The sequence below is a fragment of the Clostridium sediminicola genome (genome assembly GCF_050402865.1).
In the GTDB taxonomy this organism is placed as follows: domain Bacteria; phylum Bacillota; class Clostridia; order Clostridiales; family Clostridiaceae; genus Clostridium_AF; species Clostridium_AF sediminicola.
On record NZ_BAABMF010000005.1, the window covers coordinates 173,015 to 278,595 of the forward strand.

At 29.5% G+C, this 105,581-nt stretch carries 84 protein-coding genes, 1 tRNA gene, 1 other RNA gene, 1 pseudogene, 1 riboswitch and 1 other annotated feature (1 of these 89 cut by a window edge); of the genes and pseudogenes, 7 read left to right on the forward strand and 80 right to left on the reverse strand.

What is annotated here, in order from left to right:
• The 11 genes and pseudogenes from ACQ3F0_RS11195 to ACQ3F0_RS11245 all read right to left on the reverse strand — a co-directional run.
• Positions 1–2,459, reverse strand: partial view of an Ig-like domain-containing protein gene (locus tag ACQ3F0_RS11195; RefSeq protein ID WP_428865333.1) — the 5' portion only. Its footprint begins 958 nt before the window's first position; the window shows 2,459 of its 3,417 coding nt (coding positions 1–2,459); the start codon lies at positions 2,457–2,459; its stop codon lies off the left edge, out of view.
• A 561-nt stretch (positions 2,460–3,020) separates the two neighbouring features.
• Positions 3,021–5,351, reverse strand: a pseudogene (secA, locus tag ACQ3F0_RS11200) (preprotein translocase subunit SecA); the annotation flags it as partial.
• A gap of 68 nt (positions 5,352–5,419) precedes the next feature.
• Positions 5,420–6,223, reverse strand: coding sequence for an SLAP domain-containing protein (locus ACQ3F0_RS11205; RefSeq protein WP_428865334.1), 804 nt, complete (start codon positions 6,221–6,223; stop codon positions 5,420–5,422).
• Positions 6,224–6,396: 173 nt separating this feature from the next.
• Entirely contained in the window at positions 6,397–6,990 is a 594-nt protein-coding gene (locus tag ACQ3F0_RS11210) for a hypothetical protein (protein ID WP_428865335.1), read from the reverse strand.
• Positions 6,991–7,023: 33 nt separating this feature from the next.
• Complete coding sequence (locus ACQ3F0_RS11215; protein ID WP_428865336.1) at positions 7,024–8,376, reverse strand: O-antigen ligase family protein; 1,353 nt, start codon at positions 8,374–8,376, stop codon at positions 7,024–7,026.
• Positions 8,369–9,223 carry a glycosyltransferase family 2 protein gene (locus ACQ3F0_RS11220; protein ID WP_428865337.1) on the reverse strand — a complete coding sequence of 285 codons (855 nt, stop codon included), beginning with the start codon at positions 9,221–9,223 and terminating at the stop codon, positions 8,369–8,371. Before ACQ3F0_RS11220 ends, ACQ3F0_RS11215 begins: the two co-directional genes overlap by 8 nt.
• Positions 9,224–9,242: 19 nt before the next feature.
• Positions 9,243–9,920 (reverse strand): sugar transferase, encoded by a 678-nt coding sequence (locus ACQ3F0_RS11225; protein ID WP_428865338.1) that lies wholly within the window; start codon positions 9,918–9,920, stop codon positions 9,243–9,245.
• A gap of 342 nt (positions 9,921–10,262) precedes the next feature.
• Positions 10,263–11,585 carry an aspartate kinase gene (locus tag ACQ3F0_RS11230; RefSeq protein ID WP_428865339.1) on the reverse strand — a complete coding sequence of 441 codons (1,323 nt, stop codon included), beginning with the start codon at positions 11,583–11,585 and terminating at the stop codon, positions 10,263–10,265.
• A gap of 519 nt (positions 11,586–12,104) precedes the next feature.
• Positions 12,105–13,307 carry a pyridoxal phosphate-dependent aminotransferase gene (locus tag ACQ3F0_RS11235; protein ID WP_428865340.1) on the reverse strand — a complete coding sequence of 401 codons (1,203 nt, stop codon included), beginning with the start codon at positions 13,305–13,307 and terminating at the stop codon, positions 12,105–12,107.
• Between the two features lie 829 nt (positions 13,308–14,136).
• Positions 14,137–15,438, reverse strand: coding sequence for a uracil-xanthine permease family protein (locus tag ACQ3F0_RS11240; RefSeq protein ID WP_428865341.1), 1,302 nt, complete (start codon positions 15,436–15,438; stop codon positions 14,137–14,139).
• A 254-nt stretch (positions 15,439–15,692) separates the two neighbouring features.
• Entirely contained in the window at positions 15,693–17,681 is a 1,989-nt protein-coding gene (locus ACQ3F0_RS11245; RefSeq protein WP_428865342.1) for a sensor histidine kinase, read from the reverse strand.
• Positions 17,682–18,303: 622 nt separating this feature from the next.
• On the opposite strand from ACQ3F0_RS11245, the gene ACQ3F0_RS11250 reads away from it, so the two are divergent.
• Positions 18,304–19,224, forward strand: coding sequence for a L,D-transpeptidase family protein (locus ACQ3F0_RS11250; protein ID WP_428865343.1), 921 nt, complete (start codon positions 18,304–18,306; stop codon positions 19,222–19,224).
• A gap of 354 nt (positions 19,225–19,578) precedes the next feature.
• Here ACQ3F0_RS11250 and ACQ3F0_RS11255 read toward each other — a convergent pair whose 3' ends face one another.
• From ACQ3F0_RS11255 to ACQ3F0_RS11295, 9 genes are all read right to left on the reverse strand, one after another.
• Positions 19,579–21,201 (reverse strand): complex I subunit 5 family protein, encoded by a 1,623-nt coding sequence (locus ACQ3F0_RS11255; RefSeq protein WP_428865344.1) that lies wholly within the window; start codon positions 21,199–21,201, stop codon positions 19,579–19,581.
• Positions 21,201–21,557 (reverse strand): sodium:proton antiporter, encoded by a 357-nt coding sequence (locus tag ACQ3F0_RS11260; protein ID WP_428865345.1) that lies wholly within the window; start codon positions 21,555–21,557, stop codon positions 21,201–21,203. Before ACQ3F0_RS11260 ends, ACQ3F0_RS11255 begins: the two co-directional genes overlap by 1 nt.
• A 4-nt stretch (positions 21,558–21,561) precedes the next feature.
• Positions 21,562–22,257 (reverse strand): hydrogen gas-evolving membrane-bound hydrogenase subunit E, encoded by a 696-nt coding sequence (gene mbhE / locus ACQ3F0_RS11265; RefSeq protein ID WP_428865346.1) that lies wholly within the window; start codon positions 22,255–22,257, stop codon positions 21,562–21,564.
• The gene (locus ACQ3F0_RS11270) at positions 22,257–22,817 is read right to left on the reverse strand and encodes a Na(+)/H(+) antiporter subunit B (protein ID WP_428865347.1); all 561 of its coding nucleotides are present in this window, start codon (positions 22,815–22,817) and stop codon (positions 22,257–22,259) included. Before ACQ3F0_RS11270 ends, mbhE begins: the two co-directional genes overlap by 1 nt.
• 27 nt (positions 22,818–22,844) lie before the next feature.
• Positions 22,845–23,132, reverse strand: coding sequence for a monovalent cation/H(+) antiporter subunit G (mnhG, locus tag ACQ3F0_RS11275; RefSeq protein ID WP_428865348.1), 288 nt, complete (start codon positions 23,130–23,132; stop codon positions 22,845–22,847).
• A 14-nt stretch (positions 23,133–23,146) separates the two neighbouring features.
• Positions 23,147–23,404: an MrpF/PhaF family protein gene (locus ACQ3F0_RS11280; RefSeq protein WP_428865349.1), complete on the reverse strand. Its 258-nt coding sequence runs from the start codon at positions 23,402–23,404 to the stop codon at positions 23,147–23,149.
• 13 nt (positions 23,405–23,417) lie between these two features.
• On the reverse strand, positions 23,418–23,942 hold the full coding sequence (locus tag ACQ3F0_RS11285) for a Na+/H+ antiporter subunit E (protein ID WP_428865350.1): 525 nt from the start codon (positions 23,940–23,942) through the stop codon (positions 23,418–23,420).
• A gap of 365 nt (positions 23,943–24,307) precedes the next feature.
• Positions 24,308–25,186 (reverse strand): fumarylacetoacetate hydrolase family protein, encoded by an 879-nt coding sequence (locus ACQ3F0_RS11290; RefSeq protein ID WP_428865351.1) that lies wholly within the window; start codon positions 25,184–25,186, stop codon positions 24,308–24,310.
• Positions 25,187–25,571: 385 nt separating this feature from the next.
• Entirely contained in the window at positions 25,572–25,910 is a 339-nt protein-coding gene (locus ACQ3F0_RS11295; RefSeq protein ID WP_428865352.1) for a hypothetical protein, read from the reverse strand.
• Between the two features lie 426 nt (positions 25,911–26,336).
• Between ACQ3F0_RS11295 and ACQ3F0_RS11300 the strand changes: the two genes are divergently transcribed.
• Positions 26,337–27,143: a YihY/virulence factor BrkB family protein gene (locus ACQ3F0_RS11300; RefSeq protein WP_428865353.1), complete on the forward strand. Its 807-nt coding sequence runs from the start codon at positions 26,337–26,339 to the stop codon at positions 27,141–27,143.
• A 29-nt stretch (positions 27,144–27,172) separates the two neighbouring features.
• On the opposite strand, the gene ACQ3F0_RS11305 is transcribed toward ACQ3F0_RS11300, so the two are convergent.
• Together ACQ3F0_RS11305 and ACQ3F0_RS11310 are read right to left on the reverse strand one after the other, a co-directional pair.
• Positions 27,173–28,672 (reverse strand): HAMP domain-containing sensor histidine kinase, encoded by a 1,500-nt coding sequence (locus ACQ3F0_RS11305; RefSeq protein WP_428865354.1) that lies wholly within the window; start codon positions 28,670–28,672, stop codon positions 27,173–27,175.
• Positions 28,672–29,349: a response regulator transcription factor gene (locus ACQ3F0_RS11310; protein ID WP_428865355.1), complete on the reverse strand. Its 678-nt coding sequence runs from the start codon at positions 29,347–29,349 to the stop codon at positions 28,672–28,674. The genes ACQ3F0_RS11305 and ACQ3F0_RS11310 overlap by 1 nt, the downstream gene beginning before the upstream one ends.
• A gap of 281 nt (positions 29,350–29,630) precedes the next feature.
• Between ACQ3F0_RS11310 and ACQ3F0_RS11315 the strand changes: the two genes are divergently transcribed.
• Positions 29,631–30,827 (forward strand): S1C family serine protease, encoded by a 1,197-nt coding sequence (locus tag ACQ3F0_RS11315; protein WP_428865356.1) that lies wholly within the window; start codon positions 29,631–29,633, stop codon positions 30,825–30,827.
• A gap of 219 nt (positions 30,828–31,046) precedes the next feature.
• Here ACQ3F0_RS11315 and ACQ3F0_RS11320 read toward each other — a convergent pair whose 3' ends face one another.
• From ACQ3F0_RS11320 to ACQ3F0_RS11335, 4 genes are all read right to left on the reverse strand, one after another.
• Entirely contained in the window at positions 31,047–31,979 is a 933-nt protein-coding gene (locus tag ACQ3F0_RS11320; protein ID WP_428865357.1) for an ArsA family ATPase, read from the reverse strand.
• Positions 31,980–32,010: 31 nt separating this feature from the next.
• A complete protein-coding gene (locus tag ACQ3F0_RS11325) occupies positions 32,011–32,310 on the reverse strand; it encodes a DUF7990 family protein (RefSeq protein WP_428865359.1) in 300 nt (99 codons plus the stop codon).
• Positions 32,311–32,531: 221 nt separating this feature from the next.
• Complete coding sequence (locus ACQ3F0_RS11330; protein WP_428865360.1) at positions 32,532–34,130, reverse strand: carbon starvation CstA family protein; 1,599 nt, start codon at positions 34,128–34,130, stop codon at positions 32,532–32,534.
• Positions 34,131–34,218: 88 nt separating this feature from the next.
• The gene (locus tag ACQ3F0_RS11335) at positions 34,219–34,722 is read right to left on the reverse strand and encodes a DUF8052 family protein (protein ID WP_428865361.1); all 504 of its coding nucleotides are present in this window, start codon (positions 34,720–34,722) and stop codon (positions 34,219–34,221) included.
• A 548-nt stretch (positions 34,723–35,270) separates the two neighbouring features.
• Here ACQ3F0_RS11335 and ACQ3F0_RS11340 point away from each other — a divergent pair.
• Complete coding sequence (locus tag ACQ3F0_RS11340) at positions 35,271–37,268, forward strand: fructose-1,6-bisphosphatase (protein ID WP_428865362.1); 1,998 nt, start codon at positions 35,271–35,273, stop codon at positions 37,266–37,268.
• A gap of 40 nt (positions 37,269–37,308) precedes the next feature.
• On the opposite strand, the gene pflB is transcribed toward ACQ3F0_RS11340, so the two are convergent.
• From pflB to zupT, 15 genes are all read right to left on the reverse strand, one after another.
• Positions 37,309–39,567 (reverse strand): formate C-acetyltransferase, encoded by a 2,259-nt coding sequence (gene pflB, locus ACQ3F0_RS11345; protein WP_428865363.1) that lies wholly within the window; start codon positions 39,565–39,567, stop codon positions 37,309–37,311.
• Positions 39,568–39,626: 59 nt separating this feature from the next.
• Positions 39,627–39,711, reverse strand: a riboswitch (ZMP/ZTP riboswitch).
• 68 nt (positions 39,712–39,779) lie between these two features.
• A complete protein-coding gene (leuB, locus tag ACQ3F0_RS11350; protein ID WP_428865364.1) occupies positions 39,780–40,844 on the reverse strand; it encodes a 3-isopropylmalate dehydrogenase in 1,065 nt (354 codons plus the stop codon).
• A complete protein-coding gene (leuD, locus tag ACQ3F0_RS11355; RefSeq protein ID WP_428865366.1) occupies positions 40,844–41,332 on the reverse strand; it encodes a 3-isopropylmalate dehydratase small subunit in 489 nt (162 codons plus the stop codon). The genes leuB and leuD overlap by 1 nt, the downstream gene beginning before the upstream one ends.
• A complete protein-coding gene (gene leuC, locus ACQ3F0_RS11360) occupies positions 41,332–42,597 on the reverse strand; it encodes a 3-isopropylmalate dehydratase large subunit (RefSeq protein WP_428865367.1) in 1,266 nt (421 codons plus the stop codon). The genes leuD and leuC overlap by 1 nt, the downstream gene beginning before the upstream one ends.
• A 407-nt stretch (positions 42,598–43,004) precedes the next feature.
• The gene (locus tag ACQ3F0_RS11365; protein ID WP_428865369.1) at positions 43,005–44,579 is read right to left on the reverse strand and encodes a 2-isopropylmalate synthase; all 1,575 of its coding nucleotides are present in this window, start codon (positions 44,577–44,579) and stop codon (positions 43,005–43,007) included.
• A 339-nt stretch (positions 44,580–44,918) separates the two neighbouring features.
• Entirely contained in the window at positions 44,919–45,449 is a 531-nt protein-coding gene (locus ACQ3F0_RS11370) for a DUF5317 family protein (protein ID WP_428865370.1), read from the reverse strand.
• Between the two features lie 27 nt (positions 45,450–45,476).
• On the reverse strand, positions 45,477–46,760 hold the full coding sequence (locus ACQ3F0_RS11375; RefSeq protein ID WP_428865371.1) for an HD-GYP domain-containing protein: 1,284 nt from the start codon (positions 46,758–46,760) through the stop codon (positions 45,477–45,479).
• Between the two features lie 256 nt (positions 46,761–47,016).
• Positions 47,017–47,634, reverse strand: coding sequence for a hypothetical protein (locus ACQ3F0_RS11380; protein ID WP_428865373.1), 618 nt, complete (start codon positions 47,632–47,634; stop codon positions 47,017–47,019).
• Positions 47,635–47,872: 238 nt separating this feature from the next.
• Positions 47,873–48,046 (reverse strand): hypothetical protein, encoded by a 174-nt coding sequence (locus ACQ3F0_RS11385; RefSeq protein ID WP_428865374.1) that lies wholly within the window; start codon positions 48,044–48,046, stop codon positions 47,873–47,875.
• A 346-nt stretch (positions 48,047–48,392) separates the two neighbouring features.
• Positions 48,393–49,490, reverse strand: a complete 1,098-nt coding sequence (locus tag ACQ3F0_RS11390) for a 6-phosphofructokinase (protein WP_428865420.1) — start codon at positions 49,488–49,490, stop codon at positions 48,393–48,395.
• Positions 49,491–49,630: 140 nt separating this feature from the next.
• Positions 49,631–51,151: a GTP pyrophosphokinase gene (locus ACQ3F0_RS11395; RefSeq protein ID WP_428865375.1), complete on the reverse strand. Its 1,521-nt coding sequence runs from the start codon at positions 51,149–51,151 to the stop codon at positions 49,631–49,633.
• A 53-nt stretch (positions 51,152–51,204) separates the two neighbouring features.
• Positions 51,205–52,482 (reverse strand): hypothetical protein, encoded by a 1,278-nt coding sequence (locus ACQ3F0_RS11400; protein ID WP_428865376.1) that lies wholly within the window; start codon positions 52,480–52,482, stop codon positions 51,205–51,207.
• Positions 52,483–52,714: 232 nt separating this feature from the next.
• Positions 52,715–53,971: a histidine--tRNA ligase gene (gene hisS / locus ACQ3F0_RS11405; RefSeq protein WP_428865377.1), complete on the reverse strand. Its 1,257-nt coding sequence runs from the start codon at positions 53,969–53,971 to the stop codon at positions 52,715–52,717.
• Between the two features lie 386 nt (positions 53,972–54,357).
• A complete protein-coding gene (locus ACQ3F0_RS11410; RefSeq protein WP_428865378.1) occupies positions 54,358–54,996 on the reverse strand; it encodes a peptidylprolyl isomerase in 639 nt (212 codons plus the stop codon).
• A gap of 23 nt (positions 54,997–55,019) precedes the next feature.
• The gene (zupT, locus tag ACQ3F0_RS11415) at positions 55,020–55,826 is read right to left on the reverse strand and encodes a zinc transporter ZupT (protein ID WP_428865379.1); all 807 of its coding nucleotides are present in this window, start codon (positions 55,824–55,826) and stop codon (positions 55,020–55,022) included.
• Positions 55,827–56,007: 181 nt separating this feature from the next.
• Here zupT and ACQ3F0_RS11420 point away from each other — a divergent pair, with 181 nt between their 5' ends.
• A complete protein-coding gene (locus tag ACQ3F0_RS11420; RefSeq protein ID WP_428865380.1) occupies positions 56,008–57,411 on the forward strand; it encodes an MATE family efflux transporter in 1,404 nt (467 codons plus the stop codon).
• A gap of 287 nt (positions 57,412–57,698) precedes the next feature.
• On the opposite strand, the gene dcd is transcribed toward ACQ3F0_RS11420, so the two are convergent.
• The 23 genes from dcd to ACQ3F0_RS11535 form a co-directional block, all read right to left on the reverse strand.
• On the reverse strand, positions 57,699–58,226 hold the full coding sequence (dcd, locus tag ACQ3F0_RS11425; protein ID WP_428865381.1) for a dCTP deaminase: 528 nt from the start codon (positions 58,224–58,226) through the stop codon (positions 57,699–57,701).
• 130 nt (positions 58,227–58,356) lie between these two features.
• On the reverse strand, positions 58,357–59,472 hold the full coding sequence (locus tag ACQ3F0_RS11430) for a C40 family peptidase (protein WP_428865382.1): 1,116 nt from the start codon (positions 59,470–59,472) through the stop codon (positions 58,357–58,359).
• 376 nt (positions 59,473–59,848) lie between these two features.
• Complete coding sequence (locus ACQ3F0_RS11435) at positions 59,849–61,786, reverse strand: alkyl/aryl-sulfatase (protein ID WP_428865383.1); 1,938 nt, start codon at positions 61,784–61,786, stop codon at positions 59,849–59,851.
• 720 nt (positions 61,787–62,506) lie between these two features.
• Positions 62,507–62,861, reverse strand: a transfer-messenger RNA (tmRNA) gene (gene ssrA / locus ACQ3F0_RS11440).
• A gap of 132 nt (positions 62,862–62,993) precedes the next feature.
• Positions 62,994–63,464: an SsrA-binding protein SmpB gene (gene smpB, locus ACQ3F0_RS11445; protein ID WP_428865384.1), complete on the reverse strand. Its 471-nt coding sequence runs from the start codon at positions 63,462–63,464 to the stop codon at positions 62,994–62,996.
• A 130-nt stretch (positions 63,465–63,594) separates the two neighbouring features.
• Positions 63,595–64,647: a branched-chain amino acid aminotransferase gene (locus ACQ3F0_RS11450; RefSeq protein WP_428865421.1), complete on the reverse strand. Its 1,053-nt coding sequence runs from the start codon at positions 64,645–64,647 to the stop codon at positions 63,595–63,597.
• Positions 64,648–64,835: 188 nt separating this feature from the next.
• Positions 64,836–66,980: a ribonuclease R gene (gene rnr / locus ACQ3F0_RS11455; protein WP_428865385.1), complete on the reverse strand. Its 2,145-nt coding sequence runs from the start codon at positions 66,978–66,980 to the stop codon at positions 64,836–64,838.
• 454 nt (positions 66,981–67,434) lie between these two features.
• Complete coding sequence (locus ACQ3F0_RS11460) at positions 67,435–69,459, reverse strand: sodium-translocating pyrophosphatase (RefSeq protein ID WP_428865386.1); 2,025 nt, start codon at positions 69,457–69,459, stop codon at positions 67,435–67,437.
• Positions 69,460–69,490: 31 nt separating this feature from the next.
• Positions 69,491–69,718, reverse strand: a complete 228-nt coding sequence (secG, locus tag ACQ3F0_RS11465) for a preprotein translocase subunit SecG (protein ID WP_428865387.1) — start codon at positions 69,716–69,718, stop codon at positions 69,491–69,493.
• A 282-nt stretch (positions 69,719–70,000) separates the two neighbouring features.
• A complete protein-coding gene (gene eno, locus ACQ3F0_RS11470; protein WP_428865388.1) occupies positions 70,001–71,299 on the reverse strand; it encodes a phosphopyruvate hydratase in 1,299 nt (432 codons plus the stop codon).
• A gap of 59 nt (positions 71,300–71,358) precedes the next feature.
• Positions 71,359–72,897, reverse strand: a complete 1,539-nt coding sequence (gene gpmI / locus ACQ3F0_RS11475; RefSeq protein ID WP_428865389.1) for a 2,3-bisphosphoglycerate-independent phosphoglycerate mutase — start codon at positions 72,895–72,897, stop codon at positions 71,359–71,361.
• Positions 72,898–73,044: 147 nt separating this feature from the next.
• Positions 73,045–73,797 carry a triose-phosphate isomerase gene (gene tpiA, locus ACQ3F0_RS11480; RefSeq protein WP_428865390.1) on the reverse strand — a complete coding sequence of 251 codons (753 nt, stop codon included), beginning with the start codon at positions 73,795–73,797 and terminating at the stop codon, positions 73,045–73,047.
• Positions 73,798–73,821: 24 nt separating this feature from the next.
• Complete coding sequence (locus ACQ3F0_RS11485) at positions 73,822–75,018, reverse strand: phosphoglycerate kinase (protein WP_428865392.1); 1,197 nt, start codon at positions 75,016–75,018, stop codon at positions 73,822–73,824.
• Between the two features lie 210 nt (positions 75,019–75,228).
• The gene (gap, locus tag ACQ3F0_RS11490; protein ID WP_428865393.1) at positions 75,229–76,236 is read right to left on the reverse strand and encodes a type I glyceraldehyde-3-phosphate dehydrogenase; all 1,008 of its coding nucleotides are present in this window, start codon (positions 76,234–76,236) and stop codon (positions 75,229–75,231) included.
• Positions 76,237–76,290: 54 nt separating this feature from the next.
• Positions 76,291–77,334, reverse strand: a complete 1,044-nt coding sequence (locus ACQ3F0_RS11495) for a sugar-binding transcriptional regulator (RefSeq protein WP_428865394.1) — start codon at positions 77,332–77,334, stop codon at positions 76,291–76,293.
• Between the two features lie 131 nt (positions 77,335–77,465).
• Positions 77,466–78,824: an RNA polymerase factor sigma-54 gene (gene rpoN, locus ACQ3F0_RS11500; protein WP_428865422.1), complete on the reverse strand. Its 1,359-nt coding sequence runs from the start codon at positions 78,822–78,824 to the stop codon at positions 77,466–77,468.
• 361 nt (positions 78,825–79,185) lie between these two features.
• A complete protein-coding gene (locus tag ACQ3F0_RS11505) occupies positions 79,186–80,301 on the reverse strand; it encodes a BMP family lipoprotein (RefSeq protein ID WP_428865395.1) in 1,116 nt (371 codons plus the stop codon).
• Between the two features lie 197 nt (positions 80,302–80,498).
• Entirely contained in the window at positions 80,499–80,975 is a 477-nt protein-coding gene (gene trmL, locus ACQ3F0_RS11510; protein ID WP_428865396.1) for a tRNA (uridine(34)/cytosine(34)/5-carboxymethylaminomethyluridine(34)-2'-O)-methyltransferase TrmL, read from the reverse strand.
• 130 nt (positions 80,976–81,105) lie between these two features.
• Positions 81,106–81,933, reverse strand: coding sequence for a Cof-type HAD-IIB family hydrolase (locus ACQ3F0_RS11515; protein ID WP_428865397.1), 828 nt, complete (start codon positions 81,931–81,933; stop codon positions 81,106–81,108).
• A 31-nt stretch (positions 81,934–81,964) separates the two neighbouring features.
• A tRNA-Leu gene (locus ACQ3F0_RS11520) sits at positions 81,965–82,050 on the reverse strand.
• A 199-nt stretch (positions 82,051–82,249) separates the two neighbouring features.
• The gene (locus tag ACQ3F0_RS11525) at positions 82,250–83,746 is read right to left on the reverse strand and encodes a VanW family protein (protein ID WP_428865398.1); all 1,497 of its coding nucleotides are present in this window, start codon (positions 83,744–83,746) and stop codon (positions 82,250–82,252) included.
• Between the two features lie 422 nt (positions 83,747–84,168).
• A complete protein-coding gene (locus ACQ3F0_RS11530; RefSeq protein ID WP_428865399.1) occupies positions 84,169–85,299 on the reverse strand; it encodes a glycosyltransferase family 4 protein in 1,131 nt (376 codons plus the stop codon).
• A 219-nt stretch (positions 85,300–85,518) separates the two neighbouring features.
• Positions 85,519–86,430 carry a hypothetical protein gene (locus ACQ3F0_RS11535; protein ID WP_428865400.1) on the reverse strand — a complete coding sequence of 304 codons (912 nt, stop codon included), beginning with the start codon at positions 86,428–86,430 and terminating at the stop codon, positions 85,519–85,521.
• 216 nt (positions 86,431–86,646) lie between these two features.
• Here ACQ3F0_RS11535 and ACQ3F0_RS11540 point away from each other — a divergent pair, with 216 nt between their 5' ends.
• The gene (locus tag ACQ3F0_RS11540; protein ID WP_428865401.1) at positions 86,647–87,084 is read left to right on the forward strand and encodes a carboxypeptidase-like regulatory domain-containing protein; all 438 of its coding nucleotides are present in this window, start codon (positions 86,647–86,649) and stop codon (positions 87,082–87,084) included.
• A 72-nt stretch (positions 87,085–87,156) separates the two neighbouring features.
• Here ACQ3F0_RS11540 and ACQ3F0_RS11545 read toward each other — a convergent pair whose 3' ends face one another.
• The 7 genes from ACQ3F0_RS11545 to ACQ3F0_RS11575 all read right to left on the reverse strand — a co-directional run bounded on the left by ACQ3F0_RS11545 (position 87,157) and on the right by ACQ3F0_RS11575 (position 94,137).
• On the reverse strand, positions 87,157–88,083 hold the full coding sequence (locus ACQ3F0_RS11545; protein ID WP_428865402.1) for a patatin-like phospholipase family protein: 927 nt from the start codon (positions 88,081–88,083) through the stop codon (positions 87,157–87,159).
• 283 nt (positions 88,084–88,366) lie between these two features.
• Positions 88,367–88,987 carry an endonuclease III gene (nth, locus tag ACQ3F0_RS11550; RefSeq protein WP_428865403.1) on the reverse strand — a complete coding sequence of 207 codons (621 nt, stop codon included), beginning with the start codon at positions 88,985–88,987 and terminating at the stop codon, positions 88,367–88,369.
• A 174-nt stretch (positions 88,988–89,161) separates the two neighbouring features.
• Complete coding sequence (locus ACQ3F0_RS11555) at positions 89,162–89,875, reverse strand: lysophospholipid acyltransferase family protein (RefSeq protein WP_428865404.1); 714 nt, start codon at positions 89,873–89,875, stop codon at positions 89,162–89,164.
• Positions 89,876–90,005: 130 nt separating this feature from the next.
• Positions 90,006–90,983, reverse strand: coding sequence for a tRNA epoxyqueuosine(34) reductase QueG (gene queG, locus ACQ3F0_RS11560; protein ID WP_428865405.1), 978 nt, complete (start codon positions 90,981–90,983; stop codon positions 90,006–90,008).
• Between the two features lie 14 nt (positions 90,984–90,997).
• Entirely contained in the window at positions 90,998–91,564 is a 567-nt protein-coding gene (gene epsC, locus ACQ3F0_RS11565; RefSeq protein WP_428865406.1) for a serine O-acetyltransferase EpsC, read from the reverse strand.
• 94 nt (positions 91,565–91,658) lie between these two features.
• Positions 91,659–91,895, reverse strand: a binding site (T-box leader).
• A 119-nt stretch (positions 91,896–92,014) separates the two neighbouring features.
• Positions 92,015–92,677, reverse strand: coding sequence for a spore cortex-lytic enzyme (gene sleB / locus ACQ3F0_RS11570; protein WP_428865423.1), 663 nt, complete (start codon positions 92,675–92,677; stop codon positions 92,015–92,017).
• Positions 92,678–92,874: 197 nt separating this feature from the next.
• On the reverse strand, positions 92,875–94,137 hold the full coding sequence (locus tag ACQ3F0_RS11575) for a magnesium transporter (protein ID WP_428865407.1): 1,263 nt from the start codon (positions 94,135–94,137) through the stop codon (positions 92,875–92,877).
• A gap of 860 nt (positions 94,138–94,997) precedes the next feature.
• Here ACQ3F0_RS11575 and ACQ3F0_RS11580 point away from each other — a divergent pair.
• A complete protein-coding gene (locus ACQ3F0_RS11580) occupies positions 94,998–96,899 on the forward strand; it encodes a YgiQ family radical SAM protein (RefSeq protein ID WP_428865408.1) in 1,902 nt (633 codons plus the stop codon).
• On the opposite strand, the gene ACQ3F0_RS11585 is transcribed toward ACQ3F0_RS11580, so the two are convergent.
• The 9 genes from ACQ3F0_RS11585 to ACQ3F0_RS11625 form a co-directional block, all read right to left on the reverse strand.
• On the reverse strand, positions 96,896–97,537 hold the full coding sequence (locus ACQ3F0_RS11585) for a hypothetical protein (RefSeq protein WP_428865409.1): 642 nt from the start codon (positions 97,535–97,537) through the stop codon (positions 96,896–96,898). The genes ACQ3F0_RS11580 and ACQ3F0_RS11585 overlap by 4 nt on opposite strands.
• Positions 97,538–97,605: 68 nt before the next feature.
• Positions 97,606–98,490 carry a YegS/Rv2252/BmrU family lipid kinase gene (locus tag ACQ3F0_RS11590; protein ID WP_428865410.1) on the reverse strand — a complete coding sequence of 295 codons (885 nt, stop codon included), beginning with the start codon at positions 98,488–98,490 and terminating at the stop codon, positions 97,606–97,608.
• Between the two features lie 178 nt (positions 98,491–98,668).
• Positions 98,669–99,097, reverse strand: a complete 429-nt coding sequence (locus ACQ3F0_RS11595) for a CBS domain-containing protein (RefSeq protein ID WP_428865411.1) — start codon at positions 99,095–99,097, stop codon at positions 98,669–98,671.
• Between the two features lie 103 nt (positions 99,098–99,200).
• On the reverse strand, positions 99,201–99,530 hold the full coding sequence (locus ACQ3F0_RS11600) for a hypothetical protein (protein WP_428865412.1): 330 nt from the start codon (positions 99,528–99,530) through the stop codon (positions 99,201–99,203).
• A 54-nt stretch (positions 99,531–99,584) separates the two neighbouring features.
• The gene (gene cax, locus ACQ3F0_RS11605) at positions 99,585–100,646 is read right to left on the reverse strand and encodes a calcium/proton exchanger (RefSeq protein WP_428865413.1); all 1,062 of its coding nucleotides are present in this window, start codon (positions 100,644–100,646) and stop codon (positions 99,585–99,587) included.
• Between the two features lie 90 nt (positions 100,647–100,736).
• Entirely contained in the window at positions 100,737–101,612 is an 876-nt protein-coding gene (gene sdaAA / locus ACQ3F0_RS11610) for an L-serine ammonia-lyase, iron-sulfur-dependent, subunit alpha (protein WP_428865414.1), read from the reverse strand.
• Positions 101,612–102,292, reverse strand: a complete 681-nt coding sequence (gene sdaAB, locus ACQ3F0_RS11615) for an L-serine ammonia-lyase, iron-sulfur-dependent subunit beta (RefSeq protein WP_428865415.1) — start codon at positions 102,290–102,292, stop codon at positions 101,612–101,614. The genes sdaAA and sdaAB overlap by 1 nt, the downstream gene beginning before the upstream one ends.
• A 20-nt stretch (positions 102,293–102,312) precedes the next feature.
• Entirely contained in the window at positions 102,313–103,971 is a 1,659-nt protein-coding gene (locus tag ACQ3F0_RS11620; protein WP_428865416.1) for a nucleoside kinase, read from the reverse strand.
• Between the two features lie 204 nt (positions 103,972–104,175).
• Positions 104,176–105,219 carry a LacI family DNA-binding transcriptional regulator gene (locus ACQ3F0_RS11625; RefSeq protein ID WP_428865417.1) on the reverse strand — a complete coding sequence of 348 codons (1,044 nt, stop codon included), beginning with the start codon at positions 105,217–105,219 and terminating at the stop codon, positions 104,176–104,178.
• Positions 105,220–105,581 lie beyond the last annotated feature (362 nt).

Here is a 105,581-nt window from a genome sequence, read left to right on the forward strand (position 1 = left end):
TGATCAGATTCTTTTAAAGTATAAGTAATAGTTGTTACTCCTGAAGCTTTAGTAACTTTTGTAGTAGATGGAATTATTTTAACCTTTTCAGCACTACCATTAGTGTATTCAAGGAAAATATCATTCTTATCAAAATCAAATTCATCTTCTAATACTACTTTAATAGTTTCTGTATCTACAGCTATTGGAGATTCATCAACATCATCTAATCCTAAAGAAGAATCTTTTGCATCAACTAGTTTCTGCATTATATCTGTTCTATTTTCATTAGCATCGTCTACTTTACTTATTGTCATAGTAATCTTAATTGAATCACCATCAGTAACTTTGAAACTAAAAGCATCATCTAAGTCAGGATCATTACCTGGTAATTTAATTTCTACTTTATTATCATTCTCTATTGCTCTTACAGAAGCATCATCATAATCTGATAAATTAATAGAATAATTCGTTTTTGTACCGCCAGCAGTTGTATATTCGATATCCATATCATAGTTATCAAGATTATCTATAGCATATCTACTTCCATCAGCTAACATTTTTGTATCGAAGTCAACAACTATTTTTTGACTACTTGTACCTTCATCATAGTATCTTAAAGTCAAGTCAGTTACAGTAACTGCTGATGTTTCTACAGCTACAAAGCTCTCAGTAGCATCAGACATTTTATTTCCAGCTTTGTCTTCAACATCTTCTATTACCACTTCATATTTATCGCCATTTTCTAAATCTTTAGATAATGTTAAAGTTACTTCATCAGTATCTGTTTTTTCTGCTTTTGATACTCTAACTTTATCATCATTTTTGTCTGTAACAGTATAATTATCTCTTTCTTCTGCTGAATCTTCATCTATATCTTCAGAGAATTTAATGATTATTTTATCATTAGAATCTTCATCTTGTTCAACTGATTTAACTTCTGGTTTAACTTGATCTTTAGTTGCATTAACTTTTATGAATAAATCATTATTTTTTGTTTCCCATAAATCTTCTAAAACATCAGCATCTACATATACATAAGCAGTTTCTGGTAACTCATCATCAGTTGCAAAGTATAATGTAAGTTCATTACCATCTATTTCTGCAGCTTCTACTTTATTTTTAGAAGAACTATGATATAACCCGTCTTGTGTATCCGTAGATATATCAGTCCAACCTTTGTAGTCACCACTAGTAGTGTTTACAGCTACTTGAGTAGCATCTGTATCATCAGCGAACTTAATATCTTTATTAAATACTAAAGTTATTTCATTATCTTCTGCTTTTTTATAACTAGCTATAGCTAAAGCTGAAGTATCAAAATCTGCTTTTATTTTAAGTGTATCTTTCTTTAATGAATATCCAGCAAAGTCTTCTGCTTCGGATTTAACAGCAACTGTTAATTCTTCACCATCTTTTATGTCACTGAAAAGAACAACATTCATTTCTTTGCCATTGTTACTAGAATAAACTTTTTCTATTGAATAATCTCCATCATTAACTTCGAAAGCTTTTTCATAGTCATCAGAAAAAATAGGCTCAGTCATTGTTACTTTTATTGTTCTTATTCCAGTAACTTCTGCAGACACAGCTTCTGGAATTTCAAAATCAGAAACTTTAAATGTTTTAGTTACTTCTTTTCCAACAACATCTTCACCAATAACTAATTCATAACTAGTTTGATTTTCATAATCTTCACTTACTACTGCTGCGTGATCTACAGTTAATATAGCTGCGTCTGAACCTTCTTCTGCATCAACTGAAGCAAATACATCATCAATTTCGTCTCCATCTACATCATTTAAAGTATAGTTATCTAAGTCTTCTGCTTCTTCTAAATCAGCTTCTGTTAAAGCTTTGTTAAATTTCACTTGGATTTGAGCTGCATTAATTGAAGTTACTGATTTAATTTCTAATTTTTCAGGTACCGGAACTTCTTTACCTTTTCCATCCCAAGTACCATTAGCAAGTACTTTATATCCGTCTGGTGTTGTAGTATCTGTAAGCATTGATCCAGTTGCACCCATATAATAATTGAATCCACCAGATACAATCCATTTGTTTACTTCCATAGTGCCATTAGCAGCCATGAAGTACCATTTTTTGCTTGTACCATCTTGAACCCATCCGTTTGCTACCATAGCACCATTAGCACCCATGTAGTACCAGTTCTTAGCAGAATCTTGAGTCCATGTATTTGTTACCATAGCACCATTAGCACCCATGAAGTACCATACTCCACCTGCTTGAGCCCATCCAGTTACCATAGAACCGTCAGCACCCATAAGATACCATTTACCTGCATCTTGAACCCATCCATTTTTAACCATAGCTCCATTATTATAATAGTTCCATGATTGTCCATTGACAGCCCAACCGTTTGTTGTGTCAGCTAAAGCTGTAGTAGCTGGTGCTACAATAGTAGCTACTGAACTTAACACTGTAACTGCACTAATTAATGATTTCTTTGACTTTTTCATTAATATCTTTCCTCCTAATTTTATAAGTTCGCAAGAAATTTCAAAACCCCTTGTTGAACTTATTGTTTTTATTTTTTATATTTTTTTTATGTTGTTCATAAAATTCACAACATAAAGACTATAACAAATAACCTGATTTTAAAACAAGAAATTTATATAATATACATAATCTTAAGTTTTAAAATCTCTATACCAAGCATAATATACTATGTATGGGTTATTCTACCACAATATTATTGTAATAGAACTTGTCCAAGTATGCAAGACTTTTTTTGTTACTAGATTGTAAATATTTATCGTTGAGTATTTACTAGAAGTTATAGGTAATTATAATACTAAAATATTCATTTTACAACCCTTTTTTCCATATTTCATACTTGGTAAATTCTTCTTGTATGTATAAAAGCTCTTTTCAACAATAACTCTTGCCTACAAGTCTATATATATTCTAATAATCCACAAAAATTCCTAGTTTAAATAAAAAGATGGTTAAAGCACAAAATAAGTTAAACTGATTACTTTTGTACTTTAACCATTATATATTTATCTTTTATTACCATGTTTTATATAACAAATTGATTTGATAATATCTTTCTTCAATTTATATAACATTTCTAAATAAAGTTCGCTTCCCTGTAATTTATACATTATAACTGGATCTTTTTGAATCATTGATTGATAACCTATATATTGCTTCAGATTATCCATTTCTTCCATATGTCCTATCCATCTAGTATCAACTAACCTAAGTATTGTACTCTTCTGAATTCTATTCCATTCCTCACTAAAACCCTCTTCTTTTTCTTTGTATATTGCTAATGCTATAGAGTATAATCTTTCTTTGATCTCTGCTCCATTTAGCTTCATCAATTCTTCTTTAGTTATTTCCATAGCTCCACAATAAAGATTTCTAAATAATTCTATCAATTTTGGGAGTTCTTCTTCTTCATAACCATCGTTCATTACGCAAGCATCCACTTCACAGTCTATTACTTCTTTGAACATAGAAAGTATATATTCTTGTAAATCGACACTTTCCACTACAATATTTCTCTGGTCATAGATTACTTTCCTTTGTTCATTTATAACATCATCATATTTAATAAGATTTTTTCTTTGAGAAAAATGTTCTCCTTCTATATTTCTTTGAGCATCTTCCACTAATTCTTTTACTTTTTTATGATCTAATGCTACATCCTCAAGGAGTTTCATCTTCTTCTCAAGAGCTTCAGCTCTCTCACCAGCAAATCTCGTAATTATATCGTCTTCTAGGGACACATAGAATACAGACTCACCTATATCCCCTTGTCGTCCCGCTCTCCCTCTAAGCTGGTTATCTATTCTTCTAGAGCCATGTCTTTCTGTACCTATAATCTTTAGTCCGCCAGCCTTATAAGCATCATCATCAAGTTTTATATCTGTTCCTCTACCAGCCATATTTGTTGCTATTGTTATCATACCAACTTTTCCTGCTCTAGATACTATTTCAGCCTCTTTTTTATGATACTTTGCATTCAAAATTTGATGTGGTACTCTTTTTCTTTTTAACATAGTTGATAATAATTCAGATTTTTCTATAGAAACTGTTCCAACTAATAATGGCTGCCCTGTTTTATGAGTTTCTATTATATCCCCTACTATCGCCTTGAATTTTCCAAGCTCTGTTTTATATATCAAATCTTCTCTATCAACTCTTGCTATTGGTTTATTAGTAGGTATTACTACTACATCTGTGTTATAAATTTCCTTAAGTTCCTTTTCTTCTGTTACAGCAGTTCCTGTCATTCCTGAAAGTTTCTTGTAAAGTCTAAAGAAGTTTTGATAGGTTATTGTAGCCATAGTTGTGTTTTCATCTTGAATTTCCACCCCTTCTTTGGCTTCAATTGCCTGATGCAACCCTTCACTAAAACGTCTACCTTCCATTGCTCTTCCTGTATAAACATCCACTATCATAATTTCACCATCTACTATCATATAATCCACTGTATTCTTCATTATATAATTAGCTCTCATTGCTTGAAATGTGTGATGTTGTATATCTAAATTTTCAAGATTAGCATAATTTTCTATACCATAAAACTTTTCTATCTTCTCTATGCCTTCTTCTGTTAATAAAACTGATTTAGTTTTTTCGTCAATTTCAAAATCCACTTCTTTAATTAGAGATTTCGCAAGAGAGTCTGCCACCTTGTATATTTCGTTAGATTTTGATCCTTTACCTGATATTATCAGTGGAGTTCTTGCTTCATCTATAAAAATAGAGTCAACTTCATCAACTATAGCAAAATTTAAAGATCTAAGTACCTTTTCTTCTTTTCTCCCTACCAAATGATCTTTAAGATAATCAAACCCTATTTCACTATTTGTTCCATAAGTAATATCACAATTGTACTGCTCTCTTCTTTCATCCGGGTTCTGATCGTGTATTACAACCCCTGTAGTAAGTCCTAGAAATTCATGAACTTGTCCCATTTGCATTTTATCTCTCTCTGCCAAATAGTCATTAACAGTGATTATATGCACTCCATTTCCAGCTAATGCATTTAAATAGGATGGTAGTGTTGCCACTAAAGTTTTACCTTCTCCAGTCTTCATTTCAGATATTCTGCCTTGATGTAATACTATACCGCCTATTAATTGAACTCTATAATGTTTCAATCCTAATACTCTAAAAGATGCTTCTCTAACTACGGCAAAAGCCTCTACCAAAATATCATCTAGAGTTTCGCCATCCTGAAGTCTTTTTTTGAACTCAATAGTTTTTTCTTTTAATTCTTCATCACTAAGCTTTTGAATTTCTTCATCTAATGCTTCTATTTTATCTACCATTGGCAGAAGTTTTTTTACTTCTTTTTTGCTATAATCTTTAAATACTTTTTTTAGAATATTCATTTTTTCCCTCTCTTTAGTGTCGGCTTAAGAATTAGTAATAGTTATTCTTAAACGATCCCATATTATAATTATGCAAATTTCACTTTACATTTTTCTGGATTAAAAGTTTCTTTTATAATATCATCTTTATTTAGTATTATTTTTATAACAGATGTAGAATTGGCTTTTACTGTAGGTGATTTTTTAATTCTTTTCTTTGCTTGTATTATGTCACCTTCGTCCATATAAATCACACTAAGATTAGCGACTTCTAAATTTTTATCATATCCATTAGATAATATTACAATAGAAAAAATATTTCTATCTTCATCAATACCACTTTTGTAATGATTTATTTTGAAATTATTTGTTATTATTGGTGGCATATTTTCTACATACTTTTCAATAATTCTTTTATCATATAGAGGTATATTATTATCAATATGTTCTATAGTTGTTCTATTGGATATTTTGGCTCCCATTTTATCATGTTCCATTATCACTGAACATTCTTCATCTATAATTTTTGTTACTACCAAACTATTCTTACTAAAGAATATACTAAAAGGTCTTATATTCATTGGAGGTATTTCTCCAATATCAACTAACTTAATGTATTCAGATGCAACTACTTCTTTATCTTTATTTATTATTTTCAAAGGTAGATAATCAAAATTAATATTTTGTTTTGTTGAATTTATTATAAATACTTTTGCCTCTACACACTCTTCTGTTTCATATATATATATCGTTCTAAAAGATATAGCATTTTCTTTAATATCGTTTATAGAATTTAAATCTTCAAGATCAAGTTTCTTGGCAAGTTTAGAAATCCTATTTTCATCCTTTTGAGCATAAGATATTTTAAAATTATTAATAAGCATTTTATCCATTCCTTCCTCTTCTTTGTTGTACACAGAAATTATATCATATTTCTTCTATAACAAAAATAAGTTGGCTTAAATTTATTTTAAGACCAACTTACTTTTTATAGCTTCTTTATTGCTTCGGAAGCGTTTAAGCATATTTTTTAATTCAAATTACTATTATTCTTAAAAAAAGTATATTATTCTATAGATATAACATTAAATGATTCCGAATTAGAATCATCAGAATCATCTCCACCTGCTGGTTTGCCATCCCATGCTCCATCAGCACCAACAAAAAAGTTATCTGGCGTTTTTGTATTAACAGCCATATCACCACCAGCATTCATGTAGTAATTTTTACCACCAGAAACAATCCATTTACTTGCAACCATGCTTCCACTAGTATTCATATAATACCACTTGCCACCACTTGAAAGCCAACCAGTTTTCATTGCTCCATTTGACTTCATGTAATACCATTTACCTCCAGTATTAACCCAGCCTGTTTTCATAGCTCCATTACTCCCCATAAAATACCATGTTTTAGCTGAATCTTGAACCCATGAATTAGTTTTCATAACTCCATTGGATCCCATATAATACCATAGTTTAAAGGAATCTTGTACCCAGGCATTAGTTTTCATTTTACCATTTACATAGTAATACCAACTATTCCCGCTAGACTTCCAACCATTTGTTCCTGCCGCGTTGGCAATATTTCCGGAAAAAGCCAAAGTAATTGAAAGTATCAGTACTCCCAAAAGAATTGATTTAAATTTCTTGTTAAACAAAGCTTGCCCCCCTTTATATTATATTACTTCATATCAAAACCCTAAATAAATTTCTTTACTATCCCTATCTAACAAATCTATTATTACAATCAAAAACACCAAAATAAAGAATCCAAACATACCTGCAAGATATGGATTTGTAGCACTTGAACCACCGACAGATATAAATCCAATTGTCCAGCCTTTTATTAATGTTGATTCGTCACGACTACAACGTAATGCAACTTTATAACAATTATAGAACAAATGAGCCACACCTAAAAACAATATCAACATACCTACAGTTCCTGTTTTATACCATAATTCAAAATAATAAAGTTCAAAATCAAGAGAACCCCTCTCTGTTTCTTCAGCGTAAGCTTCTATTCTACTACCAAATCCACTTCCAAACACAGGATTTTCTTTTACCTTATTCATAAGATGTCTAAATTGTACCCCTCTTAAATTATTTGAAATTTCTTCTTCTGAAAAATCTGTAGCTGAATTTGCTCTTTTGAAAATATCACCTACTAATCCACCCTTATGATTTGATTCTGTTGTTGAAGTAGAATCACTATAGATTTTCATCATTGTCATACCTGGTGCAACTACCAATGTTGCTGCAATTATAGTTATTAATAAAAAATTCAAAATCAAAGGTATTTTCTTTGCTCCTTTTATAACAAAAATAGTGAATCCAATAACTAAGAAAGCCCCTAACCAATATCCACGTGTTCCAGTTGAAATAATACCCATAATCAATATTATGATACTAATAGCTTCAAAACTCGCTAGTTTGATTTTGTCCATATAAGCTAATCTAAGCAAGCATATAGCAAAAGCTACTTGAAAGAATATACCTCCTGATGCATATACTTTTGCATATGTATTTCCATACAACAATTGAGTGATCAATCCATATTGTGTGATTTTTTGGAAATCAACTAATAACTCTACAGGATTAATTCCATTCATTATAGCATAATTACTCCATTGGAAAATCCCATATACTATTATAGCTAAAATATCAGCATAAATTACAAACAAATCAACAAGTTTTTTTAAAACATTCTTATTACTATCAATCAACACCAAGTAAATCACACTATATAGTATAGCCGCAAAAACATTAGCGTTGGAAATAATGTCCCTAATTGCATTCCCATGTATCAATCCAATTATAGAACCATAAACTCCATACCCTATTATAACAAAAATATATAATAAAGTCCTCTTTTTTATTGTAGCTCCTCTTTTTATAACGAGATAAATTGCATAGAAAAAAGTAAACGCAAAAATAGAATTTCTAATTGGAAGTCCAAACAAATGACCTAATCCTCCAAAAACTAATTCGGCAAGTATTATATATAACCATATACTATTAAATTTTTCATTCGAGTTAATCATCTTCAACCTCCGTCATATTAATTTGGTTTGTATTGATTCCCATGATTCCTCTTTTATTGTTTTTATATATTTTCTTATAGAATTTAATCATGCTAGACAAGTGAATAAAAGTAAGCTTGTTTATATTTTTTTTACTTTGCTGTTTATGCAAGTGGATCATTTTAGCTTCCGGATAATATAAAACACCTTTATTTATAGCATTAATTTTATAGCATAAATCAACATCTTCAAAATACATAAAATATTCCTTACTAAATCCACCTACTTTATTAAATGTTTCTTTGCTCAAAAGCATACATGATCCCATTACCCAATCAACTTTCTTTTCGCTAGCATGGTCGTAATCTTTCATCAGATAATCATCATCTATAACATTAGCTCTATTCGATTGTATAAGATGTCTTAAAGGTGTTCTAGAAAACAAAAAATCTCCAAATTTCATAAATCTACGACATGAATATTGTAATGTCATATCTCCATTAAGCAATTTGCATGATATCAATCCTGTATTTTCATCATTAAGTATTCTATTATACATTGAAAGTATAGAATCATCTAACGCTACAACATCAGGATTCAAAAACAATAAATATTCTGAAGTCGCTTTAGAAGCCGCCAAGTTATTTGCAGCCCCAAAACCTACGTTCTTATTATTTTCAATGACTTTTATAAAATCATATTCTTTGAATTTATTTTTCAAATAATTAAAACTTTCATTTTGTGAATTATTATCAATAATTATTATTTCATAGTCTAATTTTGATTCAACAGTATTTATAACAGATTTTACACATTGCTCAGTAAGTTCATAATTCTTGTAATTCACTATAATAACAGAAATATTCATAATTCACCACTCTCTGACTTTATTTAGCTTTTTCATCTCCAAACAACACTCCAACTGTTTGAAAAATCAGTTTTATATCCACGAAAACACTTCTTTCTTTTAGATATTTTATATCTAGTTCCATCCACTCTTCAAAATCAATATCGTTTCTACCCATAACTTGCCAATAACAAGTTAATCCTGGTTTACACAAAAATTTATCCTTCATCCAATTTTCAAATTGAACTACTTCTCTAGGCAAATTAGGACGTGGTCCAACTAAAGACATTTCTCCCTTTAAAACATTCAATAACTGTGGAAGTTCATCAATACTTGTTTTTCTGATAAATTTACCTATTTTTGTTATTCGTGGATCATCAGTCATTTTGAACATAGGACCTGACATTTCATTAGATTCCTTCAAACCATCAAGCTTACACTCTGCATCCATACACATTGACCTGAATTTATACATTTTAAATACTTCTCCAGCAAAACCAACTCTTTCTTGAACAAAGAAAATTGGTCCTTTTGAATCACATTTTATTATTATTGCTATTACAGTCAAGAGAGGACTTAGTAAAACCAATCCACAAATAGATCCAATCAAATCTATCAATCTTTTTACTAAAAAGTATCCAAAACTCTTTTCATATTTTTCAGACATATCTTGTTCATTTTTATTAACGTAGCTTATATAATCATTAACTTCATTCATCAGTCTACCCCCATAAACCTATTTTTCACTACCAATATGTACTTATATTCCTTAATAAAAAGGCTACTATTTTAATTTTTAAATATAATTTGCTTACTCTAAATATCCTTCGTTATCTTATTTTGTCCAAATTAATACTTTATAAACCACTTTATTTTATTTAAATAAATTTAACAGAATATATTTCCAGTTTTAATGCATTATAATTCACAATGTTCTTTGAAATTATAACATAAATTTATGAAATGTAAAACCTAAATATTATTACATTTATATGAATTTTGCATAAAACAAAAGGATGATTTTCCAAAATCATCCTTTAATAACTTTTATAATTTCTTTTTATTCAAATTCCTTATATATAGCTTTTATTGCTTTGTCAAAATCATGGTTTTCAACACCAATTATAATATTCATTTCACTAGAACCTTGATCTATCATTCTTATGTTTACATTTTCTTTTGCAAGTGCACCAAATATTTTTGTTGCTACACCAACTGAACGAGCCATCCCTTTACCAACAGTTGCAATCAATGCCATGCTTGGTATAGCATGAATAGCATCTGGATTACACGTTCTAGTTATTTCTTTTAATATCTTATCTAACTTTCCTTTGATTTGCGAATCATCAACTACAACAGACATAGTATCTATTCCAGATGGAGTATTTTCATAAGATACACCATAACTTTCAAGTACCGATAACATTCTTCTACCAAATCCAATTTCAGCATTCATCAAAGTTTTTTCTACAGCAATTACTGTAAAATTCTTTCTACCTGCAATACCTGTAATAGATCCTACGTTGTCAACTTCATTATCTCCTACTATTAATGTACCTTTATCCTCTGGTCTATTTGTATTCTTGATATTTATAGGTATTCCATCTTCTAATACTGGGAATACTGCATCTTCATGAAGAACACTCGCTCCCATGTAAGATAACTCTCTAAGTTCTTTATAAGTTATCTTTGCAATAGGTTTTGGATTTTCTACTATTCTAGGATCAGTCATTAGTAAACCTGATACATCAGTCCAGTTTTCATACAAATCTGCTTTTACTCCATGAGCAATTATTGAACCAGTTACATCTGATCCACTTCTTGAGAATGTCTTTATTTCACAGTCAGGCATTGAACCATAAAATCCTGGGATTACAACACCTTTTCCTATTTTATCTTTCGCAAATCTTTCTCCAATAGCATTTTCTGTCAATACGGAATCAAAACATCCTGCCTCATCAAACTTAATCAATTCAGCTGCATCAACGAAATCATATCCTAAAAAATTTGATAAAATCAAACCATTTAAGTATTCCCCTCTACTTGCAGTATAATCTCTACTAGCACCTTTAGTAATATTTTCTTTTACTTCTGCCAAATACTTGTTTATATCTATATCTAATCCAAGATCTTTGACGATACCAGAATATCTTTCTTCTACAAATTTATACACACCGTCAAAAGAAATATTTTGTTCTACGTGAGCATGACATAGATAAAATAAATCTGTAATCTTATAGTCATCACTACTTCTTTTTCCTGGTGCTGAAGGAACAATAAATTTCCTGCTCGCATCTGCTCCTACTATGTTTTTTACTTTTTTAAATTGTTCTGCATTGGCTAAAGAACTTCCCCCGAACTTTGCCACAACCACTTTTTCCAAAATAAAGCCCCCCTATTATGAGTTGGCTTAAGAATTAGTTCTACTTTTCATTTAAAAATATTTGGTTAAGAGTTTTTATTGTGAAACTTTATTTATACATGTACAAAATCTCAGGTATTTATGAGTTTTGGACTTGTATAAATAATTAGTTGAACTAAAAACTCTATATGTTTTTTAAATGAAATTAGTAGAACTTATTCTTAAACAATCTCTTTCCTTAATAATTTATTCTTAGTTTTAAAAAACTTATCTATAATCTATAGTAGTGACAAGTGATAAATTCAGGATTATTTTCTGACAGAAAAAATTAAACCTAAGCCTTTATCATCTTCAATGAAAGAAATTGTACTTTTGCTATGCAAAAGAAATATTTTTATTTTTTGTTTAATTAAAAGCTTTCATAGAGTGAAAGGTATCATCAACTTGTCACTTATCACTTGTAACTTGTCACTTATCACTTGTAACTTGTCACTATATTTTCACAATTGTGAATTGTGAATTGTGCATTGTGCATTAAAACTAATTTGTTTTCCCCGGATATTGCTTTAATCCTTCGCCTAATATATGCATAGCTTTTCTTAAATCTTTTTCATTTAGTACATATGCAATTCTTACTTCATTTACTCCTGCACCTTCTGTTGCATAAAATCCTTCCCCTGGTGCCATCATTATGGTTTCACCATCAATTTCAAATTCACTTAACAACCATATAACAAACTTTTCTGCATCATCAACTGGAAGCTTTACCATTGTGTAGAAAGCACCTTCTGGTAAGAAGCATACAACACCTTCCATTTTGTTTAGTTCTTCAAACAATACATCTCTTCGTCTAGTGTATTCTGCATTAATTTCCTTAAAATAAGTTTGCGGAGTTTGATATAGTGCAATAGCTCCTATTTGTTCAAGTTCTGGAGCTGCCAATCTAACTTGGCACATTTTATATATTTGAGATATAACTTCTTTATTTTTTGATAAAACACATCCGATTCTTGCCCCACACGCGGAATAACGCTTTGAAATACTGTCAATAATAATAAGGTTTTGGTCCAAGCCTTCCATTGTACCTAAACTTGCACATTCTGATCCTTCATATACAAATTCTCTATATACCTCATCTGATATAACAAAAATATCATTTTCTTTTACAACATCAGTAATAAGTTTCATTTCTTCTTTTGTATATACCGTTCCCGTAGGATTATTAGGATTAGTAACTAAAGCTGCTTTTATTTTTGGATTATTTTTGATAACTTCATCAATAACCTCTTTCGATGGTAAATGGAATCCTTCTTCTGATTTTGATTTTATTGCTACTACATCTATTTCCAATGCTCTAAAAATAGTATTATAATTAGCATAATAAGGTTCAACAACTAACACTTGATCTCCTACATCAAGCAGTGCTAATAGAGTAAACAATAATGCTTCACTACCACCTTGTGTTATAAGTACCTCATCAAATGCGTACTCCATTCCATAATTGCTATAATAACCCCTTACAGCATCTATAAGCTCTGGTAATCCATTTGATGGCACATAGGCTATTGTATCTTTATCATATTTCCTAACTGCATCCATGAATAATTCTGGTGTCTTTATATCAGGTTGCCCTATATTTAAATGATATACTTTTTTCCCGTTTTTTACCGCTTCATTAGCATAAGGAACAAGCTTCCTTACCGGTGATGCTTCCACCCCTAAAATCCTTCTAGAACATTTCATTTAATTCACCCCTAGATTTACTTAATTTAATAAATTATATTATTTAATGCCTCTAATTTCAAGTGTTTTATAAAAATAAGTATAATTATTCTGCTTTTTTGTAACAATATTCACTTTTTTTATACTGTACTTTATAGTTTGTTAATTAGAATAAACTTACGCAATAATTATAAATTGCGAACAAGTTCCAAATTTATAGTTACAAGTGATAAGTGACAAGTTGTGGACACCTTTCGCAAGCGAAAGCTTTTAATTGAACAAAAGATAAATAATTACTTTTGCGTTAGCAAAAGTACATCATCCCATCATCGAAGATGATAAAGGCTTAGTTAAAGATTTTCTGCAAGAAAATCAACCTTAACTTGTCACTTGTAACTTATCACTTGTCACTCTTTTAGTTCGTATTTTATTTCAATTTCAAATCTATTTTAATATCAGCATTGTTTTAAACCACAAGAACAAAGGCATATATAGCTAGAAAATCACTCCACTTCACTAAGAAATTCTAATTCATTTTCTTAAATAAATGCTAAAAAATTATAACTCGCAAGCTCAAACAATAATTTTTCTTAACGCATATATTACGAAAATGAACAAGAATTTCTAAAGTTTGTTACGATGACTTTTACGCTATATATGCTTTTTTAGGCTAGTGAAGGATGGAAAGTATAAATTAGTGTAATTATTTTACATAACCCTGCAAGATATTGATTTTACAGCATTTAAACATCGTTTAATCATCAGAAAAATTTATACTTTCCTAAACAATAAAAAAAACACTCCCAATCCATTTAACAGGAAAGGAAGTGTTATATATCATTAAAATATTTTAGTTTTCTGATTTTACCCCATTCAAAACTACATTCAATATAACTCCTACTATTGCTGCTAAACTAAGACCTGTAAGTTTCAATCCTTCATTAGTCTTTGATAGTGGAATTCCTAAATTGATATTAAAATACTTGCTTAGATAAACAGTACCTAATCCAATTATAACTATTGTAGCCATAACTATTATATTTTTAGTATTAAATTCTACTTTATTGTTTTTGATTGTTTGAATACCTATTAATGAAATCATTCCGAACAACATAAAGCTTATTCCACCCATTACTGGAACTGGGATTGTTCTTAAAAATCCTCCTATTTTAGCTACAAATCCAAGTATTATAGCAAATACCGCCGCTAATCTAAGTATTGCAGGATCATAATTTTTAGTAATTGCAAGAACTCCTGTATTTTCACCATAAGTGGTATTAGCTGGTCCGCCTATAAAACCTGCAAACAAAGTAGCAAGTCCATCACCTAATAATGTTCTATTTAAACCTGGATCTTGAACAAAGTTTTTTCCTACTACAGAACCATTGGTAGTAATATCTCCTACGTGCTCCATGAATACTGCTAAAACTATTGGAGCTATCATCAGAATTGCTCCTAAAGCAAATTTTGGTGCTGTGAAACTTGGAATCGCAACTAATGGAGCATCTGTCATCGCTGATACATCTAATATTCCTACAATTGCTGATACTATATATCCAAATACTACTGCAATTAATATTGATAACTGTCTTGCAAATCCTTTTGCAAATTTATTAACTCCTATAGCTGTACAGAATGTTAAAATCGCAATAAAAACTTGTGGGAAAGCAACATTTATAGATGAGCTTGTAATAGCTATTCCAGCCATATCTACTGCCACTGGAAGCAAACTCATACCAATTACAATAATCATTGGCCCGATTACATGTGGAGGTAAAACTTTATTAAGACGCTTAACTCCTATTTTATTAATAACGAATGATAGCAATATATAAATAAATCCTGCTACTATGATTCCACCTTGTGCATATGCCAAATCACCAAACTCGGCCTTTACGGTTAAAATCCCTCCGATAAATGCAAAAGATGAGCCTAAAAATACTGGAACCTTTTTCTTTGTACAAAAGTGAAATATTAATGTTCCGCAACCTGCTGCTACTAATGCAACCGCTGGATTAAAACCTGTAATTATTGGAACTAATACTGTTGCACCAAACATTGCAATCAAGTGTTGAAGTGCTAAAATCACTTTCTTTGAATTTTCAAAACCCTTTGATGTTTCTTTTGAATTTGTTAAAACATTTTCTGACATAAAAAAAGCCTCCTCTTTCCAGTCTCACAGGACTGAATTAAAAATTTATAATTTTTTAACTACAAAAAAACTTCTTACCTGCTGGCAAGAAGTTATAATCACACTAATCAAAAGCATATCATATGCTTTTTATAACAATATTAATCTTACCAGCCTCTCTGGACTATTTTAAAGATATTCATTTTCTTATTGATTATAGCACACAAATTAGAATGCTACAATGTTTTTTTCTGGATACTTAACATGTTTTTTCTCTATACTTCTGAAAACTCTATATTTACCTTTTCTGTATTTAATTCTTTAACGAATGATATATCCGCACACTCCTCACCATCATTAATCAACACCGGTAATTGTACTATAAAATCTGCGCCATTATTAAATTCACTTTCTACTCTAATTTCACCGTTATGTAAGTTTACTAGAGATTTAACTAATGATAATCCTATACCACTTCCTTCTTTATTCCTTTCCAAAGTTTCTTCAACTTGTACAAATCTTTGGAATACTAAATTAAGTTTTTCTTTTGGAATACCGATACCACTATCTTTTACGGATATTTCAATTTCATCTCCTTTATCATGCATAAATACAGTTATAGTTCCCCCTTTATCAGTAAACTTAACAGCATTTGATAATAGATTTAGAACTATTCTTTCAATCATATCTGGGTCAATAGCCATAATTTTCTCTTCGAAGTCTGTGTCAAATACCAAATTAATTCCTTTGCTTTCAACTAAACTAAATACAGACATAGTAACTTCTTCAACTACATTAACAATATTATAATTATGCTTACTTATTTCAAGATATCCTGAATCAATTTTTGTAATATCGATTAAGTTATTTATTAACCTCAATAATCTATAGCAATTTTGGTACATACTGTCCCTATACCTAAATACCTTATCTTTATTTTCTTCAAACTTTCCATTTTCGTAAACCATATCAATATATTGAAGTGCACTTGTTATTACATTAATAGGAGTTCTCAACTCATGGGATATATTAGCAAAAAATTCAGACCTTAACTTTTCATACTTCTCCATTTGTTTAAGAAGTATTTTCCTTTTTTCTGCATCTTTTAATCCTTTTTCAGCCTTTTTCCTTCTTAGAATATTTGCTAACAAATAAATAATCAACAAAATTAAAAATACAATTAGAATCACAAAGTATTCATATAAATTTTTCTTTTCAATATGAACTTTTGTATCTGGTTCCCCACTTACTTTGCTATTCTCAGGTATTTTACTTATATCAAGTCCAAATTTTTCTACCAATACAGGATAATTAAAATTGTATTTAGCTGTTTTTGATTCCTTAATTTTTAATTGTGAAGGAGGTGTACCAGCAAGAACCTCTTTCACTAAATTACTAGCTTCACTTGCGTTGAAAAATGCAAAAGATAACTTACCACCTACAATACCCTTTGAAAGATATATAGCCCATGATGTATATACTGGTACATTTGAATTTTCAATTATTGATTGAATACCATGATCCCATGATATATATTTACCATGATCCTCAAAATATGTTGGAAACATAAAAACAATAGTTCCATCTTCTGATTCTAATTTATTAAACTCCTCTTCAAGTTCTGTTAATGTTGAAGTCTCAAAAATTGAATATTTAAGCTTACCTTGAAAGTTTTTCATTACATCATCTGCTAATTTTCTATAATACGGATTTATTGATGTTTTATCCATTATAAATTGAATTTTCTTTGTTTTAGGTTGAAGTTCTAATGCAATATCAATAGTAGGTTTAATTTCAATATTTTGTAATATACCTGTGAACTCCTCATTTTCTTCAATCCGCTTTGTATCAAAATAATTCACTGCTGTAGCAACCACTGGAACATCTTTAAAAAGTTCTTCATGATATTTTTCTAGAAATTCAAATGCTGGTTCATCTATAGATACAATCAAATCAATCTTTTTATCTTTATATTTTGTGGAATACATTTCTTTTAAGCTTTCAAAATACTCTTTTTCACTAAACCTCTTACTATCCATGTGCTCAAGGATAAAGTCCGGAACTTCTTCATCTTTTTTGAAAATAAATTTAGTTCCTAGTATAAAATCATTAGAAATCTTATATCCATCATGATTGGAATCAAGTATTAGGATATTCTTTTTATATATTTCTTCTGCGCATACATTATTACTTATACCTATAACCACTAAAAAAATAAAAATAAAAGCAAATGTAAATTTGTAAAAAGTTATTTTTATATTCATCATAGCCCCACCGCTCAAAATTTATTGTAAATCCCTCATGTGATTGATTATATAGCAAACTCCATTTTAAATCAATTTTTTGCCTATTTCGACAAATTAATATTATTTCATTCACTTTTTCTTTTTAATCCATTTTATAGTTATATAGTTAAATATTTTATGAATATATTTTTAGTAATCGGGAACCATAATAAATGTCAGAGGGATTTAATTATTGAAAGAATTTAGGGATAGTGAGGAAAGTAACTATTAGATAACTTTTCTTAAGTTGTCTATTTACGAGTCTATGATTTGTTTTTACTGGAGGTGTCTCTATTGGAGATTCAGGGCGATTTTCTTTAGTGAAAAATCGCAGTAAAGTAAGCTCATGTTGCAAGTAACTATGTTACGATGACCAATGTAAGGAGTAAATACTATAATTAAACCTTCTGTTAACACTATATTAGAGCAGGCGATTACCGCTTGCTCTTTTGCTTTTTTGTTAAATTATTTACTTTTCATGTTTTAATGATTTTATAAATTTCAAGCATATATATTTTTCTTATTAAATAGAAATAGTATATGACTTTCAGTTAACTTCTTGAAAGCTAAATTAAAACATGAAAAGTAGAGGGTGAGATGTTTGACAAAAAAGATAGTGAGATTATTATTTTTCATTTTAATTGTATTTTCCATATTTATCAGCTATCGTAATGCAACTTTACCAAAAATAATGGATGGTAATAACATTAAAATTGATGATAATGAATCTGAATATACTAAAACACCTTTAGACGAGGTTCATAGTCTACAAAATGAAAAGTTATATATTAGTAAAACCCTTCAGCGAGTATGTCCTCCTGTAGTCCAATTTAGAGAAAGAATTGTTCTTACCAATAAAGGTGATGATGTTAAAGAAATCCAAAAGAAATTGAACAAATTTGGTTATAACATTGAATTAACAGGATTTTTTGGTCAAGCTACTTTAGACGCTGTGTTAAATTTTCAATTTAGATTAGGAATGTCTCCCGACGGAATTGTTGGCCCTGAAACATTAAAAGAACTAAATAAATTTGCAACTGAAGAAACCAAATTAAAAACACTCACAAGATCGGACATAGGTGATGAAATTTCACCTGATTATATAAAAAGTGCGGAAGAATATATAACAAAGAAAAATATAGAAAGCAAAACAAATTATATCATTTGGATAAATACTCGTAATCAAAATGTCAATATATTTTCAAGTGTAAATAAACATTGGCAACTAATAAAGACTTTTTCCTGTGCATCCGGCTGTTCATCTAGCCCAACTGTTAAAGGACTTTATTCTGTACGTGCCAAAGGTTACTATTTTAGGGTTAGTAGCAATATCATTTGTAAATACTTCACAGCCTTTTATGGTGATTATTGTCTTCACACTGTTTTACTAAACAATAAAGGTCAAGTTGTAAACGGCACTCTAGGGAGAGCAATATCCCATGGTTGTGTACGATTAGCCATTGACAATGCCAAATTTATCTTTTTCAATATTCCTATGGGAACACCGGTTTATGTGGTATAAAATACGAAGCAAGCTTCACATTTTATTTTAGTTATAAGTTGTAAGTGCTTTAATATATAAACTACTTCGGAGATTTATCTTTATTAGTGACAAGTGATAAGTTACAAGTGACAAGTTGTGGTTGATTTTCTTGCAGAAAATCTTAAATTAAGCCTTTATCTATATTTTGCTGACGCAAAAGAAATCATTTCATCTTTTAATTAATTAATTAATTAATTAAAAGCTTTCGATTTATCGAAAGGTATCCATAACTTGTCACTCATCACTTGTCACTTATCACTCATAAATGTCCATATCGCAATGTACTATTAAATATTATTTTCTTCATAATATTTACTTTGGAAATTGTTATTTTTAAACAACAAGGTTCATTATAATGGTCATAAAGAAAAAGAAACTAACTATAGAAAGACATATATAATTAAAACTTAGTTCTATTTCTCTAACTTTATGCAGCAAATGCCATCTAAGTATTACAAATTTGTAAACTAAATATCCTCCAACCAGGCTTATAAAATAAATCTGTGCCTTATGATAATATGCTTCAACACTTATATGAATCTTTTGATTGAATAATATATAAACAATTTGTTCACCTAATATACCACCTAAAAAACATACCATTCCTAATACCAATACCACTAAAGTTCTATTTATTTTAATTCTTTTGTTCTTTTTCACATTATTCTCAGTTGACTTTTTATTTTTATCATTGAAAAACATTGAAGAATATTTGATAAAGGAAATTATTGTACCAAAATTCACTAATATTATTCCATATTCCATTAATGTTCCTTTAGCGCCACTTTGAATAAGGTACTTTGAAATACTCCCATTAAAAAGTGGTGCTCCCGTTATACCAAAAATAGCTAAAATTGAGGCTATAGCTATTAATGGCATCCTTTTGAATACCCCTCTAATTTCATAAATATTTCTTGTATTATACTCTTCAATAATCAAGCCCGCAGTTAAAAATAGTGTAGACTTGAATATTGCATGATTTAATATGTGATAAATCCCACCCCAATATGAATATGTTGTTGGATAATTAAGTCCAACCATAATTAATCCAATTTGCGATATTGTGTGATATGCTAAAATTAATTTTATATCTGTTTGACATATGGCTAGAAAAAATCCAGCAATACCTGTTAGCAACCCCATTATCAAGAAAATATGTGCTGTATCAAAAGCTGGTAGAAACATATCTTGGACTCTTATAAATAAGTAAATTCCTGTCTTTACATATAATCCTGATAATATAGCAGATACAATAGAAGGAGCACTTGGTGTTCCATGAGCTTTTGGAAGCCAACTAAATAAAGGCATCAAAGCAGATTTCAGACCCACGGCTGTAATCATTAGTGCATATGGGAATATCATAATCTTATTATCTTTTATATAAACCATTTTTTCACTAATACTATAAATATTAAGTACACCAAATACTTTATATAAATATCCTATAGCAAACAAAAACATAGTCATTGCAGCTATATTAATCAAAAGGTACAGCATACCATCATAAATAGATCTTTTATCTTTCTTAAACATAATTAATACACTTACTACCATAGTTGATACTTCTAATAAAACATATAAATTAAATAAATCTTCGCTGTAAAACACTCCTATTATCAAAGATTGAAGTATAAGAAACAGAAATAAAAATAAACTACTAATATAATGTTTATCATAACTGTATATTAGCATTGCTAGAAACAAAAATAATGTTAACGTAACTAAAACAGATGAAAGCAAGTCCGCTCTCAATGTAATTCCTAAATTATTATTCCACCCACCTAAATTCTCAATTATTATAGAATTATTTTTAACATATATAAAATTTTTAATTGATAATATAAATAATATAAACTGAAATATAATGGAAAACAATTTTGTATACTTTCTCTGAAACAAGTATAAAAGTGTGGCTATCAAAATGGGTCCTAATATAAAAACATATAAATTTATCATTATTTGCCCACCCTTTTCTTTTTTACTTTTTCCCAATTTGTTGTACCAAATTTATGATATAGTGTTATAAACATAGTAAGAGAAACAGCTGTAACAGCAACTCCAATTACAATGGCAGTTATCATTAAAGCCTGAGGCACCGGATCTGCAACATGATTTCCTAGATTTGAACCAATAGGTGCCACATCTCCAGAATCGAAATTTATAGTTACGAAAAATAATATTATTGCAGATTGAATTATACCAAAAGAAATTATTGTTTTTATAATATTTCTTCTTACTACGAGACCGTAAAAACCTAAAAAAAATAATATTATACTTGTTGTCTCTCCATTAATAAAATCTAAAAATTTCAATTAATCACCTACTTTCATAAAAAACAAATCTAAAGAAAATAATAGATAATCCACAAAATACCTTCATACCAATTAGTGAATTCATAAGTACCAAGTAATACTCGTTTAAATAACCATTTCCTACGTTTATTCCTAAGAATAAATATCCAACCCCAATAAGTATAATTAAAATAAATAATACTTTTTCTGCTTTATGCAAAAAATTCAAGCTAATATTATGAGTTTGAGATACCAAAAATTTTATTATAAAAACTGATGCTAATACTGCACCACCTTGAAAGCCTCCACCTGGTGATCTATGTCCATTGAAAATTATATAGCTTCCAAAAATCATAATAAAAGGGAACAAGAATCCACCTATTATGGATATTAATTGAGAATCTTCCCAAGTCACCACACCTGTTTCTTTTACTGGTTCTATATGACTATTACTATCATGTCTGGAAAAATGAATTATACCTATTACACTAATAAGCAACATTAATGCTTCAAAAAATGTATCATACAATCTATAATTTAAGTAAATGGCAGTAACAACATTTTCTGCTCCTGTATCCTTTAGTGCATTATTCAAATAATAGTTAACGATTTCATTGGGAAAGCTCTCCATACTTCTATAATATAAATACAAAGTCACAGAGGCAATAATTATAATATATGACGCTATAAGCATTTTTCTAATTGAATTTTTATCCTCCATTACAAAATCTCCTCCTCGAACACTTCCTCCTCAAGAATTCCTTCTATTTCAAAATGAAGATTCGCATCACATTCAAAGCATATATGATCTTCTAATCCTTCAAGTAAATAGTTATCCTCTCTACCAAACAAGGTTAAGTCTTTTCCATCCTGTACTACTATTAAGTCATACTCATGTGCTGATTTTATATGTTCTACATCTTCTGAGGTGTAAATAACATGGGGTTCCAACTCTTTATTTTTACAGAATTTTTCTATAATACTTTCTATTTCTGTTCTTCTTTTTATTTCATTATTTATATATGTCCCATTATTATTCTTAACAATATAATATATTGAAAAAATCTTATACTTTTGGAATGCAACCAAATATAAAATAGTACTCAATGTACACCCCATAACAGCCTCAGCAATTGCTACGTCAGGAGCACTATAAAGCAAGTAACAAAATGAACTAATTAAAGAAAAAATACCCATAGTTATTATTGAAACTCTTAATTTATTTGTAGTAATTGCCTTAAAAGCAAAAACAATAGCTAATACCAAAAAAATTTTAAGCATAACTTTTACCTCCAGCTATACAAACTTCTATTTTTCTCTAAATCCACTATTATATGCTGATCGAACTATAGCATGTGATGCAACTGGATTAATTATCATAACTATAATCATTATCAAAAATACTTTTAATGAAAAAAAATCCATTCCACGTTTTATTATTACACCAGCCATAATACTTATAAATCCAACTGTATCTATAGTTGATGCAGACAATGCTCTTGAGTAGAATTTTTTAAACCTATATAGCCCTAGAATACCAAAACTCATAAAAACCAAACCAAAAACAATAGCAGAGTTTCCAATTATTTCTCTCATATTATCACCTCTTATTAAATTTTACCTTTTTTCATAATAAATCTAGATATGAATATAATAGAAATAAATCCAAGAAGTGCGTATACAATTGCAATATCCAAAAAGAATGACTTATCTTTCATAAGAGCAAAAATTACAATAAGCATTGTTATTTTTGAAGAAAATAAATTCAGTCCCAATATTCTATCCCAAATTGATGGGCCATAGATTATTCGAATCAAACTCCCTAACCCAAGCAAAGTTATAATCGTCATTACTATTGCTGAAAACATATTCCACCCCTCTCTATGAGACTTTTTCAAAATTTCTACTTGATTTTAATCTACTGGCTTTTAACAGTAACCTTTCAAAATCACCTTTTATAATTTCACCAGCTTTTTTTGTATCTCTAGTTGTGCAGTTTATCCACAATACTTTTAAATTTCCTTCTTTTTTCTCAACAGTAATAGTTCCTGGTGTTAATGTTATAGCATTTGCCAGCAGTCCAATATATAGATCGTTTTTTAATTCAGTCTTGATATCAATAATTGCAATATTCTCTTCTCCTTTAATAATAATTGGAACTAATTGCAATCCTGATGCAAATATTTTGTAGACCAAGTAAGAATAGAATTTGATTAAAAATAGTATATTGAACTTGTATGTTTGATTATAGGGTTTTGATAAAAAGAATTTATTGGTAATAGATAAGATAATAACGCTTAGAATTATTCCTACAACAATGTTTGTAAACCTAATCTCCTCATTTAAAATAATCCAAAATATTGTAGTTCCAAATAAAACTCCTATGATATGCAAACTTTTATTCATACAAAACCCCCTTTTTATTCAATTCACAATGTTATATATAGTTAACCTTAGTATTATTATATACTTATAAACTATATTTTTAGAATAAAAACAAAAATAACTATTTTATAAATTTTAAATGCAATTTTTGTGCCAATATTATTAGATATGATATATCTAATAATAAAAGCTATCGTGAACTTAGTAATATTGCCATACTCGTTTCCATATTATTATTATAAAAAAAAGAGACCGCTAAAGGTTTAACAGCCCTATATTAATTTTGTTCTATTCTGATACACTTCTGTCTAATTTCGACTAATATCCATGTTTCAATTAGATACATTTGTTTCATTATAATACATTATATTTTATGTAACCTACTTTTATTTTACAAAATTAGTGATTTCACCTATTTTTTCAATACAACACTTAACTTCATCTCCAGCTTTCAAGAATTTTTCTGGTTTAAATCCCATTCCTACGCCTGAAGGAGTACCCGTTGAAATTATATCGCCTGGTTTCAATGTTGTTCCTTTTGAAAAATCACTAATGATATATGGAATATCAAATATAAATTCCTTAGTATTTGAATTTTGTCTCATTTCACCATTTACATAAGATTTTATATTCAATTCCACAGGAAATTTTATTTCATTTTTATCAACAATATACGGTCCTATAGGGCAAGTATTATCTAACCCTTTACCTCTAAACCATTGAACATGATTTGTTTGTAAATCTCTCGCTGATATATCATTTAAAATTGTATATCCAAAAATATACTCTTCAGCCTTTTCTGCTGGTATGTCCTTACCTTCTTTTCCAATTATCAATGCTAACTCTACCTCGTAATCAATTTTTGTTGACAAATCCTTATGTAATCTTATATTTTCCCCAGGACCAACAGGTTCGTTAACCATTTTAAAGAAATACAACGGATACTCTGGAACACCATTTTTCAAATCCATTGCCGAAGGAACTTCCTTTACATGTTCTCTATAATTCTTCCCTAAACAAATTACCCCTCTTCCAATCTCTTTCATTGGCGACTTAACAACAACCTCTTCTAATTTGATTCCATCACCTGTAGTTTCTAAATCAGTTAATCTTTTCTCATACTTAGTACCATAATTTTCAATGAAATCAGTGAAATTCTTTGGTACATCTTCTTTAAATATCTTTTTAAAAGATACAATAGTATTATCATTGTTAAGTATACCAAAATCTTCTTCCCCATTATGTATAAATCTTAAATACTTCATAATAAAATCCCCCCATTTATGGGTCGGCTTAAGAATTAGTTCTACTTTTCTTTTGAAAATATGCATGTTTTAAGCATTTTTCGAAAGAAATTTAGTAAAAGTTATTCTTCAACGATCCCTAACCATATTTTGCTTTACTATAATAAAATAATAGCACAAAATGGATAGGCAATGATATAAAACAATAAGTAAGTTTTAAAACAAAATTTATTTCAATACATAGTGCACAATTCACAATGCATAGTTGTGGATACCTTTCGTTGACACGAAAGGTATCCACAACTTGAAACTTATCACTTGTAACTTGTCACTATAAATTGCGAACTTGTTCGCAATTTATAATTACTGTGCATTTAATTAAATCAATAGCATCTTAAAACAGATACTAATTTACATAAGAATGATTATCTAATCCCAAATGCATCAAAAAGTGTTCTTTGTCTTTATATGTTACATTCACTTCTATCTCTCCATTTTCAATTTCTTCTTGTATATGAGGTTCTAATTTTTCAGCCAAACTTTTTTGATTTTTAAGTGAGTAATCTACTCTCCCATCATCAAAAAATTGATTTAAAATTTTTCTTGTAATGTGAACAAATTCTTCAGAATTATAATCAGCTTTTTTTGCAACCATATCCCACTGAATAGCATCAATAACATTTTTTTCTGTAAAATCGCACTCTAAAGATCCAAATTCACCATTATATTTATAAAATATATGCATACACTCATCTCCTTCAGTATTATTATTTTCATTTAAAAGTTCTCCATACATTTTTTTAGCTTGAAAAAATATTTATACTATTTACTTTATTATGGAACAATAAAAATAAAATGAGAACTAAAAAAGTGATAAGTTACAAGTGACAAGTTAAGGTTAATTTTCTTGCAGAAAATCTTTAGCTAAGCCTTTGTTAGCTTCGCTAACTGGAATAAGGAACTTTTGCTACGCAAAAGGAAGTCATTTTATCTTTTGTATAATTAAAAGCTTTCGCTTGCGAAAGGTATCCACAACTTGTAACTTGTCACTATAAATTTCGAACTTGTTCGCAATTTATAAATATTCCCCAATAATTCCAATTTAGCTGTACTATTTTATATAACTTTCATTTATACTAATATATAAATGAATATACGAGGAGATCTAACATTGAAATACATAACTTTTCTAAAACAATTAGTAAGAAAATTAGATAATGATGATATACTTGCTTTATCATCTCAGCTTGCTTATGGTTTATTATTAAGTTTTTTTCCTTTTTTGATATTTCTTTTAACTATTTTGGGTTATATTCCTTTAGATAGTTCTGAAGTATTGCATGGCTTAAAAGCAATACTTCCTCAAAATGCTTATGAATTAATAACAACGACTATCGTTGAAATCTTTGATTCAAAAAATGGAGATTTACTTTCTTTCAGTTTAATAATAACAATTTGGACAGCATCTACTGGCTTAGGAGCTGTTAGACGTGGTTTGAACAAAGCATATAATGTAGACGAAAAACGATCTTTCATTGAAGTTAAACTAGCATCCATTATTAGTACTTTCGGACTTAGTTTTATGATTATTTTTGCTTTTTTCTTATTAGTTATTGGTAATATAATAGGATTGAAGCTCACATTATGGCTGAGACTTTCTGTAAGATTTAATTTGTTTTGGAATTTAATGAGATATTTCTTAGCTTTAGTTTCAATGATTTTAATTTTTGCAGTTATTTATAAAGTCACCCCTACAACTAAATTAGATTTTGAAGATGTATTTCCTGGAGCAGTTTTTGCAACTTTAGGATGGTTAATATCTTCTCTTTTCTTCTCTTATTATGTTGATAATTTTAGTAATTACTCAAGGATTTACGGTGGAATTGCCACAGTAGTTGTTCTAATGATTTGGCTTTACATAAGTTCATTAGTTATTTTGATAGGAGGAGAGATAAATTCTATAATTTCTAAAAGATAAAAAGCATTTTGGCTACCAAAATGCTTTTTTTAACATTTCTTCATAGAAAAATAGAATTTAACTCCTCTATCAGTATTTTCTACTCCATAAATGCTATTATGCAAATCTAATATATTTTTAACTATTGCTAATCCTAATCCTGTTCCTCCAAAATTTTTATTCCCGGATTTATCAATTCTATAAAACTTGTTCCATATTTTATCTTTCTCTTCATCAGGGATATGGCTACCTTCATTTTCTACTTCTATAAATACATCATCGTCAATAATTATTTTATTAATATATATACTTCCCTCTTCCTTAGTATATCTTATTGCATTTGTAACTAAATTATTTACGACCTGTTCTATTCTTTGAATATCTCCTTTTACAAAATATTCTTCATCTTGATATCCTCGTATTACTTTTAAATCTTTATTCATTAAATAAGTAGCACTCATTTTCTTAATTATTTCATTTAATAATGCTACAATATCAAACTCATTTTCTTCTAATTTCATATTTCCTGTTTCATATTTAGATAATTGAAGCATGTCAGAAACTAAATTACCCATTTTTTTTGATTCATCTAAAATTACATCAATATAATAATCTTTTTCTTCATCTTCAAAAATTCCATCTTTGAACCCTTCTGCATATCCTTCAATCAATGTTATTGGCGTTTTCAATTCATGTGATACAGAAGCAACAAATTCACGTCTCATTTTCTCTATTTTTTTTTCTTTCTCAATATCTCTTTTTAACTGTTTATTAGATTTCTTTAAAGAATCTAGTGCTGATTCTAAGTTTTGAGATAAAAAGTTTAAAGTTATTGCCAAACTCCCTAGCTCATCTTTACTTTTTATATCACATTTTTGAGAAAAGTCCAATTTAGCCATCTTTTCTGCAGTTTCATTTAATTTCCTCAACGGTTTAGATACCATTCTTGAATAAATCAATGACAATAAAAGAATAATTACTATTGCTATTAAGTAAAAATACAAATAAAAACCTGACATAGTTTCAATTGTATCTGATACTTCATTTAATGGTGTGATTGCAAATACTATTTTCACAGGTATTCCATTTTTCTCTATAGAAGACACACACACTAAATTTTTGAAATCATACAATTTATTCGCAACTGTATAGGTTGTTATATCATTGCTCTGTCGCAAATTATAAATGTTTTGCGGCTTAGCAACAAATTTATTTATAATTTCTTTTACTTCATTTATTTTAGTATAAGCATTTTTTTCATCTTCATAGCTTGTAATATAACTCATGGTTCCGTTATTTTCCAAAATAACAATTTTTGAATTTTCTTCTTTTTCAAATTTATTTATAAGTCTTATTCCTTCTTCCCAGTCATCAATATTATTGTAGAATTGAAATTCAAACTTCCTAAGTTTTTCCTCAAACTCACTTGTTTTTCTCCAAATAAAATACCTTTCAAAAAATAAAGACTGCACTAGTAATTGTGTCAAAATAAATAATAGAAAAAAAACAACTGTTACTATAAATAACTTAAAAGTAATTTTCTTTTTCATTATTTCACCTCAAATTTATAACCGCTTCCCCTTATTGTTATAATATAATTTGCTTTATCTCCTAACTTTTCCCTTAATCTTTTAACATTTGTATCAACAGTCCTTAACCCTCCGAAGTAATCAAAACCCCATACCTTGTCTAAAATCTTATCCCTAGAAAGTGCTATCCCTTTATTTTTAACAAAGAATATAAGTAAATCATACTCTTTTGGTGATAAATTTATTGAATTATTATGTACTAAAACTTCATGAGATAATTCATTTATAGTAAGTCCATCATATTTATAAATGCCTTCAGTTTCAGTTTCATCTATTGTAATTCTTTTAAGTAATGCTTTGATTTTTGCAACTAATACTTTAGGACTGAATGGTTTTGTCACATAATTGTCAGCTCCTAATTCATATCCCAGCAACTTATCATCTTCCTCAGATTTAGCTGTTAAAATTATTATTGGAACATTAGATTCTTTTCTAATATTAGTACAAACTGTCCATCCATCCATATATGGCATCATTATATCTAAAATTATTAAATCTATATCGAACTCTTTAAATTTTTTTATAGCTTCAATACCATTCTCAGCCTCTACACATCCATAGCCACTTTTTACGATATATGCTTTTACTAATTTTCTTAATCTTTCTTCATCTTCAACAATCATTATTGTTTTACTCATGACTATCACCTACTTATTCTTTTTATAATAATTTTATCATAATGCATAATAAATTGCGAAGCAAGTTCGCAATCTATAGTTGACAGTTGACAGTGCATTGTGCATCAAAATAAATTATTTAATTATTTATCAATATTTCTGTCAACTAAATGACACATACTAACCTTAATATATAACTATGATGATTAACCAAAATAATTGAACTAATATAAATTATATGGGATAATCAATTTATTATTATTTCAAAACCATTGATAAGATAATTATAAGGAGGCTTTTTAATGAACGACAATTACAATGATAAAAATCTATCATCAGATCATTATCACGAACCTGAATCTAATGATAACCATTCAAAAAAACCCAAAAAGAAAAAAGGTTTCTTTGGCTACATAGTTGTTGGTTTGATTTGTTCTATGCTAGGTGGTATGGTTTCAGCTGGTGCAACCATGTATTATTATCCAAAAATAAATCCTAGCTTATCTAACACTGATGGCATTGATGATAATTCAACAACTTCAGGAAAAATCACTCCAACTCCAACTAATTATATACCATTGTCTGTTTCTAACATTGCAAAAAAAGTTGGTCCTGCTGTTGTAGGTGTAGCAACTAGTGTTTCTTCTAGAGATAGATTTGGCTTTCCAAGTGAATCTGGTGGATTTGGATCCGGAATAATTTTTAGTGAAGAAGGGTACATTTTAACAAATTACCACGTTGTACAAGGAGCCAAAGAGATAAGTGTTATCTTTAACACTTCTAAAAATGAAGAAGAAAAAAAGGAATATGAAGCTAAATTATTGAACTACAATGAAAAATTAGATGTTGCTGTTATAAAATTAGTGGAAGATGTAAAAGTTCCTGCTGTCGCTAAATTTGGAAATTCAGATAATCTTCAAGCTGGAGATCCTGTTATTGCTATCGGTAACCCTCTGGGTCAAGATTTCTTAGGAACAGTTACTTCTGGAGTAGTAAGTGCATTAAATAGAAAAGTAACTGATGAAAATAATAATATTCAAAGTTATATTCAAACAGATGCTGCCATAAATAATGGTAATAGTGGTGGTGCATTAGTTAATATCTATGGGGAAGTTATTGGGGTTAATAGTGCAAAAATTGGTGGTTCTAATGTTGAAGGATTAGGATTTGCTATAGCTATAAATGATATTGAACCTCTACTTCAAGATTTAATAAAACCAATAATAACTATAGGTGTCACTATATCAGAGATAAATGATGCTCTATCCAAGAAATATTCATTACCAATAGGTATTTACATTCATGAAGTAGAAGAATTTAGCCCAGCAGAAGTAGCTGGTTTAAAATCTGGTGATGTTATAATTGAATTTGATGGTAAAAAAATATCTACTTCAGATGAATTAAATGAAATAAAACAATCTCACGAGGTAGGAGATGAAATAGAAATTAAAGTTTATAGAAACGAAGAATATAAAAATTTAACGCTTAAACTAAAATAAAACTAAAAAGCATATATAGCTAGAAAAGCACTCCTCTTCACTAAGAAATTCTAATTCATTTTCTTAAATACATGCTAAAAAATTCCAACTCGCTAGCTCAAACAAGAATTTTTCTTAACGCATGTATTACGAAAATGAATAAGAATTTCTAAAGTTTGCTACGATGCTTTTTACGCAATATATGCTTTTTTAACCATTAAAGATAGAAAATTATAGAACTTAGCCATTATTAAAGTGCTTTGCAATTTCATTTATATTAAATGCTCTCATATCAGAATTTAGCATTGGAAGCTTAATAATTTTTTTTCCTCCAAAAGCTGCGTAAATTTCATCTAAATATTTCTTCTCTTGCTTTTTCTTTGTTATAAAAAACTCGTCTTTTATCTCTTCAGGTAAAATTCTATTCACCACCAGTGTATCAACTTGAATTTTATACTTTTCTAACATAGAAACAGCTTTTTTAGTTTCCTCTATTGGTAATTTTTCAGCATTTAAAACAAATATAAAACTCATTTTTTTATCATCAATAAGAATTTTCTTAGCATTATTTACATTATCTAATCTCTTCTTCAATATACTTACTACTTCATCCTCTTCTATCTCATCTTTTTTCTTTTTCCCATGGTTATGGGCCATACTCATTAAACCTAATGCTTTTCTTCTTTTTTCAATTAAAGTTTGAAGCCAAGCACCTAAAAGTTCAGGTAAAGAAACAAGTCTTATTGTGTGTCCTGTTGGAGCTGTATCAAAAATAATTTGATCATATTCATCATATTTCTCATTAATAATTTCTAACATTTTATCAAACAATGCTGCTTCTTCTGTACCTGGTGATATTGCCGCTGCATCTATTTGCTTTTTTATTTCTTTTACTATGATTGGGCTTACTATATCTTTTAAATTTGCTCTAACACCCTCCATATATTTTTTACTTTCATATTCTCCATTTATTTCTAAGGCATCTAAATTATTTTCAATATTCACAATATTATTCCCGATTTTTTTTTCAAATATATCACATGTAGAATGGGCAGGGTCAGTAGATACTAAAAGCGTTTTCTTTCCCATATTAGCACTTGCTATAGCAAAAGCTGCAGAACAAGTTGTCTTACCAACTCCTCCTTTTCCTCCAAAAAACACAATTTTATTCATTAGAATCCTCCTAACTTATTCATCTACTAATTTATGCATCAAGATCAAAATCTCCCCAACGCTCACCCCAAATTGACTTTCTATCCAACATTCTCTTTTGCCAATGTTCTAAGTCTTCTGCAATATAGGGCAGAATTTCTAATGTATAATAACTAGTTGGAATTGGTAGCCCCAATAAATCACCAAAACAAAGTAATATGAAATTATCCATTTCATTATGAGCTTCCTTTTCTAAAAGTGCACTAGATTTTCTATTAAAATCCGTAGCTCCTCCAAAAAACAGTTTGAAATCTTCCATGAATTTTTTTAAATTATATTTTTCTTCTACCATATATACGCTCCTTTCTTTTGCTATATTCTAAAATAACCTTATATCTCAATTCTAACATAATTTAATAAGCTAATTTTATTATTTTCTAATTTAATGTTCATCATACTTATTTAAATACACTAGTTTTAAGCAAAAAAATCTAAAGGATGTAGTGGATGTAGTAAAAAGCTAACGCAAAGTATGCGTTAGCTTCTATTTACTAAAATTAATCTTTGAATTTATTATTTATCATCGCTCAGTGCTTTTATACCCTCTTTTATTAATACTATAGAAAGAATTAATAAAACAATAGCTATTATGATTAATGGAGCATTAGCAGCAAATCCTGCTTGAATTTTTCCATATATTAATAATATTAGCGCTAATACTGTTACTGTAAACATAAATACTGTTGGGATAGAAGCCATTCTGTAATCTTTTCCAATTTTCTTTAAGTAAACTGCAAGTGATAACAATGCTAATGCAGCTAGTAATTGGTTTGCTGATCCAAATATAGGCCAAATATTTCTCCAACCTTTAAATGTTAATGCACCACCAAGTACAACTGTAATACCTGTAGCTACATACATATTTCCTAATACAGAACCTTCTTTTGTATCAAACATTTCTTGGAATATGAATCTACCAAGTCTTGTAGCTGTATCAAGAGAAGTTAGCGCAAATGCTGAAATTGTTAAAGCTGTAAAACTCTTACCAGTTTCAAAAGGTATTCCGAAACTAGCCATAAAGTTACCAAGACCATTTGCAAAAACATTAGTTGGTCCACCATTAGCTAATAACTCTTTTAATTGATCTCCTCCAATATAAGCAGCAGTCGTAATTGCTAGTATTGCTAAGAAACCTTCTATTAACATTGAACCATAACCAATCAATTTTATATCTTTTTCATTATCTATTTGTTTAGATGTAGTACCAGAACCAACCAATGAATGGAATCCTGAAATAGCACCACATGCAACTGTTACAAATAACATAGGGAATAAATAATTTGTTCCACCAGTATTAAATGCAGTAACAGGAGCTAATTCAAATTTAGGATTCTTGATTAATACACCAAGAGCTCCACCGATTAACATAGCATATAATAAGAAAGAGTTTAAATAATCTCTAGGTTGTAATAATATCCAAACTGGAGCAACAGATGCTATACCAATATATACTAATAAAATAATTACCCAAGTGTTAAATGATAAAGATAATGGGAATTTTAATCCTAACCAAATACATACAAATAATAACGCTACACCGATAACTGAACTAACAGCTAAACCAGCACCTCTTCTATAAACAAGGAAACCAAATGCAACAGCTAAAACCATAAATAATAAAGAGGATGTAGCAGCTGATGGTACGTTAGTGAAAGTACTAGCACATATTGCTGTAAATGCAGCAATTACTAGAAGTAATGTTAACCAAGCAAACCAAGAAAATAATTTTTTACCCGTTTGTCCCATGTTAACTGATATAACTTCCCCTATTGACTTACCATCATGTCTAACTGACGCAAATAATGCACCCATATCATGAACTCCACCAAAGAAGATAGATCCTAGTACAATCCATAATACAACAGGAAGCCAACCAAATACAGCAGCACTTATAGGTCCGATGATTGGAGCCGCGCCTGCAATAGATGAAAAGTGATGCCCTAATAATACTGGAGCTTTTGCAGGAACATAGTCAACACCGTCTGCCCTAGTATGAGCAGGAGTAGGTCTTTTAGGGTCCAAACCCCATTTCTTTGCTAGCCAACTACCATAAGTGGCGTATGCTGCAACAAAACATACAATAGAAATAAAAATAATTACTAATGAATTCATTAAGAAACCTCCTTTAGGTTTTATAATTTATAAAAACTTATATACAGACAAATAGCTTAAACTATTAATCTATAATATAAGGTTTCACCTAATTTTTAAAGAAAAATTTCTTGCCCTCTTTTCTTGCCAGTTTATTTGTATAAATTTCATTTGAACTTAAGTCTATAACAACTAGCCTAGTATTTACCCAACCTCTGAATCCAAATTTATAACTTTTATAAAAACTAAATTTTTTGATTTTTTTCTTTATTTCTTCTGTAATTCCACCGTTTACAGTGTAAATAACATTTATAAGGCTGCTCATATGTTCATTATCAATCTCTATTATATTATCTACATTCTCGATTAAAAAATTCTTCATTGATTCCAATGTTTCTATATCAATTATTGTTTCAATATTATTATAAAACACATATTCATTACTTTTATATGCATATATTTCAGCTTTTTTAGATAGCATGTACCTTGCGTTTCTTGAATTAAAATTTGCGAATAAATCAAATTTCTTATTAATTACTTCTTTATTTAACATTACATTAAAATATGCATCTAAACTATCTTTCAACTTTGTCCTATACTCTACATAATTCATTTTTCTTACCTCCAAAGTTAAAATTTTATAAACTGATATTTATATTATAAAGTAATTAGTTATATTTTTCTATATTTTACATAAATACTATTTCAAAAATTACAATCACCATTGTAAACCTTTACCGAAAGTATTTATATAAAAATCACTTAATCTTTATATATATTATATTACCTACGAGCTTTATTAACATTCTAATTACATAATAAAACAAAAACAAAACATAAAGTGCATTATTAAATACATAAAATACATATAAAAAAATACTAATAAAAATAGTATAAAATTATATATTTAAAATATTCATAAGCAAAAAAGTATATACATATTTCTATATTTATTATATACTTTAATAGTGTAGCACATATTACTATTTAATCATCCTATTTAAATGCTTTTATAATAATATGTACCTTAACATAGTGAAATTCTTAATTATAAGTACTTATTTGTAGGAAAAAGTCGTTATATATAGATAAACTGGTTTATCTAACTACTCCTATTTTAAAATATTAAAATTTTGATGGCACATTAAGGGGGAACTGCCTATGACTTATTTTGATGAAAATAATCTTGATGCAATAATTTCTGATATAAGATATCTAGAATTACTGGCAACTAAATACCCAAGCATATCAGCTGCTAGTACAGAAATTATTAATTTACAAGCAATTTTGAATCTTCCAAAAGGAACTGAGCATTTTATAAGTGATATTCATGGTGAATATGAATCTTTCACTCATATGCTAAATAATGCATCAGGCGTAATAAAAAGAAAAATAAATGAAACTTTTGGTAATTCTTTGAGAGAAATGGACAAAAGAACTTTGATAACTCTTATTTACTATCCAGAAGAAAAATTAAAACTTATAAAACAACAAGAAGAAGAAATAAATGATTGGTATAGAATAACACTTAATAGATTAATAGAAGTTTGTAAAAAAGTAACATTCAAGTATACACGTTCAAAAGTTAGAAAAGCTTTACCTAAAGATTTCTCATATATAATTGAGGAACTTTTGCATGAGCAAGATGACCGAATAGACAAACATCAATATTATACTGGAATTATCGAAACAATTATTGATATTGATAGAGCTGATGAATTTATTATTGCCATAGCTTCCGTTATAAAAAGGTTAGTTGTTGACAGACTTCACATTGTTGGTGATATCTATGACAGAGGTCCTGGTGCAGAAATAATCATTGAAGAAATGATGAACCATCATTCACTGGATATTCAGTGGGGAAATCATGATTTATTATGGATGGCTGCAGCAGCTGGAAATTTGAGCTGCATATCTAATGTTATCCGAAATTCTTTAAAATACGCTAATTTAAGAACTTTAGAAGATGGCTATGGTATCAATTTATTGCCTTTAGCTACTTTTGCTATGGAGATATATGAAGAAGATTCATGTAGTAGTTTTCTTCCTAAAATCATAAGTAAAAAGATTTCTAACAAAGAAAAAAAACTTTACTCAAAAATGCATAAAGCAATTACAATAATTCAGTTTAAATTAGAAGGACAAATTATTAAAGCTCATCCAGAATTCAAAATGGATGATAGACTATTATTGCATAGAATTAATTTTGAAACGGGAACTATAGATTTATATGGAAAGGAATACAAACTAACTGACACTAATTTTCCAACTATAGACGTTTCTGATCCTTACAAATTATCAGATGAAGAAAAAATATTAATTATGAAATTAAAAGATTCTTTCCTTCATAGTGAAAAACTCCAAAGACATATAAGATTTCTATACAGTAAAGGAAGTATGTATTTAGTGTGTAATTCTAATCTTCTTTTTCATGGATGTATACCATTAAATGAAGATGGTACTTTTAAAGAAGTAGAAATAGATGGAGATTTATACAAAGGAAAAAAACTGTTAGATAAATTTGATACCATAGCACGAGAAGCTTATTTTTTTAAAGATGGAAAAAACACTCAATATAATGCTTTAGATTTAGCTTGGTATCTATGGTGCGGTCCTGATTCTCCACAATTTGGTAAAGATAAAATGACGACTTTCGAACGTTATTTTATTAGTGATAAAAAAACACATCATGAAAAACTTAGTAATTACTATCAATATAGAAATGATAAAGATTTTGTTTATAACCTTCTAAAAGAGTTTAGTTTAAATCCAGAAACGTCTCATATTATCAATGGTCATGTACCTGTAAAAACTATTGATGGAGAAAGTCCAATAAAAGCTGGAGGTAAACTATTAGCTATTGATGGTGGATTTTGTAAGGCATACCAACCTCAAACTGGTATTGCTGGATATACATTAGTATATAATTCTTATGGGCTATTACTTATTTCTCACGAACCATTTGAATCGATAGAAAAAGCTATAGTTGAGAATAAAGATATACTATCATCAGCTATTATAATAGAACGTACATTGGTTAGAAAAAGAGTTATAGACACTGATAAAGGTCAAATGTTAAAAAAGCAAATTAAAGAACTTGAAATGCTATTATTAGCATATAGAAATGGATTTATAAAAGAATATTGCAATAAAAAATAGAACCAATTAGGTTCTATTTTTTATATATTTATTAATATCCTTAGCTAGCTATATCCTCTGTTTTACTTTGCATCATAGTATTATGGAAAGTTCTGCTTATTACTTCTAATTGTTGCTCTTTAGTCAATCTATTAAAATGAACAGCATATCCTGATACTCTAATTGTAAGTGTAGGATATTTTTCTGGATATTTCATTGCCTCAATTAATATCTCTCTATTAAGTACATTAACGTTCAAATGATGAGCACCTTGCCCAAAATATCCGTCTAATATATTACAAAGATTAAGAACTCTATCATTTTCAACTTTACCTAAAGCTTCTGGTATTATTGAAAATGTATTTGAAATCCCATCCTCACATACATCCTTATAGGGGATTTTTGCTACAGAGTTCAGTGATGCTAAAGCTCCATTTTGATCTCTCCCATGCATAGGATTAGCTCCTGGTGCAAATGGTTCACCATCTTTCCTTCCATCAGGAGTAGAACCTGTTTTCTTACCGTACACTACATTAGATGTGATTGTTAGTACTGAAAGAGTATGTTTAGCATCTCTATATAATTTATGTTTCTTTAATTCACTTATAAATTTTTGGACTAATTCTACAACAATAGAATCAACTCTATCATCATCATTTCCGTATTTAGGGAAATCTCCTTCTATACTAAAATCTACTGCAATACCATTTTTATAAACTGGTTTTACTTTTGCGTATTTTATAGCACTTAATGAGTCTGCTGCAACTGATAACCCTGCAACTCCAAAAGCCATAATTCTTTTAACATCAGTATCATGTAAAGCTAGTTGACCTGCTTCATATGCATACTTATCATGCATATAATGAATTATATTCATTGTATTAACATATAACTCTGCTACATATTCCAATACTGCATAGTATTTCTCTTTAACCTTTTTATAGTCTAATATTTCATCATTTATTTTTTCTATATTAGGAATTACTTTTATGCCATACTTTTCATCGACTCCACCGTTTATTGCAAACAACAAAGATTTAGCCAAATTAGTTCTAGCTCCAAAGAATTGCATTTGCTTACCAACCTTCATAGCTGACACACAACAAGCTATAGCATAGTCATCTCCATAAGATTCTCTCATCAGATCATCATTCTCATACTGAATAGAGTCTGTTTTGATTGATATTTCAGCACAATATTTTTTAAAGTTTTCTGGCAAATCATTTGACCATAAAATTGTCAAATTAGGTTCAGGTGCTGCTCCTAAATTTATTAAAGAATGCAAATATCTATAAGATGTTTTTGAAACCAAGGTTCTTCCATCAAGTCCCATACCTCCAATAGCTTCAGTAATCCAATTTGGATCTCCAGCAAACAACTCATTATATTCTGGAGTTCTTAAATGTCTAGCTAATCTTAGTTTTATAATAAATTGATCAATTAATTCTTGTGCTTTACTTTCATCTATTACTCTATTTTGTAAATCTCTTTCAATAAAAATATCTAAAAAAGTACTTGTTCTACCAAGAGACATTGCAGCACCATTATTTTCTTTAATTGCAGCTAAATACCCAAAATAAACGCACTGAACAGCTTCTTGTGCACTACTGGCAGGCTTACTGATATCTAATCCATAGGTTTTTGCCATATTCTTAATCTTATTCAATGCTCTTATTTGCTCTTTAACTTCTTCCCTTAATCTCATAAGTTCTTCACTCATAGGTCCTTTTAACTTCTTTAAATCCTTAGATTTATTCTCCATTAAAACATCAATACCATATAAAGCTATTCTTCTATAATCTCCAATAATTCTACCTCTACCATAAGCATCGGGTAAACCAGTTAACAAACCTGAATGTCTTGCAAGTTTTGTTTCTTCGGGATATACATCAAAAACCCCTTGATTATGAGTTTTTCTATATTCAGTGAAAATTCTATCCATATTTTCATCTACTCTATATCCATAATCTTTTAACGCTTTCTCAACCATTCTAATGCCACCAAAAGGATTTATCATTCTCTTTAAAGGAGCATCTGTTTGTAAACCTACTATAGTCTCATTTTCAATATCAATATAACCAGCTTCAAAATTATCAATACCAGATACCCTTGTTAGATCAACATCTAAAATACCTTTTTTTAATTCATCTGTTAAAAGTTTTTCACATTTTTCCCATACTGCTTTTGTCTTATCTGTAGATGAATTAAGAAAACTCTCATCCCCATTGTATGGCGAATAGTTTAATTGAATAAAATTCCTTACATCTATACCCTCATTCCAATTTCCTTTTTTAAATCCATTCCATTGTTTAAATTCCATATCCATATGCCCCCTTAATATTTTTTCCAGACGGAGCAAAAAAATAAACGACCGCCTGGACTAGTCGCCCAGGCGGTCGGCATATATCTAATTACACTCCCATCGTGGTTAATTCCACTTTTTCCGCCAGTCGTGTAATAGTTTGATTCAATACTATTTTCAAGATAATAATATCATCAAATAATTTTGTTGTCAAGACACTAAAATTATTTTTATATAAGTTCTACTACCTTATCTCCCATCTCAGAAGTAGATAATAAAGTTTTTCCTTCTTCATGGATATCAGCTGTTCTATATCCTAATGCAAGAGCTTTTTTAACAGCGGTATTAATATCTTCTGCTGCTTCATTCATTCCAAAAGTATATTTTAACATCATTGATATACTCATAATAGTTGCTATTGGATTTGCAATACCTTTTCCGGCTATATCAGGAGCAGAACCGTGAATTGGCTCATATAAACCAAATTTATTATCTCCTAAACTTGCTGATGGCAACATTCCTAATGAACCTGTTAAAACTGAAGCTTCATCACTAATAATATCTCCAAACATGTTTCCAGTTACAATTACATCAAACTGTTTTGGATTCGTAACTAATTGCATTGCTGCATTATCTACATATAAAGATTTAAGTTCCACTTCTGGATACTCATCTGCCATTTTTTCTACAATTCTTCTCCATAATCTAGAATTATCTAATACATTCGCTTTATCAACAAGAGTTAGTTTTTTATCTCTTTTCATAGCTATTTCAAAAGCAACTCTAGCAATTCTTTCAATTTCATAATCCATGTATTTCATAGTATCCCATGCAGTTTCAACACCATCTATAATTTCATTATGTCTTTCTCCAAAATATATACCACCAGTTAATTCTCTAACTATCATAATATCTAAACCTTGTTCTAAAAGAGAATTTTTTAATGGAGAAGCATCTTTTAATTCACTGAACATTATTGCTGGTCTTAAATTAGCAAATAGATTCAACTCTTTTCTTATCTTCAATAGTCCCGCTTCTGGTCTAATTTCTTTAGGAATAGCCTCCCATTTAGGTCCACCTACAGCGCCTAAAAGAACTGCATCAGAAGCTTTACATTTATCGATAGTTTCATCTGTCAATGGAACACCATACTCGTCTATAGAAGCACCCCCTATAGAACCATAATCAAAGCTAAGATCTATTGAATATTTATTAGAAATCTTTTCTAATACTTTTATCCCTTCATGTACTACTTCTGGTCCAATTCCGTCGCCCTTTAAAACTGTAATTTTCATTATTGCTCCACCTTTCCTCTAATCATATTTACAAGCCCATTTGTATCAATAATTTCTCTAATAAATTCTGGGAAAGGTTCTGCTTTATAACTTTTACCTTTTGTAACATTCTCTATAGTACCCTCTTCAAGATTAACAATTATCTCATCATTATCTTCTATATTTTTTGCAGCTTCTTCACATTCAATTATTGGCAATCCAATATTAATAGAATTTCTATAGAATATTCTTGCAAAGGATTCTGCGATAACACATTGAATACCTGCTGCTTTAATTGCAATTGGCGCATGCTCTCTTGAAGATCCACACCCAAAGTTTTTGCCTCCAACTATTATTTTTCTCGTCTTTGCCTTATTATTAAATTCACTATCTAGATCCTCCATGCAATGTTGCGCCAAATGTTCTTCACTACTTGCATTTAAGTATCTAGCTGGAATAATTACATCTGTATCTACATTATCTCCATACTTTATAACTTTACTATTCATTATTTAACTACCTCCTCTGGTGATGAAATCTTTCCTGTAACAGCAGAAGCCGCTGCAACAGCTGGACTTGCAAGATATACTTCACTTTCCGTGCTTCCCATTCTACCTACAAAGTTTCTATTTGTAGTTGATACTGCTCTTTCACCTTTTGCAAGAATACCCATATGTCCACCTAAACAAGGTCCACATGTAGGTGTAGAGAATACAGCACCACTTTTTATAAATATCTCAGCTAATCCTTCTTCCATCGCTTGAAGGTATATTTTTTGTGTTCCTGGAATTATAATTGCTCTAACATCTGGATGAACTTCTCTTCCTTTTAGTATTTCTCCAGCTGCTCTTAAATCTTCAATTCTTCCATTTGTACATGAACCAATAACAACTTGATGAATTTTTATATCATCGATTTGGTCAAACGTTCTTGCATTTTCCGGTAAGTGTGGAAATGCAACTGTTGGCTTTATAGTTGCCAAATCGATATCTATTACTCTAGCATATTCTGCATCTTCATCTGCTTTATAAATTTTATATTCTTTTGCAGAATGTTCATTAATATAATCCAATGTTACTTCATCTACTTCGAATATACCATTTTTAGCACCAGCTTCAATAGCCATATTCGCAATGGTAAATCTATCATCTATATTAAGGTTCTTAAGTCCTTCACCTGAAAACTCCATTGACATATATCTTGCACCATCAACACCAATATCTCCTATAATATGCAAAATAACATCTTTTCCACTAACCCATTTATTCATCTTACCAGTTAAATTAAATTTTATTGCTTGTGGAACCTTAAACCACGCTTCTCCAGTAGCCATGCCTGCCGCCATATCTGTACTACCTATTCCAGTTGAAAATGCTCCTAAAGCACCATAAGTACAAGTATGCGAATCAGCTCCTATAACTACATCTCCTGCAACTACCAAACCTTTTTCTGGTAACAATGCATGTTCTATTCCCATTCTACCAACTTCAAAATAATTAGTAATTTCCATCTCTTTAACAAAATCTCTACATTGCACGCATTGTTCAGCTGATTGAATATCTTTATTAGGAGTAAAATGATCAGGTACTATAACTACCTTATCTTTATTAAATACTCCTTTAACACCCATTTTATTAAATTCTTTAATAGCTACTGGTGTTGTAATATCATTCCCCAATACTATATCTAATTTTGCTTTAATAAGCTGACCAGCTTTAACCTCTTCCAATCCTGCATGAGCAGCAAGAATTTTTTGAGTCATTGTCATCCCCATATTTTTCATCCCCTCTATTTTTTAGACTAAATTTTAAGATTGTGTTAATTTCAAATAAGTAATTCTCAATTGAAATAAAAAGCGAAACAAATCAGTGACAAGTTAATGATGATTTTCTTTTAGAAAATCTTTAACTAAGCCTATATCATCTTCGATGATGGAATAAATATCTTTTGCTAAGCAAAAAGATTTTTTATATCTTTTGTTTAATTAAAAACTTTCGTTTACGAAAGGTATCCACAACTTGTCACTTATCACTTGTAACTTGTCACTAAAAATTGCGAAACTCTTTTCTTCACAATTTATAAATGTTCTGTAAAACATTGATATCAACACTTATAAAACAAATACAAATTAAAATAATTTATATTTTAATTTATTTATAACAATCAATTTATCACCTAAAATTAAATCTCTTTCTCTTTACTCGCTATATATTTATTTAGTGCATTTAAGTAAGCTTTAGCACTTGCTTCTATAATATTTGTACTCATGCCTCTACCTACATATTTTTCTCCATCTTTTCCAACCATAACTCTAACATCACCTAGTGCATCTCTTCCACCAGTTATAGCTTTTAAAGAAAAATCTAATAATTCCATTTCTTCTCCAAGTGATCTCTCAATTGCTTTGAAAATAGAATTAATTGGTCCATCACCAATAGCTGCTTCTTCATATGTTTCTGTTTCACTAACAACTTTAACAGTAGATGTGGCACTTATTTTATTTCCTGTACTTATGTGGAATTCTTCTAATGTATATTTTGCTTTTGTTTCTATAACTTCTTCATGTATAATCGCTTCTATATCTTCGTCTAAGATTTGTTTCTTTCTATCAGCAAGATCTTTGAATTTCACAAATGCCTCATTTAATTTTTCTTTATCCAAATTATAACCCAATTCATTGATTCTATCTTCAAAAGCATGTCTTCCTGAATGTTTTCCAAGGATCATTACATTATCTTTCAAACCAATTGATTCTGGAGTCATAATTTCATAAGTTGTTCTATTATTTAAAACTCCATGTTGATGAATTCCTGATTCATGAGCAAAAGCATTTGCCCCTACGATTGCTTTATTCTGTTGTATCATTACTCCAGTTGAACGACTGACCAGTGTAGATATTCTATGAATATTTTCTGTCTTAATTCCTGTTTCACATTGATAAAAGTCTTTTCTAGTTCTTAATGCCATAACAAGTTCTTCAAGTGCGGCATTACCAGCTCTTTCACCTAATCCATTAATTGTACACTCTATTTGATCTGCACCATTCTGCAGTGCTGCTAAAGAGTTTGCCACAGCTAAACCTAAATCATTGTGACAATGAACTGAAATTTTAGCTTTATCGATATTTTTTACATTTTCTTTTATTCCTTTAATGAATGCTCCAAACTCATCAGGCGTTGTATACCCTACTGTATCTGGAATATTTAAAGTAGTTGCACCTGCGTCTATAACAGTTTCTAAAACTCTGTACAAAAATTCAGGTCTAGTTCTACTACCGTCTTCAGGAGAAAATTCTATATCTTCACAAAGGCTTCTTGCATAAGTCACCATTTCTTTTGCTTTTTGTATAACTGTTTCTTCATCCATTTTTAATTTATACTTCATGTGTATATCAGAAGTTGCAATAAAAGTGTGTATTCTTGGTTTAGCAGCATATTGTACAGCTTCCCATGCTCTATCAATATCTTTTTTATTAGCTCTTGCAAGTGCTGCAACTGAACACTTTTTAATTTCTTTCGCTATAGCTGACACTGCTTCAAAATCACCTATTGATGTTATAGGAAAACCAGCTTCTATAACATCTACTCCTAACTTCTCTAATTTCCTTGCTATTTCAATTTTTTCTTCTCTGTTCAAACTAACACCTGGTGTTTGCTCCCCATCTCTAAGTGTTGTGTCAAAAATAATTACTCTTTTCATTAAGAATGCCCCCTTTGTTTTGAACTCCGTAAAGTAAATAAATTCTATTAAACCCATATTTTATAAATAAGTGCAATAAAAAAACAGACCCTACTCCATTGGAGCGTCTGCGCGCGGTACCATCCAAAATTTCTCTTAATTGAATAACGGCTTAGCCGATAGGATTTCTTTTCCTATTGCTCATAGACAAGTTCAATAATCGATTATCCAGGGTTCTCAGCTTTTTCCCTTCTCTGTAAAACATCTAACTATTTACTACTTCTAGTCATTGCATATTATATGAAATTTTAAACATGCTTTTGAATAAATATAACTTATTCAGTATGATAAATCATTTCATTAAATCTGTCAACATAAAATTTTGTTCTATTTTTATATAAAAATTTTGTCTTTTTATTAATTTGTGTTTTTTTTCATATTTAATATTACTACTATCATCATTGCTAAAGCAGATATAATATCTCCTATACTCATAACGGTTCTTCTTAAAAATGTTGAAGGAATTATATCTCCTAAATAAGCAAATTTAGTACTTGAGTCTATTAATTTATATAATCCAGTTTGAGTCGTTTCAACATTCAACCCCGCACTTTTCAAAGCTTCTGCACTAATTGGCATAGCTCCTCCATTAGCAAATATCGGTATTGCATTTAATAAAAAACCAAACCCCATTACAACAATAAATTTATCTTTTCTATTAAAATATATAAAAGAAAATATTAATATATACATTATAAAATCAACAACTAAAGTTAAAGTTCCTTTTTCTACTACTCCATTTTTAGTTAAAATAATTATAAAAAATTCAATTATAAACGCAATAAATATAAAACTAATTTTATTTAATTTTAAGTTTTCTAAATTTTTCAAACTACCTTTTAATAATAATCCAATTATTATAGCCAAAACTATAGCCATTACAAACATTTTGCCACCTCATACTATAGAGATTCATCATAAAACTTTTTTATTTATTTTTTTATTAATAGCACTTAAGTAAGCTTTTACAACCATTGGGTGAAATTGTGTACCAGAATTATTTTTTATTTCTTCTATTATACGTTCTTCAGGTAAAGCCTTTCTATATGGTCTATCTGTTGCCATAGCATCAATAGCATCAGCTAACTGAACTATAAAAACATCAAGTTCTAATTGATCATGCGATTTACCTACTGGATATCCTTTACCATCATATCTTTCATGGTGATATCTTACAATAGTTGTTATTTTGCTTAAGTTTTTTACATCTTTTAAGATTGTATAACCTATTTCAGGATGAGCTTTTATTATTGCAAATTCATCATCCTCGAGTTTTCCTGGTTTTAATAATATATTATCAGAAACACCAATTTTACCCACATCATGTAACAAAGATGCTACTCTAAGTTCTTCAATTTTCCATTCAGTATATTTTAATTCTTTTGCTATCATCGTAACAATATCAGCAACTCTTTGTGAATGGCCTTCTGTATATTGATCCCTAGCTTCTAAAGACCGAGTTAACGCATTAACTAACTGAATATATTGCTCTTTTGTTTCTAAGAATAATGAATATGTATATCTTGCCAAAACTGTTGGAAAAAACATCAACATAACACCAATATAGTTATACTCATTAAATACCACCACAATAATTAAAGCGAAAGGTATCATTGCAACAATATTTAAGATCATAATTCTTGCATTATTAAAAAACCAATATACGAAATTTTTACCACTCATTAAAGATGATAGAATCGATATTAGTAAAGTGTTTGTAAGAAACAATATTAGACTAAAAAACATAATATAAACTATATTTTTTAATAAAAATACTCCTCCAAAGCTTCCACCTAAAGTTATGTAGAAATAATTTCCAACTAATAATGGTAGTATCAAAAAACAATAATTTGATAATGTACCATAAAAAGGTGTGTTAAGTATATGTGAATATTTCTTTTTTTCTCCTTTAGCAACTCTAAATGTAAATCCAATAATCTTTATAATAATTGCATTGAAAGCTCCAAATAAAATATATGAAGATAATGTTATAGCAAAAGAAGTGCTAAATGACATTTTTTTGTATACAACCGTTAACGATTCAGTCAACATTACCAATATTGAGAAAAAAATTATTTTTTTAAAGTCTATTAGTCTAATTTCCAAATATCCTGTTTTCAAAAACAAATAAAAAAACAAACTAGTAGTTAAATAAGTTATGAGTAAAAAAACCTTGATTTTTAAAGGCAACCTTTTCATAGCTTCCTCCTCTATTTAAAGACCGATTACATTTATTTAATTATTTACCACATCCAAGTAGCTTCAGAACCACCAGCTATTGCCAATGCTAATAATGCCATTATAGCAGGTAAGTATTTTCTTATTTTCACTTTACATTCCTCCCTCATATTGGATTAACAAGGCTCCGCTATAACTTGCCATAGTTAGCTCCGCTAAGAAAAGGAATAAAAAAATAATTTAATTAATTTAATTTTTGTAATCGGTCCTTAATGCATTACAAAGAACTGCTCTTTTCAATTTTTCTATTAATTGCATCTAAAGTTGCTTTACATATTGCTACGTTTATATCATTTTTATCTATTGAGGCTCCTATTAGTAATTCTTCATTGCCTTTGTAGAACATATTTACAAATACATTTGCATAAACCACATTTCTATTATTATTAACCTCTACATCTTGAATATCAAACATCATAACATGTCCAGTAATTTTTTCCACAGCTTTTATTGTAGAACGAGCGATTAATTTATATCTATTACTTAAAGTTTTTACACCTAATTCAGTCACTCCGTATATATTGCCTTCATAAGAAAGGTTAACAGTGCATTCTGCAACATTTTCTTCAGTTTTTATTGATATTGCATCTAATTTTATTCTTTTTATCTTTAAAGTATCATCCGTTTGAATCTGAGCTATACTTAATGTTTTTCTATCTATTCTGTAATCGTATGCAGCTATCAGACAAGACTCAATATCTCTTACAATCTGTTTTGGAGATCTCATCCTATTTGCTAAAATGTGTACTTCTTTTATATCGTCATTTTCTTGTATAATTTTAACATTAATAATTCCGTCAATTTTTTTGATAATACTTTCATATTCAGCAATCATAGTATCTAATCTCCTTTATACATATTAATATTATAATAATATGTTATATACCCTTTGTAAATATTTTATTTAATACTATAAAAATTTCTATTAATTTACTTCTACAAATCTATTATACAAGCTAACATAAAATTTAACAATCAGATTTTACTAAGAAAATATCAAAAAATAAAAAATATGGTCATCAAATGTCTAAAATTGAGTTATTTGATAACCATACTAAAATTCAATATTAAAATTATAACATCATAAATGCAGCGCTATAATCATTACCACATTCATTAAGCTCTTCTTTATTATTTTTAAAATTTCTGATATATTCATAGTAATTTCTATCTGAATCACTTAAAACTTTTTTCTCAACAAGTGTTTTTTTACCATTTGATTCCTTTGTTGATTTGTTCATCTTCATAGAAAAGCCCCCTTTTATTTTAAATTTTGTGCCCCAAAATTTATATTTATATAGATTTTAGCATAGGGGTTTTTCATTAACAATAAGATATTATGCTTACTTCATAACAATAATTCTATAAATTTTTTATAAATTTTCACTACCAAGTGTATTTATAAATTTATTGCTCAAACATTGTAAAATAAACGTTTTCACAACTATTGATTTAGCAATATTTTTTTCTAATTAATTATTTCCTTTTTAGCTTTCAGAATTCCTATATAATAAAAATATGCCATGAAAGTTATAAATAAACTTTCATGGCTCTTTAATCATCCATAATAAATCTTAAGTTCAAAATATTTTACTAATCTCCAAATGATATTCCTATACTCTTAGCAGCTTCAACAACTTCACCTTTAGGATTGACAAGTTTTATTGCACCTATAACATTTTCAAGATGCTCATAACTCATGTTTCTTCCTCTTAAACAAACCATATTTCCGAATTTACTTTTATTTAGTAATTCTACAGCTTCTACTCCATATCTAGTTGACAAGATTCTATCAAAAGTTGATGCCATTCCACCTCTTTGAATATGTCCTAGAACTGTACATCTAATTTCATGGTTCTTTATGATTTGTTCTAAATCATAGGCAAGCTTGTTGCCTATTCCACCCAATCTAATTGGATCAGGACTATCTGCGACGATTTTGTGAACTACCACATCTCCACCTTTAGGTTTAGCACCTTCAGCAACAACAATAATGCTAAACAACTTACCTCTATCTTCTCTATCTTTTATTTTTTCCACTACTTTATCGATATTATATGGTATTTCTGGAAGCAAAATAACATCTGCTGAACCAGCAATTCCAGATTCTAAAGCAATCCAACCTGCATTTCTTCCCATAACTTCAAGAATCATTATTCTATGATGTGAAGCTGCTGTTGTATGCAATCTATCTAATGCATCAGTTGCTACATTAATTGCTGAATTAAAACCAAAAGTAACATCAGTAGACGCAAGATCATTATCAATAGTTTTAGGTACTCCAATCACTTTTACACCTTTTCTCCCAAAATCTCTTGCACTAGTTAACGTACCGTCACCACCAATTACCACTAATGCATCAACGTTTTCTTTTCTTAGATTTTCTATAGCTACATCAGATACATCTTTTCTTACTATTTTTCCATCCTCTTCTACTGAATAATCAAAAAGATTATCTTTATTTGAACTAAACAACATAGTACCACCTTGATGCTGAATACCTGAAACGGTTTTTAAAGTTAACGGCATAAAGTCATTATTATATAAACCTCTATATCCAAATTTATATCCTATAACATCAAGACCATATTTCAAAATAGCTGTTCTTGTGGCGCCTCTTATAACTGCATTAAGCCCTGGACAATCTCCTCCACCAGTTAATAGAGCAATTTTTTTAATACCATTTTTCATCATATTAATCCCCTCCAGCTAAATCTACTAATAATATTATTCCAATATAACTATATAATTATTATGATAACTTTAAATTAGATTAATGTAAATGCTATTTTGGCAATTTTGTAAATTTTCACAATTTTCTAAACTAGTTTTTATAATTCAATTATATCAGCTGGATTTATTCTAATTATTCTTTCTAATTCTTTTGCATATTGTTTAATTGTTATGTCACTGATTGAATTAGACTTTTTGTAAGTAACTTCTTCAATAAAATTCTCTACAATTTCTCTACTAATTTTGTAACTAAATATTGATAGTGTTTTAAGTTTAAAAAACTCGAAATATATATCTTTTTCCTCAATCCATTGGTCATAAGATGAAATATTTTTGCATATTATATTTATCACTGTATCAAACATTTTATTTATTTCTTCAACAATATTGTCATAAATAAATTTCACCGAGTCAATGTATTTGAAGTTTTTTGCTATTTGCAACATTAGTTCATCAAGTATTGTCTCTGCCTCTTCTATACTAAATATTTTTGTCAAATGCCACAAATTATGATTCTCATAGAATCGATTTTTCAAGTAGTCTATAAATGTTTCAAAATCTTCAGCATTATTTCCTAATTCTATTTCAAATAGTATTCTAAAAAACAAATTCCATTCAAAATCAATATTAATAGAATTTAAAATTTCTTTACCTAATGTAATAGAAAAATCATCTTTTAGTATAATATCTCTCTCAAACTTTAGTTCACTATCAAAGTCAATACTATTCTTAGAGATTTCATTTAATCTTGTTAACGTTGTTATTAATGTCTTATTATAGTCATCCAAGTTTTCCGCTTTATTAGATCTGAATATATATTTCATTATTGTGTCACAAGAATTTCTAAAATCAACAATAAATCCTATATTACCCTTCATTCTTGTTGAAAATATATCATATATCATTTTAGAAAGTACAGTTTCTAACTGGGCTTTTCTAACCGCAGGACTTATTGCATTCATTTTTTTAAATTGGTTATCTATCATTAATAATTGATTATCTATCATTGATAAGTTTTTCTTTATTGATCCTAGAATATTCTTCATAAAATCATCATTACCTACATAATTGTTGTTTTTATAAACTACTTTATGTTCTATTTCTCCCCAAAAAATATTGACAAGAGATTTTATTTGAACTTCAAAATTAATTTTTTTATTGTGATATTCATAATATCCATCTATTCTAAAAATTTTAAACCCATTTTTTTGATGTTGGGGTTGTAACGTAGTCAATTCTAACCTTATGCTTTTGTCTACTTCATTATAATAATATCCTTCTTCATCAACTTTATTAAAAAACTTCTTTAATGCTTTATATACATTTTCTTCATCTTCAATAAATCTACATTCAATTCTTATACCTATTAAGTCCGATAAATTTGACAAAAGCTCCTCTGCTGAATCATACTTCTTGTAATATGTATTTCTTAAAATCTTTTCTTTCAAACTTTCTGTAGATTTTAATCTTGAATTAATATTTGAATAATCAGTTTCACTAGCTAGCAAAATTTCATGAAAGTATAGTTCTAAATCTGTTACTGCAATTTCTAATTGATTCTTCATATTTTCCAACAAATCTGTAACTTCATCTATAAAAGTAAATAGTCTTAATTCCATATTTTCCTCCTACAATTCCTAAATATTATAGTATGTAAATTATATCATAACTTTTAATTTTCCTCATTCTGGAAAGCATACATAAGTATTTCTTCTACCTTTATTCCATTATAACAATCTTTTAATCTGCTATATTTTTTTTTCAATCTTTTATAAAATCCATTCATAAATCTTGGTGTATACGGAAAATAATTTTTTATCTCATTATAATAACATCCACTATAAAATTTCTTGTTTTTAGCTATTGCAAAATATATTAACAGTATACAATTCTTTCGTATTATATCTTTTAAAACATCAATATTATCTCCACTAAACTCTTTCATGTCATCAGTCAATTTTAATGTAAAATTTATCAAGCTATTTGTTATGCTATCAAGTGGATATTTTGTAGCAATTTGAGATATTATCGTCATATGATTATTGTCATAATCTTCTTTAGCATCCTGTAAATCATCACAAATTTGTAGTAGGATTCCATATCCAAAGAAAAAAAACGCATTTTTCTTACTGAGATTACCATTGACTAAATAGCCATCTGCTAAAACTGAACTTCCTCCTTTTTCAAAGCTTATACCCAAAATATCTTTTTCATATGGTACAGATTTTTTATCTTGTTGTATTATACTCTTCCTTTGAGCATTATGTATTAACAATAAGCTTTGAAAGACTTCTGAGTACTCTTTTCGCTCATACTGGCTTTCAATTCTACTGACTAAATTAAAAATATCTATCTCATATTCATTTTCAGGTGAAATTTTTTCCCCTTTTAATCTAACTTCAAATCTACTATTAAAGTTTTTCTTACACTCCATAGAAATATTATTATCATCTAAATAATTATCAGTATACGGGTATAACATACTATACCCAAACATTGCTGGAGTAAACTCTACTTTTTTATTTAACAATAATTGAATTATATTCATAATCCATACATTCCTCATAGCCTGTCCAATATCCTCCATAGCCATTGAATCATTGAAGGATCTAGCTTCATTAACAAACTCCTCAGTACTCTTCATTAACTCCTTGCTAAATAAAATATCCTTATGCTTCTTATCAATTATATTTGATGAATTAACAAAATTAGTAATTAATGTATTAACTTTTTCCTTCCAGATAATTTTCTCTTTTGGGCCCGCAGGAAATTTTTCAATATATTCAATAAATGTTTTTATAAATTTTTCTGTTTCTCTCTCTTTTTTTTTCTTATACCAATAACCTGTTTTTAACCCTAGTTCATGAAAATTTTTATCAGTTTCCCACCACATTTCTTTATACTGTTCTAAAAATATTTTACATTGATTATTAATACTTGACTTAATCATTAAAATTTTCTCCTAATATTTTAGATTGGATTTATTGTTATTATACTATATCAAATGTTATTTAAGAATAATACTTTAACAAATTAAATTAATTTTTGAATTTAACATTGCTGAAACATAATTGACACAAAACTTTATTATAATTTAATTATAGTTAAAACCTATCTCCCTAAAATTAATGATATAAATTAAACCAGCATCCATTACTGAATGCTGGTTTAATATTATATTTCTAATCAAGTTTTTTTATTTCATTCGTTTCTCCATATAAACAAAAGCTATCATATCCTTGTGCCTTTAAGTTATCTAATTGCTTACCTAATTTCTTTCCTTTTGGAATTAAAGCTACAGTATTTTCTTCTACTCTCAAATCATCAGATTTTTCAATAACATCAATTAACTTATCTTTTTTCTTATCAAATAAAAATGCTATTTTTGAAAAATTGTTAGGTATTTTGAAATTTCTATCCTGCATTATAGCAAGAATTCTTTCAAAGCCAATAGAAAATCCTACTGCTGGAACATCATTTTTCATAAAACGTCCAATCATTTTATCATAACGTCCGCCACCTGCAATAGAAACTCCTAAACCCTCACACTCTACTTCATATATTAATCCTGTATAATATCCCATACCTCTAACTATAGTAGGATCAAATTTGATTTTATACTTTCCTTTTGACTGTTTTTGTACAATAGTTATTAAATTTTCTAAAGGATTTAAAACATCTGCTTCTATTCCAAACTTTTGCATGTCTTTAATTTCAATTCCTTTTGTAATATCTTCAACTATGCTTATAAAATTCCCAACTATTTCAGGACTATATTCTTTGCTATTAAGTTCCTTTTCTACTCCTTCTAGTCCAATTTTATCAAGTTTGTCGAAAGTTATACATACACTATTAACATCATTATCTGTAAATCCTGCATATTTTATTAATCCTGAAAGAATTCTTCTATCATTTATACGAATTATAAAATCATTAAAATCTAAAGCTAATAATGCCTCTGAAGTTGTTAAAATAAGTTCTATCTCTGCAACTTCACTTTCTTCACCAATTATATCAATATCACATTGATAAAACGAACGATATCTTCCTTTTTGTGGTCTTTCAGCTCTAAACACTTCACCTATTTGCATTCCTTTAAAAGTAGTAGGTAACTTACTAAAATTATTGGCATAGTATCTACTCAAAGGTAATGTTAGATCATAACGTAACCCCATATCAACTAAGTCCATTTCCTTTAAATTATCATTAGTTAAATTAAGTTTATTACCTCTTTTTAATATTTTATAAATTAATTTTAAATTTTCTCCACCTTCACTACCTAATAGCAAATCAATATTTTCCAATATTGGTGTTTGTATTCGTGTAAAACCATGTCTTCTGTATACCTTCATAATTACATCCGTTACATAATCTCTTAGCTCCATATCCTGAGGCCCAAAATCTCTTGTTCCTCTCACAGGATTAGTATTAATTTTCATGCTTTTTCCTCCTATTCGTTGTTATAAATTATTTTTAAATTATCTAAATTAGTGCAAACAAAAGTCCTGCCAATATCACACATCGACAGGACAATAGATTCTCTAGAATAAATCCTTCCCATTGATGCATGCACAAATAGCGCCTGCACCCATAAGAATTTTAGGCACAACCGCTTAGGTAATATGATGATGAAATTTTATTTTCCATAAATCTAATTTAGTATTTTTCATATAAACCCTCACCTATAATGAATCAAAAAATGATTCTAATTCTTTATAACTTTATATACATTATAATTATTCTTCTCATAATTATCAAGATTTTATTTAAATTTATTTAATATCCTATTATTTAAATAAGTAAATAGCCCTAAGGTATATATAGTTTAGTTATTAACCTCAGGTTCTTTTGATTCATAACCATTCAAATCAACAGTTACAGTTTTCATAATTACATCTTTTAATGGTTTATCTTTAGAATTTGTTTCAACCGTTACAATTTTATCTATAACATCTAATCCTCTAAATACTTTTCCAAAAGCTGCATATTTTCCATCTAATGATGGGTACTCTTTATGCATAATAAAAAACTGAGAACCTGCAGAATTTGGATCTTGAACTCTTGCCATAGAAATTACTCCTGGAGTATGCTTAAGCGTATTTTTAAAACCATTGGAATCAAATTCTCCATCAATTGAATACCCTGGCCCACCCATTCCTGTACCTTCTGGGTCTCCACCTTGAATCATAAATCCTTCAATAACTCTATGAAAAATAAGGCCATCATAAAACTTTTTATCTATTAATGAAATAAAATTATTCACTGTATTCTCTGCTACTTCAGGATAAAGTTCTAATAGTATTTGTGAATCATCTTGTAATGTAATAGTTATAATAGGTAGTCCTTCCTCCGGCTGATAGTTAATATCTACTTCATCATTTAATTTGTTTTCTGCACAACCACTAACTATAAACATTACTATCAGTATGCTAAACAATATATATATAACTCTTCTCATTCTCATAACTATTCTCCTTTTTATATTTACTATGCAAACAACAACAAACTTAAGGCCATCACTGCCATTCCGGAGACTAAGCCGTATATGGCAATATGATGTTCACCATATTTCTCTGCAGTAGGCAAAAGTTCATCAATCGAAATGAATACCATAATTCCAGCTACAACTGCAAATAAAACACCAAAAACTACATCATTAAAATATTTATATAGTAGTGTATAACCAATCAATGCACCAACTGGCTCAGATAAACCGGATAGTACTGATAAAAAAAAGGATTTCTTTTTATCTCCAGTAGCATAATACAGTGGGACAGATACAGCAATTCCTTCAGGAATATTATGTATAGCAATTGCTACAGCAATACTAATTCCAAGTGTAGGATCCTGTAAAGCTCCAGTAAAGGTCGCAAGGCCTTCTGGAAAGTTATGTATTGCAATTGCTAATGCTGAAAACATACCCATTCTAAGAAGCTCGCTTTTCTTTTCTACTCCATCAGAATCTTTAATATCTTCAATACTCCTTGGTTCATGAGGATTTTCAAAAGAGGGAACTAGTTTGTCTATTAATGCAATAATAGCAATGCCTGCAAAGAAAGATATAGTAGTAATCCAATACCCTTTGGTACTACCCAGTGCTAATTCTAATGAATCTCTTGCTTTCACAAAAATCTCCACCATTGATACATATATCATAACTCCAGCTGAAAAGCCTAATGCTCCAGATAAAAACTTTGTATTAGTCTTTTTGGCAAAAAAAGCTAGCGCGCTTCCAATACCCGTAGATAATCCTGCAAATAAAGTTAATCCAAATGCAAAAAGTACATTATTCAAAAGATCACCTCTCTTATTTTAGATTTTTTAATAATATTATCTATTATACTATAGAGTTAAGCTATTATAAATATTGTCTTATAATATTTATTATTATAAAGCATATTTCTATACTTGTTGAAATATTTCAACATGTTATAATAAAGCTTAAGATTTATAAACTTTAGGATGGGGATTTTTTATGAATAAAAAAGATATTAATAATAACGAAAGTATACAGAAAATTACTGTTAAATTAGCACTACCCGCTATAACCGAAATGCTTCTTCAAACATTTATGGGTGTAGCAGACACTGCAATGGTTGGCAGTTTGGGTGGATACGCTATTGCGGCAGTTAGCTTATCTGATAATCCTATTATGGTTATGCTGGCATTTTTTGCTGCTATAAGTGTTGGTACTACAGCTTTAGTTGCTAGATTTGTAGGGGCTAAAGAACATAAAAACGTTAAATATGCAATAACTCAGTCTTTGTACTTAAGCATATTCTTTTCAATTATATTTACAATTGGAGCATTATTTCTTTCAAAAAATATAGTTGTTTGGATGGGTGCAGAAAAAGATGTAATCCCTTTTGCAATAACTTATTTAAGAATAATATTGTTAGGTTTACCCGCTCTTATAATTACTATGATAATGTCTGGAGCCTTAAGAGGGGCAGGAGATACAAAAACTCCTATGATTGTAAATGGATTGTCCAATATTATTAATGTTATTTGCAATTTTATATTAATATTTAATAACAGGACTATTTCTTTCAATATTCCTTTATTAAATAAAGAAATGTCTATATTTTTACCTGGTGCAAATTTAGGCGTAACCGGTGCTGCCATTGCCACTACTCTTGGTAGAATAATCGCTTTGATTTTAATTTTGAAAGTACTTTTTAGTAAAAATAATAATTACAAAATTACACTTTTTAAGGATTTTAAAATAGATTTTTCAATTCTAAAAAGAATATTGAAAGTAGGAATGCCTGCTGCAGGAGAACAACTAATATTTCGTTTTGCACAACTTGTTTTTTTCAGAATGGTGGCTTCTCTAGGAACTGTAATGGTAGCCGCTCATAAAATTGCGTTAACAGCAGAATCATTATCATTTATGCCTGGATGGGGTTTTGCTCTTGCAGCAACTACTTTAGTAGGACAATCTCTAGGAGAAGATGACCCTGATAAAGCTAAGAAAGGTGGCTATACCGCCGCATATATGGCTTGTATCGTTATGACTGCATTTGGAGTATTATTTTTCTTATTCCCAAAAATCTTTATTATAATTTTCACTAGAGACTCAGAAATAATAAATAACGCAGTTATTTGTCTACAACTAGTTGCTCTTTCACAACCATTTCTAGCTGCAACCATGGTTTTTGCTGGTGCTCTTAGAGGTGCTGGAGACACAAAAATTGTACTAGTAATTACAACAATGACAGCCTGGGGTATACGAGTAGGTTTAGGATATTACTTAGCTTTTACAATGAACTTAGGTTTAGCCGGCGCATGGGCAGCTATGGCACTTGATCTTACCATTAGAGGAATAGTATTTTTTATCATTTTTAAAAGAGGAAAGTGGCAAAAAATCAAGGTTTAGAAACGTAAGAATTAATACTTTTATTCTAAAGTTAATTTACGATAGGAATAAAATACAAGGAATTTAGTTGTAAGTTGTAAGTGGTAAGTTAATGATAATTTTCTTGCAGAAAATCTTTAACTAAGCCTTTGTTATCATCCCTAACATAAATGATTCCTTTTGCTATGCAAAAGGAATCATTTATCTTTTATTTAATTAAAAGCTTTCGCTTGCGAAAGGTATCCTTAACTTACAACTTAAACCTTACAACTTACAACTATTATAAATTGCTCAGCAATTTATAATTATTATTTATTTTCCTCAAAATCTCTATACAATAAACTAGGCTGTATTCCTTTATTATCCTGATATTTCCCACTACTATACTTATCATAATCGCCTTCTATTGAATGATAATATATTTGACAGATTTCAACATTAGGATAAATACGTATAGGTTGCACACAGAATATTTCTAGTGTCCAAAAGCCACTAAAACCTACATCTCCAAATCCAGCAGTTACATGGATAAATAATCCTAATCGACCGATTGAAGATCTTCCTTCAAGCATAGGTACATGAGCATCAGCTCTAGTATATTCTACAGTTCTTCCAAGATACAATTTACCAGGTTCTAACAACAATCCCTCCGGTGGTATAATGATACTTTTTGCTTTATTCTCTTTTTTCATATCTAAAATAGAGTCTTCATATACAAGCAGTTCGTTATATAATGTTAGGTTATAGCTGTTTGGATTAAGTTGACTCTCTTTAAAAGGTTCAATATATATATCTTTCCCTAATCTATTCTTTATTTCTTTTCCTGACAAAATCATTTTATAGCCCCTCCTATTATTTAAATACAAATTGTTTTATCCTTATACATAATACCATAAATAAAAACCATACTAAGATTTCTCTTAATATGGTAATAGTTTTTACTACATAAGATAATATTATATCGATTTATTTAGTAAATCTTCTTGCTGTATAATAATCTGATCTACTAGAAAGTGTTGATATTTTTATTACATCACCTGTACGCGGAGCATGTATATATGAATTATTACCAACATAAATTCCAACATGATGTACTGCTCTTCCTGGCTTTGCGAAAAACACTAAATCCCCTGGTCGTAAATTAGATCTTGAAACACGAGTACCCGCCTTAGCTTGAGATCTTGAAGTTCTTGGTATCTTAATACCAAAGTGTGCCATAACATACTTTGTAAACCCTGAACAATCGAATGAGTTTGGTCCTGTAGCTCCCCATCTATATGGTCTACCAAGAAAATTCGATGCATAAGCAACAATAGCATTAGAAGATACATTTGCAGCTCCTCTTGATGGGTTATATTTTGGCACTTTAGCTCTAGCTGCTTCTATAAGTTTCTTAGTTTTTGCAATTTGGCTTTTATCTGAAGCTACAACATTAGCATATGCAGTTAATTCTTTTTTTGCTTCGTCTATTAAAGTTTGCTGAGCCTTCTTATCATTCTTGAGCTTGTCCATCTTTTCTTTTTGAGTAGAAATCATTAAAGATAATTCACTCTTTTTTTCTTCCATTAATTTCTTAGTATTTTCAATCTCAGTTCTCTTTGCTTTCAAACTCGCAATTATTTCTGCGTCAACCTCAGATATTGTTTTCATTGTTTGTATTCTAGAAAATAAATCACTAAGTGTATCAGAACCTAATAGTAGTTTTACTTCACTTGTTTTTCCACCCATATACATAGCAGACATTCTATTATTATATAAATCTTTTTCTGCTTCCATATCTGCTTCTGCTTGTCTTATTTGTTCAATTGAATCTTGTATTTTTTTTTCTGTATCTGCAATCTTACCATTTAACTCTTCTATTTCTAACATAGTATTTTCAATTTGATAATCAAATTCTTCAATTTTAGAATCTATTTCTTCTACGATTTTTTTTGCTTTATTTAAGTTGCTTTGAGATTGTTTTAGTTCATTCTGTTGTTTTTTTAATTTTGATTGCAAAGTATCTGCGAAAACAACTGTCTTTGTGCATGTTGAAAATATAATAAAACCAGATAAAACTATTGTTATAAACCTTTTACGCATAAAAAAATCTCTCCTTCAATATCAACTCTACTCCATTATAACACTTTAAGACAATTTTTTCAGTAAATTTTTCTAATAAAGTTATAATTTTTGTTTAGTCCCACTGTCATACAAACTTTTATTAATCGTTTTTTATTTTTAAACTATTTTATTACAGAATTATAATAATGTAAGTTTCCTATTAAAACTGTAATAATAGATTAATGGACTATCTTTTAGTTTATTTATACAATAAAAAATCGTTCAGATAATCTGAACGATCCTAATTTCGTTGGTAGATACGATCCCGTTATCTCAAATCCACTACTAATACTTTTATTTATGATATGGTTCTCTATTTCGTTAAAACTGCGTTTTAAATTTTTTATCAAGTGTTTTATTTCTTTGATACAGGTGTCATTATATTAAAATTTAAGTCTATTTTATCTTGCACCCATAAAAACAACTGCCACTTACATATATCTCCTTCTACTATTATTGCTGAGCTATCTGCCCTATCATTGGTTGTTGCAAGCTCATATAATGTTTCTTCAGACATTGTAACTGTTACAGCTGCATCTTCCGCAAGCTTATTATTTAAATATCTAAATATTCCTCGTTTAATTTCAGTTGAGGCTACTTCTTTTCTATCTGGAATTACGAAATTAATTTTATAATCAAAATCTCCAGCTTTCAATCCATCCACTCTTATACTAAACAAATACAATACATTTTCTAGTGGTATTGCATTTAAAACATCAAAAGTAATTACTGAACGCTTAATTGGAATGATACCATAACGTAGTTCTTGAGCTCCAATTAAATATTCATTTCTCCATGGACCTGATTCTGCTATATATCCTAATTGCTCTAAAGCATCCGCACAAAGTAGCTTTGCATCTTTATTATTTGGATTTGCGTATATAACTTGTTTAGTAACTTCTGCTACCCATTGATATTCTCCCCTTTTAAAGGAGTTCTTTGCTTTTTCTAAAACAGAATTCTCTCCTCCCATGTATTCTACATATTTTTTTGCCGATTCTTCTGGAAGTAATTTATTTAAATCTACTGGATTTCCATTATACCACCCTATATATTTTTGATAAACAGCTTTTGAGTTATGACTTACAGTTCCATAAAATGAACTATCATACCACTCTTCACTTAAACTCTTAGGGAATTTAACCATTCTCCCAACCTCATCTACTGTATATCCTTTATTTATCAATCTTAAAGTTTGATCGTTTATATATTGATATAAATCTCTTTGCTTCTCCATGTAGTATATGCAATACTCGTTACCAAATCTAGGCCAATTGTGAACTTCAAATATTGATGTTAAATCACTTCCCCATAAATCTATTGCTTTTTGAATATCTTTAGCCCAAGCAACTGGATCTCTAACTTCTGCACCTCTTAAAGTATATATATTGTGAAGTGTTGCACTACAGTTTTCAGCAATACACAAAGACTTTTCACTAGGAATATATATATCCATTTCTGCCGGTGCTTCTGTATCTTCAGTCAATAGAAACTGCATTGTTACTCCATCAATTACTTTTTCTACATACTTCTGATTTGCACTTTGATGAATTTCGTGAACATTATTCATGAAGGTTACCGTCCCTGAAGAAACGTACTTTCCTATTCCACAATCTATTTGACCTTTTTCATCACGTGGCAATATTTCACCGTACATATACAAACCACGACGAGTCATTGCAACTCCCGCATTTACATTTTCTTCTATAACTGCATTAGTAAATCCTTTAGGTGCATATATCTTAATATTATTTTCCGTACTACTAGCTAAAACTCCTAATATTCCACCATAATGATCTACATGGGAATGTGAAAACAATACCGCACTGATAGGTATTTTTCCAAAATGTTCATTAACTAACTTTATTGCAGCTTCTGCTGTTTCTTGTGAAGTTAAACAATCAATTATAATCCAGCCCATATCTCCTCTAATAAAACTCATATTTGCAAGATCAAAACCTCTAACCTGATATATTTTATCTGTAACTTTAAATATACCTGAATTTAAGTTTAACTTCCCTTGTTCCCAAAGCTTTGGATTGACTGTATTAGGAGTTTTATTCTTTAATATAAAAGCATACTTTTTTAAATCCCACACAGGTACCAAAGAGCCCTCTCTCCGTATTACAGGCAATGGTACATCATCAATTACATTCTTTTTTGATAATTCCTCTTCAATTTTCAATCTTTTCCAATCAATATTACTATATGCTTCTTCATTTATTGACTTTGTTTTAACGGTAGCATTTTTTCTCCTGACATTTAGTTCTTCGGTATTATGTTTACACGTCATAGTGACACCTCCTATATTACACCACACTATACTTTATTCAGATTATTCGTTAAGTGTGATGTATAACAGAATATGCTTGGAAATATACAAGAATAAATATTGATTTTTGTAATATTTCTACTTATTATATAGTTCCCTCAATTTATCCTAATAATATATGAATAAAAAAACACGAAATCAAGTCGTGGTTTTCAATAGTGGAGACGAATAGCACTAGGAGAAATTCACCAATACTTTTATTTATTATAGGATTCACCTAATCTAAGTTATGTTTATTCCTATATTATAGCTCGTTACTTTGATTTAAAAGAAGAAAGCAATTCAAAATTGCTTTCTTTAGATAGTAGCTTTTTCCATAACTCCCCCAACTAATTCGCAAATTAGGTTTGGAATCTTCGTTAGTCGGCTTTGTTTTTGCTTTTCATGACTTACCATATCAATAATTGATGGAATATTCAGTTGAATTGAGTCATCTGCTTTTGAAAGTGTTGATTTTAGCTTCTCTATGGTATGAAAGAGACTCCCGAAGAATTATCAGATTTGTTTCTGAACTATTTCTAATTGGACAACAAGTTAAGAAAATTTCTTGTGTTTCTGTTCGTTGATTACCAAAAAATTTGAGCTGATATATGATTAGAAAAGCGCCAAGACATAATTGTCTACAGTATGAAGAGGCTGCTTCAAAATGATTAATTAATCATTTTGAAGCAGCCTCTTATATGGTGGAGGCGAGGGGAGTCGAACCCCTGTCCGAAAGTAGTGCCACCCTGGCATCTCCGAGCGCAGTCAGTACATTAACATTCCCTCCATCAGACTCCTACTGACAAGATTCTGACTTTAGTAGCTTCATGAATTCCGTTCCTAAGTCAAAGCTTTCTTAGGCTCGGTTCCCCACTTCATGACGCCCTAATCCCAAGCCGTGGGCCTCCCGGGTAGGACGAGCAGCTATATTAAGCCGCTAACGCTAAATTATCGTTTCCGTTTATAAAAAGTCCTAGTTTATTAATGAGGGCCCAGGTCCCTCAGCTCGCTTCCAAAGCTCCACTTACCCCCGTCGAAAGCCAAATACGCCCCCATATAAGGTGTAGAGTTTTATTAACGGAATCGTTATTAAATTGTTTATAAATATAAATAACATTTATCTAAATTTTTCTACCGCAAAACTAGTTTACTATACTTAATTAGTTTTGTCTACTGTAAGTTAATGTTAGCGCATCCTATTTTTCATTTCTCTGTCAATATTTCTTTTAGCATCTCTAGCAGCAATAGATTGACGTTTATCATAGTTTTTCTTACCTTTTGCAACACCAAGCGCAACTTTTACTTTTCCTTTTTTCAAATAAAGTGATAAAGGAACTAATGTAAAACCTTCTCTAGAAGTATAGCCCGCTAATGTATCAATTTCCTTTTTATGAAGAAGTAGTTTCCTATCTCTTAAAGGGTCTTTATTGAATATATTACCTTGCTCATAAGGGCTAACATGCATACCACAAATGAAAATTTCGCCATTTTTCACTTGGGCATAGCTTTCCTTTAAGTTTGCTTTTCCTGCTCTTATAGACTTTACTTCAGTACCAACAAGTACGATACCCGTTTCATAGGTTTCTTCTATAAAGTAATCATGCCTAGCTTTTTTATTTTGTGCTAATGTTTTAGTGTTACTATCCTTCTTAGCCATATCTTCACCTACTTCTCATTGGGTTTGCAATAATATATTTTACATTATATGTTACCAAAAGTCAATGAAAAATTACTTTTTAAATACAAATTCTGAAAACTCAATTTTGAGTTTTCAGAATTTCTATAATCTATTCTACTTCAAAAATCCATCCTTCTGGTGCTTCAACATCTCCAAATTGAATTCCATAAAGAGTATTATAAAGCTTTTTAGTAACAGGACCTACTTCTTTCTCACTATAAAATACATGAAGGTTTCCTCTGTATTGAATTCCACCTATAGGAGTTATAACAGCCGCTGTTCCACAAGCACCAGCTTCTTTGAATTCATCTAAATTATCTATTAAAACATCTCTTTCTTCAACTTCCATTCCTAAATTCTCTTTTGCTATATGCAATAAAGATTTTTTTGTTATACTAGGAAGAATAGACGGAGACTTTGGTGTTACAAACTTATCATCCTTAGTAATTCCAAAATAGTTAGCTGATCCAACTTCTTCTATCTTAGTATGAGTTTTTGGGTCAAGATAAATACAATCTGCAAAACCTTTTTCTACTGCATATTTATGTGGAAGCAAACTTGCTGCATAGTTTCCTCCAACTTTCAATGCACCTGTTCCAAAAGGTGCTGCTCTATCAAATTCATCAAATATTACAAAATTTACTGGAGTTAAACCACCTTTAAAATACGGACCAACTGGTAGACAGAAAACACAAAAAATATACTCTTTCGCAGGATTAACACCCACAGTATTTCCAACACCAATTACTAGTGGTCTTATATATAAAGTTGCTCCTGTTCCATATGGTGGTACATAAGCTTCATTAGCTTTTACAACCTGTTTTACTGCATCTATAAATTTTTCTACTGGTATTTCAGGCATTAATACACGTGCACAACTTTCATTTAACCTTTTTGCATTCTCATCAGGTCTAAATAATTGAATTTTATTATCTTTAGTCCTATATGCTTTTAGACCTTCGAAACATTGTTGTCCATAATGAAGTGCTGTAGAAGCTTCATCAATTGTAAATTTATTATCTTCTACTAATTGTCCATCGTCCCATTTACCATCTTTCCATCTTGAAATATAACGCAAATCTGTTTTTATGTAGCCAAACCCCAAATTTTCCCAATCAATATTTACTTTCTTACTCATAGTACCCCTCCATTTATTTTTAATATTATTTCTATTAAAATTTTAATTTGAAACAATTTATCGCCCCGAAATCTATAATTAATAAATTGTTATTATATATGATAGTATAGCTTATAAAAAAAAGCAATGGTTTATATAAACTTTTGTGATTAATTTATAAAGATATTAAAGGATAATTCATTTTTTCTTCAAATTATCCTTTAATAAATAATTTAAAACTTTTCTTCCGGATTTTCCTCATCTGCATTTTTAACCAAATCAAAATATATTTCATGATTATCTAAGTCTACCCTTGAAACAATAATTTTTACGTTATCACCAAGTTTATATACATTTTTTGTTCTTTCTCCAATTAAACACAAATGCTGATCATCATAAATATAATAGTCATCATCAAATGCACTTATATGAACTAACCCTTCTACTGTATTTGGTAATTCAACAAACATACCAAAATTAGTGACTGATGAAACTATTCCTTCATATTCTTCACCAATTCTTTCACTCATATATTCAGCTTTCTTTAAATCATCAACTTCTCTTTCAGCCTCTTGTGCTATTCTTTCCATATCTGAGGATTGCATTGAAGCATACTCTACTGAACCCCTCAAGCTTTTATCTCTACCTTCATCAATTTTTCCATTTATGAATTCTTTAATTATCCTATGAATCATTAAATCTGGATATCTTCTAATAGGAGAAGTAAAGTGACAATAATATTTAGCTGCTAACCCAAAATGTCCTATAGCTGCTGGAGAATATTTAGCTTGTTTCATTGACCTGAGAAGTAGCGTGTTTACTACTGTCTCTTCTTTCTGTCCTTTTACTTTCTGAACTACACTCTGAAGCAATTTAGGATGAATGTCATTTTTAAATCTAACTACATAACCTAAATTGTATGCAAACTCATTAAATTTTTGAAGCTTTTCTTCATCCGGCTCTTCATGTATTCTGTAAACAAAAGGTGTGTTAGACCAATACATATGTTCAGCAATAGTCTCGTTACAAACTAACATAAACTCTTCAATTATTCTATTAGCTATTGCCCTTTCATATGGTTTTATTTCTACTGGCTTTCCGACTTCATTCAGTATGATTTTACATTCTTCAAAATCGAAGTCTATAGCTCCTCTTCTAATTCTCTTAGCGTAAAGTATTTCACATAATTTTTCCATTGTTTTAAAATCATCTACTAGATAATCATATTTTTGTTTAAGTTCTTTATCGTCATCTCTTAATATTTTTGTTACATCAGAGTATGTCATTCGTTCATTTGTTTTTATAACACTTTCAACAATTCTATAATCAACAACTTTTCCTTCAGTATTTATTTCCATAAAACAAGTCATTGCAAGTCTATCTACCTTTGGATTTAAACTACAAATACCATTTGATAATTCTTTTGGCAACATCGGTATTACCCTATCTATTAAATAAACAGATGTTGCTCTCTTCAATGCTTCTTTATCTAATGGATTCTTTTCTTTAACATAATGAGATACATCCGCAATGTGTACACCTAATAAATAGTTGCCGTTCTCTAACTTCTGAATAGAAACTGCATCGTCTAAATCCTTTGCGTCAGCCCCGTCAATAGTTACCATTCTTATGCCTCGTAGATCTTCTCTTCTCTTATATTCCTCATTTGAAATATCCGTAGAGATATTTCTTGCATAGTTCTGAACTTTTTCCGGGAAATACTCCGGTAAGTTAAACTTCTTAATTATTGTTAGAATATCTATTCCCTGTTCACCTTTCTGACCTATTATATCAATTATCTTGCCTTCAGGATTTCTTCTATTATCAGGCCATTTTGTGATTTCTACAATAACTATGTCTTTATTTTTAGCATTTTTAGAATCTGCTTTTGCTACGAATACATCCTGGAATATTCTTTTTTCTTCTGGAACCACAAATCCAAAATTCTTACTATCTTCATAAGTCCCTATAACTCTAGTATTTGTCCTTTCTACTATTCTTACAATTTCTCCTTCACGCTTTTTGCCGCCATTCTCTTCTTTTGTAACTTTTGCTATTACTTTATCTCCGTTCATAGCACCATTCATAAATGAAGAAGTTATAAATACATCTGGGCTACCATCTTGTGGAATAACAAACCCAAATCCTTTTTGATGTCCTTGAAGTTTTCCAACTACTAAACCCATTCTTTCAGGAATTCCATATAATTTTTTTCTATTTTTTATTATATGACCTTCCTCTACCATTTCCTTAAGTAATTTTTTAAGACTTTCTATATCTCTTTTATTTACGCCTAAAATATAAGCTAATTCTTTAATATTCATAGGTTTATATGCTTTTTCTTCCATAAAGCCTAAAATAATTTTTTTCATATCCATATGTATGCCTCCTAAATTATAACTCTTCCTATATTTTTAACTATTTTATCTTAAATATACAAAAATAAGTTTTCGTAGTACAAATCTATGTAGGTATATTACTTCAATCTAAATATTTTAAAAAATCTACTCTTAATAGTACATTACAATTTGACACTACTATAAATAAGCATACGAAATAGTTATCTATAGTATACCTATTGTTCTAATAAAAAAGCAATATGTTTTTCCATAGTATTCCTACTTTTATGTATAAAAAAGGCATCAAAGCCGCTTCGCTATGGAACCTTATGTTCCCTTCGACGATGCTATCGCATCTGAGCACCCTCCTAAAAGAAGCGGGGAATACTTCCCATGCACCCCTTCATTTTTTTATTACATAGGAAAGTATAAAATTTATACTTTCCTATGTAATAAAAAAAAGTAGTGACCTAATTTGATCACTACTTATCTACTATTTAAATAAATTTATTAAGATTCCGCCGTATTCAGCTAATACTGGAGCGAATACAAGAGAAACTATTGTCATAAGTTTTATCAAGATATTCATTGCAGGACCTGAAGTATCCTTGAATGGATCACCTACTGTATCTCCTACAACTGCTGCTTTATGAGCGTCGCTACCTTTACCACCGTGAGCTCCGCCCTCAATGTATTTCTTAGCGTTATCCCAAGCACCACCAGCGTTAGCCATCATAATAGCCATTAATACACCAGCTGCAACGGCACCAGCGATTAAACCACCTAATGCTTCAACTCCAAGTAAGAAACCAACACCTAAAGGTACTACTATTGCAAGTATACCAGGTAACATCATTTCTTTTAAAGCTGCCGCAGTAGAGATATCAACACATCTCTTATAATCAGGCTTAGTTGTACCTTCCATAACTCCTGGAATGTTTTTGAATTGAGATCTAACTTCTTCAATCATTTCAAAAGCAGCTTTACCAACAGATTCCATTGTTAAAGCACCAAATAAGAATGGAAGCATTGCTCCAATTAATAATCCTACTAATGTTACAGGAGTTAATAAATCGATTTTTTCTAATCCAGTTACTTGAGCATAAGAAGCAAATAATGCTAAAGCTGTTAATGCAGCTGAACCAATAGCGAATCCTTTACCAATTGCTGCAGTTGTATTACCAACAGCATCAAGCTTATCAGTTATTTTTCTAACTGATGGGTCTAATTCAGCCATTTCAGCAATACCACCAGCATTATCAGCAATAGGTCCATAAGCATCTACTGCAATTGTAATACCAGCTGTAGATAGCATACCGATAGCCGCTAAAGATATACCATATAAGCCCATAGCTACATCATTAGCTCCACCCATTATGTAGAATGACGCTAAAACACCAATCCCTATGAAAATAATAGGTAACATTGTAGAATACATACCGATACCTAAACCAGAGATAATTGTAGTTGCAGCACCAGTTTCTGATTGTTTTCCAATTTTCTTAACATATTTATATTCATCAGAAGTATACATTTCAGTAACTTTACCAATTAGCATTCCAACAGCTAACCCTGCAACGATTGCAGCAAAAGCTCTTAAACTTCCAAAAGTAGTGTAACTTAATATTCCAGCAGCAACAATAACTAATCCGCCTGCAATATAAGTTCCAGCATCTAATGCCTTTTGTGGGTTTTCACTTTTACTCTTTCTTGCTATAACAATTCCTATAATAGAAGCTATAATTCCTAAAGAAGCTAAAATCAATGGGAACATAATTTTAGTTGAATCCCCAGTAAATAGTGCAAATCCAAGAGTTAATGCAGAAATTAATGATCCTACATAAGATTCAAATAAGTCAGCACCCATTCCTGCAACGTCACCAACATTATCTCCAACGTTATCAGCAATAACAGCTGGGTTTCTTGGGTCATCTTCAGGTATTCCTGCTTCAACCTTACCAACTAAGTCTGCACCAACGTCAGCAGCTTTAGTATAAATACCACCACCAACACGAGCAAACAATGCTATAGAACTAGCGCCTAATCCAAAACCTGTTAATACTGATATATCATTTTGACCAAAGAAATAGTATAAAACCGTTAAACCTAACACACCTAAACCTACAACTGCCATTCCCATAACTGCTCCACCAGAAAATGCAATTTCTAAAGCTTTAGTTTGACCATTTTTCGCTGCTTCAGCTGTTCTTACATTTGCTTTAGTTGCAACTTGCATACCAAAGTATCCCGCTGCTATTGAGAATAATGCACCAATTACAAAACATACTGCTGTTATTGGCTTAATTGCTACTCCAATAACAATTGCAACTACCACAATAAAGATTGCTAAGTATCTGTATTCTCTAGTTAAAAATGCCATAGCACCTTCATGAATATATCCAGCAATCTCCTTCATTCTGTCATTTCCAGCACTTTCTTTACTTATACCATTGCTTAAAACTACCGCAAATACTAAAGCAACGACTGCTGCTCCTAATACTAATAGTAAAAAATCCACCCTTAACTCCTCCTAAACTTAATATAATTCTTTATTTTATTATACTTATAGCACTTGTTAATAAAAGAAATAAAACAGCTAAAATCACTGTAGCCTTAGATAGCACTGATTCACGTGTTTTAGTCTTATTCTTAGATAAAAAAGTTTCTGCCCCTGAAGATACTAAATTAAAACCGTCAGCTTTTCCTGGCTGTAGCATAACTACGACAATCAATAGAACTGAAACTATCACTAATAAAACAGTTAAAAATGTGTGCATGGCCATACACCTCCTCAATTATGGGTCGGCTAAAAAATTATTTTCCACTTTTGTCATCAAAATATTGATGTTTCTGCATTTTTTGATGGTAATATAGTGCAAGTTATTTTTTTATGCTCCCCAAGTACAAATGCAATAAGTAAAATACTTTCTTGCATATTTAACAAAGTTTATTTTATCATATAGCTCAAAGATTTACAATCTAATTTTGATATAACAATTATTTCAAAATAAAAACAAAGAGGATTCAAAACTGATTCCTCTTTGTTTTGATATATATTTTTATTTTAAGTTATAGAAAGCAGATCTTCCTCTATACTCAGCCATATTTCCTAATTCTTCTTCAATTCTTAATAATTGATTATATTTTGCAACTCTTTCTGATCTAGATGGTGCACCTGTTTTGATTTGACCAGCATTTGTAGCTACTACTAAGTCTGCAATTGTAGTATCTTCTGTTTCACCAGATCTATGAGATACAACAGCAGTGTATCCAGCTCTTGCTGCCATTTCGATAGCATTTAAAGTTTCAGTTAAAGTACCGATTTGGTTTAATTTAATTAAGATAGAGTTTGCAGTCTCTTTTTCAATACCCATAGAAAGTCTATCTGTATTAGTTACGAATAAGTCATCTCCAACTAATTGGATTTTATCACCAACTTTATCAGTTAAGAATTTCCATCCTTCCCAATCTTCTTCAGCCATTCCATCTTCGATTGATATGATTGGATATTTTTCTACTAAATCAACATAGAAATCTGCCATTTGTTCTGGTGTTAAAGTTTTGCCTTCACCTTTTAATTCATACATATTTGTATCAGTGTTGAAGAACTCAGAAGAAGCTGGATCTAATGCAATAAAGATATCTTTTCCTGCTTCGTATCCTGCAGCTTTGATAGCTTCAAGGATAACTTTAATAGCATCTTCGTTGCTATCTAAATCTGGAGCAAAACCACCTTCGTCACCTACACCAGTTGCTAATCCTTTTTTATTTAAGATAGATTTTAATGCATGGAATACTTCTGCACACATTCTTAATGCTTCAGCAAATGAAGTTGCTCCAACAGGCATAACCATGAATTCTTGTAAATCTACATTGTTATCTGCATGAGAACCACCGTTCATTATATTCATCATTGGAACTGGTAATACTTTAGCATTAACTCCACCAATGTATTGGTATAAGCTTAAACCTAAAGATTCAGCAGCCGCTCTAGCACATGCTAAAGATACTCCTAACATAGCATTAGCACCTAATTTAGCTTTATTATCTGTACCATCTAATGCGATCATTGCTTTATCTATAGCAACTTGGTCTAAAACATTCATTCCAATTATTTCGTCAGCTATAAGCGTATTTACATTCTCTACTGCTTTTAATACACCTTTACCCAAATATACATCTTTGTCTCCATCTCTTAATTCAACTGCTTCAAATATTCCAGTAGAAGCTCCTGATGGTACTGCTGCTCTTCCTACAACACTATCTTCTAAAGTAACTTCAACTTCAACAGTTGGGTTTCCTCTTGAATCCAAAATTTGTCTTGCGTAAACGTCCATTATTTCTAAATGCATTTTCATATTAAATCCTCCTAAATTTTAAATTAATATTTTTTAATTATTAGTTTAGCAATTTTTATTTACTTTACAATTAAGCTTTTTCCTGTCATTTCTGCTGGTACTTCTTTATTCATAACTCCTAGTAACGTAGGTGCAAGATCAGCCAAAATCCCGCCTTCTCTCAAAGTTACTTTTCTTTCATCATTTGAAATATATACTAATGGTACTGGATTAGTAGTGTGTGCAGTCATTGGTTTTCCATTGGAATAATCAATCATTTGCTCTGAATTACCATGGTCAGCTGTAATAAATACTTTTCCATCTTTCTCTAGCATCTTATCTACAACTTTTCCAACACACTCATCTACCACACTTATTGCTTTAGCTGCTGCTTCCATAACTCCAGTATGCCCAACCATATCAGGGTTGGCAAAATTAAGTATTATTAAGTCATATTTATTAGAATCAATTCTTTTTAGAACTTCATCAGTTACTTCATAAGCACTCATTTCAGGTTGTAAATCGTAAGTTGCAACTTTTGGTGATGGTATTAATGCTCTATCTTCATTTGCATTTGGTGTTTCAACTCCACCATTGAAGAAAAATGTAACATGAGCATATTTTTCAGTTTCCGCTATTCTCAATTGGTTTAAACCTAATTTACTAACATACTCACCTAAAGTGTTTTCATAACTTTCAGATTTAAAAGCAACTTCTACATTTTCAATAGTTTTATCATACTCTGTCATAGTAATATAAGTTAAATCTAAGTTCTTTCTTTCAAATCCTTCAAAAACTTTATCATTCAAAGCTCTTGTTATTTCTCTTGCTCTATCTGGTCTAAAATTGAAGAAAACAACTGAATCTTCATCTTTTATTGTATCTAACGGCTTTCCATCCTCTACTATAACTGTAGGAAGAACAAACTCGTCATTCTTATTATCATGATAAGAAGCTTCTATTGCTTTCATTGCACTAACTGATAATTCACCTTTACCGTTTACTAATGCATCATAAGCAAGTTCTACTCTTTCCCATCTGTTATCTCTATCCATAGCGTAATATCTACCACTTAAAGTAGCGATTTTCCCCACACCAATTTCATCCATATAATCTTCTATTTCTTCAATATAATTTATTGCAGATGTAGGAGGTGTATCTCTACCATCTAAAAAAGCATGAAGATAAACTTTTTCTAATCCATTATCCTTTGCTAATTGAAGTAATCCCTTCAAATGTTCAATGTGTGAGTGGACTCCACCATCAGACAATAAACCTAACAGGTGAAGAGAAGAGTTATTCACTTTAGCATTGTTAACAGCCTTTAAAAGTGCTTCATTTTCAAAGAAATCGCCATCTTTTATGGATTTTGTGATTCTAGTAAGAGCTTGATATATCACTCTACCTGCACCAATATTTAAATGTCCAACTTCTGAGTTACCCATTTGACCATCTGGCAGTCCAACTGAAAGCCCACTTGCTCCAATTGTTGTGTGAGGATAATTTTCCCAAAGTTTTTCAAAATTTTCTGTATCTCCTACTCTGATTGCATTACCGTCTTCTCTATCTGAACATCCATAACCATCTAATATCATCAACATTACAGGCTTTTTAGTCAATTTCCCACCCCCAGGTTTCAAGGTTAGCTTAAGAATTACTGCCTCTTTTCATTGAAAAACATGCACTTTTCAAACATTTTTCAATGAAATATAGCGGAAGTTATTCTTAAACTATCCCTATGTATTTAAAAACTATATAATCTAATATTATTTATCGAAATTTACTATTGCAGCAAAATCTTCAGCTTTTAATGAAGCTCCACCTATTAATCCACCGTCAATGTGTTCTTTAGCCATTTGCTCTTTTATAGTATTAGGCTTAACTGAACCACCATATTGAATTCTAATCTTCTCAGCAGTTTCTTCCCCAAACATATCACCTACAGTTTTTCTACAAAATCCAATAGTTTCATTCGCTTGATCTGAAGTAGCAGTTTTACCTGTTCCTATTGCCCATATTGGTTCATAAGCAATTACCATTTCTGAAACCTGAGCCGCATCCAATCCTGCTAAATCAAGTTTAATTTGCTTAGCTAAAACTTCTTCAGTTATATCTGATTCTCTCTCTTCTAAAGTTTCACCAATACATAATATAGGAATTAGTTTATGTTCAAATGCTTTTTTTAATTTTTTATTTAAAGCTTCATCTGTTTCTCCAAAATATGTTCTTCTTTCACTATGGCCTAAAATCACGTATTTAACCCCTAGTTCAGCGAGCATAGCAGGAGCAGTTTCACCAGTAAAAGCACCTTTTTCTTCAAAATGCATATTTTGCGCACCAACTGAAATATTTGAATCTTTTGTTGCTTTTACAATTGCATCAAGAGATATTGTTGTAGGACAAACTACAACTTCACTGTTAGCATCTTTAACTAATGGTTTTAAAGCTTCGATTAATTCTAATCCTTGAGATACTGTATTGTTCATTTTCCAGTTTCCTGCAATAATAGGTTTTCTCATTTTAACCCCACCTTAAATTATTATTTATTTTTCGCTTAAAGCTACTATTCCTGGTAATTCTTTACCTTCTAAGAATTCTAGTGACGCACCGCCACCTGTAGATATGTGAGTCATTTTATCGCCAAATCCTAATATATTAACAGCTGCCGCACTATCTCCACCACCTATAATTGTAGTAGCATCAGCTTCCGCCATAGCTTCAGCAACAGCAATAGTACCCTTTGCAAAGTTTTCAAACTCAAATACTCCCATTGGTCCATTCCACACTACTGTTTTAGCAGTTTTTACTGCTTCAGCATATATAGCAGCAGTTTTAGGTCCAATATCTAATCCCATGAATCCATCAGCAATGTTTTGGTCTTCTGTAACTACTGGTTCTGTATCAGCACTGAAAGTAGCTCCAACAACGTTATCTACAGGTAAAAGTAATTTTACACCTTTAGTTTTAGCTTTTTCCATCATTTCTTTAGAATAATCTACTTTATCAGCTTCCAATAAAGAAGTTCCTATAGTATATCCTTGTGCTTTTAAGAATGTATAAGCCATTCCACCACCAATTATTAAAGTATCAACTTTTTCTAGTAAATTATTTATAACATTTATTTTATCTGAAACTTTTGCTCCACCAAGTATAGCAACAAAAGGTCTCTCTGGTGATTCCACTGCATCTCCAAGGAATTTTAATTCTTTTTGAATTAAATATCCACAAGCACTCTCTTCTAAGTATTCTCCAACTCCTACCGTTGAACAATGAGCTCTATGCGCAGTTCCAAAAGCATCGTTAACAAAAACTTCTGCTAATGAAGCTAAATCTTTAGAGAAAGCTTCTCCATTTTTAGTTTCTTCTTTTCTGTATCTAGTATTTTGAAGTAAAACAACATCGCCGTCCTTCATAACATCTACTGCAGCTTTAGCCTTTTCACCTACTACATTATCATCAGCAGCAAAAATAACTTCTTTACCTAACATGCTAGAAAGTTCTGCAGCAACTGGAGCTAAAGATAATTCTGGTTTTGCTTCTCCTTTAGGTTTTCCTAAGTGCGAACAAAGTATAACCTTTGCTCCTTGCTCTATTAAGTATTTTATAGTTGGCATAGCACCTACTAATCTATTTTTATCAGTTATAACACCATCTTTTAATGGCACATTAAAATCACATCTCACTAAAACTTTTTTACCTGAAACTTGTAAATCTTCTACTGTCTTTTTGTTTAATTTCATTAAGAAAGTTCCCTCCATTCTTATTTGTAGATAAACTACTTCGTAGCTTTATCTATCAGTTGACAGAATTTGCACCAGCAAAAATTGTCCTTTATCGTCAATTGTCAACTAATATATGGGTATGTATCTTGTAAAAAGGGTTGACCTTATAGATTATCTACAAAACCAACCCCTTTTTTAATGTCTATATTAAAAAATATTTAATTTAAATTATAATCTATCAGCAACGTATTTAGTTAAATCAGCTAATCTATTAGAGTAACCTGCTTCGTTATCATACCAAGAAATTACTTTTACCAATTTATCTCCCATTTTCATAGTTGATAAACCATCAACTATTGAAGATCTTTCATCTCCTCTGTAGTCAATAGAAACTAATGGCTCTTCGCTGAAACCTAATATTCCTTTTAATTCACCTTCTGCAGCATCTTTAAAAGCAGCGTTGATTTCTTCAACAGTTGCTTCAGTTTTTAAAGTACAAACTAAGTCAACCATAGAAACTGTTGGAGTAGGAACTCTTACAGCCATACCATTCAATCTACCTTTTAATTGTGGTAATACTAATGCAACAGCAGCAGCAGCACCTGTAGTTGTTGGAATCATAGACTCAGCAGCAGCTCTTGCTCTTCTCAAATCACTATGTGGAGCATCTAATACTCTTTGGTCTCCAGTATATGAATGAATAGTAGTCATTAATCCTTCTTCAATACCAAATTTGCTATCAAGAACTTTAGCAAATGGAGCTAAACAGTTAGTAGTACATGATGCATTTGATAATATATGTTGAGTTGCAGGATCATATTCTTCTTCGTTAACACCAAGAACTATTGTTTTATCTTCACCTTTTGCTGGAGCAGATATAATAACTTTTTTAGCTCCTGCTTCAATGTGCTTGCTAGCTGTTTCTTTAGTTCTGAAGAAACCAGTACATTCTAAAGCAATATCAACACCTAAATCAGCCCAAGGTAAGTTTTGAGGATCTCTTTCTGCAAATATTTTTATTTCTTTACCATTAACAACAATTGCACCTTCTGAAACTTCTACAGTTCCTTCGAATTTTCCATATAAAGAATCATATTTTAATAAGTGTGCTAACGTAGCTGGACTTGTTAAATCATTTATTGCTACTACCTCTAGTTCTCCTTCATAATTTGAGATTAAAGCATTGAAAGCATTTCTTCCGATTCTTCCGAATCCATTAATTGCAACTTTTTTCATTGTACTACCTCCTAAAAATTTCATTATCATTTATATTAATTTTTAATATATAACTTAATTATTTTCTTTTTTTTCACTTAATATTCTCAACATTTCTCTTGCTGCACCTTCGTCAGTGAATAAAACGCTATTCTCGCTATACATTTCAGTAGCAATTATGGCTTTAGCCTTTCGTTTTCCGCCGGCTATAGCAATCGATTTTTCTACTTTGACCATTTGTTGATTTTTTATTCCTACTGTTGGTGTAGAAAACACAATATCACCTTTTATATTGAAATAGCATCCAAATGCCTCTCCAACTGCCCCCATACTGTTTAATTTTTCAATGAGTTCAGAGTTAAGCTCTCTTTTTTCAGCCATTCTTTCGGCCCTACCTATACCATATATAAGTATATTAGCTTTATCTATATACTCTAACACTTCTTTTATGCTTTCTTCCTTCAATATTGTCTTAAGAGCTGAATCACTTAAATTATCAGGTACATGAAGCATTTTATAATTAGCATTAAGTTTCTTAGCAAGACTTGCAGCTAAAGTATTAGACTGAACTTCAACCTCTCTACCCATACCACCTCTTGCAGGAACAACCATAATATTATTTAAATCTTTCCTATTAGGAATATTATCGATAATTGACTTTACAGAAGAACCTCCAGTTAAAGATATTATATTGTTATCTTTTAATATGTCTTTTATGTACTTTGAAGCAGTTCTACCTATTTCATTTAAAACAATCCTGTTTTCATCAACATTTCCTGGAACAATAAATACTTCCTGAATGTTTAAATTTTTTCTCAAATATTCTTCTATTTCATGTAGCCCTGTCATATCATGAATAAATGTTTTTAATTTATCAAGTATCTCTTCTCCTTCATCTGTAATCTTCATTCCTTCTGAAGTTATCTGAATAAGATCTTGTTTCTTTAAAAAATTTATTTCTGTTCTTACTACTCTTTCACCTATTCCTAAAGTATTTGCTAAAATTCTTCTACCAATAGGTGCATTGTAGTAAATTGTTCTTAGTATAGAATATCTTTTATGAAGTACTTCTAAAAGCTCTGGTACGATTTTTTGTTGTAATTTTAAGATGTCATACACTTCAAACACCCCTTGGCTTATTTTTGTCCCGGGTAACACATTTATGTCCCATTACTATTATAATGTATAAAGTAGAATTTTTAAATAGTTTTTATAAAAAAAAAAGAAAAATTAACGAAGAACTTTCTCCGTTAATATCTTTTCCTTTTACTTGATGATTTTATACCTAATTCTTCTCTATATTTCGCTACAGTTCTTCGAGATATTTTTAAATCCTGAGACTTTAACATATCGCAAATTTTCTGATCTGAGTATGGTTTTTTCTTATTCTCATTATCTACCATTTCTTTTATTTCATTTTTGATTAATATTGTTGAAACATCATCTCCGCTATTTTTTTGAGATAGTCCTGTAGTAAATAAATCTTTTATTTTAATTGTTCCTTTATCTGTATAAATATATTTATCTCTTATTGCTCTACTAACAGTAGATTCATGTATTTCCAACATCTCAGCAATTTCTTTCAAAGTTAAAGGTTTTAAATAATTTTTCCCATAATCAAAGAAATCTTTTTGAATTTCAACTAATTTTTTCAGAATCCTATATATAGTGTTTTCTCTTTGATTTATGCTTTTCATCAAAAACATAGCACTATTTATTTTCTCTTTAACATATTTAACAGTCTTCGCATCTTCATCATTATAGATTATATTTTTGTAAGTATTATTAATATTTAATTTTGGCACACTATCGTTATTCATTATTACAAAATATTTATCCTCAATTTTTCGTATGATAGCTTCTGGTGCAATATATTTAATATCTTCTCCAGTATAAAACCCTCTGGACGGTTTTGGTTCTAAGGTTTTTATAATATCTCCATATTCTTGTGCTTTCTTATTAGAAACATTAAGCTTTTTAGCTAATACATTATACTTGTTATCTGCAATTAATTCTAAATACTCATCAACTATAGTATATAAGTCCTCTTCATCATAACTTAAAGCTCTCAATTGAATTTTCAAACACTCTTTTAAATCCTGAGCGCCTATACCTGTTGGATCAAGATTTTGAATTATATCCAGAGTTTTTTCTATTACTTCTACGCCTATATTTAATTCTTCTGCCAAAGATTGCTTGTCCGAGAAAAGATATCCTCTACTATCTATATCTTCGATGATATACATGCACAAATATCTCTCATATCGTGATAATTTCAAATCAATGACTTGCTCTTCCAAATATTCTTTTAACGATTTTTTTGCACTAATGAAATTAAATGGAGATACTTCCTCTTCATTATTCACATAATAATTTTTATTAGAATAATTATAGTCCTCATCTAAGTATTTAATTAATTCTTTATAATTAACTTCTTCCTCACTTTTTTTTGCCTTTGCTTCTGCTTCAAGGACAGGATTTTCTTGTAATTCTTTATCAATATAATTTTGTATTTCAAAGTTAGACATCTGAAGAATCTTAACAGACATCTGCATTTGTTGAGTCATGATTAGTTTTTGTTCTTGAGTTAACCTTAAATCAAATTCCATTTTCATATTATCACCCTCTGATATACTCTTTTATCTGTCGTATATTGAATTGCTAGAACAAAGTACATTATCTGAGTTTCAAAATTAACCGTATTAAATAACATAATTCTAAACCTTTACTTATGATGGCCTCATAAACAAAATTTCTATGGTGCTTAATTCATTTATATTATATCACAATTATCAGATTTTTTTTGCATACAAATATTATTTTTTTAACATAAATTTAATACAGAAAGATTTTTCTTACATTAATATCAATATTTAGCATCAATAAAAGCTAGATGTGACTGTACATCTAGCTTTTATAATACATAATTATTTTTATTTGCTAATCAATTATTAGTTTTAATAAGTTTTTCTATAGTTCTGTTGGTTCAAAAGTAGCTGCTTCTTCTAATGTAGCTGGAACAACAAATTTTCCATCTACTATAGCTTTTTTGTATGAATTACATAATTCAATAACATCTGCTGGAGTATACGCATCAGTTGTTGGTGCTAAGCCAACTCCATCTTCAGCTAAACCATAAACTACAGTTTCTCCACCTTTAAAGTTTCCTTCAATTAAGTTTTTAGTTGTATCATAAGTTGCGATATCAACTCTTTTCATCATTGAAGATAACACAGCATCAGCATAATCTGGAACCATAGCAGCTTGATCTGAATCAACTCCTATAGCCCAAACATCTTTTCCATCTGCTCTTCTCTCAGATGCTTCTTGTAATAAACCTAAACCACATGCACCTGATGCATGGAAAATAACGTCAGCACCATTGTTATATAATTGTTTTGCAGCTTCTTGACCTGCTTGAGTATCATCAAAAGCACCAGTATATACAACATTAGTTCTATCTAATAAGTTTTTAGCAGCTTCTGGGTTAACAGACTTAACGCCTGCATAAAATCCAGCTTCAAATCTTTGAATTAATTCCATGTCAATACCGCCTATAAAACCAACTTCATTAGTTTTTGTCATCTTACCAGCAATAACTCCCATCAAGAATGAACCTTCTTGCTCTTTGAAGTTGATAGAAACAACATTTGGTAATGCAACATTTTGGTCAATGATTGCAAATTTTGAATCTGGCGCATTAGTAGCAGCTTCTTCAAGTGATTCTTTCATTAAGAAACCAACACCAAATACTAAGTCATTATTCTCAGCAAGCTCAGTTAAGTATGGAACATAATCATCTTGACTAGATGCTTCTAAAATCGCTGGCTCAACAGTATACTCTTCAGCAATTTTATCTAATCCACCAATTGCTGAATCATTAAATGATTTATCTCCTCTTCCACCGACATCAGTAGATAATCCAACCTTAACTTCTGTTTCAATTTTTTCAACTGGCTTCTCAGTTTCAGTCTTATTATTAGCTTTATTGTTGTCTGTAGCATTTTTGTTACCGCTTCCACATCCAGCCAACAATGTTGTCATAACAGCTAATGAAGCCAAAATAGCTATAACTCTCTTTTTCATAATATATTACCCCCTAAAATCTATTAATTAAATATTTTTATGTAAATATTTAATTTACTTAGTTTGTTCTGTGTCTGAATTTTCAGACATAAGTTTACTATACGCTAATTGTATGCAAACTTCAACGAATTTATTCTTTTATTATGTTTTAGTTTGTCGATACACGAACTAATACCTCTGTTAATTATGGAGAAAACTTATCTCATATTAGGAAAACCAATTTGTCTTAAAGCTTCATAAGCAATGATAGAAGCAGTATTTGAAAGATTCAAAGATCTAGTTGTAGAATCTATCATAGGTATCTTTATCGAACTTTCTGTATAGGTTTCCATAATATCTTTAGGCAATCCTGATGACTCTCTTCCAAAAACAATAAAATCGCCTTCTTCAAACTTTGCATCCGTATAGAATTTTGTTCCTTTTGTAGTGGCTAAAAATATTCTAGCATCTGGGTACTTTTCAACAAATGCTTCAAATGACTCATGAATTTCATAGTTTACATTTTTCCAATAATCCAATCCAGCTCTTCTAACTTTCTTTTCATCTATATCAAATCCTAATGGTTTTATCAAATGCAATTTTGCATTTACTAAAACACAAGTTCTACCAATATTACCAGTGTTTTGTGGTATTTCCGGCTGATATAATACTATATTTAACACTTCTTCCGACATGCTGCCCCTCCCAAAAGTAGATTTATCAAACCAATTTTAAGGTTCAATTCTATAATACTCTATTAACAAATAATCGACAAGTAATTTTTTAAAATTTTAAAAATAATTAATATTTTTCAAATTATATATTCTATTTATCAAGTATAAACTCTCTAATAACCTTAGCAACTCCACAATTATTATTTGTTTCTGTAATATAGTCAGCAATATCTTTTACCTCGTCTTCAGCATTTCTCATTGCAACACCTAAACCAGCATACTCAATCATAGACATGTCATTATTGCTATCACCTATGCAGATTACTTCGCTACTATCTAGTCCATATATCTCAGCTAATTTTTTCACAGCATTTCCTTTAGAAACCCCTTTTGCATTTATTTCAAAATTCATTGGTGAAGATCTAAATATTTCAATATCATTTAATTTTCTAAGTTCCACTTTTGCTGTTTCTAGTTCTTCGATATCTTTTGATGCAGCGACAAATTTTAAAATTTCTCCATTACTTTCCTTTATAAAATCATAGAAAGTCTCATACTCTTTTAACTTAATTCTTTTTTCTTCTGGTAATCCTTCATTAAATTTTATATACATATACCAATCAGGAAACGGCCCTTCAGATGCAATTACATCAAAAGTATTGAAAAATTTGCTAAATTTAAACTTTTTGATTGTTTCATATATTTTTATAGCAATATCTCTATCAATAGTCTTCTTATAAATTACTCTTTCTTCATCTTTTTCTCTTATATACGCACCATTTGAAGCAATAATAGGTGCTTTAACCCCAATAATATCGCCATAATTTTTTGCTGATGTAAATAATCTTCCTGTACATATAGCAATGTGTACCCCTTTATCATGAGCATCTTTTATAGCTTTTTTATTTTCCTCACTAACTTTCTTTTCATCATTTAATAATGTACCGTCCATATCAATACATATTAATTTATAGCTCATTTTTGTTCGCTCCTCTTACATTGAATTTTATTGGTGCGGATAACAGGACTTGAACCTGCACATCCTTCTGGATAATAGAATCTGAATCTATCACGTCTGCCATTCCGTCATATCCGCATATATACTACTTAGTAGTTATATCTATAATAGTGACAAGTTATTGTAACTTGTCACTATATTCTTTATATTAAACACTTTCTTATTATATCCTAAATAAGTATTATTAACAAACTTTTCAATTTTATTGCATACATTATAAAAAAAACACGTATTAACGTGTTTTTTTCTTCTAAAATACTTCATAATTAATATTTAATTATTCAGCAATAGTTTCAGTAGTAGGTGTTTCTTCTGTGCCAGTTCCTTCAGTAGGAGTTTCTTCACCTACTACTGGCTCTTCTACAACTTTAGTACCAACTCTTTTTTCACCATTTGATGGTACAAAATAATCTGATGATACTGTTTCCACTTTTCCTTTAACCCCATTTTCAGTTACTTGACGATAAACTTTCACCTTATAACCAGTGTGTGGTTTTTTATCAATTTCTTCTGTCCCTACAGTCAATGTTGGATCTTCAATTGTCTTATAAGTTGCTGGAAATGTTTTATAAACATCATTCCATATTCTTTCTTCTGTTTTGTTTAAATTATTACTTGAGTATATTGTAAAGTAATCACTTTTATTGCTAGTATACGCAGATATATATATTGGATACTCTTGATTATTGACAAATTTTAAATCTATATTTCCATAATCTACTGTTGCATCTCGACCTATTGGGACATAACTTGATGGATAAGTATGGTGTGATCTTTCAGTAATTTCAAGTCCTGCTAATAAAGCTGCATTATACAACGTTGTAGAAACCTGACAAATACCTCCACCTAAACCATCTACATACTCACCTCTTACTATAACATGCGCTACTTGATATCCTTTTGCTTCAGTTCTTTTCCCTACTACATCATTAAAGCTAAATTCTTCTCCTGGCATTAATATTGTTCCGTTTATTGCTTTAGTTGCAAGATCAATATTAGTTGATCTTGCCCATGAAGAAGTTTTATAATTAGTCGAATATGATCCAACATTAGAATCAATACTTCTTAATTGCTCCCCAGTAACATCTGCAACCAATTCATTAATAGGAGCCAATATAGTTAAATCATCAGCTTCACTTTGTATTTTTTCATTAATATCCTTTGAAAGCTTTTCAAAGTCTAACTTTGCACCTTTAACATCATCTTTAACCTCGAATTTACCATTGCCAAGATACTTAATTGTAGCATTTACAGGCTCAGCATTTATTTCTTTTTCCATAGTATTTATAACATTTTCAATCGCCTTTTTGTTATACGTAAATTCTAAATCAAACTCTACAGTTTTAGGGTTTTTAATTAATTTAAATTTATCTATAAGTCCTAATTCTCTGCCATGTTCAAAAGCTTTTTCTACAGTTTCATCAATATTATACTTTACATCTAGTTCTGTATATCCTATAGAATATGTTTTATCAATCCCTTGTATCTCAACTATTTTTTCCAAAACATTATTACCATAAATTTCATTTAGTACAGATAATACTTCTGCTTTAGATTTGCCTGTATAATCAATTTTTTCGATGCTAATGTTTGGCATCATTTTATTGTCCCATTTTTTTACTTCTAAATATAAATATCCTATTATTGCAGCACATACAATAGCAATACCCATAACAGCACCTAATATTTTTTTCTTATTATTGCTTTTTTTCTTCTTTCTTCTAATTCTTTTTTTAGATGTCGTTTCTAATTTATTTTCTGAATTGTTTTCCATTGCTAGTTCCCCCTCTTCTCGTATATTATACTATATAACCACTACATATTACAGTAAATTTCTCTTTTTTTACATTAGAAAAACCCTTTTTGAACCACTATCCTTAACAACTATATTAGTTATCTGTGAACTCTTTAATTAAATTCATTTTATCATAAAATTCAATATTTTTTATTACAAAAAGGTTTCAAACGTAAAATGATTTTCTGAAAATGCTTTACTTACTTTACATACATTAGACAATTTCTGAGCCAAAAATGTTTCATAATAATATTTTTTTATAAAAAACATAAAAAAAGTCAAATATATGAGCAACTTTGAAAAATAATTGTTCATATATTTGACTAGTCCATTTCAAGTGTTCTTATCTATCACTTTTTTCATAATTCATTTAGTAATTAACATACTATATGGTTAAACCACTATATAAGATTTTCATAAATTTTCACTGTAGATTTTATATTCTTGTTCCAAGAATATTTTTTAGCTTGTACCAATCCATTTTCTATTATACTTTCTCTATATTTTTTATGCATTATAACTTCAAGAATTGCATCCTTTAGATATAGCTCATCTTCTAAATCTACTAGTAATCCACCATTTTCTATTACTTCTCTATTAAATAGAGTATTACTACTAACAATTGGTATTCCACAAGCCATAGCTTCTAGTGACGATAAAGGAAATCCGTCATATTCAGAAAAATTAACAAAGCATTCTGATGCATTGTATAAGTATGGCATATTTTTATAATGTATTTTACCAGTAAAAATCACCGAATCTCCAATTCCTAATTTATCTGCCATTATTCTTAATTTACAAAAATATTCATTTCTTTTTCCAATATAATCTCCTGCAATAACCATTTTAATGTTTTTTGTATATTTATACTTCTTTATGTATTTAAGAATTCTCAATAAAATGTGTAGGTTTTTTCTCGCATGTAAACTTCCTGCATATAAAATAAAATCTTCATCTATGTTATATAATTTTTTACAAACTTTCTTACTATTTGATTTAGGTAACATTTTAAATCTTTTTGAAATCCCAGGGTATACAACATTTATTTTTCGTTCATCTACATTAAAATGTTTTACTATTTGACTTTTAATAAACTTAGATACAGCAATAATTTCATCCACCTCATTAATAGTATTCGGAAAAACATTTAGGAATTTTTCAAAATATTTTTCATCAACATACCCCAAATTTTCCATTGGTAATAAATCATATATTGTAACTATTGTTTTACAATTTTTGTTTTCTGGTATGCTAAAACCATTATTTAATGAATGATATATATTTATCTTATTGTGTATTATATGCTTCTCAAGCTCTGTAAAATCATTTTTACTTCTATCAATATTTAGGTTTACAAGCTTGTTTTTTTTATTACAATTTAAAAAATAATTTCTTTCAGAATCATCCCATATAATATGGTAATCAGGTTGCGGAAAGTATTTAAACAAATTTTTAAAGTATTCGAATGTATATGAATACATACTTGTTCCTTCTAATTTAGTTAAAGGAAATCCATCTAAACAAATTTTCATATATCCACCTCATTTCTTAGAAAGATATCTGTTCCGATTAAATTTATACAAGTCTCAAACTCACTGATATATTATAGAGATTCTACCATGAAATTTGATTTATACATGTACCAAAATCTCGGGCATCATCGAGTTATGGTATATGTATAAATCAATTATTGAGCTGAGATATCTATAAGTTAAAGACATGTATAAATTAAAATTCACTATAGTTGTTATCTATAAGTATTCACAGTCAAATTTGGAGTAGTCCTCATATTCTTCACTATCTTGTGCTAACTCCTTTTCTCCAATTCTCTTGTTTTTTTTCTTATTTCTTTTCTTTGTCTTTTTATCTGATTGACCTAAATTACTTTCTTCAAAAAATCCTGCTGGTATACACTCGATAACTTCATTTTTTTCCACCTCATATTCTTGAATACTATTTATATCAAATTCAATTTCATCAACTTCGCACTCTGTATCATTTTTCGAGCTTATAATATCCTCCAAAACACCATTTTCTTCTTCATATTCAAAATATATTTGCTCATCACTATTAATCTCATCATTATCTTTATCTTCATCTAAGAATTCTTCTTCAGATTCTTCTTCATATTCTTCTTCATATTCTTCTTCAGATTCAAAATCTTCATCATTTATAAACTTAGTATTTTCTAGGAATTCATCGTCACTCTCTTTCAAAAAATCCTTATATATGAATTGAACCATATATACTAAATGACTATATAATTTTCGATTTTCCACAAGTGAAAAATATGCATCTAATATATATACTTTTACTTCATCAATTTCTTTATCTTCTTCTAATTCAGTAAATGTGTTAAATGGTACATTGATATTTACAAGATTCGTTTTACTAGAATGTCCTTTTTCTGAATATATAACTTTTATATTCTTAGTTCCATCAATAATTGTTGTTCTCCCAATAGGTGTTTTGACTTCTCTTTTCGAATTAGTTTCAATATTTATAACTACTTGAAATATATCTCTTATTAATGATTTACCTCTAGGTATAAAAAAAGTCTCTGTTTCTGAATATTGAACAAAATGTCCATTAATTACTTCTGTAGGTAAATCTTTTGCATTAGTAATCCCAACAACATCTATAGAATTTCTAACTATACCCATTTTAAAATTTTCCTCCTAAAAATATTATATTCCTCTACTTTACACCTTTTTATAATTAAATTAATTAATAAAATACCACACTTATTTATATTAATAGATATGAACTTTTATTACAGATCAATTATTTTAGTGTAAATTCCGAAAAAATCAAAACTTTGTTATCAAAATTTGTATTTTTTAATATAATGAAATTGAGATATGTTTTAGGAGGTAAGTATGGGAGCAAGATTAACAAAGTTTGAATTTAAACCAAAACCTAATGAAGAAATTGATGCAATTATCAAAATTCCAAAAGAGCAAAGAAGTGCTATTCACGGTGTAGTTGTAGATTGGTGTGGTAAACCAGTAAAAAATGCAGTTGTAAAATTGTTTCTTAAAAAAACTTCTAACAAAAAGTGTTCTTTAAAACCCCTTACACACACTTTCACAGATGATTGCGGTCAATTTTTATTTGGACCTTTAAACCCATGTCGTTGTTATGTTGTGAAAGTTTGGTATGCCGACCCCGTTTGTAATAAAGAGGTAGTAATCAATCCTGAAGATTGCCAAATTGATGATAATCACCACGAAGATGATTGCAACGAGCATTGCTCCTGCTCAGATGACCATCATTCTGATGACTACGATGATGATTATGATGATCTTGATGATTAAAACCAAAATTCCTGGTATTCCCAGGAATTTTTCTTTATATTTAAAAAATATTATTAGATTAATGAAAAAATACTATATTATAAAATTTTCATTCTCCTTGTGTTCTTCTATTATTTTATTTTCCCAATAGGTAGTAGCTGCTTTATATCCTGATTTAAATAATTTTATTGTCTTTTCCTTTGAGATATCAAAGTCAGTTGATTCAACTCCATGAGTAGGAATAAATATTGTTCTTTGTACATCCTCATCAGATAAAACTTGATCATTTGATACAGTAGACATGGTACTTACAATATCTCTTAAAAATGACACTGCATCCGTCTTACCTTTTGAAGTATAGCTTGAATATGAGTTTAAAAATTTAAATCCTATTGTTGAATATTTATATTTGATTTTATTGTCAAAAATACGAAGTGGATAATTACAACAAACTGATCCATCAACAATATAACTGATATTACCGTTATAATTGAATTTTACTGGCTTAAAATAAAATGGAATACTTATACTCATCCTAACAGCTTTTGCAACATCAAAATTCATCCCATCTATCCCATATCTATATAAATCATCTGGTAGCACTACTATTCGATTTAAAGTTATATCTGAAGCTATAACTTTTAGTCTTGAAACTCCATTATTACTAATGTCTTTGAACTGTACTACACCTTTTTGTCTTAACAGTTGTCTAATCCAAGCTTCAACATACTCTCCTGAGTATATTCCTTTCTCTCTTAGAACTGATAAGTGCTTTCCAAGAAAAGGTATTCTAAATGATCTACCTTTATCCAAAAAATCATTATAATTTAACTCAGACATAATGTTTTGAAGTTCTTGAGCATTATATCCCGCGGATACTAAAGACGCAACTACAGCTCCCACAGAACTTCCCGCTACATTTTCCCAATAAATATCACACTTGTGTAAAAATTTCAAAGCTCCAATTATGCCTATTCCTCTAATACCTCCTCCTTCAAATACAGCATTATATCTATACAAAAATATCATCCCCTTAAGCATTGCTAATATTAATTTCTATATTATATACTATTCATAATACATTATTTTACAATTGAAAACCATTGTTTACCATTAAAAATTTATACATTTCTAAACAAAATAAAATACTCCCCTAACTTATAGATATCTCAGTTCAATAATTAATTTATACATGTCCCATAACTCGTTAGTACCCGAGATATCGGTACATGTATAAATTAAATTTCACGGTAGAATCTCTATAGTTAGCGAAGTAAATATTTCTTCATTCAATTCTTTAAGTCTAAATGTATTCACAATAAGGAGCAATAGGACATTCCTCACATTGGGGTTTTCTTGCTTTACATATTTTCCTTCCATGCCAAATTAGACAGTGGTGCATTTCACTCCATTTTTCTTTTGGAATCACCCTCATAAGCTCATCCTCAACTTTATTCGGAGTTTTTCCCTTGGCAATACCTATTCTATTAGAAACTCTAAAAACATGAGTATCTACTGCAATAGCCGGTATATTGAATGCATTAGCTAAAACTACATTTGCAGTTTTTCTACCTACACCCTTTAACTTCACTAATTCTTCAAAAGTATCCGGAACATTGCCATTATAATTGATTATTATATCTTTAGAAGCTTCAAGTATATTTTTACTCTTATTTCTGAATAATCCACAACTCTTTATCAATTCCCCTAATTCTTCTCCACTTAACTCAATAATAGATTGGGGAGTATTATATTTTTTAAATAATTCTGTTGTAATAATATTAACCCTCTCATCAGTACATTGAGCAGATAAAATTGTAGCAATAAGTAGTTCATATGGTGTTTTATAGTCAAGTCCACATTTTGCATCTTTATAAGTTTCACTTAATATCTGAATTATTTCATTAATATTATTTTGTTCCATGATTATCACAACCTTTTTATAAAAGATTTAAATAATTTCTTTTGCGATAGCAAAACATCTTATTCCAATCTACGAAGTAGGTAAAGACTTCGCTAAAGATTTTCTGCAAGAAAATCATCCTTAACTTGTTACTTGTCACTGTTCTTGTCGCTTGTCACTGATTTATTTCGTTTTTTATTTTGTTGACGAGTAAGCTCCTCTATATTCTTCCGGAAGTAAATCCGCAATACTATGCATAATAGTATTTAAACACTTTATCTCATAATCTTTCTTGTTTTCCTCTTTATTTATCTTTGGTAAATTAAACATTTTACCAATTTTCATATTTATTTTAGAATAATTAAATTTTTCCTGCTCCATTTTACCCTCTTTATTTATTGGTAGTAATTTTTCTGTACCTGTCATTGCAATAGGAATTATTGGTGCTTTAGTTAATTTTGCAATTAACAATATACCTTTCTTTCCTTCTATCATTTTACCAACTCTACTTCGCGTTCCCTCCGGAAATATAAGAATACTATTTCCACTCTTTAATATATTTATTATTTTTTTTATGCCTTCTTTATCTGCAGTATTTGGCTTTACAGGAGTTGTTTTAACTATATTTAGCCCAAGGTTAGTAAGTGAGTTCCCTTTTAGCTTAACACCTGCTACAAAAGTTATATCATCATATTTATTTAAAACTTTATGCAATACAAGTCCATCAGCATTACTCAAATGATTACATATGTATATAGCTGGTTTTTTAACCTCTAATAAATTTTCTTCACCTTGTACTGTGATATCTGCATATTTATCTACGTAACCTAAAATTACTTTTCTAGAAATAAAACTTACTAAACTTTTAGGTAACATTCCTATTACTTTTGTCATCCAAGGAGATATCATTATATTTCCACCTTTCATATATCTATTTCTCTATCAGTGCACAGTTCACAATATACTGCTATTGTGCATTGAATATAGATAAACTTACAAATTAGTTTATCTATATATAGTAAACCATCTCTAAAATATATTATAAGTTGGAATTGTTCAAAAGTCTATTATAATAATCATTAATATACTCTGATTCAAAATACAAATTTGAGTTTTTATCACTGTTACCTTTAAAAAATTGATTAATAACCATGTTTCTAATTAGAATATTTTTGCCCCTCCAACCACAAGATGTGATTTTATATTTTTTTCGAAAAGTACTTCCTTTTAAATTTAAAATATCATAATAATCAATAGTTTTCATAAAATCAAATGGTTTTAACTCAAATATATCAGAAAATTGTACTTCCTTATTGTATGGACATATATCTTGGCAAGTATCACAACCAAATAATCTACCATCAAGTTTTGAAAACCATTTGTCTTCTATATCTTTTTTTTGAGTAATATATGATAAGCAAATATTCGAATTATTTACTACCAATGCATTAGTTGGACAATGTTTTTGACACAAGTTGCATTTACCACATAAACTTTCTTTCGGTTTATCTTCATCTATTATCAAATCTGTAATTATTTCTCCTAAGAATACATACGACCCATATTTTTTAGTAATAAGCATTTTATTCTTCCCTATAAATCCAATCCCAGATAAATACGCTATATACCTTTCAGGTAATGGATTGTTATCAACAAAATATTGTGCTTCACCACCTAGTTTCTCACTTATAAAATCACAAATTCTTTCTAGATAGTTCTTAAGCACTTTGTGATAATCCGCACCTCTCGTGTATTTCGAAAAGTACACTCCTTTATTTTCCTCTTTATCAAAAATATACGGGAAAGCTACTGACATTATAGTTTTCCCATTCTTCATCAAACTAAAAGGATTAATCTTTACTTCAATATTTTTCTCTTCGAACTCATTTAAAAATTTTTTTTCTTTTAAATCTTTATAATAAGATTCTAATTCGTTGAATTTCCTACATTTCGTAAATCCAACTAAATCTAAACCTATTTCTTTGCAATATTCTTTTATTTTAGATTTATTATCCAATCTTACCCTTCCTATCACGCATTCATTTCAACTTTTTTCAAGTCAATAATTTTTTTATTACTAATTCGAACAATTTTACCTGGAGTACCTACTATAGTAGCATCATTAGGTACATCTTTTAAAACAACTGTATTAGCTCCTATCTTAGAATTGTCTCCTATATATATTGGTCCTAATATTTTAGCACCTGCGCCAATCACTACATTGTCACCTAATGATGGATGTCTTTTTCCAGTATCTTTACCAGTACCACCTAATGTTACTCCATGATACAAAGTTACATTATCCCCTATTATAGTTGTCTCACCAATAACTACTCCCATACCATGATCTATAAAGAAACCTCTTCCAATCTCTGCTCCTGGATGTATTTCTATCCCTGTTAGTCCTCTAGAAATTTGAGATATTAATCTAGCTAAAAAATATAATTTCATTGTATATAGTTTATGTGTGAATCTATAACTAACAAGGGCATGAACTGATGGATATAATATAAAAACTTCCATTCTATTTCTTGCTGCTGGATCTTTTTGCAAAATATTATCTAAATCATATTTTAAATTCTTTATAAATTTTAACATATTATCCCCCTTTATATATCATATTGCCTAAATATTTTTGATTTTAAAAAGAATAAAGGTATATAAACAATAAAAAAAGCCTTATCTCTAAATACTTAGAGACAAAGCTATGTTTGCGGTTCCACTCTAGTTGGATATAAAAATACCCCACTCTTTTCAAGCACATATAATACTCTATCACTATAACGGGTGAACCCGTAATTCCCTACTACTCTTTCGGAAATTCAACTCCAAAGGGCACTTCGCATAAACTCAATATAGAAATCTTTCAGCATTTGATTTCTTCTCTGAATACATCATTTACACTACTTTCCTTTTTCAATGTATTTAAACTTTTATAAATTCATATCTCAGTGTTTTACTGTGATTTATGTTTTTATTATATGCTGTTAGTTTTTATTTGTCAACAGTTTTTAAATTATTTATTTTCCCACCATACATATGACTAAGTTAACTACAAAATCTATGTTTACCTATAATCTTAATCAGCGGTCTCGACCAAATCCAAGCACTAGTAGCTGTGTTAGGATTAAAGTAATAAACTGCTCCTCCAGATGGATCCCATCCATTTAATGCATCTCTAGCTGCATTTACAGATGACTGCACTACTTTAGCATTTATCTGCCCATCTGCAATGGCTGTAAAAGCTCCAGGTTGATATATAACACCTGCTATAGTTGATGGAAATCTAGAATCTGCAACTCTATTAAGTACTACTGCTCCAACAGCAACCTGACCTTCATAAGGTTCTCCTCTCGCCTCTCCATTAATTAATCTAGCTAATAAATCAACACTCTGATTTGATGTTGATTTTTTTCCAGAAGATGCGGAATTAGATGTATTAGTGCTTATACCCATAGCTTTTAAAGTATTATCTCCAGCAATTCCATCTACAGTAAGACCGTTTTTTCTCTGAAAATATTTTACAGCAGTGAATGTTTGATATCCATATATTCCGTCTATTCCGTCATTATAATAACCCCACCGCTTCAATTTATCCTGTATTACCTTTACTGTATCTCCTTTTGAGCCATACTTATATACAACAGTCTTTATTGCCTTATTATATGGATATAAATATAAGTTTGTAATTGAATATGTAAAAATAAGCATTAAAAAGAGTACAACTTTCCTTTTCTTATCAAAATGTTTCACAATAAAACCTCCAATTAATACATAATCTTTCTTAAATAACACAACAATATTTTATGTAATTTTTGAAAAATTACTCATTTAATTAATAAAATATTTAAAAAACAAAAAAGAAGCTCTTCAAATGAAAAGCTTCCATAATTAAATATTCATTTTTGTTAAACCGCTTTTTTTAGAGCTCTTGTACCTTTTTCAGAATAGAATTCTTCAATAATATCGTTTATTACCACTATTCCCTGAAGTTTCTTTTCTTCATTAATGACAGGAATTGCTATTAAATCGTATTTAATAAATTTCTTTAATGCATTTAATATTTTTTCATTATCATTAGTTGTAATAACATCTTCATCCATAACATCTTTTATACCCGTTTCTGGATGAGATAAAATTAGGTCCCTTACAGATAACACTCCTTGAATTTTTTCCTCTTCGTCAATAATATAAATATAGTGTAAGGCTTTTTCCTCTGGTCTTGCTTCTCTTAGAAGTTCTAATACTTCTCCTACTTTTATATTTAAACTAAATGCAATATGATCAGTATTCATTACACTACCAACTGTTTCATCTTCATATTTCATTAAATCTCTAACAGTTTCCTCATCATCTGATTCCAGATTTAACAAAATCTTTTCTTTTGTATTATTATCTACCTCTTCTAACAAATCTGCAATTTCATCATTAGACATATTATTAACAACTTCTTTTATTTTGGAATCACTTAATGATTCTACTATAACAGCCTGTATATCGGGTTCTATCTCTTCAAGTGTATCAGCTGCGGTATCCTCATCTAAACTCTCAAATATTTTATTTCTGTACTTTAAATCAACATCTTCAATAATGTCTGCTATATCAGCAGGATGAAGCTTTGATATCTTTTTATAAGGTATTGAGATTTTCAAGTTGTCCCCAAAGAACTCTAATGATTCAACATCATCCCACATTACAACAGTATCCGTTAGTTTTTTCCTAATAATTTTATAAAATCCTTGAATCAAAACATTTAACTTATATCTCCTACTAAGAGCTAAAATGCCAGTTTCTACAGCAATAACTCTTAATTCCCCTCCAATGTCTGCTAATCTCAAATCGTTAACTCTTACAACTTTTTTTCCATTAACATCTACTATTTGCTTATCAAGCAAATTCTGGGAAAGTAAATAGGAAAATTTTCTAGGAATAATATCCTTTGCCATTTTGATTTTAATGGTAAGTTTTCCATTATCTTCGTAAAACTCAGTATGTCGAAATTCATAATTAAAAATTTCTCCATCTTTTTTTACTTTATATCCAATTGCTTTTGGATAACCATTTCTATCAGTTGCATAAATATCATAAAGTTTACCAATACAATCTCCATATTCATCATAAATTTTTCTATGCAAAACACTACTTAAATAAAAACTAGTCAATCTATCCATGGATATTCCTCCTCTTACAGAGAAATACCCCAATAAGAATAGATAATTCAATATACATTATCTTATATATCCAATTATCTATTCAAAAAGATATTTCTCTGTACCAATATTAAATTTTCATTACTAAACCTCGGACTATAAGGCCCCGCGTCCATTAATTTCACCTCTCTTTTTATTAATCACAAAAATATTATACCTAAAGTAACTTCTAAAAAATCACATTAAATAATTTAGTATTCTATTACACTTTAATTATAAAATCTACTTGATTAAATTTCAACAATTATTTCTTTATTATATTATATGCTGAACTGTATGAATGTTTTCATACTCAGTATAAATTGCGAAGAAGTTCGAAATTTATAGTGACAAGTTCCAAGTGATAAGTGACAAGTTGTGGATACCTTTCGTAAACGAAAGCTTTTAACTAAATAAAAGATAAAAAAATTCCTTTTGCGTAGCAAAAGCTTATTGTTCCATCATCGAAGATGATAAAGGCTTAGTTAAAGATTTTCTACAAGAGAATTATCCTAAGAGTCGGCTTAAGAATTAGTTCTACTTTTCATTCAAAAATATGCAATCTTCAAGAAAGAATTTTTATTACGAAACTTTATTTATACATGTACAAAATCTCAGGTACTTATGAGTTTTGGACTTGTATAAATAATTAGTTGAATTAAAAACTCTATATGTTTTTTGAATGAAATTAGTAGAAGTTATTCTTCAACGATCTCTTTCATTAACTTGTAACTTATCACTTGTCACTGTTTTAGTTCGTCTTTTATTTCTATTGAGTAAATACTCCCTTCATATTTAACCTTTATTGTGTTAATATTAAGACTAGATTTGGAGGATATACAATGAAAATATACAATGAATTTTTACCAACTTCTAATGAAGAAATGAAAAAACGAAATATAGATGAATTAGACTTCATAATTATTACAGGAGATGCCTATGTTGATCACCCCTCTTTCGGAACTGCTATTATTGGTAGAGTCCTAGAATCTGAAGGATTTACTGTTGGAGTTATATCTCAACCTGATTGGAATGATGTTTCTCATTTTAAAAAATTAGGTAAACCTAAATATGGTTTTCTTATAAACTCAGGTAATATGGACTCCATGGTAAATCACTATACTTCTTCTAAAAAAAGAAGAAAAAAGGATTTATACTCTCCTGGAGGCGAAATTGGAAAAAGACCTGACAGAGCTGTTATAGTATACAGTAATCGAGCTCGTGAAGCTTATAAAAATGTACCAATCATAATTGGTGGTATGGAAGCTAGCTTAAGACGATTCGCTCATTATGATTATTGGTCAAATAAAATAAGAAGAAGTATTCTAATAGACTCTAAAGCTGATCTTTTAATATATGGAATGGGCGAAAAAACTGTAGTTCAAATAGCAAATTTGTTAAGCTACGGTAAAGATATTAAAGATATTACTGATATTTCAGGAACTGTTTTTTTATCAAAAAATATTGATAATTATATAAATAGTGTTATTGTCCCTTCATATGAAGAATGCATATCAAATAAAAAAGCTTTTGGAGATAGCTATAAACTTGAATATTATGAACAAGACCCTATTAGAGGGAAAAAAATTATTCAAAAACATGGCGACAGATATCTAGTACAAAATAAACCACAAATGCCTTTAACAGTAAAAGAAATGGATACAGTATATAATTTACCTTATACTAGAACTTACCACCCTAGTTATGAAAAAAAAGGCGGTATACCAGCTATATCAGAAGTTAAATTTTCTATAACATCTCATAGAGGATGTTATGGAGGTTGCTCATTCTGTGCTTTAAATTTTCACCAAGGTAGAATTATTCAAAAACGTAGTGAAAAATCCATTGTAGATGAAGCTAAATTAATGACTACTTTAGATGATTTTAAAGGTTACATTCACGATGTTGGTGGTCCAACTGCAAATTTTAGAAATGTTTCTTGCAATCAACAATTAAAACAAGGAACTTGTTCACACAAGCAATGCGTGTCTCCAAAGCCATGTAAAAATTTAAATGTTAATCACAGCGAGTATTTAAATATATTAAGGAAGATTAGAAAAATACCCAATATAAAAAAAGTATTTGTTAGATCTGGAATTAGATTTGATTATTTGATTTATGATAAAAATGATACATTTTTCAAAGAATTATGCAAACATCATATTAGTGGTCAATTAAAAGTTGCTCCAGAACACATTAATGATAATGTACTAAAATTAATGGGAAAACCAGAAAATGCTGTTTATGAAAGATTCAAACAAAAATATGAAGCAATTAATAAAAACTTAAATAAAAAACAGTTTTTAGTTCCTTACTTAATATCTAGTCACCCTGGAAGTACTCTAAATACTGCAATAGAATTGGCTCAATATATTAAAAAAATGAACTATACACCGGAACAAGTTCAAGATTTTTATCCTACACCAGGTAGCCTTTCCACTACTATGTATTATTGCGAATACAACCCTTTAACAGGTGAAAAAGTTTATGTTCCTAAAACTGAAGCTGAAAAAAATATGCAACGATCTCTGCTACAATTTTCTTTACCTCAAAATTATAAATTAGTTAAAAAAGCTTTAATTCAAGCTAAAAGAGAAGATCTTATAGGAAGTAATAAAAACTGTTTGATTTCAAATCACCCACCAAAGGTTAAAAACAAAAATTCTAAACCTAAAAATATAGAACCCAGAGAATATAAAGCAAATAGAAGTAAAAGAAAAACAAAGTTCAAGAAAGAGCATTAGCTCTTCTTGAATTTTGAAATTGCATAGTTTAGTACAAATACCCAACAAATATCACTAAGTATAATGTGAGGAAATATTCTAATGTTTAATATCGAAAATGACAATTCTAATAGTGTCATTAAAACAGCCCCAATACATATATTTATTCCAAATTTATCTCTAAACTTATCATATTTTGTTAGAATGATAATCATAACACATGCCATTAAAAGAAAATATCCAAAATTAACATATCTGAAATTATAAAATTCCGTAATATAGCCATAAATGGTATTTGTAATTATAAACGAAGAACATTTGTATATCATAATGCTATAGATTACTGCAAATATTCCTAGTACAAAAAAAGCATATGTAAAGTTTATTTTATCATTTCTAATAAAAATATAGATAACAGTTAGAGCTACTGCAATTATAGCTAAGTAATTTATAAAAAATATTGGTTTTAAAACAAATAAATATTTTAAGTCACTTGCAAAAAATAATAGCATTAGGGACAAAAATCTAAAAAACACTAAAACATATACTATATTAGCAAAAATCTTTATCTTATGTGGAGAACTTCTATTGCAAACTTTTATTCCTTCAAATGAAAGAACTATCATAAAAATAAGTAAAACTAAATAAATGTTGACCACATCACTCTTCCTCAAAAAATTGTTTTAATAATATTTACTCATCAAAAGGCTTATTTATTCATATCAAATTAAATATTATGTACTCCTAAAATTTTAATCTCATTTTTTATACAGCTTATTTCCAAAGGAAATCCAGGCCCTTTTTCTCCATCTATGTCTGTTCCTAGGTCTTCATGGCATTCTACTGATAGCCTATCTGTTTTAAAATACACTATACCTTTTCCATATTCTAAATGCTCTTTTTTAATCATTTTTATAAAAAGTGGTATTATATCTTTTATAATGCCAGCTTTTATAATAATAACATCTAAAAGTCCATCCTTGACACTTGATTTATAAGCAAATTCTAAATTTCCTGCAGTTGCTCCATTGAATATGAGCATTAAATACATATCACCATCAAAATTATCATGGTTTGAAGTAACCTTTACTTTGACTTTTCTAAAGTTTGGTATTTGTTCTATGCCTTTTACATAGTATGCTAATTTTCCTATAGCATTTTTTAAATTTTCGTCTGTCTTTTGTGAAACATCTGTGAATAAGCCTGTACTAGCTACATTTATAAAGTATTTTTCATTTATTTTTCCAATATCTACTTCTGTTACTTCTGAATTTAAAATTTGTTCACAAGCTTTTTCAACATCAGAAGACATACCAATAAATTTCGCAAAATCATTAGCAGTCCCTGTTGGTAAAATTCCTATTGGTAAATCAACATTCATTTGTTTCATTACATTAACTACGTTGTCAACAGTTCCATCTCCACCAGCAATCAATATGTATTTATATTCTTCTATATTATCAAAAGCCATTCTCAAATCGAAATCTCTTCCAATTCTAAATGGAGAAACATCAATATTGTGTTTTTGATGAACCTTTATAACTGTATCTAATTTTGAAATGATTGTATTTTCACCAGAATAAGGATTATATATAAATTTAACTTTCTTCATAAGATCTCCCCTGTCTCTTATTAATAGTCTTTCTTCTATTTTACTATTATTTTCTCTTAAAGAAAAATCCCGCCATTGAAAATTGACGAGATTTAATATAATATTTACTAATTTAACATTATATTAATATTTTATTTTGAATCGGTAAGAAAAATTTATTATAATTCTTTAGCCAATTCTAAATTGAAGGACTACATGGTTCTGAAATATCACTTAATGCATCTCCTGCTTCATTAGTTAAATTTGGCTCTACCGCCAAGTCACCAAGTGAAACTATACCAACTAGTTGGTTATTATTAGCAATAGGCAACCTTCTTATTTGTCTTTCACTCATAATTCTTGCTGCATCTTTTGTATCCATTTCTGGGTTACCAAGTACAGGGTTTGAACTCATAATATCTTGAACTTTTTGAGTATTAGAGTTTATTCCTTCCGCAGATGATCTAAGTGCAATATCTCTGTCTGTAACAATTCCTACTACATTTTCTCCTCGACACACAGGTATAGAACCAACATTATATTCTTTCATCAATTCAGCTGCATGGTCTACTTTATCTTCAGGAGTTATAGTTGCAACATCTTTCGTCATAACATCTTTTACTAGCATAAGAACACCTCCGTTCTTAGTATACCCAGTTATAAATTTTGTTATTAATATTTTTTTAATTATTAATAATAAATCTGCTATCTACACTGTTTTAAAACGGAGCCTATTCCTTAAATAGTAATTCTTCTTCAATTTCAGTCAATATATAATCTCCCTCTAATTTTGTTTTTAAGATACATGATTTATTTTTACAATAATCATTATAGTAAGAACTAGATTCATCAATAGCATCTATAACATCATCAATTATATCTCCTACTTTTTCTGCTCTTTTCAAAGCATCTTTAACTTCGCTCTTCTTAGACAATGCAATATTATTTAAATCTGATGCACCACCTATTAACAATCTATACGCATTAACTAATTGATTTAGTAAAGTAACAAGATTATTGCAATCCTTGTAATAAATTTCAATAACTCTTCGATGTCCCAATTCATCACCTTTTAAGAATACTGTTCATTTAATTATATTAGATTGCATATAATTTCATACCATATAATAATAAGCCATTGTAATCATTATATAAACAGATAATAATACTGCACCTTCAAACCAATAAGTTTTTCCATCTTGAAAAACGAAAAATGAAATACCAATTGCTATTAAACTAATGATTATTTGAAAATAATTAAACACTAAATCCATATTCACGCCAGTAACATATGCGAATACTACAATAACCGGTGTCACAAATAAAGCTATTTGAATACTAGAACCAATAGCTATCTCTAGACTTAAATTTATTTTATTTTTGAATGCACACATAATTGCAGCTAAATTTTCACCAACATTACCTAATATAGGTATCAAAATAATACCCAAAAACTCCTGTGATAAATTATAGGTATTGATTAATCCTCTTATGTTAAAAATCAATCTTTCGCTTACAAAAAATATTAAAATAGAACATATTATAATATTAATAATTAATATCTTTTTCTTTTTCATATCCTTGCTACTTATTTTTTTTCTTATAATATCTTCATCTATTTCACTTACTAAGAATAAATTCCTATGAGTAAAAAGTGAAAAAATTAATCCTAGAATATAGATAATTATTAGAACTAATGAAACTTTTAAACTTAAAGAACTTAATATCAGATTGTCCAGATTACTATAGCTATTTAAAGATGTCAAAACAATTATTGCTGATATCGCTAAAAATAGCATACTAAAATTAGTTCTAGCAATTAATTTATTAAAATTTTGTTCTTTGTATTTTATTCCTGCCCAAAATATTGATATTCCTAAAACAAGTAGCATATTGCATATTATCGAACCTATTAATGCAGATTTAACTAAAGCAATCATGCCATAATTCACAGACCATAGTCCCATCATTAATTCAGGCATATTTCCTGTAGTAGCAGCAATGAGCCCGCTTTTTTTATCCCCTATATACTCGGAAATATTTGAGGTTCCTTTTCCTAATACAGCAGCTAGTGGAATGACCAATAATGAAAATATTATAGAATTTAATAAAAACTCTTCACTGTGAAAAAATACTATAATAATTATTGATAAAATGTATAGTACAATTTTTTTCATATATACCTCATAAATATTGTTTGCTCTTATATTTTATGTTTATATTCACATTTTGGTTATTCACAAATATTATAAAAAAAATTGCGAATCCTAATTCACAATTTTTTTCTTTAATTCTTTTCCTGTTTTTGTTGTTGCAAGGCCACCCATAGCAGTTTCTCTTAATTCACATGGCATACTCTTTCCAACTCTGTACATAGCCTCTACACAATCATCAAAAGGTATTTTACTATTAACTCCACTCATTACTAAATCTGCAGTAGTTAACGCACTTACTGCTCCAGCTATATTTCTTTTGGCACATGGTACTTCTACTAATCCTGCAATTGGATCACAAACAAGCCCCAAAATGTTCTTTATAACAATAGCCCCTGCATTAAGAGCCATTTCTACAGAACCACCCATCATTTCTACTACAGCAGCAGAGGCCATAGCTGCTGCAGAACCGCATTCTGCCTGACACCCACCTTCTGCTCCTGATAAAGTAGCATTTTGTGCAATTATATTTCCAACTCCTGATGCAGTAAATAAAGCTTTTACTAATTCATCGTCATTCTTACCAAGTTTTTCACCTGCACTAATTATAACTGCAGGTAATATCCCACAAGATCCTGCTGTTGGTGCGGCAACAATTTTTCCCATTGCAGCATTCACTTCGGAACATGATATTGCTCTAGCCATAGCTTTTACTAAAAAATCACCACATAATGTGTTCTTCGTTTCTATGTATTTACTTATCTTTAAAGAGTCTCCACCTATAAGTCCACTCAAAGATTTAGTTTCATGTGTTAGCCCGTAATCTGCAGAATCTCTCATAACATCTAGAATCTTTTTCATTTTCATAATTATTTTTTCACTATCTATCCCTGTTTCTTTACTTTCACACTTTATTGTATAATCAGCAATGCTAATATTATTTTTATTGCATATTTCTATTAATTCTTTACCGCTATTTACAAAGCCCATTATTCTCCCTCTTCCACTGGATTTATGTATTTTACGCTTTTTATACTTTCCACGTCTTTAATCTTTTGAATTAAATCTGTAGATACATTTGAATCCGTTTCGATAATCATTGTAGCTTTAGAACCTTTACCTGTTCTATAAACTTTTAGAAAAGCTATATTAATTTTAGCTTGAAATAATACTGTTGTAACAATAGCTATAACTCCTGGGTTATCAATGTGTTTAATAATAATAGTAGGGTAATCTCCTGTAAACTCAACATTTAATCCATCTACAGAGATAATTTTTATATTTCCTCCTCCCACAGAAGATCCTGTTATTTCCACTTTTGTACCATTACTTTTTCTTATCTCAAACTTCACAGTATTAGGATGTACATCACCCAAATCATCTTCATGAAAATAAAACTCTAATTCTTTATTTTGAGCAATTTCAAAGGAATTTCTCAAATTTTCATCCCATGGTTCCATACCTAAAATTCCAGCTACTAATGCTTTATCTGTTCCATGTCCTTTATATGTTTTTGCAAAAGAACCATGAAGATAAAAATCAGCTCTTTGTGTACCTTCTCCTGCTATTATACTAGCTATCTTTGCAAGTCTTGCTGCTCCTGCTGTATGGGAACTTGATGGACCTATCATTATAGGTCCTAATATATCAAATGAACTATAATTTTTCAAATCAACACCACCATATTTTACTAATATTTATAAAAAACACTTCCCCCAACAAATTCTTTTAAAATCGAATTCCCAGGAACTAATTCAGACTCAACATCTTTAAAAAAGTTAAGAAAACTTATTAATCTCTTAGCTTCATAATATACTGGACTAGTTTCTTCAATTTTCTTCAATTGAGGTAACGCATATTTTCTTAATACACATAATTCATAAACCAAAGTTGAGTTGAACATAACATCAGCTTCTTCTTGAAAAGGAAAAATATTTTTTTCTTCTCCTTTTTTTATAGATGGCCACATCTTCAATGTATCTTCAGCGCCATATCCTCTAGATAAATAGTCTCTAACTATTCTTCTTATTCTTCTGACATCACTAGTTGCTATTCTATTATGGTTATCAAGATTTAATTGTGTCAAAGCACTTATATAAACTTTAAATTTATTTTCTTTTTTAATAGAAGACGTTAATATTTCATTCAATCCATGTATTCCTTCTATTAACAATACACCATTTTCAGGTACATAAGTTTCACTATCAGCCCAACTTCTTTTTCCAGTTAAAAAATCAAATTTAGGAAGTAGTACATTTTTACCTTCTAATAGCTCACATAAATTTTTATTAAATAAATCTAAATCAAGAGCATAAATAGATTCGAAATCATAATTTCCATTATCATCCTTTGGTGTATGTTCTCTATCAACAAAATAATCATCTAATGATACTTGAATTGGTATTTTTCCATTTACCCTAAGCTGTATACCTAATCTCTTAGTAAATGTTGTCTTTCCTGATGATGAAGGGCCTGCAATAAGTACAATTTTGATCTTTTCCTTTGATGATATCATATCTGCAATATTTGCAATTTTCTTTTCATGAAGTGCTTCAGATATCATTACCATCTCATGAATTTCTCCATCAACAACTTTATCATTTAATGACCCAACATCTCCAACATTTAAAATATTTCCCCAAACTTCAGTTTCATAAAATATTTTTGATAATTTCTTTTGTTCCTTAAACTCAGGTATTTTATTCGGATTATGGATTGTCGGAAAGCTTAAGATAAACCCTGGTTTATAGTATCTAAGTTCAAAATTCTTAATAATACCAGTAGAATAGGCCATTGGTCCATAAAAATAATCATATCTTCCACATAGAGAATATAATTTTACTCTCTTCTTCTTAGAATGTTTTAACAGTCTTAATTTATCTTCCATCCCATAATCTCTGAAAATTTCAATAGCTTCTTCTTTACTTACCTCACTTTTTTTAATATGTTTATCATCATTAATTATTTCTTCCATCTTATTCTTAATTTTTTTTACATCTATTTCTGTAAGTTTAGTTTCTTTATTTATTTCACAATAAAGCCCTTTACTTAATGAATGTTCTATAGATATTTTGGCTTTAGGAAATATTTCTAATACAGAAGTAATTAATATAAATTTTAAAGTTCTAATATATGTTCTCATAGCTATCCCATTAGAAATATCTATTAGTTCTAATTTGCCTTCATCATATATTTTTTTATATAACTCTAATAATTTTCCGTTAAATCTACCTAATGTAACAGTCAGATTATTATCAAGCGAATTATCTTTTATAATTTTGTGTATCGTAGTTCCTTTTTCAACAAAAATTTCTTTTCCATTTTCTATTTGGATTTTTATTTTACTCATAGAACCTCCGTGACTTTGATATTGTACTAGTTTATTTTATTCATAATATTAATATAACAAAAGTTTTGGGAAATTATAAGTGCTTTATGAAAATTTTGTTATAATAACGTATTCAGCCAAAAGAATACAGGGAATAAATTCGCATGCTTTAACTAGTGCTAATTTATTCCCTAATAATTCTTTTATTTTTTTAACAAAAATACTTTATTTAGATAAGCATACTGAATTCCTAATAACAAGTTCCATTTCAAAAACTTTTGATATCGGTTCACTAGAAATCTCCTCTAATTGTTCTTCCATTAATTGAATAGCAGTATTAATCATTTTTTCTCTAGGGCTACGAATTGTAGTCAAGGAATAAGACATTCTTGATGCATCATCAACATCATCGACACCAATTACTGAAACATCTTCCGGGACACTCAATCCCAACTTATAGCGAGCTACATCCATTACTCCCAGAGCCATAGTATCACTTGTACAAAAAATTGCATCAGGTGGATTTTGCCTAGTAAGCAACCGTTGTGCTGCTTTGCAACCTGATTCATAAAGGTAGTCTCCAGTTTCCATAAGCCACTCTTTAATACCTCTTTCTTTAAGACGATCTGTAAAGCTTTTTTCACGAGTGAAATCTACTAATGCACTATCACTACCCGATATATAAGCAATGTTCTTATGCCCTGTATCGATTAAAAAATCTGCAATAATGCTACCTATTTTTGAATAATCATATCTTACAGAACATACATTAATGTTAGGAATATAACGATTAAACAAAATTACGGGAGTATTATTTTTAAAGCATTGATCAGCAATTTTGGGTGATATAGTAGATGATATAACAATTATGCCATCTACTCTGTACTTAAGCATTTGAACTATTGCATCGTCAGCTAATCGCCTTGGGTCTACAGTAAACACAAATGTTTGTCTTCCAGTCTTTTGCAGCTTTGATATAAAGCTGTTCAAGTAATGAGGCAAAACAGTACTTCTTATTTCAGGGATAACAATCCCAATAATTTTAGTTTCTTGGACAAGTAAACTTTTTGCAATGGCATTAGGATTATATCCTAGTTCTTGTGCTACATCAAGAATTTTTTTACGTGTTTCAGGTTTTATTTTATTATCCCATTTAGGATTAAAAACACGAGAAACAGAAGATTGAGAAACTCCTGCTAATCTTGCAACCTCACTAGAAGTTATATTCTTAACAGTAGATTTTCCAGAAGATTTTACGTTTTTATTCACTTAGTGGAACTCCTTTCACATTAGCTAGTAATTATTTTTAGATTATAACAATTTACTTATGTATTATAAATAATTTTACCATATACATGCTACATTTCGTAAGAAGTCTAGCATTTTATAATAACATTGTCAAGAATATTTAAAAACAATAAAAGGATAGGGAATAAATCAGCTTAGATAAACTAATTTATTCCCTTAAATTTTAATGATTTATAATCATTTTGTTGCTTGTTTCTTAATTCTAAAGATTAATTAATGCTAAGAATATATATTGACTAAAGAAGAATATTAAAGCTATTTTAGCGTATTTGTCCATTGAGAATGGAAGTATAGATACACCATCTTCTTCTGTATTTCCTTCT

Excerpts from the sequence above, each read along its gene's own strand:
- trmL (WP_428865396.1), bottom strand. The coding sequence starts at position 80,975 with ATGTCGGAAGAAGTGTTAAATATAGTATTATATCAGCCGGAAATACCA.
- hisS (WP_428865377.1), bottom strand. The coding sequence starts at position 53,971 with ATGAAAATTAATACTAATCCTGTGAGAGGAACAAGAGATTTTGGGCCT.
- ACQ3F0_RS11225 (WP_428865338.1), bottom strand. The coding sequence starts at position 9,920 with ATGAATGAAGTTAATGATTATATAAGCTACGTTAATAAAAATGAACAA.
- ACQ3F0_RS11370 (WP_428865370.1), bottom strand. The coding sequence starts at position 45,449 with ATGTTTGTAATGGCTATAGTTTTGGCTATAATAATTGGATTATTATTA.
- ACQ3F0_RS11575 (WP_428865407.1), bottom strand. The coding sequence starts at position 94,137 with ATGGATAGATTGACTAGTTTTTATTTAAGTAGTGTTTTGCATAGAAAA.
- dcd (WP_428865381.1), bottom strand. The coding sequence starts at position 58,226 with ATGATTTTGTCAGGAAAAGAAATAAAGAATAGATTAGGGAAAGATATA.
- ACQ3F0_RS11330 (WP_428865360.1), bottom strand. The coding sequence starts at position 34,130 with ATGAATTCATTAGTAATTATTTTTATTTCTATTGTATGTTTTGTTGCA.
- ACQ3F0_RS11215 (WP_428865336.1), bottom strand. The coding sequence starts at position 8,376 with ATGATTAACTCGAATGAAAAATTTAATAGTATATGGTTATATATAATA.
- ACQ3F0_RS11280 (WP_428865349.1), bottom strand. The coding sequence starts at position 23,404 with ATGTTTTCAGCAATAGTAATGACGATTATAACTTTGCTTGGGTTAGGG.
- leuC (WP_428865367.1), bottom strand. The coding sequence starts at position 42,597 with ATGGGGATGACAATGACTCAAAAAATTCTTGCTGCTCATGCAGGATTG.
- ACQ3F0_RS11620 (WP_428865416.1), bottom strand. The coding sequence starts at position 103,971 with ATGAGTAAAATAAAAATCCAAATAGAAAATGGAAAAGAAATTTTTGTT.
- ACQ3F0_RS11325 (WP_428865359.1), bottom strand. The coding sequence starts at position 32,310 with ATGGTAGAAGAAAAATATAATTTAAAAAAATTCATGGAAGATTTCAAA.
- rnr (WP_428865385.1), bottom strand. The coding sequence starts at position 66,980 with ATGGATATGAAAAAAATTATTTTAGGCTTTATGGAAGAAAAAGCATAT.
- ACQ3F0_RS11270 (WP_428865347.1), bottom strand. The coding sequence starts at position 22,817 with ATGCTTAAAATTTTTTTGGTATTAGCTATTGTTTTTGCTTTTAAGGCA.
- ACQ3F0_RS11395 (WP_428865375.1), bottom strand. The coding sequence starts at position 51,151 with ATGGAATTAAGACTATTTACTTTTATAGATGAAGTTACAGATTTGTTG.
- rpoN (WP_428865422.1), bottom strand. The coding sequence starts at position 78,824 with ATGGAATTTGATTTAAGGTTAACTCAAGAACAAAAACTAATCATGACT.
- epsC (WP_428865406.1), bottom strand. The coding sequence starts at position 91,564 with ATGTTAAAATTTATAAAGAATTTAAAATATGATTTAGATAATATTTTG.
- ACQ3F0_RS11580 (WP_428865408.1), top strand. The coding sequence starts at position 94,998 with ATGAAAATATACAATGAATTTTTACCAACTTCTAATGAAGAAATGAAA.
- leuD (WP_428865366.1), bottom strand. The coding sequence starts at position 41,332 with ATGAATAGTAAAGTTATAAAGTATGGAGATAATGTAGATACAGATGTA.
- ACQ3F0_RS11485 (WP_428865392.1), bottom strand. The coding sequence starts at position 75,018 with ATGAAATTAAACAAAAAGACAGTAGAAGATTTACAAGTTTCAGGTAAA.
- ACQ3F0_RS11205 (WP_428865334.1), bottom strand. The coding sequence starts at position 6,223 with ATGGATAAAATGCTTATTAATAATTTTAAAATATCTTATGCTCAAAAG.
- ACQ3F0_RS11365 (WP_428865369.1), bottom strand. The coding sequence starts at position 44,579 with ATGGGTTTAATAGAATTTATTTACTTTACGGAGTTCAAAACAAAGGGG.
- ACQ3F0_RS11340 (WP_428865362.1), top strand. The coding sequence starts at position 35,271 with ATGACTTATTTTGATGAAAATAATCTTGATGCAATAATTTCTGATATA.
- ACQ3F0_RS11290 (WP_428865351.1), bottom strand. The coding sequence starts at position 25,186 with ATGAAGTATTTAAGATTTATACATAATGGGGAAGAAGATTTTGGTATA.
- cax (WP_428865413.1), bottom strand. The coding sequence starts at position 100,646 with ATGAAAAAAATTGTACTATACATTTTATCAATAATTATTATAGTATTT.
- ACQ3F0_RS11385 (WP_428865374.1), bottom strand. The coding sequence starts at position 48,046 with ATGAAGATGAACAAATCAACAAAGGAATCAAATGGTAAAAAAACACTT.
- sdaAA (WP_428865414.1), bottom strand. The coding sequence starts at position 101,612 with ATGGGCTTTGTAAATAGCGGTAAAGAATTAATAGAAATATGCAATAAA.
- leuB (WP_428865364.1), bottom strand. The coding sequence starts at position 40,844 with ATGAAAATTACAGTTTTAAAGGGCGACGGAATTGGACCAGAAGTAGTA.
- ACQ3F0_RS11400 (WP_428865376.1), bottom strand. The coding sequence starts at position 52,482 with ATGATTAAGTCAAGTATTAATAATCAATGTAAAATATTTTTAGAACAG.
- ACQ3F0_RS11515 (WP_428865397.1), bottom strand. The coding sequence starts at position 81,933 with ATGAGCTATAAATTAATATGTATTGATATGGACGGTACATTATTAAAT.
- ACQ3F0_RS11380 (WP_428865373.1), bottom strand. The coding sequence starts at position 47,634 with ATGATTGCTGAATATGAAAGTATTATCAAAAAAATTGACGGAATTATT.
- ACQ3F0_RS11375 (WP_428865371.1), bottom strand. The coding sequence starts at position 46,760 with ATGAAAAGGTTGCCTTTAAAAATCAAGGTTTTTTTACTCATAACTTAT.
- ACQ3F0_RS11420 (WP_428865380.1), top strand. The coding sequence starts at position 56,008 with ATGAATAAAAAAGATATTAATAATAACGAAAGTATACAGAAAATTACT.
- sleB (WP_428865423.1), bottom strand. The coding sequence starts at position 92,677 with ATGCTTATTTTTACATATTCAATTACAAACTTATATTTATATCCATAT.
- ACQ3F0_RS11530 (WP_428865399.1), bottom strand. The coding sequence starts at position 85,299 with ATGAAAATTTGTTTAGATGGATTTCCTTTAACTAAATTAGAAGGAACA.
- ACQ3F0_RS11390 (WP_428865420.1), bottom strand. The coding sequence starts at position 49,490 with ATGAAAAATGGTATTAAAAAAATTGCTCTATTAACTGGTGGAGGAGAT.
- ACQ3F0_RS11245 (WP_428865342.1), bottom strand. The coding sequence starts at position 17,681 with ATGAATATAAAAATAACTTTTTACAAATTTACATTTGCTTTTATTTTT.
- ACQ3F0_RS11235 (WP_428865340.1), bottom strand. The coding sequence starts at position 13,307 with ATGAAATGTTCTAGAAGGATTTTAGGGGTGGAAGCATCACCGGTAAGG.
- ACQ3F0_RS11315 (WP_428865356.1), top strand. The coding sequence starts at position 29,631 with ATGAACGACAATTACAATGATAAAAATCTATCATCAGATCATTATCAC.
- mnhG (WP_428865348.1), bottom strand. The coding sequence starts at position 23,132 with ATGAGAGAAATAATTGGAAACTCTGCTATTGTTTTTGGTTTGGTTTTT.
- ACQ3F0_RS11240 (WP_428865341.1), bottom strand. The coding sequence starts at position 15,438 with ATGTCAGAAAATGTTTTAACAAATTCAAAAGAAACATCAAAGGGTTTT.
- ACQ3F0_RS11295 (WP_428865352.1), bottom strand. The coding sequence starts at position 25,910 with ATGCATATATTTTATAAATATAATGGTGAATTTGGATCTTTAGAGTGC.
- ACQ3F0_RS11590 (WP_428865410.1), bottom strand. The coding sequence starts at position 98,490 with ATGAAGAAAGTTAAATTTATATATAATCCTTATTCTGGTGAAAATACA.
- ACQ3F0_RS11220 (WP_428865337.1), bottom strand. The coding sequence starts at position 9,223 with ATGAATATTTCTGTTATTATAGTGAATTACAAGAATTATGAACTTACT.
- ACQ3F0_RS11285 (WP_428865350.1), bottom strand. The coding sequence starts at position 23,942 with ATGAATAAAAGTTTGCATATCATAGGAGTTTTATTTGGAACTACAATA.
- pflB (WP_428865363.1), bottom strand. The coding sequence starts at position 39,567 with ATGGAATTTAAACAATGGAATGGATTTAAAAAAGGAAATTGGAATGAG.
- ACQ3F0_RS11435 (WP_428865383.1), bottom strand. The coding sequence starts at position 61,786 with ATGACGTGTAAACATAATACCGAAGAACTAAATGTCAGGAGAAAAAAT.
- ACQ3F0_RS11320 (WP_428865357.1), bottom strand. The coding sequence starts at position 31,979 with ATGAATAAAATTGTGTTTTTTGGAGGAAAAGGAGGAGTTGGTAAGACA.
- ACQ3F0_RS11505 (WP_428865395.1), bottom strand. The coding sequence starts at position 80,301 with ATGAAAAAGAGAGTTATAGCTATTTTGGCTTCATTAGCTGTTATGACA.
- ACQ3F0_RS11305 (WP_428865354.1), bottom strand. The coding sequence starts at position 28,672 with ATGAAAAAGAAAATTACTTTTAAGTTATTTATAGTAACAGTTGTTTTT.
- mbhE (WP_428865346.1), bottom strand. The coding sequence starts at position 22,257 with ATGGAGGATAAAAATTCAATTAGAAAAATGCTTATAGCGTCATATATT.
- ACQ3F0_RS11410 (WP_428865378.1), bottom strand. The coding sequence starts at position 54,996 with ATGAGAATGAGAAGAGTTATATATATATTGTTTAGCATACTGATAGTA.
- ACQ3F0_RS11595 (WP_428865411.1), bottom strand. The coding sequence starts at position 99,097 with ATGCTAGTAAAAGATGTTATGACGAAAGATGTTGCAACTATAACTCCT.
- ACQ3F0_RS11430 (WP_428865382.1), bottom strand. The coding sequence starts at position 59,472 with ATGCGTAAAAGGTTTATAACAATAGTTTTATCTGGTTTTATTATATTT.
- eno (WP_428865388.1), bottom strand. The coding sequence starts at position 71,299 with ATGAAAATGCATTTAGAAATAATGGACGTTTACGCAAGACAAATTTTG.
- gap (WP_428865393.1), bottom strand. The coding sequence starts at position 76,236 with ATGAAAAAAGTTGCAATTAATGGATTCGGAAGAATCGGAAGAAATGCT.
- secG (WP_428865387.1), bottom strand. The coding sequence starts at position 69,718 with ATGCACACATTTTTAACTGTTTTATTAGTGATAGTTTCAGTTCTATTG.
- ACQ3F0_RS11535 (WP_428865400.1), bottom strand. The coding sequence starts at position 86,430 with ATGGGTATAGTTAGAAATTCTATAGATGTTGTTGGGATTACTAATGCA.
- ACQ3F0_RS11540 (WP_428865401.1), top strand. The coding sequence starts at position 86,647 with ATGGGAGCAAGATTAACAAAGTTTGAATTTAAACCAAAACCTAATGAA.
- nth (WP_428865403.1), bottom strand. The coding sequence starts at position 88,987 with ATGGAACAAAATAATATTAATGAAATAATTCAGATATTAAGTGAAACT.
- ACQ3F0_RS11255 (WP_428865344.1), bottom strand. The coding sequence starts at position 21,201 with ATGATAAATTTATATGTTTTTATATTAGGACCCATTTTGATAGCCACA.
- ACQ3F0_RS11555 (WP_428865404.1), bottom strand. The coding sequence starts at position 89,875 with ATGATATCTCCTTGGATGACAAAAGTAATAGGAATGTTACCTAAAAGT.
- ACQ3F0_RS11525 (WP_428865398.1), bottom strand. The coding sequence starts at position 83,746 with ATGGAAAACAATTCAGAAAATAAATTAGAAACGACATCTAAAAAAAGA.
- ACQ3F0_RS11310 (WP_428865355.1), bottom strand. The coding sequence starts at position 29,349 with ATGAGTAAAACAATAATGATTGTTGAAGATGAAGAAAGATTAAGAAAA.
- tpiA (WP_428865390.1), bottom strand. The coding sequence starts at position 73,797 with ATGAGAAAACCTATTATTGCAGGAAACTGGAAAATGAACAATACAGTA.
- ACQ3F0_RS11335 (WP_428865361.1), bottom strand. The coding sequence starts at position 34,722 with ATGAATTATGTAGAGTATAGGACAAAGTTGAAAGATAGTTTAGATGCA.
- smpB (WP_428865384.1), bottom strand. The coding sequence starts at position 63,464 with ATGGCTAAGAAGGATAGTAACACTAAAACATTAGCACAAAATAAAAAA.